General features: G+C 65.3%; 109 protein-coding genes, 1 tRNA gene and 4 pseudogenes (1 of these 114 only partly in view). 67 read left to right on the plus strand and 47 right to left on the minus strand.

Annotation, left to right across the window (positions count from 1 at the left end):
* From IPM49_00150 to IPM49_00160, 3 genes are all read left to right on the plus strand, one after another.
* On the plus strand, positions 1-197 hold a 197-nt coding region (locus tag IPM49_00150; GenBank protein MBK9272938.1), incomplete at its 5' end, for a M20/M25/M40 family metallo-hydrolase.
* Entirely contained in the window at positions 198-1,361 is a 1,164-nt protein-coding gene (alr, locus tag IPM49_00155; GenBank protein MBK9272939.1) for an alanine racemase, read from the plus strand. It begins immediately after the preceding gene.
* The gene (locus IPM49_00160; protein ID MBK9272940.1) at positions 1,349-2,419 is read left to right on the plus strand and encodes an alanine/ornithine racemase family PLP-dependent enzyme; all 1,071 of its coding nucleotides are present in this window, start codon (positions 1,349-1,351) and stop codon (positions 2,417-2,419) included. The genes alr and IPM49_00160 overlap by 13 nt, the downstream gene beginning before the upstream one ends.
* Here the strand turns inward: IPM49_00160 and IPM49_00165 are convergent.
* Both IPM49_00165 and rlmD read right to left on the minus strand, forming a co-directional pair.
* Positions 2,395-3,156, minus strand: a complete 762-nt coding sequence (locus tag IPM49_00165) for a hypothetical protein (protein ID MBK9272941.1) — start codon at positions 3,154-3,156, stop codon at positions 2,395-2,397. The two genes, IPM49_00160 and IPM49_00165, sit on opposite strands and share 25 nt — an antisense overlap.
* A gap of 11 nt (positions 3,157-3,167) precedes the next feature.
* Positions 3,168-4,597 (minus strand): annotated as a pseudogene (gene rlmD, locus IPM49_00170) (23S rRNA (uracil(1939)-C(5))-methyltransferase RlmD).
* A 44-nt stretch (positions 4,598-4,641) separates the two neighbouring features.
* Here rlmD and IPM49_00175 point away from each other — a divergent pair.
* The 8 genes from IPM49_00175 to IPM49_00210 all read left to right on the plus strand — a co-directional run bounded on the left by IPM49_00175 (position 4,642) and on the right by IPM49_00210 (position 12,774).
* Positions 4,642-4,848 (plus strand): hypothetical protein, encoded by a 207-nt coding sequence (locus tag IPM49_00175; protein MBK9272942.1) that lies wholly within the window; start codon positions 4,642-4,644, stop codon positions 4,846-4,848.
* Positions 4,838-5,167 (plus strand): hypothetical protein, encoded by a 330-nt coding sequence (locus IPM49_00180; GenBank protein MBK9272943.1) that lies wholly within the window; start codon positions 4,838-4,840, stop codon positions 5,165-5,167. Before IPM49_00175 ends, IPM49_00180 begins: the two co-directional genes overlap by 11 nt.
* 90 nt (positions 5,168-5,257) lie before the next feature.
* Positions 5,258-6,559, plus strand: coding sequence for an ornithine--oxo-acid transaminase (rocD, locus tag IPM49_00185; GenBank protein ID MBK9272944.1), 1,302 nt, complete (start codon positions 5,258-5,260; stop codon positions 6,557-6,559).
* Between the two features lie 50 nt (positions 6,560-6,609).
* On the plus strand, positions 6,610-6,840 hold the full coding sequence (locus IPM49_00190) for a hypothetical protein (protein MBK9272945.1): 231 nt from the start codon (positions 6,610-6,612) through the stop codon (positions 6,838-6,840).
* Entirely contained in the window at positions 6,837-7,145 is a 309-nt protein-coding gene (locus IPM49_00195) for a type II toxin-antitoxin system RelE/ParE family toxin (protein MBK9272946.1), read from the plus strand. Before IPM49_00190 ends, IPM49_00195 begins: the two co-directional genes overlap by 4 nt.
* A 461-nt stretch (positions 7,146-7,606) precedes the next feature.
* Positions 7,607-7,873 carry a transposase gene (locus IPM49_00200; GenBank protein ID MBK9272947.1) on the plus strand — a complete coding sequence of 89 codons (267 nt, stop codon included), beginning with the start codon at positions 7,607-7,609 and terminating at the stop codon, positions 7,871-7,873.
* A gap of 20 nt (positions 7,874-7,893) precedes the next feature.
* On the plus strand, positions 7,894-8,793 hold the full coding sequence (locus IPM49_00205) for an IS3 family transposase (protein MBK9272948.1): 900 nt from the start codon (positions 7,894-7,896) through the stop codon (positions 8,791-8,793).
* 747 nt (positions 8,794-9,540) lie between these two features.
* Entirely contained in the window at positions 9,541-12,774 is a 3,234-nt protein-coding gene (locus tag IPM49_00210) for an N-6 DNA methylase (protein MBK9272949.1), read from the plus strand.
* Between the two features lie 366 nt (positions 12,775-13,140).
* Here the strand turns inward: IPM49_00210 and IPM49_00215 are convergent, their stop codons facing one another.
* From IPM49_00215 to IPM49_00245, 7 genes are all read right to left on the minus strand, one after another.
* Complete coding sequence (locus IPM49_00215) at positions 13,141-14,355, minus strand: tyrosine-type recombinase/integrase (protein ID MBK9272950.1); 1,215 nt, start codon at positions 14,353-14,355, stop codon at positions 13,141-13,143.
* A 207-nt stretch (positions 14,356-14,562) separates the two neighbouring features.
* A complete protein-coding gene (locus tag IPM49_00220) occupies positions 14,563-14,946 on the minus strand; it encodes a hypothetical protein (GenBank protein ID MBK9272951.1) in 384 nt (127 codons plus the stop codon).
* A gap of 44 nt (positions 14,947-14,990) precedes the next feature.
* Entirely contained in the window at positions 14,991-17,372 is a 2,382-nt protein-coding gene (locus IPM49_00225) for a TonB-dependent receptor (GenBank protein ID MBK9272952.1), read from the minus strand.
* 181 nt (positions 17,373-17,553) lie between these two features.
* A complete protein-coding gene (locus IPM49_00230; GenBank protein ID MBK9272953.1) occupies positions 17,554-18,288 on the minus strand; it encodes a DsbA family protein in 735 nt (244 codons plus the stop codon).
* A complete protein-coding gene (locus IPM49_00235) occupies positions 18,285-18,575 on the minus strand; it encodes a hypothetical protein (GenBank protein MBK9272954.1) in 291 nt (96 codons plus the stop codon). Before IPM49_00235 ends, IPM49_00230 begins: the two co-directional genes overlap by 4 nt.
* Before the next feature lie 173 nt (positions 18,576-18,748).
* The gene (locus IPM49_00240) at positions 18,749-19,567 is read right to left on the minus strand and encodes a sterol desaturase family protein (GenBank protein ID MBK9272955.1); all 819 of its coding nucleotides are present in this window, start codon (positions 19,565-19,567) and stop codon (positions 18,749-18,751) included.
* 34 nt (positions 19,568-19,601) lie between these two features.
* Positions 19,602-20,165: a hypothetical protein gene (locus tag IPM49_00245; protein ID MBK9272956.1), complete on the minus strand. Its 564-nt coding sequence runs from the start codon at positions 20,163-20,165 to the stop codon at positions 19,602-19,604.
* A gap of 104 nt (positions 20,166-20,269) precedes the next feature.
* On the opposite strand from IPM49_00245, the gene IPM49_00250 reads away from it, so the two are divergent.
* From IPM49_00250 to IPM49_00325, 16 genes and pseudogenes are all read left to right on the plus strand, one after another.
* On the plus strand, positions 20,270-21,298 hold the full coding sequence (locus IPM49_00250; protein ID MBK9272957.1) for a helix-turn-helix domain-containing protein: 1,029 nt from the start codon (positions 20,270-20,272) through the stop codon (positions 21,296-21,298).
* A gap of 113 nt (positions 21,299-21,411) precedes the next feature.
* Positions 21,412-21,762 carry a winged helix-turn-helix transcriptional regulator gene (locus IPM49_00255; protein MBK9272958.1) on the plus strand — a complete coding sequence of 117 codons (351 nt, stop codon included), beginning with the start codon at positions 21,412-21,414 and terminating at the stop codon, positions 21,760-21,762.
* Positions 21,762-22,175, plus strand: coding sequence for a hypothetical protein (locus tag IPM49_00260; GenBank protein MBK9272959.1), 414 nt, complete (start codon positions 21,762-21,764; stop codon positions 22,173-22,175). The genes IPM49_00255 and IPM49_00260 overlap by 1 nt, the downstream gene beginning before the upstream one ends.
* A 3-nt stretch (positions 22,176-22,178) precedes the next feature.
* Positions 22,179-22,658 carry an SRPBCC domain-containing protein gene (locus IPM49_00265; protein ID MBK9272960.1) on the plus strand — a complete coding sequence of 160 codons (480 nt, stop codon included), beginning with the start codon at positions 22,179-22,181 and terminating at the stop codon, positions 22,656-22,658.
* Positions 22,655-23,074, plus strand: a pseudogene (locus tag IPM49_00270) (SRPBCC domain-containing protein). Before IPM49_00265 ends, IPM49_00270 begins: the two are co-directional and overlap by 4 nt.
* A 12-nt stretch (positions 23,075-23,086) precedes the next feature.
* Positions 23,087-23,536, plus strand: a pseudogene (arr, locus tag IPM49_00275) (NAD(+)--rifampin ADP-ribosyltransferase).
* Between the two features lie 22 nt (positions 23,537-23,558).
* Positions 23,559-23,981: an SRPBCC family protein gene (locus IPM49_00280; protein MBK9272961.1), complete on the plus strand. Its 423-nt coding sequence runs from the start codon at positions 23,559-23,561 to the stop codon at positions 23,979-23,981.
* A gap of 25 nt (positions 23,982-24,006) precedes the next feature.
* The gene (locus tag IPM49_00285) at positions 24,007-24,483 is read left to right on the plus strand and encodes an SRPBCC family protein (protein MBK9272962.1); all 477 of its coding nucleotides are present in this window, start codon (positions 24,007-24,009) and stop codon (positions 24,481-24,483) included.
* Between the two features lie 6 nt (positions 24,484-24,489).
* Positions 24,490-24,885: a DUF1801 domain-containing protein gene (locus IPM49_00290; GenBank protein MBK9272963.1), complete on the plus strand. Its 396-nt coding sequence runs from the start codon at positions 24,490-24,492 to the stop codon at positions 24,883-24,885.
* Positions 24,882-25,343: a GyrI-like domain-containing protein gene (locus tag IPM49_00295; protein MBK9272964.1), complete on the plus strand. Its 462-nt coding sequence runs from the start codon at positions 24,882-24,884 to the stop codon at positions 25,341-25,343. The genes IPM49_00290 and IPM49_00295 overlap by 4 nt, the downstream gene beginning before the upstream one ends.
* A gap of 5 nt (positions 25,344-25,348) precedes the next feature.
* Complete coding sequence (locus tag IPM49_00300) at positions 25,349-25,738, plus strand: DUF1801 domain-containing protein (protein ID MBK9272965.1); 390 nt, start codon at positions 25,349-25,351, stop codon at positions 25,736-25,738.
* The gene (locus IPM49_00305) at positions 25,735-26,181 is read left to right on the plus strand and encodes an SRPBCC domain-containing protein (GenBank protein MBK9272966.1); all 447 of its coding nucleotides are present in this window, start codon (positions 25,735-25,737) and stop codon (positions 26,179-26,181) included. The genes IPM49_00300 and IPM49_00305 overlap by 4 nt, the downstream gene beginning before the upstream one ends.
* 40 nt (positions 26,182-26,221) lie before the next feature.
* Positions 26,222-26,605 (plus strand): DoxX family protein, encoded by a 384-nt coding sequence (locus tag IPM49_00310; GenBank protein ID MBK9272967.1) that lies wholly within the window; start codon positions 26,222-26,224, stop codon positions 26,603-26,605.
* 25 nt (positions 26,606-26,630) lie between these two features.
* Entirely contained in the window at positions 26,631-27,143 is a 513-nt protein-coding gene (locus IPM49_00315; protein ID MBK9272968.1) for an SRPBCC domain-containing protein, read from the plus strand.
* 41 nt (positions 27,144-27,184) lie between these two features.
* Positions 27,185-27,970 (plus strand): nucleoside triphosphate pyrophosphohydrolase, encoded by a 786-nt coding sequence (mazG, locus tag IPM49_00320; protein MBK9272969.1) that lies wholly within the window; start codon positions 27,185-27,187, stop codon positions 27,968-27,970.
* A gap of 94 nt (positions 27,971-28,064) precedes the next feature.
* The gene (locus IPM49_00325) at positions 28,065-30,191 is read left to right on the plus strand and encodes a PKD domain-containing protein (protein MBK9272970.1); all 2,127 of its coding nucleotides are present in this window, start codon (positions 28,065-28,067) and stop codon (positions 30,189-30,191) included.
* Positions 30,192-30,195: 4 nt separating this feature from the next.
* On the opposite strand, the gene IPM49_00330 is transcribed toward IPM49_00325, so the two are convergent.
* Genes IPM49_00330 through IPM49_00380 form a run of 11 tightly spaced genes read right to left on the minus strand, consistent with a single transcriptional unit; the run spans position 30,196 to position 39,824 of the window.
* Entirely contained in the window at positions 30,196-30,957 is a 762-nt protein-coding gene (locus IPM49_00330) for a hypothetical protein (protein ID MBK9272971.1), read from the minus strand.
* Positions 30,954-31,571 (minus strand): septum formation protein Maf, encoded by a 618-nt coding sequence (gene maf / locus IPM49_00335; GenBank protein ID MBK9272972.1) that lies wholly within the window; start codon positions 31,569-31,571, stop codon positions 30,954-30,956. Before maf ends, IPM49_00330 begins: the two co-directional genes overlap by 4 nt.
* Positions 31,568-32,533 (minus strand): geranylgeranylglycerol-phosphate geranylgeranyltransferase, encoded by a 966-nt coding sequence (locus IPM49_00340; protein MBK9272973.1) that lies wholly within the window; start codon positions 32,531-32,533, stop codon positions 31,568-31,570. Before IPM49_00340 ends, maf begins: the two co-directional genes overlap by 4 nt.
* 4 nt (positions 32,534-32,537) lie before the next feature.
* Positions 32,538-33,068, minus strand: coding sequence for a 3-deoxy-D-manno-octulosonate 8-phosphate phosphatase (locus IPM49_00345; protein MBK9272974.1), 531 nt, complete (start codon positions 33,066-33,068; stop codon positions 32,538-32,540).
* Positions 33,058-33,846: a DUF2520 domain-containing protein gene (locus IPM49_00350; GenBank protein ID MBK9272975.1), complete on the minus strand. Its 789-nt coding sequence runs from the start codon at positions 33,844-33,846 to the stop codon at positions 33,058-33,060. Before IPM49_00350 ends, IPM49_00345 begins: the two co-directional genes overlap by 11 nt.
* A gap of 2 nt (positions 33,847-33,848) precedes the next feature.
* On the minus strand, positions 33,849-36,638 hold the full coding sequence (ccsA, locus tag IPM49_00355) for a cytochrome c biogenesis protein CcsA (protein ID MBK9272976.1): 2,790 nt from the start codon (positions 36,636-36,638) through the stop codon (positions 33,849-33,851).
* Between the two features lie 25 nt (positions 36,639-36,663).
* Complete coding sequence (locus tag IPM49_00360; protein MBK9272977.1) at positions 36,664-37,053, minus strand: cytochrome c maturation protein CcmE; 390 nt, start codon at positions 37,051-37,053, stop codon at positions 36,664-36,666.
* Positions 37,050-37,286, minus strand: a complete 237-nt coding sequence (locus IPM49_00365; GenBank protein ID MBK9272978.1) for a hypothetical protein — start codon at positions 37,284-37,286, stop codon at positions 37,050-37,052. Before IPM49_00365 ends, IPM49_00360 begins: the two co-directional genes overlap by 4 nt.
* Positions 37,279-38,295 (minus strand): cytochrome c biogenesis protein CcsA, encoded by a 1,017-nt coding sequence (ccsA, locus tag IPM49_00370; protein ID MBK9272979.1) that lies wholly within the window; start codon positions 38,293-38,295, stop codon positions 37,279-37,281. Before ccsA (IPM49_00370) ends, IPM49_00365 begins: the two co-directional genes overlap by 8 nt.
* A complete protein-coding gene (locus IPM49_00375) occupies positions 38,295-38,963 on the minus strand; it encodes a heme exporter protein CcmB (GenBank protein MBK9272980.1) in 669 nt (222 codons plus the stop codon). The genes ccsA (IPM49_00370) and IPM49_00375 overlap by 1 nt, the downstream gene beginning before the upstream one ends.
* Before the next feature lie 30 nt (positions 38,964-38,993).
* Positions 38,994-39,824 carry a hypothetical protein gene (locus tag IPM49_00380; protein MBK9272981.1) on the minus strand — a complete coding sequence of 277 codons (831 nt, stop codon included), beginning with the start codon at positions 39,822-39,824 and terminating at the stop codon, positions 38,994-38,996.
* A 185-nt stretch (positions 39,825-40,009) separates the two neighbouring features.
* Here IPM49_00380 and IPM49_00385 point away from each other — a divergent pair, with 185 nt between their 5' ends.
* From IPM49_00385 to bshB1, 3 genes are all read left to right on the plus strand, one after another.
* Positions 40,010-40,495 (plus strand): glutathione peroxidase, encoded by a 486-nt coding sequence (locus IPM49_00385; GenBank protein MBK9272982.1) that lies wholly within the window; start codon positions 40,010-40,012, stop codon positions 40,493-40,495.
* 101 nt (positions 40,496-40,596) lie between these two features.
* Positions 40,597-41,076: a glutathione peroxidase gene (locus tag IPM49_00390; protein ID MBK9272983.1), complete on the plus strand. Its 480-nt coding sequence runs from the start codon at positions 40,597-40,599 to the stop codon at positions 41,074-41,076.
* 45 nt (positions 41,077-41,121) lie between these two features.
* Positions 41,122-41,847, plus strand: a complete 726-nt coding sequence (gene bshB1, locus IPM49_00395; protein ID MBK9272984.1) for a bacillithiol biosynthesis deacetylase BshB1 — start codon at positions 41,122-41,124, stop codon at positions 41,845-41,847.
* 4 nt (positions 41,848-41,851) lie between these two features.
* On the opposite strand, the gene IPM49_00400 is transcribed toward bshB1, so the two are convergent.
* Genes IPM49_00400 through IPM49_00410 form a run of 3 tightly spaced genes read right to left on the minus strand, consistent with a single transcriptional unit; the run spans position 41,852 to position 45,938 of the window.
* Positions 41,852-43,105: a polysaccharide biosynthesis C-terminal domain-containing protein gene (locus tag IPM49_00400; GenBank protein ID MBK9272985.1), complete on the minus strand. Its 1,254-nt coding sequence runs from the start codon at positions 43,103-43,105 to the stop codon at positions 41,852-41,854.
* The gene (locus tag IPM49_00405) at positions 43,102-44,799 is read right to left on the minus strand and encodes a hypothetical protein (protein ID MBK9272986.1); all 1,698 of its coding nucleotides are present in this window, start codon (positions 44,797-44,799) and stop codon (positions 43,102-43,104) included. Before IPM49_00405 ends, IPM49_00400 begins: the two co-directional genes overlap by 4 nt.
* A complete protein-coding gene (locus IPM49_00410) occupies positions 44,796-45,938 on the minus strand; it encodes a glycosyltransferase (GenBank protein ID MBK9272987.1) in 1,143 nt (380 codons plus the stop codon). The genes IPM49_00405 and IPM49_00410 overlap by 4 nt, the downstream gene beginning before the upstream one ends.
* 94 nt (positions 45,939-46,032) lie before the next feature.
* Here IPM49_00410 and IPM49_00415 point away from each other — a divergent pair.
* A tRNA-His gene (locus tag IPM49_00415) sits at positions 46,033-46,108 on the plus strand.
* A 474-nt stretch (positions 46,109-46,582) separates the two neighbouring features.
* On the opposite strand, the gene IPM49_00420 is transcribed toward IPM49_00415, so the two are convergent.
* Positions 46,583-47,233, minus strand: coding sequence for a peroxiredoxin (locus tag IPM49_00420; protein MBK9272988.1), 651 nt, complete (start codon positions 47,231-47,233; stop codon positions 46,583-46,585).
* A gap of 148 nt (positions 47,234-47,381) precedes the next feature.
* Between IPM49_00420 and IPM49_00425 the strand changes: the two genes are divergently transcribed.
* From IPM49_00425 to IPM49_00440, 4 genes are all read left to right on the plus strand, one after another.
* Positions 47,382-48,380, plus strand: a complete 999-nt coding sequence (locus tag IPM49_00425; protein MBK9272989.1) for a T9SS type A sorting domain-containing protein — start codon at positions 47,382-47,384, stop codon at positions 48,378-48,380.
* 62 nt (positions 48,381-48,442) lie between these two features.
* Complete coding sequence (locus tag IPM49_00430) at positions 48,443-48,730, plus strand: hypothetical protein (GenBank protein MBK9272990.1); 288 nt, start codon at positions 48,443-48,445, stop codon at positions 48,728-48,730.
* A 197-nt stretch (positions 48,731-48,927) separates the two neighbouring features.
* Positions 48,928-49,920, plus strand: a complete 993-nt coding sequence (locus tag IPM49_00435) for a hypothetical protein (GenBank protein ID MBK9272991.1) — start codon at positions 48,928-48,930, stop codon at positions 49,918-49,920.
* Positions 49,921-50,077: 157 nt separating this feature from the next.
* Positions 50,078-50,782, plus strand: a complete 705-nt coding sequence (locus IPM49_00440; protein MBK9272992.1) for a hypothetical protein — start codon at positions 50,078-50,080, stop codon at positions 50,780-50,782.
* Positions 50,783-51,024: 242 nt separating this feature from the next.
* Here the strand turns inward: IPM49_00440 and IPM49_00445 are convergent, their stop codons facing one another.
* On the minus strand, positions 51,025-52,008 hold the full coding sequence (locus IPM49_00445; protein MBK9272993.1) for a cation transporter: 984 nt from the start codon (positions 52,006-52,008) through the stop codon (positions 51,025-51,027).
* A 30-nt stretch (positions 52,009-52,038) separates the two neighbouring features.
* Between IPM49_00445 and IPM49_00450 the strand changes: the two genes are divergently transcribed.
* The 3 genes from IPM49_00450 (at position 52,039) to nhaD (ending at position 54,452) form a co-directional block, all read left to right on the plus strand.
* Positions 52,039-52,668, plus strand: a complete 630-nt coding sequence (locus IPM49_00450) for a Crp/Fnr family transcriptional regulator (GenBank protein MBK9272994.1) — start codon at positions 52,039-52,041, stop codon at positions 52,666-52,668.
* Between the two features lie 164 nt (positions 52,669-52,832).
* A complete protein-coding gene (locus IPM49_00455; protein MBK9272995.1) occupies positions 52,833-53,045 on the plus strand; it encodes a DUF2892 domain-containing protein in 213 nt (70 codons plus the stop codon).
* Between the two features lie 96 nt (positions 53,046-53,141).
* The gene (gene nhaD, locus IPM49_00460) at positions 53,142-54,452 is read left to right on the plus strand and encodes a sodium:proton antiporter NhaD (protein ID MBK9272996.1); all 1,311 of its coding nucleotides are present in this window, start codon (positions 53,142-53,144) and stop codon (positions 54,450-54,452) included.
* 204 nt (positions 54,453-54,656) lie between these two features.
* Here nhaD and IPM49_00465 read toward each other — a convergent pair whose 3' ends face one another.
* Positions 54,657-55,172: a DinB family protein gene (locus IPM49_00465; protein MBK9272997.1), complete on the minus strand. Its 516-nt coding sequence runs from the start codon at positions 55,170-55,172 to the stop codon at positions 54,657-54,659.
* 19 nt (positions 55,173-55,191) lie between these two features.
* Positions 55,192-56,409, minus strand: coding sequence for a glycosyltransferase family 4 protein (locus tag IPM49_00470; protein ID MBK9272998.1), 1,218 nt, complete (start codon positions 56,407-56,409; stop codon positions 55,192-55,194).
* Between the two features lie 117 nt (positions 56,410-56,526).
* Here IPM49_00470 and aroC point away from each other — a divergent pair, with 117 nt between their 5' ends.
* The 5 genes from aroC to IPM49_00495 are packed head-to-tail and all read left to right on the plus strand — an operon-like array spanning position 56,527 to position 66,179.
* Positions 56,527-57,609: a chorismate synthase gene (gene aroC / locus IPM49_00475; protein ID MBK9272999.1), complete on the plus strand. Its 1,083-nt coding sequence runs from the start codon at positions 56,527-56,529 to the stop codon at positions 57,607-57,609.
* A complete protein-coding gene (locus IPM49_00480) occupies positions 57,606-59,039 on the plus strand; it encodes a dicarboxylate/amino acid:cation symporter (GenBank protein MBK9273000.1) in 1,434 nt (477 codons plus the stop codon). The genes aroC and IPM49_00480 overlap by 4 nt, the downstream gene beginning before the upstream one ends.
* A 50-nt stretch (positions 59,040-59,089) precedes the next feature.
* Positions 59,090-61,927, plus strand: coding sequence for an AsmA family protein (locus IPM49_00485; GenBank protein ID MBK9273001.1), 2,838 nt, complete (start codon positions 59,090-59,092; stop codon positions 61,925-61,927).
* A 44-nt stretch (positions 61,928-61,971) separates the two neighbouring features.
* A complete protein-coding gene (locus IPM49_00490) occupies positions 61,972-64,035 on the plus strand; it encodes an OmpA family protein (protein MBK9273002.1) in 2,064 nt (687 codons plus the stop codon).
* A gap of 56 nt (positions 64,036-64,091) precedes the next feature.
* Positions 64,092-66,179, plus strand: a complete 2,088-nt coding sequence (locus tag IPM49_00495) for a hypothetical protein (protein MBK9273003.1) — start codon at positions 64,092-64,094, stop codon at positions 66,177-66,179.
* On the opposite strand, the gene IPM49_00500 is transcribed toward IPM49_00495, so the two are convergent.
* Both IPM49_00500 and IPM49_00505 read right to left on the minus strand, forming a co-directional pair.
* Positions 66,167-66,925, minus strand: coding sequence for a TerC family protein (locus IPM49_00500; protein ID MBK9273004.1), 759 nt, complete (start codon positions 66,923-66,925; stop codon positions 66,167-66,169). The two genes, IPM49_00495 and IPM49_00500, sit on opposite strands and share 13 nt — an antisense overlap.
* A gap of 34 nt (positions 66,926-66,959) precedes the next feature.
* Complete coding sequence (locus tag IPM49_00505) at positions 66,960-68,462, minus strand: glycosyltransferase family 39 protein (protein ID MBK9273005.1); 1,503 nt, start codon at positions 68,460-68,462, stop codon at positions 66,960-66,962.
* A 99-nt stretch (positions 68,463-68,561) separates the two neighbouring features.
* Here IPM49_00505 and rimK point away from each other — a divergent pair, with 99 nt between their 5' ends.
* From rimK to IPM49_00520, 3 genes are read left to right on the plus strand one after another with little or no spacing between them, the layout of a single operon-like run.
* Positions 68,562-69,434, plus strand: a complete 873-nt coding sequence (gene rimK / locus IPM49_00510; GenBank protein ID MBK9273006.1) for a 30S ribosomal protein S6--L-glutamate ligase — start codon at positions 68,562-68,564, stop codon at positions 69,432-69,434.
* A 10-nt stretch (positions 69,435-69,444) separates the two neighbouring features.
* Positions 69,445-70,608, plus strand: a complete 1,164-nt coding sequence (locus IPM49_00515) for an NADH:flavin oxidoreductase (protein ID MBK9273007.1) — start codon at positions 69,445-69,447, stop codon at positions 70,606-70,608.
* Positions 70,605-71,390: an SDR family NAD(P)-dependent oxidoreductase gene (locus IPM49_00520; protein ID MBK9273008.1), complete on the plus strand. Its 786-nt coding sequence runs from the start codon at positions 70,605-70,607 to the stop codon at positions 71,388-71,390. The genes IPM49_00515 and IPM49_00520 overlap by 4 nt, the downstream gene beginning before the upstream one ends.
* A gap of 6 nt (positions 71,391-71,396) precedes the next feature.
* Here IPM49_00520 and IPM49_00525 read toward each other — a convergent pair whose 3' ends face one another.
* The 9 genes from IPM49_00525 to IPM49_00565 all read right to left on the minus strand — a co-directional run bounded on the left by IPM49_00525 (position 71,397) and on the right by IPM49_00565 (position 79,047).
* The gene (locus tag IPM49_00525) at positions 71,397-72,353 is read right to left on the minus strand and encodes a PHB depolymerase family esterase (GenBank protein MBK9273009.1); all 957 of its coding nucleotides are present in this window, start codon (positions 72,351-72,353) and stop codon (positions 71,397-71,399) included.
* Positions 72,354-73,013: 660 nt separating this feature from the next.
* Positions 73,014-73,733: a hypothetical protein gene (locus IPM49_00530; GenBank protein ID MBK9273010.1), complete on the minus strand. Its 720-nt coding sequence runs from the start codon at positions 73,731-73,733 to the stop codon at positions 73,014-73,016.
* Positions 73,734-73,795: 62 nt separating this feature from the next.
* A complete protein-coding gene (locus IPM49_00535) occupies positions 73,796-74,572 on the minus strand; it encodes a TerB family tellurite resistance protein (GenBank protein MBK9273011.1) in 777 nt (258 codons plus the stop codon).
* A 3-nt stretch (positions 74,573-74,575) separates the two neighbouring features.
* A complete protein-coding gene (locus IPM49_00540) occupies positions 74,576-75,379 on the minus strand; it encodes a TPM domain-containing protein (GenBank protein ID MBK9273012.1) in 804 nt (267 codons plus the stop codon).
* A complete protein-coding gene (locus IPM49_00545; protein MBK9273013.1) occupies positions 75,376-75,810 on the minus strand; it encodes a TPM domain-containing protein in 435 nt (144 codons plus the stop codon). The genes IPM49_00540 and IPM49_00545 overlap by 4 nt, the downstream gene beginning before the upstream one ends.
* 29 nt (positions 75,811-75,839) lie before the next feature.
* The gene (locus IPM49_00550) at positions 75,840-76,427 is read right to left on the minus strand and encodes a LemA family protein (protein MBK9273014.1); all 588 of its coding nucleotides are present in this window, start codon (positions 76,425-76,427) and stop codon (positions 75,840-75,842) included.
* A gap of 417 nt (positions 76,428-76,844) precedes the next feature.
* Positions 76,845-77,783, minus strand: a complete 939-nt coding sequence (locus IPM49_00555) for an isoaspartyl peptidase/L-asparaginase (protein MBK9273015.1) — start codon at positions 77,781-77,783, stop codon at positions 76,845-76,847.
* Positions 77,784-77,786: 3 nt separating this feature from the next.
* Positions 77,787-78,545 (minus strand): phosphatase PAP2 family protein, encoded by a 759-nt coding sequence (locus tag IPM49_00560; protein ID MBK9273016.1) that lies wholly within the window; start codon positions 78,543-78,545, stop codon positions 77,787-77,789.
* Between the two features lie 7 nt (positions 78,546-78,552).
* On the minus strand, positions 78,553-79,047 hold the full coding sequence (locus IPM49_00565) for a DUF4920 domain-containing protein (GenBank protein ID MBK9273017.1): 495 nt from the start codon (positions 79,045-79,047) through the stop codon (positions 78,553-78,555).
* A gap of 221 nt (positions 79,048-79,268) precedes the next feature.
* Here IPM49_00565 and IPM49_00570 point away from each other — a divergent pair, with 221 nt between their 5' ends.
* The 3 genes from IPM49_00570 to IPM49_00580 all read left to right on the plus strand — a co-directional run bounded on the left by IPM49_00570 (position 79,269) and on the right by IPM49_00580 (position 81,665).
* The gene (locus IPM49_00570) at positions 79,269-79,688 is read left to right on the plus strand and encodes an ATP-dependent zinc protease (protein MBK9273018.1); all 420 of its coding nucleotides are present in this window, start codon (positions 79,269-79,271) and stop codon (positions 79,686-79,688) included.
* A 536-nt stretch (positions 79,689-80,224) separates the two neighbouring features.
* The gene (locus IPM49_00575) at positions 80,225-80,902 is read left to right on the plus strand and encodes a hypothetical protein (protein ID MBK9273019.1); all 678 of its coding nucleotides are present in this window, start codon (positions 80,225-80,227) and stop codon (positions 80,900-80,902) included.
* The gene (locus IPM49_00580) at positions 80,886-81,665 is read left to right on the plus strand and encodes a hypothetical protein (protein ID MBK9273020.1); all 780 of its coding nucleotides are present in this window, start codon (positions 80,886-80,888) and stop codon (positions 81,663-81,665) included. The genes IPM49_00575 and IPM49_00580 overlap by 17 nt, the downstream gene beginning before the upstream one ends.
* Before the next feature lie 31 nt (positions 81,666-81,696).
* Here IPM49_00580 and IPM49_00585 read toward each other — a convergent pair whose 3' ends face one another.
* The 4 genes from IPM49_00585 to IPM49_00600 all read right to left on the minus strand — a co-directional run bounded on the left by IPM49_00585 (position 81,697) and on the right by IPM49_00600 (position 87,166).
* Positions 81,697-83,400 carry an NAD(P)/FAD-dependent oxidoreductase gene (locus IPM49_00585; GenBank protein MBK9273021.1) on the minus strand — a complete coding sequence of 568 codons (1,704 nt, stop codon included), beginning with the start codon at positions 83,398-83,400 and terminating at the stop codon, positions 81,697-81,699.
* 3 nt (positions 83,401-83,403) lie between these two features.
* The gene (locus tag IPM49_00590; protein ID MBK9273022.1) at positions 83,404-84,498 is read right to left on the minus strand and encodes a hypothetical protein; all 1,095 of its coding nucleotides are present in this window, start codon (positions 84,496-84,498) and stop codon (positions 83,404-83,406) included.
* 812 nt (positions 84,499-85,310) lie between these two features.
* Positions 85,311-86,234 (minus strand): DUF1295 domain-containing protein, encoded by a 924-nt coding sequence (locus IPM49_00595; protein ID MBK9273023.1) that lies wholly within the window; start codon positions 86,232-86,234, stop codon positions 85,311-85,313.
* A gap of 263 nt (positions 86,235-86,497) precedes the next feature.
* Positions 86,498-87,166 (minus strand): response regulator transcription factor, encoded by a 669-nt coding sequence (locus IPM49_00600; GenBank protein ID MBK9273024.1) that lies wholly within the window; start codon positions 87,164-87,166, stop codon positions 86,498-86,500.
* A 673-nt stretch (positions 87,167-87,839) separates the two neighbouring features.
* Between IPM49_00600 and IPM49_00605 the strand changes: the two genes are divergently transcribed.
* The 6 genes from IPM49_00605 (at position 87,840) to IPM49_00630 (ending at position 95,389) form a co-directional block, all read left to right on the plus strand.
* Positions 87,840-89,966, plus strand: coding sequence for an N-6 DNA methylase (locus tag IPM49_00605; protein MBK9273025.1), 2,127 nt, complete (start codon positions 87,840-87,842; stop codon positions 89,964-89,966).
* Positions 89,967-89,974: 8 nt separating this feature from the next.
* A complete protein-coding gene (locus tag IPM49_00610; protein ID MBK9273026.1) occupies positions 89,975-91,222 on the plus strand; it encodes a restriction endonuclease subunit S in 1,248 nt (415 codons plus the stop codon).
* A gap of 12 nt (positions 91,223-91,234) precedes the next feature.
* Entirely contained in the window at positions 91,235-92,065 is an 831-nt protein-coding gene (locus tag IPM49_00615) for an abortive infection family protein (protein ID MBK9273027.1), read from the plus strand.
* A complete protein-coding gene (locus IPM49_00620) occupies positions 92,062-93,162 on the plus strand; it encodes a CHAT domain-containing protein (protein MBK9273028.1) in 1,101 nt (366 codons plus the stop codon). Before IPM49_00615 ends, IPM49_00620 begins: the two co-directional genes overlap by 4 nt.
* 91 nt (positions 93,163-93,253) lie before the next feature.
* Entirely contained in the window at positions 93,254-94,261 is a 1,008-nt protein-coding gene (locus tag IPM49_00625; protein MBK9273029.1) for a type I restriction enzyme HsdR N-terminal domain-containing protein, read from the plus strand.
* 21 nt (positions 94,262-94,282) lie between these two features.
* Entirely contained in the window at positions 94,283-95,389 is a 1,107-nt protein-coding gene (locus IPM49_00630) for a hypothetical protein (GenBank protein ID MBK9273030.1), read from the plus strand.
* Here IPM49_00630 and IPM49_00635 read toward each other — a convergent pair.
* A complete protein-coding gene (locus tag IPM49_00635; GenBank protein ID MBK9273031.1) occupies positions 95,386-96,393 on the minus strand; it encodes a site-specific DNA-methyltransferase in 1,008 nt (335 codons plus the stop codon). The two genes, IPM49_00630 and IPM49_00635, sit on opposite strands and share 4 nt — an antisense overlap.
* A 157-nt stretch (positions 96,394-96,550) precedes the next feature.
* Here IPM49_00635 and IPM49_00640 point away from each other — a divergent pair, with 157 nt between their 5' ends.
* From IPM49_00640 to IPM49_00655, 4 genes are read left to right on the plus strand one after another with little or no spacing between them, the layout of a single operon-like run.
* Positions 96,551-97,075, plus strand: coding sequence for a DUF488 domain-containing protein (locus IPM49_00640; GenBank protein ID MBK9273032.1), 525 nt, complete (start codon positions 96,551-96,553; stop codon positions 97,073-97,075).
* Positions 97,076-97,081: 6 nt separating this feature from the next.
* Positions 97,082-100,297 (plus strand): type I restriction endonuclease subunit R, encoded by a 3,216-nt coding sequence (locus tag IPM49_00645; protein ID MBK9273033.1) that lies wholly within the window; start codon positions 97,082-97,084, stop codon positions 100,295-100,297.
* Between the two features lie 15 nt (positions 100,298-100,312).
* Positions 100,313-100,789, plus strand: a complete 477-nt coding sequence (locus IPM49_00650) for a hypothetical protein (GenBank protein MBK9273034.1) — start codon at positions 100,313-100,315, stop codon at positions 100,787-100,789.
* Positions 100,786-101,280, plus strand: coding sequence for a hypothetical protein (locus IPM49_00655; GenBank protein ID MBK9273035.1), 495 nt, complete (start codon positions 100,786-100,788; stop codon positions 101,278-101,280). The genes IPM49_00650 and IPM49_00655 overlap by 4 nt, the downstream gene beginning before the upstream one ends.
* Here IPM49_00655 and IPM49_00660 read toward each other — a convergent pair.
* Both IPM49_00660 and IPM49_00665 read right to left on the minus strand, forming a co-directional pair.
* Positions 101,277-101,816, minus strand: coding sequence for a hypothetical protein (locus IPM49_00660; GenBank protein MBK9273036.1), 540 nt, complete (start codon positions 101,814-101,816; stop codon positions 101,277-101,279). The two genes, IPM49_00655 and IPM49_00660, sit on opposite strands and share 4 nt — an antisense overlap.
* 2 nt (positions 101,817-101,818) lie before the next feature.
* On the minus strand, positions 101,819-102,508 hold the full coding sequence (locus tag IPM49_00665; protein MBK9273037.1) for a hypothetical protein: 690 nt from the start codon (positions 102,506-102,508) through the stop codon (positions 101,819-101,821).
* 32 nt (positions 102,509-102,540) lie between these two features.
* Between IPM49_00665 and IPM49_00670 the strand changes: the two genes are divergently transcribed.
* The 6 genes from IPM49_00670 (at position 102,541) to IPM49_00695 (ending at position 105,647) form a co-directional block, all read left to right on the plus strand.
* Positions 102,541-104,022 (plus strand): DUF2779 domain-containing protein, encoded by a 1,482-nt coding sequence (locus IPM49_00670; GenBank protein MBK9273038.1) that lies wholly within the window; start codon positions 102,541-102,543, stop codon positions 104,020-104,022.
* A 125-nt stretch (positions 104,023-104,147) separates the two neighbouring features.
* The gene (locus IPM49_00675; protein ID MBK9273039.1) at positions 104,148-104,339 is read left to right on the plus strand and encodes a hypothetical protein; all 192 of its coding nucleotides are present in this window, start codon (positions 104,148-104,150) and stop codon (positions 104,337-104,339) included.
* Positions 104,329-104,703, plus strand: a complete 375-nt coding sequence (locus IPM49_00680) for a type II toxin-antitoxin system VapC family toxin (protein ID MBK9273040.1) — start codon at positions 104,329-104,331, stop codon at positions 104,701-104,703. The genes IPM49_00675 and IPM49_00680 overlap by 11 nt, the downstream gene beginning before the upstream one ends.
* 64 nt (positions 104,704-104,767) lie before the next feature.
* A complete protein-coding gene (locus IPM49_00685; protein MBK9273041.1) occupies positions 104,768-105,004 on the plus strand; it encodes a hypothetical protein in 237 nt (78 codons plus the stop codon).
* Between the two features lie 173 nt (positions 105,005-105,177).
* Positions 105,178-105,408 (plus strand): type II toxin-antitoxin system HicB family antitoxin, encoded by a 231-nt coding sequence (locus tag IPM49_00690; protein MBK9273042.1) that lies wholly within the window; start codon positions 105,178-105,180, stop codon positions 105,406-105,408.
* Complete coding sequence (locus IPM49_00695; protein ID MBK9273043.1) at positions 105,408-105,647, plus strand: type II toxin-antitoxin system HicA family toxin; 240 nt, start codon at positions 105,408-105,410, stop codon at positions 105,645-105,647. Before IPM49_00690 ends, IPM49_00695 begins: the two co-directional genes overlap by 1 nt.
* 312 nt (positions 105,648-105,959) lie before the next feature.
* Here IPM49_00695 and IPM49_00700 read toward each other — a convergent pair whose 3' ends face one another.
* Positions 105,960-107,444 (minus strand): hypothetical protein, encoded by a 1,485-nt coding sequence (locus IPM49_00700; GenBank protein ID MBK9273044.1) that lies wholly within the window; start codon positions 107,442-107,444, stop codon positions 105,960-105,962.
* 1,069 nt (positions 107,445-108,513) lie between these two features.
* On the opposite strand from IPM49_00700, the pseudogene IPM49_00705 reads away from it, so the two are divergent.
* Positions 108,514-109,736: pseudogene (locus tag IPM49_00705) on the plus strand (IS256 family transposase).
* 541 nt (positions 109,737-110,277) lie between these two features.
* Here the strand turns inward: IPM49_00705 and IPM49_00710 are convergent.
* Positions 110,278-110,964: a response regulator transcription factor gene (locus IPM49_00710; protein MBK9273045.1), complete on the minus strand. Its 687-nt coding sequence runs from the start codon at positions 110,962-110,964 to the stop codon at positions 110,278-110,280.
* A 400-nt stretch (positions 110,965-111,364) separates the two neighbouring features.
* Between IPM49_00710 and IPM49_00715 the strand changes: the two genes are divergently transcribed.
* Positions 111,365-112,149 carry the 5' portion of a WYL domain-containing protein gene (locus IPM49_00715; protein MBK9273046.1) on the plus strand. The gene runs 226 nt beyond the window's last position, so the window shows 785 of its 1,011 coding nt (coding positions 1-785); its start codon is at positions 111,365-111,367; its stop codon lies beyond the right edge, outside the window.

Consider the following 112,149-nt stretch of genomic DNA (forward strand, 5'->3'; position numbering starts at 1 on the left):
CTCACCGGGAGCCGGAGCATCCCTTCAAGTTCGGCGAGGATTTCGGGCTCTTCACCCAGCGCTTCCCCGGTTGCATGTTCGGGCTGGGGGCGGGGGAGGGAACGCCCGCCCTGCACAATCCCGACTACGACTTCCCCGAGGACCTCATCCCGCAGGGCATCGCCGTGTTCGAGCGGATCGTCCGCCAACTGACCTGAATGTTCGAAACGAGCACCATCACCATCAGCCGTAGTGCGCTGCGAAGGAACCTCGCCTTCCTGCGTCAGCGGCTCAACGGCGCGCGGTTGTGCAGCGTGGTGAAGGGCAATGCGTACGGGCATGGCCTGGACGCCTTCATCCCGCTGGCCATGGAAGAGGGCGTCGACTACTTCGGGGTGTACTCCGCCGATGAAGCGTGGCATGTGGTGGAGCACCTGCGGAAGTGCCCGGACCTCTTCATCATGGGCATGGTGGAGGTCGATGGCCTGGCCTGGGCGGTGGAGCATGGCGTGGAGTTCTGTGTGCACGACCGGCACCGGCTGGAGCAGGCCATCGGCGAGGCGGGCAGGCAGAAGCGCAAGGCGCGCATCCACATCGAGGTGGAGACCGGCATGCACCGCACCGGCTTCGACCGCACCGCGCTGGGACCCGCGCTGGACCTGATGCGCGCGCATGACGAGCACATCGAGCTGGTGGGCCTCTTCACCCATTTCGCCGGGGCGGAGAGCAGCAGCAACGATCAGCGCGTCACCGCCCAGATGGCGCACTTCCAACAGGCGCTCGACCGATCCCATCTGGCCGGCCTGCATCCGACCTATGCCCACCAGGCGTGCAGTGCGGCCGTGATGAACTATCCGCATACGGTGGGGCCGATGGCGCGCGTCGGCATCATGCAGTACGGCTTCTGGCCCAACCAGGAGACGTGGTTCCGCTACAGCGCGGTGAGCGGTGTGTCCACCGATCCGCTCAAGCGCCTCATCGGCTGGAAGAGCCGCGTCATGGCCATCACCAGGGTGGCGGCGGGCGGCTTCATCGGATATGGGACGAGCAGTGAAGCGGCGCACGACATGCGCATCGCCGTGGTGCCGGTGGGCTACGCGCACGGCTTCGACCGCGGGCTCAGCAACCTGGGCCGTGTGCTGGTGCACGGGCAGCAGGCACGGGTCGCCGGCATCGTCAACATGAACGCCATCAGCGTGGACATCACCGACATCCCGGGAGTGGAGAAGGGTGACGAGGTCGTCCTCATCGGTGAGCAGGGCGACCATCGCATCACGGTGGCCAGCTTCAGCGAACTGAGCGAACAGCTCAACTACGAGCTGCTCACGCGCCTGCCGCGCGACATCCCCGGACGGTCATCCCCTGAACCATGGCCTACCTGAAGCTCTATCGCGACAAGCTGCGGAGGAACCACGCCGTGCTGCAGCGCTGGTTCGACGGCAACGGCATCGCGTGGGGTGTGGTCACCAAGCTGCTCTGCGGCAACCGCACCTACCTGCAGGAGCTGGTGGACCTGGGCATCACCGAGATGCACGACACGCGCATCAGCAACCTGAAGGCGATCAAGGCCATCGCGCCCCAGGTGCAGACCGTCTACATCAAGCCGCCCGCCAAGCGCAGCCTGTCCAGCGTGGTGCGCTATGCGGACGTGAGCTTCAACACGGACCTCTTCACCATCAAGGGGCTGAGCGAGGAGGCGGTGAGGCAGGGCCGCCATCACAAGATCATCATCATGGTGGAGATGGGCGACCTGCGCGAGGGCGTCATGGGCGAGCACCTCACGGACTTCTACGCGCAGGTGTTCCAGCTTCCGGGGATCGAGATCATCGGGCTGGGCACCAACCTCAACTGCCTCAACGGCATCATGCCGAGCGCGGACAAGCTCATCCAGCTCAGCCTCTACAAGCAGCTCATCGAGGCCCGCTTCGACCGGGTGATCCCCTGGGTGAGCGGCGGCACCACCGTCACCGTGCCCCTGCTGCTGAACAAGGAATTACCCAAGGGAGTGAACCACTTCCGCATCGGTGAGGCCCTGTTCTTCGGAGCCGATCTCTTCACCGGTGGCTTGCTGCCCGGCATGGAGTCCGATGTGTTCAAGCTCTTCGCCGAGGTGATCGAGCTCTACGAGAAGCCGGTGGTGCCCATCGGGGTGCAGGCGGAGAATCCGTCGGGTCACAAGCCGGAATTCGACGAGGCGGACCGGGGACGCACGTCGTACCGGGCCATCCTCGACATCGGCCTGCTCGATGTGCAACCGGGCTTCCTCATCCCCGAGGACGAGCATGTGCACATCATCGAGGCCAGCAGCGACATGCTGGTGGTCGATCTGGGCGACAGCCCGCACGACTACCGGGTGGGCGCGGTGATGAGCTTCAGGTTGCGGTACATGGGCGCGCTGGGCGTGATGAACTCCCGCTACATCGACAAGGTGGTGGAGTAGCCCCACCGCGCCGCGGTGGGTGATGGGCGGCCGGCGCCGCGCCTCAGTCGATCAGCGCGAACCGGAACACCATGCTGCGCTGCCGCGCGGCCAGGGGTGGCCTGAACGGGGTCGTCGTAGGCACGCTCGCGGCCATCCAGCATCCCCAGCAGCTCCAGCAGACCGGTCTCCTTCGCCTGGGGCTCGTAGGCGGCCAGCAGCTTGCCCAGCTTGCGTCCCGCGAGCGTCGCGATGGCGCGGGCACGCTGTTCCGCCGCGGTGTACATGGCCTGCAGCACGGCGGTCTGCGCATCCTCCGGCTGGTCGAACCGCCAATGCGCGATGTGGCCTTCCAGGCCCGGACGACCGCGCAGGGCCTCCACCATCGGCTTCAACGCCTCGCGGTCCCTGGCGGTCACGCGCAGCACCGGTTGTGGCGGCTGCGCGTACAGGGCGAGGGAGAGGTCGTCGCCGGCATCGGTCGTCCGCACCACGGCATGGCCCATGCCGCGCAGCTCCTTCTCCAGCTTCCCCAGCTCGCGGTCCGCACGCGCCGCCATCTCGCGCTGCACCTTCTCCCAGTCGGCGTTCTCCTCGTAGGGCTGGTCGCCGGGATCGCTCCAGCGGATCTCGTACACCACCTCGCTGAAGCGGAGCGGCACGGTGTCGTGCACGGTGAGCTCGATGGTCTGATCGGTCAGGGTCTGCCCCAGGGCGAGGGCCGGGGCGCACAGCGGAAGCAGGGCAGGGAGGCGCATGATGAAGGGGTTCAGCGGCGGTCCAGGCGGACGATGTTCTCCACGTGGAAGGTGTGCGGGAACATGTCCACCGGTCGCACGAAGGTGACGCGGTAGTGGTCGTTCAGCAGGGCCAGGTCGCGGGCCTGGGTGGCGGGGTTGCAGCTCACGTACACGATGCGGGGCGGGGCCATCTCGCGCAGGCGCATCACCACGTCCTCGTGCATGCCCGCGCGCGGCGGGTCGGTGATCACCACGTCCGGACGGCCGTTCCGCTGCACGAAGGTGGCGTCCAGCAGGTGCCTCAGGTCGCCCGCCTCGAAGTGCACGTTGGTGATGCCGTTCAGCCGGGCGTTGGCCCAGGCGTCCTCCACCGCCTCGGGCACGATCTCCGCGCCCACCACCTGCGCCGCCCGGCCGGCCACGTACAGGCTGATGGTGCCCGCCCCGCTGTACAGGTCGTAGACCCGCTCGGTCCCCGTGAGGCCCGCGAGCTCGCGGGTGAGCGCGTACATGGCCTGCGCCTGGGCCGGGTTGGTCTGGAAGAAGCTCTTGGGCCCGATGCGGTAGCGAAGCGCACGTCCCGTGGCGGCATCGGTGAACACCTCCACCAGATGATCGCGCCCGGCGTGCACCTGGATGTCGAGGTCCCAGAGGGTGTCGTTGCGCTTGGTGTTCACCGTCCACAGCACGCTGGTGAGCTGCGGGAAGGCGTCCAGCAGCGCATCGAGCAGGGCGGTGCGCTGTTCGGGCCGGTCCTCGCCGAAGGCCACAAGCACCATGCACTCGCCCGTGAGGGTGGTCCGCACCATCACCGTGCGCAGGCCGCCCTGGTGCGCGCGGATGTTGTAGAAGCTCATGCCCAGTTCGGCGGCCTTGGCGCGGAGGAAGTTGCGCACGGCGTCGCTCGGGGCGGGTTGCAGATGGCACTCGTCCACCTGCAGCACGCGGTCGAAGCGCTGGGGATGTGGAAGCCCAGGGCGTTGCGGTCGGCGATGTCGCCCATGGTCCGCAGCTCGGCGTGGGTGAACCAACGGTGCGCGCTGGCGGTGAACTCGAGCTTGTTGCGGTAGCCGCGCGTGGCGGGCGAGGGCAGGGTGGGCTGCACCTCCGGCAGCTCCAGCCCGCCGAGGCGCTCCAGGTTGTCGATCCCCTGCTGGCGCTTGAACTCGAGCTGCTTCGCATAGTCCAGGTCCTGCCACTTGCAGCCGCCGCAGCTGCCGAAGTGCCGGCAGAAGGGTTGCACCCGGTCGGGGCTGGGCTCCACGATGCGGGTGGCCGACGCCTCGGCGAAGCTCTTCTTGCGGGTGTGGATCCGCAGGTCGGCCGTGTCGCCGGGCACCGCGCCGGTGACGAAGACCACCAGTCCATCCAACCGAGCCAGGGCCTTGCCGTTGGCGCCCCAGCCCGTGATGGGTACGGCGGCCACCTCTTCGGCGGTACGGGACGCGCGGCGCGGCATGGGCGGCAAAGATGGAAGGTTGAGCCGCTTATCTTTGACAGGCCATGAAGATCCTCCTTGAAGTACCCACGAGCAAGGCTAAAATGATGATCGAGCTGCTCAGTAGCATCTCTTTCGTCAAGGTCGCTCCGTTGAGCAAGGATAAGTCCCGTCGGGTTGAGGACCTGATCGAGGCGATGGCGGAGGTCGGCGAGATCAAACGCGGTGCACGCAAAGGCAAGCCGTTGAAGCAGTTCCTCGATGAGCTTTGAGGTCATTGCGCTGCGGCCCTTCCAGCGCGACCTGAAACGGCTCTTGAAGAAGTATCCCTCCTTGAAGAAGGACGTCGCAACCTTGGGTGCCATCCTGGAGCGTGACCCCTTCATCGGGAAGTCCCTTGGGAAGGACTGCTACAAGGTCCGACTTTCGATCACGTCGAAAGGCCGCGGAAAGAGCGGTGGAGGCAGGGTGATCACGCATGTTCATGTGGCAGGTGACACGGTGCATCTGCTGGCGCTGTACGACAAGGCGGAGCGCGATACGCTTTCGGACAAGGAGTTGGAACAATTGCTGAGCTGGATACCGGAATAGGGAATGTCGCATGACTTGGAGGTTCGCCGAACGCACGGCCCCGAACCCCTAGTTTTGCCGCTTCCGCGCAGAACGACCGTCCTTCCAGCCATGTCGATCCACTCCAGCATCCGCACCCGCACGCAGCAGGCCATCGAGCTCGAGGAGCACTACGGGGCCCACAACTACCACCCCCTTCCGGTGGTGCTCGACAGCGGCAAGGGCGTGTTCGTATGGGACGTGGAAGGCAAGCGCTACTACGACTTCCTCAGCGCCTACAGCGCCGTGAACCAGGGCCACTGCCACCCGCGCCTCGTGAAGGTGATGCAGGAGCAGGCCACGCGCATGACGCTCACCAGCCGCGCCTTCTACAACAGCGTGCTCGGCGAGTACGCCCGCACCGTGTGCACCCTCTTCGGCTACGACCGCATGCTGCCCATGAACACCGGCGCCGAGGCCGTGGAGACCGCCATCAAGATGGCGCGCAAGTGGGGCTACGAGAAGAAGGGCATCCCGGCGGGGCAGGCCAGGGTCATCGTGTGTGAGGGCAACTTCCACGGCCGCACCATCACCATCGTCAGCATGAGCACCGACCCAGACAGCCAGGGCGGCTTCGGGCCGTTCACGCCCGGCTTCGAGGTGATCCCCTACGACGACATTCCGGCGCTGGAGAGGGCGCTGGAGGACCCGCACGTCTGCGCCTTCCTCGTGGAGCCCATCCAGGGCGAGAAGGGCGTGTACGTGCCGGCCGACGACTACATCCCCCGCGCCATCGCCGCCTGCAAGGCCCGCAACGTGCTCTTCATCGCGGACGAGATCCAGACCGGCATTGCGCGCACCGGCCGGCTGCTCGCCTCCTGCCACCACAGCGGCTGCCACTGCACCAAGGGCCTCTGCGAAGCACGCGAAGGGGTGCAGCGCCCCGATGTGGTGATCCTCGCCAAGGCCCTCAGCGGCGGCATGTACCCGGTGAGCGCCGTGCTGGCCGACGATGCGGTGATGAACGTCTTCACCCCCGGCACCCACGGCAGCACCTACGGCGGCAACCCCATGGGCGCGCGCCTGGCCATCGAGGCCCTGGGCATTGCGCAGGACGAGGACCTCTGCGGCAACGCCGACCGGCTCGGTGAGCTCTTCCGCGCCGAGATGCGGAAGCTGGTGGACGAGTACCCCTTCGTGAAGCTGGTGCGCGGCCGCGGGCTGCTGAATGCGCTCGTGATCGAAGCCCGCACGGCGCCGGATGGCAGCCCGAGGACGGCCTGGGAGCTCTGCCTGCTGCTGCGCGATAACGGCCTGCTGGCCAAGCCCACCCACGGCGACATCATCCGCTTCGCCCCGCCGCTGGTGATCACCGCCGAGCAGCTGATGGAGTGCGTGAACATCATCCGCACCAGCGTGCGGCAGTTCGCGTAGGTGGACGAAGCGAGCGGTTGGGCGCTACCTTTATGGTCACATCACACGCCATGAACACGACCGCCCTACGTGACCGCCTTCATGCCTTGGTGGACTCGATCCAGAACGAGGCCTTGCTCTCGCGTGTGCACGAGCTGCTCGCCAGCGCGGTCGGTGACAGCGGCGTGTGGAACACGTTGACAGTGGAGCAGCAGGAGCGCGTTCTACGGGCGCATGAGGCCTCGAAGGATCCCGCGAACCTGCGTGCGTCGGAAGAGGTGCTCCGGCGGCATCGACCATGAGCCTCCGGCCGGTCTGGACCATCCAGGCGGACAACACCTTCGGAGCGCTCCTCGGATACATCCGGCATGAGTGGGGCGTGACCGCAGCACGGTCGTTCCACGAAGAGGTGGAACACACAGTGGACCTGCTGGTCGTTTTTCCCGAAGGCGGGATCCTCGAACGGGCCGAACTGGGTATCCGGAGCATTCCGGTCGCGCGGCAAGTGCGCCTCTTCTACCGGGTGGCCGATGACCAGTTGATCATCCTGGACTTCGTCGATGTGCGCACTCAGCGGTTCCAGCGCACGCGAGGGAACCCACCCTAGGTGCACGGGCTGATCCCCAGTACCACCATCCGCACCAGTGTGCGGCAGTTCGCATCGGTGCCTTGCACGGCCCGTGAGCGGCGCGTGCCGCCTACCCGCGGTGGTCATTCGCAGTTGGACGCTGGCGCGCCGCTTTGGGCGCGATGGCGTTCAACGGGCCTGCGCTTGCCGCAGGCCGCCTTTCGAGAACTTGTTTCTGGACGAAAAGTACAACGCTTCAACGGGAGTTGGCACCGGGACGAGGGCGGCTTGCGGCAAGCGCATGTTAGGCGCAGTTTTCTAGTTTATTTCCTTTAATTCTAGTGGTATACTGTGTTCTTTCAAGTAGGATAGGAATAAATCATGGTCTTCAAATTCCGCAGTATTTAGTTTCACGGTTTCACCGTCAGGCATCTTATCGTACTGTAAGCACCCCCTGAAACAGGTGCAGGTGAAAGTAGAAACACCTAACCTTGATCAGGATGAAGAAGAGCAGATTCACCGAGGCGCAGATCGTTGGGATGCTGCGCGAGCATGAGGCGGGCAAGAAGGTGGCGGACCTGTGCCGGGAGCACGGTGTGAGCCAGCCCACGTTCTACCAGTGGAAGGCCAAGTACAGCGGCCTGGACGCCAACCAGCTCAAGGAGTTCAAGGAGCTGAAGGCCAAGTATGCCCGGCTGGAGAAGATGTACACTGAGGCGCAGATGGACCGCCAGGTGCTCAAGGAGATCATCGAGGGAAAGTTGTAGGCCCGGACGATAAGCGAGAGATCGTACGCCGACTGGTCGAACAGCGCCAGTACAGCGAACGCCGGGCCTGCAAGCTGTTGAGTTTGAGCGCGAGCGTGTACCGCTACGTGCCCAAGGAGAAGAACGACGTGGAGGTGATCGAGCACATGATGCGTGTGGCCGAGAGTGAGCCCCAGTGGGGCTTCTCACTGATCCGAGGCCGCATGGAGAATGAGGGCTGCGAGGCCAACAAGAAGCGTCTGCATCGGATCTACAAGGAGTGCAAGCTACCTCAGCGCAAGCGCACCAAGCGCCGTATCCCCGAGCGGGTGAAGGACCCGATCGTGCTGCCCATCGGGCCGAACATCACCTGGAGCATGGACTTCATGCACGATGCGCTGGCCACCGGCCGCAAGTACAGGACCTTCAACGTGATGGACGACTTCAACCGGGAGGCCTTATGCATCGCGGTGGATACATCCCTGCCAGCCCCTCGGGTGATCAGGGAGCTCGAACAACTCATCGAGTGGCGCGGCAAGCCCGAACGCCTGCGCATGGACAACGGGCCGGAGTTCATCGCGCAGGCCATGAAGGAATGGGCTGCCACCAACGGCATCGAGTTCACCTACATTCAGCCTGGCCGGCCCATGCAGAACGGCCTGATCGAGCGCTTCAACAGGACATACCGGACCGAAGTGCTGGATGCCTGGATCTTCGAGTCCCTCGAACAGGTCCGGCAAATGTCCCAGGAGTGGATGTGGCGCTACAACCATGTGCGCCCGCACGGTTCGCTGCTCCGCCTCTCGCCCCGTGCGTTCCTGTTGAAATGTGGACAACTCCCTGCCCACTACACAGGCTCACGCGCGGAGTTCCCCACAGTTCAACAGGACATCCACAACACCACCACACCTAGAAGTACCTTTACAATCCACTGCGCCTAAAAGGGGGGTGCTTACAGTACTTATTCTTAATAATCCAATATCTGGCATTTCGGCCACTGGCGGACTTGGCGATAATCCACTCATCATTGTGGGCTATTGCAACCACTGACATTGGCACAACTTCTACTCCAGACTTGGCGCAACTCTCTTGCTGGTATAGAATTCTCCTGTCGATGTTGTCAAACTCGGATAGGTAGATATTGTTACCCAAATGATTCTCCTTCGTTCCAAAGCAACAAGACTGAAGAATCAGTGAAAGTCCGATAGTTGTATGTGTCAAGATGATCTTCACGCCGATTCCTATTTCATTGCACCTAACGGATGAGGCTTGCAGCAGTGCGCTCGTGCGTTGGCTCTTTGGTGCGTTGGGGCGCATTGCTGCAAGCCGATGTTAGGTGCCGTCGCGTCTTCCGCATTTGGTCCCGCCCATTGCTGCAAGGTAGTGGCTTGCTGTCAGTGGACAAGCGGGACTCAGAACCCGGCCCGGCTGTTTGCATTGGGGCTTCAGCGGTTAAGCGCAGTGGGGCACCATTGCGCTCAGGGGCTTGTTGGCAACTCGGGTCCGTAGTGAATGACGGTCGATGGCCGGACGGTAACTTGCAACGCTCTATGGAACAGAAGCTACTACACACTACTCAGGACAGAGTCAAGCGAATGTAGGGCGCGCCCACGTAGGCAAGCGAAGTGAGATAAAACCCTGGTGCAACTTTGGGCACCATTTAGAAGAGGACAACCCACGCCATGAACTTGGATGAGAACACGAAGAAAGGGTATGAGCTAATCAATCGTCGCCGCAAGCAATGGGCGAACGAGGAAGAGGTTCGGCATGCATGGATGAAGGGGCTAGAGGAAGCGCTTCAAATCGACTTGGATGCAGAGCGCGCGAAGCGGGACTCGAGTTACAACAATGTGGTGATCGAGTTTAAGGCCCCCGGGCTTTTCAATGGCAGCGAGAAGAGTCCGAAGTTCATCGAGGCAACAGAAAGCCGCTTACTGAAATACATCGAGCGTCTGTCTAAGGAGCAAGGGCTTGATGAAAAAGACTACATCGGCGTAGCAATTGACGGCGACCATGTCGCGTTCGCCCAAGTGCAGGATGGGCGCATTGTCCACCAGCCATTGATTCCTTTCTCCACCACCGCGTTTCAAATGGTGGTAGATGCGCTCCGGGCTAACTTTCGTCGTGCAATCACAGCCGAGAACTTGGCGGAGGATTTCGGTCACCTATCGTTGACGGGCCGTGAGTTCATGCAAGAGCTATCGAATGCTTTAGCGGATTCACTCGGAGGGCATGGTAATCGGAAGATTAAAATGCTGTTTGAGGAATGGGCCACACTTTACGGCCAGGCCGCAGACCTGAGCATTCAACAACGGAAAAAGATCAATGGGTCGCTCGGTTTTGACTTCGATGGTCCCGCGAGCATCGACTTACCGGCTAAGCTCTTCGTTACACACACGTTCCATTCGCTTCTGATGAAGTTGATCGCGGCGGAAATCGTGGCGGCGCATGGCATGGCATCGAGCACGTCGCTCATTCACGAACTGCTGACCATCACAAAGGACGAGGCACTATTGACGGCCATCCGAGCTGATGTCGAGGAAGGCCAGTTCTTTAACGCGGTCGGCCTTCACGGGTTCGTTGAGGAGGCAATCTTCAGTTGGTATCTAGATGCGGGAACCAAGAAGACGCTTCGCGGTTCCCTGTGCCTGGCAATCCGGACTCTTCTCGCTCAATTGTCCGTCTATCGCTTCGACACCATTAAGAAGACCGGACGTTCACGCGATGTGCTCCGAGATTTCTATCAAGACCTGGTCCCGGAAGAGCTCCGAAAGAGCTTAGGCGAATTCTACACTCCGGATTGGCTGGTCGAGCATTCCGTTGGTAAACTCGGCTATGATGATGCAACATGGTTGAAGGCTCGCCTTCTCGACCCGACTTGTGGATCGGGTTCTTTTCTCCTTGAAGCCATCGAGGAGAAGCGCCGGGCCGCACTTGCTGCCGGATGGGCTGCTGAGCGAACGGTGGACATGCTCACAAACACCGTTTGGGGTTTCGACCTTAACCCGCTTGCGGTTCAAACGTCGCGAGTCAATTTTCTAATCGCCATCGCCGATCTTCTGCGACAATGCAAAGGCAAGGACGTTGAAATTCCCGTGCTCTTGGCCGATGCGGTCTATTCTCCTGCTCCAAACCCCAAGGGCAACCAAAAGGTGATTGAGTATAGCATCGGTAGCCAACAAGCCAACTTGCAAGTGGTCTTGCCCGCCGAGCTTGCTCGCAATCGCTCACTCCTTGACCAGGTGTTCCAACTCATGGGCCATGAGGTTGAGAAGGAAACAGAGTATCCGGGAGTCAGTAAAGCACTCACCAGCACGAACATCCTCACTAAGGAGCAAGCGGCCACGTGGGATGAACATTTAGCGACGACATACAACCAGGTTCTTGCACTTCATCGCCAGAACTGGAACGGCATATGGTTTAGAATCGTCCGCAATTTCTTTTGGTCAGCAACGGCGGGGCAGTTCGACGCTATCGTTGGCAATCCTCCCTGGGTGCGATGGTCAAATCTTCCTGAAGAGTATCGGAACCGAGCCAAGCCAACGTGTGAGCAGTATGATATTTTTTCTGATACCAAGTTCCACGGGGGCAATGAGCTCGATATATCGGCCATCATTACCTACACCACGGCCGACAAATGGTTGATTGACAAGGGACGATTAGTGTTCGTTATCACTCAAACCGTGTTTCAATCGCCGTCATCGCAGGGGTTCAGACGCTTCCGAATTAACACCGAGGACCGTCTAGTTCCACTCTCCGTTGATGATATGAAGGGAATCAAGCCATTCCCAGACGCAGCAAACAGGACCGCCGTGGTCATGTTCACGAAGAAGGCAAAAGGGAAGACGACCTTCCCCGTTGATTACCGGGTGTGGCTTGGAAAGGTCAAGCCAGGAAGCGGAACCAAAGAGCGCCGACTCAAAGCCATCGACCACCGACTTTCAAGACTCGATGCGCTCAACCTGGTCGATGTGGTGCAGATGGAAGCCAATCCGGTTTCTGACACAATGGAGGGTGCGCCGTGGGCCGTAATGAAGCCCGGTCACTTTGCGGCCTACAAGCCACTATTTGGCCCCTCCACATGGGTCAACGGTCGCAAGGGAATCACAACCGACCTTAACGGGGTCTACTTCGTTGATGTGGTGGACGTGAATCCTTTCGAGAAGACGGTGAAGGTCCGAACGCGGCCACACGAAGGGAGAACCGACATCGGCAAGCCCCGCGAATTTTGGGTCGAGGCGGAATGTCTATATCCCCTGGCCAAGGGAGCCGGTGACTTGCATCCCTGCTACTTCAAACCCGAAAGCCCTCTCTTCGCATTCGTTCCAAACAAGGGAATCGACAAAGCAGCACTAACAAAGGCACGAGAGGGATTCAGCACAACAAAGAACCCGAAGACGTTCAAGTTCTTCAAGGCCTATCAGAGCAACTTAGAGTCGCGATCCACATTCAAGACGCGCATGAAGGGGGCTCCGTTCTTTTCGATCTACAATGTTGGGGACTACACCTTCGCACCCTACAAAGTCATATGGGCCGAAATGACGGGTGACTTTTGTGCGGCGGTTGTTGAGTCTGGCAGCATTACCGGCATTGGGAAGCGTGTCTACGTGCCAGATCACAAGCTCTACTTTGCTGACTTCACTAAGCCAGAGCCAGCCTATTTCCTGTGCGGGTTGCTTCACTCGGAAATCGTCAAGGAGATGATTGAGGCCCACAACATCTCGACCAATATGGGCGACGTGTTCAAGCATATCAGCCTGCCGGCATACAGCGCGACGGACAAAGCCCACGCTCGACTTGCCGACCTGGTGAAGAAGGCCCACGGGCAACACGACGAAAAGGCACGCACGGTAACGGTCGCGGAGGTGATGAAGGAAGCCGAGAAGCTAATTACTGCTGAGATTAAACTACGGCGGGCATGAGCTACATGCACCCACGCCACCGGATGCTCCTTGACCTTCTCAATGGTCTTTGGTCATTCGTCTCCGGGAAGTGGTGGCGCAACCGCCAACGCTGGCGTAAGACCTATGATTAGTCAGTCCTTTCCGGCGGAGCCGGTTCTTTTTCTTCAGTCCTCCGAAGTTCTTGGGCGGCATTGGCTGCCGCCCTTTTCTGGGTTCTCAGCCGGGCCGGGTTCTGTTTTTAGTCGAGCGGTGGCTTTAGGCGCGTTGGCGTATTTGCGATGGCACCTAACTGATCATTGCCGCATTGCGTCAATTTCTGGACTTGTCAGGAGGGGGCTATTGCGTATATCGTTCCTGTGCGGGTGATAGTGCGCAATAACATTCTCACAGGTCCAGGTCATCGAGCGGGCTTCGGATCTTGCCAAGGGCTTTGGTGCTTACGTGCGTGTAGATCTCGGTGGTCTTGCTGGAGCTGTGTCCCAACAGCGCCTGAATATAGCGCAGGTCGGTCCCCTTCTCCAAGAGGTGGGTGGCGAAACTGTGGCGCAGGGTATGAACGGTGGCCGGTTTGGTGATGCCTGCCTTCTCCCGGGCGCGATGAAAGATGACCTGGACGCTTCGAGGGGAGTAGGGTCCGCCATCGGGGCCTTCGAACAGGTATCGCTTCGGTTTGTATTTGGTCAGATATTCTTCCAAGGAAGCCAAGGCCTTGCGGCTGAGCAGGGTCGTCCGATCTTTGCTTCCCTTTCCGCGGCGAACGACCAGCTGGCCGCGCTCCACTGCCAGGTCCTGTCGCTCCAGTCCGATGAGCTCACTGAGCCGCAGCCCAGCGGAATAGATGAGCATGAGGATGCTGCGGTGCTTCAGATTGTCCACGTTGCGCAACAGGGAGGCCACCTCCTCCTCACTCAGCACGGATGGCAGTTTGCGCTCCGACCTTGGCCGTTCGATGAAGGTGACGCGCCGCACATCGCCCAGCACGTTCATATAGTAGTAACGGATGGCGTTCACCGCCTGGTTCAGGGTGCTGTTGCTCACCTTACGGACCGAGGCGAGGTGGTGTTGGAAGGCCTCGATGTCCTCCGTGCGGATGTCGTTCGGATGCTTGTTCGGGAAGTGCTGAAAGAGCTGCTTGGTGGCACCGAGGTACACCGGGATGCTGCGCGGACTGTAGCGGCCGATCTCCAGCTTGCGGCGCATGGCGGCCAAGGCATCCTCCTGCGCCTTGGACAGGGCCGAAGCCGTAGGCTTCTGGTGCGCGGTGGCCGCTGAGGTCGGTGGGCGCTTGGTCCCGTTGGCCGCTCCGGCAGTGCTTGGTGGCTTGGGGATGGGTGGAGCGGGTGCGCTCGTCCCGGCCTTCTTCCGCAAGCCGTTCATGTCCACCCAGGCCTTGCCTTTGAACGCCGCGAAGATCTCCTGAAGGTGCTTCGGGGCGTTGGGCGTATACCAGCACCGGTGGGTTTTGCTCCACCGGGCTCCGGCGTGCTTGGCGGCCGCGATCAACGCGGCATCAAAGGGGAAGTGCAGGGCGATGCACCGCTGGGCATGGTGCACCAGGTGCTCCAGCCGGACCCCACGATCGATGGCCTTTTCGTCCATTGCGGAAAGGCAAGATAACAGCGTCCGTACCACCTCTGGCGCGAGCGTCCACGCTCGTGCCTTGAACGCCTGACGCGAGGGGCCGACGCACGCGCGTGGGCGCTCGCGCGCGTGCGAAGGAGAGGCACCCGCGTTACGAACGCGGGCGAAGGAGAGACCGGCCGCGCCTGATGCCGCCTACGGACCGGGCCTTGAATGGTGCGTACCCTACCGCTTGCTGCGGTCCACCTCCTTCACCAGCTTGCCCTGCTCGTAGTGCAGCTCGCGGTAGATCTGGCCATCGGGGCTGTAGTCGTAGTGCACGCCGTGCTCCAGGCCGTTCTCCCAGCTCTCCAGGTACTTCTTCGTCCCGCTCTCATAGAAGTAGGTCCACTGCCCGTGCTCCACGCCGTTGAGGAAGTGGCCGGTGTATTCCAGCTGGCCGTTGGGGTAGTACACCTTCTCCATCACCTTCTCGGCCTCCTCGCCCTTGCCCTTCATGTAAATGACCACCTCGGGCTTGCCGTTGGGGTGGGTGGAGGCCACGAACTTGTGGGTGCCGCAGGCGGAGAGCACCGCACAGGCGACCAGGGGGAGGAGTGCCCGCTTCATGCACCGGCGAAAATAGGCCACGGCGGCCACCCGGCGGTGGGCGGTCAGAACCAGGCGATGAGCTTGACGTTGAGGCGGCGCGGCGTCAGGTTGTCCGGAATGGCGTAGAAGCGGCCGCCCACGTCCTGCACCCAGGTGTAGTCGATGGTGTTGTTGATGTTGAGCAGGTTGAAGACCTCCACGCTCACCCACATGTCGTTGATGTGGCGCAGGAAGCCCTTCTTCTCCTGCCCGCGCGCGCCGAGCAGCTGCTTGCTGAAGCCGATGTCCACCCGGCGGTAGAGGCCCGTGCGCAGGGTGTCGCTGTAGCGGTCGTCGTTGGGCGGACCGAAGGGCAGGCGGGTGCCGAAGACCAGGTTGAGGTGCACCTTGAAGGTGGGCCAGCGGGGCATCTCGTCCTGGAAGTAGAGGGCGAAGTTGACGCGCTGGTCGGTGGGCTTGGGGATGTAGCCCGGCTCGATGCGCGTGGAGTCCACCGCCACCTGGTCGAAGGTGTAGCCCGGGCGGATGGTGTCGCCGGCGGCGTTGAAGCGCAGGTAGTAGAAGTCGTCCAGCAGGTCCTCCTGCACGGTCATCACGCTCACGCCGGCCCACGACTCGATGCCGGGGATGAGCTCGCCGTTGAGCTTCAGGTCCAGGCCCATGGCGTAGGCCTTGGCGTTGTTGCGGCCGTAGTAGCGGATGCGCACGTTGTCCACCTCGTAGGGGATCACGTTGTCCATGAGCTTGTAATAGGCCTCGGTGGTGAGCTTGAAGGGGCGCTGGAAGATGCGCAGCTCGCGTTCCCAGCCCAGCAGGAAGTGGATGCTGCGCTGGGCGCGGATGTCGGGGTTGAGCTGGCCGTCGAAGCCTCGCAGCTCGCGGTAGAAGGGGGGCTGGTAGTAGAGGCCGGTGGCGAACCAGAAGCGGTGGCGGCGGTCCACGGTGTCGCCCTTGTGGGTCACGCGCGTCCATCCGGGGGCGTAGGTGGCGCGCAGGCGGGGGCTCACGACGGTCTCCTGGTTGTAGCTCCACCAGTTGGCGCGCAGGCCGGCGTTGAGGCCCCAGCTGCGACCGGGGAGGGTCTCCCAGGTCCACGCGTTCTGCACGTAGGCGCTGGCGCGGTAGCTCTCCAGCTCGGCGCGGCTCTTCAGCACGTAGCTCAGCTCCAGGTCCTCGCCGCTGCTCTGGGGGATGCTGTAGTCGGCCGAGTCCACCATGGTCCACTCGCTGAGGCGGTCGCTGATGGTCTCGCGGCGGCCGTCGATGCCCCATTGCAGGTAGCTCTTGCGCAGCTGCTTGTAGCCGCGGTGGGCCACGGTGATCACCTGGGCGCTGAGGTCGTTGCGGGCATGGTCGAGGTAGCCGCCCACGCCCAGGTTGCGCACCACCTCGCCGAACTGGTCGCTGCCGAGGTCGCGGTCCAGCTCATCCAGGAAGTACTGGCCCAGCACGTCGAAGGTCTCGGTCTCGCGGGTGTCGAAGGCGCTGACGGTGAACTTCAGCAGGGCGTCCTTGCCGGCCTTCCAGTTGAGGTTGAGGGCGCCGGACCAGGTGTCGAACTCGGTGCGCTCGCGGCCCTCGAAGAAGACGGTGAAGCGCAGGGCCTGGTTGAAGTTGCCGAACTCGGTCTGCCGGCTCTGGGGGATGAGGCGGTACTGGTTGCTGGAGTAGAGGCCGAGGAAGCCGAGCTCCACCTTGTCGCTGAGGTCGTAGGTCCAGTAGGATTGCAGGTCGAGGTAGCGGGGGTCGTACTCGCCGCGGGTGTCGAGGCTGCGCAGCAGGTAGGCGTTGGTGCGATAGCGGAAGCCGGTGATCTGGCGGAGGCGCTTCTTCAGCATGGCGCTCTCCAGGTGGATGGCGCCGCCCTGCAGGCTGGCCATGGCCGAGCCGGCGAAGCCCTTGGGGCGCTTGTAGGTGATGTCGAGCACGCTGCTGAGCTTGTCGCCGTAGCGGGCCTCGAAGCCGCCGGCGCTGAAGTGGATGCGCTCGATGAGGTCGGGGTTGGGGAAGCTCAGGCCCTCCTGCTGGCCCGCGCGCACCAGGAAGGGGCGGTACACCTCGATGCCGTTCACGTACACGAGGTTCTCGTCGAAGTTGCCGCCGCGCACGCTGTAGCCCGAGCTGAGCTCGTTGCGCATCACCACGCCCAGCTGACCGCTCAGCAGGGCCTCCACGCCACCCATGGGGCTGGGCATGAAGCGGGTGAGCTTCGCGTCGAGCACGGTGATGCCGGCGTCGCGCTCGCTGTCGCCGCTGCGCACGTCCACCTGGCCCAGGGTGTTCACCGGCAGTTCCACGTCCAGCCGCTGGCGCTCGCCGGCGCGCACGGTGATGCGGCGGTCCTGGGTGCTGCCCGCGAAGCTGAAGCGCAGCAGCAGCTCCACCCCGGCGGGCACCTTCAGCTCGTAGCGGCCGTCGTCGGTGGTGGTGGTGCCGCGGGCCATGCCCTCCACGAACACGTTGACGAAGGGGGGCCACGCGGCCGTCCGGCGTGCGCACGGTGCCGAAGAGGGTGCCGTCCTCCTGCGCGAGGGCGGGGAACAGGGCAAGCAGGAAAAGCGCGAGCAGGCCGGTGCGCAGCATGGGCGGCAAAGTAACGGTGCCGGTCCCAGCTTGGTATGCGGGTCAGCGGGCCTGGAGCGCGGCGCGCACGGCGGCCCGCAGGTCCGCTGCGGAGCGGTAGCCGCTGCTCACCGGCCGGGTGCTGCCCTTGTGCACGAGGAACACGGCCGGAAAGCCCTGCACACCGAGGTCGGCCGAGCGGCGCATGTCGGCCTCGAAGGCGAGCTTGGCGGCGGGGTCGGCCATGGCGCGGGCCAGCGCGCTGCCCTCCACGCCGTGGCGCGCGGCGAGGGTGGGATAGAGGGCCTTGTCGTTGAGGTCAAGGCCATCGCGGAAGCAGGCGTGCTGCACCTCGTGTGCGAACGCGACGGTGCGCTCCGGGGCCAGGGTGCGGAAGGCGGCGATGGCCAGGCTGGGCGGCACGCTGCTGCTCCACCGTGTGCCGAGGCGCAGCTGCTCCTTGTACGGCTCGCCGATGCGCACACCGGTGTAGGACTCCAGACGGGGGATGGCGCCCAGGATGTAGCCGGCCATGTCGCCCATGGGGCCCTCGCGGTCGCCGGTGACCATGCCACCCAGCACCAGCTGCACGTCGATGCTGTCGGCCATCTGCGCCAGCACCGTGTCCAGCTCGTGGCCGAAGGCGTAGCACCAGCCGCACAAGGGGTCCATCACGTAGAGCAGCACGGGGCGTTCGTCGGGCATCGCGGTGGTGTCGGGTACCTCGTGCGGCCGGGCGGTGCACGGGAGACCGCACAGCAGGAGGGTGGTGGCGGCGAGGGTCGAGAGCGGGCTCATCCGGTGGCCAGGGCGGCGCGCACGTTCTCGAGGAGCTGATCGGGGCCGCCGTAGTGCTCCAGGAGCCGGATGCCCTTGGCGGCGCACAGGTCGCGCAGGGCCTGTCGAGGACCCTCCTCCACGCCGCCGCCGACGATCAGCAGGGCGGTGGGTCCCCCGTCCAAGCGCGCGCGCAATTGGTCGTCCTCCAAGAATCCCTCCGCCGCGTGACCGGCGCTGCGCAACTGGTGGTGCACCAGCGCCATGATGCTGGGGTTGCGGCCGAAGTAGACGATCGGGTCGCTCATGGCGTCGAAAGATAATGCGCGGTGGATAGCGGGTCATCGGCATGCCCCCCCCGACCGAAGCGGTTCCTGCGCCTATGGACCTGGCCCGGCCTGCACGGAACGGAGCGGAACCGGCCGAACGGCAGCGCATGTGAACGGGCGAAGGCCCCTTGCACGCTGGACCTTCCTGATGTTCACGCGCGCTTCCGGACCAGCTCGTCCGCCGTGATGCCGTCCTCCAGCCATGGCCCGATGCCGGGCCTGTCATCGATCGAGATGTCCTTGAAGGTGAGCATTTCCCTCAGGCGACCGCTGTCACCGGGCCGGAAGCCGGTCTCCCGGGCGAAGTCCTTCGGATTGTGGAAGGTGCCGAAGAGCATGTCCATCAGCGGCAGGTCGGTATAGTTGCCACTGTGCACCCCGCGTTCATGGTGGCGGCTGTGGCTCTCGGGGCGTTGCACGAGGTAGCCCAGCCAGTGCGGCGTGCGGATGTTGCTGTGCTGGAACACACCGAGGAAGGTGGTGATGTAGATGACGTACACGGTGGCCTGCGGATCGATACCCACGAGCAGCGTCAGGCAGAGCGAGTTCACCACGGTCCATCCCAAGGTGTCCATCGGGCTGAACCAGTAGGCGCCGAAGGTGTCCAGGCGCTCGGCGCTGTGGTGCATCTGGTGGAAGGTGCGCCAGAGCAGGTCCGATGCATGCATCGCACGGTGCCAGAGGTACACACCCAGTTCGTAGACGAGCAGGCCGACGACCGTCCCGGCGGCAATGCCGAGACCGCTCAGGTCAACGAGCTGCCAGGAGGCGAGTTGTTCGGTCCACAGATAGGGCAGGTAGGAGGAGAGCAGGAAGTACCCGGCGAAGGCGAGCAGTCCCTTCCACTTCCATCCTTTCACCGGTGGCAGGACGCGGGCAGGGAAGAGGCTTTCACAGAGGATGAGCCCACCGTAGATGAGGTGGACCATGATGCTGACCGGATCGGTCAGGAGTTGAAGCAGCGTGGGCATGGACGTGTGTGTGGATGAACGGGAAGTGGATGTTTCAAAGGGAGGGTGCCGGCATCGGCTCCGGTGTGGTCAAGGGTGCGGTGGCTGGCCCCGGCCACGATGCCTGCACGGTGTCCAGCAGTTCCAGCGGTGCGGCCAGCGGGGGGATCGGTGCACTGCCGGAAGGTTGGCGCAGGATGCGCAGGCGGATGGTCGGTGTTCGGCCCTGGTGGCCCACCAGCAGGTCCATGGTCACCGCCCGGCCGCGCAGCGTGCCGCAGTAGGTCACACGGAACACCCGGTCGGAGATCGGAACGGGTTCGCCCATGCGAAGGAGTCGCGTGCCCACGGGCTCGATCCAGTGGGGCGGGGCCATGTCCTCCCATGCGTCATGGGGAAACGGTCCCCGGTCGGCCAGCAGAAGCGAACGATCGGGGAGGGCGAAGGCGATCACGTCGGCTTCCGCAGCCCCCGGGACTTCATCGACGAAGTGAACGTTGCTGATGCTGCGTTGGATGGCCGCATCCGCGTCGGCGATGAAGTGCAGTGGTGTGGATCGTCGCGATGTGGGATCGTTAGTGGAAGAGCTGATGCAAAGGAGCAAAGTGAGCAGGACCATGGTCGTCTGGCGGTTGTTGTCGAACTTTCGAGGGCAAAACTCCCCCGGTCGCGGGCCTTGGATCAACGCCATCCGTGCAAGGGACCGGCGAAACGTGCCATTCCATGCAGCAGGAACCCGTACGCGTGGCCATTCTGGTGTTCCCGGCCTCCACGGCGTCCATCGTGCATGGCCTGTACGACCTGTTCCACGCGGCCGGCAGGGACTATGAGTCCATGGTGGGGAAGCCGGTGCGCGAGGATCTCTTTGAGCCCCGGATCGTGGCCGCACGGAGCGGGACGTTCTCACTGATGAACGGCCTCACCACCACGGTCCAGGTGCCCATCGCAGAGGCTGGCGTCCCCGACATCATCTGCGTGCCCGAGGTGGTGGCCACGCCGGAGGAGCCGATGGAGGGCCGCTTCGAGATGGAGATGGACTGGTTGCGGCGGTGCTATGCCCAGGGATCCATTCTCGCATCCGCGTGTACCGGTGCCCTGCTGCTGGCCGAGGCCGGCCTGTTGGATGAACATGAAGGCACCACCCATTGGGCCTTCTGCGATGTGATGCAGCAGCGGCATCCGCGTGTGCGCGTGAGGCCGAAAAGCGCCCTGGTGATGGCCGGTGAAGCCCAGCGGCTGGTGATGGCCGGTGGTGGCACCTCCTGGCTGGACCTGGCGCTCTACCTCATCGCCCGCAAGGCCGGTGTGGACACCGCCATGAACGTGGCGCGTGTGAGCATGATCGACTGGCATGTGAGCGGCCAGCAGCCCTATGCCACGGTGACCAGCTTGCGGCAGAGCCCCGATGGCGTCATCGCGAAATGCCAGACCTGGGCCGCGGAACGCTTCCACGAGGCCTCGCCCGTAGCCGGCATGGTACAGGTGAGCGGGCTGCCGGAACGCACCTTCAAACCGCGCTTCAAACAGGCCACCGGGCAGACGCCCCTGGAATACATCCACGCCCTGCGCATCGAAGAGGCGAAACGCCTGTTGGAGGTCAGCGACGAGCCCGTGGAGGCCATCGCCTTGGAATGCGGCTACGAGGATGCCGGTTTCTTCAACCGCATGTTCAAGCGCAGGGTGCAGCTCACGCCGGGCCAGTACCGCAAGCGCTTCGGCGGCATGCGCCGCGAACTCGCCGCGCGCATCTGAACCGACCGGTCTGTTCCGTACGAGGCTCGATCGAGCAAGGCCAACTGCCTGTCACAGTTCTCTGTAATTAACCAAATGGTTTAATACGTTTGCCGCACCGGGATCCACGGAGCATGTCGTCAGCCCTCGCCACCGACCGCCTGAGCCGCACCTTCCACGCGTTGAGCGACCCCACGCGCCGGGCCATCCTGTCGCGGCTTTCCAGCGGTCCGGCCTCGGTGAACGAACTGGCGGCGCCGTTCGCCATGAGCCTGCCGGCGGTGAGCAAGCACTTGAAGGTGCTGGAGCGTGCGCAGCTGATCAAGCGCGGACGGGAGGCGCAATGGCGGCCCTGTGAGCTGAAGGCCGAGCCGCTGAAGGAGGTGGATGCGTGGGTCGAGCAATACCGTGCGATGTGGGAGGCCCGTTTCGATCGGTTGGATGCGTACCTGCAGGAACTGCAGGGCAGGAAACCCCGGAGATGATGCGGCTGGAACACCTGCTGATCGATGAGCCGGTGGCGGCGCCGACCGGAGCGCGAGCCGACCGTGGACCAGGCGAGGGGCTTGTGTTCCGGCGAGCGTACCACGCCAGGCCGGAGCGGATCATGCACCATTGGTTGGATCCGAAGCTGCGCGAACGCTGGCTGCCGCTGCCGGCCAACGCCCGGATGGTCCCGCTGATGCAGGTGATCCCCGCCTCGCTCCGCGCCCAGCTCTCCGATGGGGTGCATTCGGCGGGGATCGAACTGCTGCTGAGCGACGATGGCCCCATCACCCTGCTCCAGCTCACCATCACCCCGCACGAGCCGTTGACACGCGCCATGTTGATCGACGCCGGCCACGCGGACCGTTGGGAGGAAACGCTGTACGCATTGGCGGATCAACTGGCACATTGACCCATGGCGTCCACGTCACAGCTCATCGGCGATCGGGAGATCATCATCACCCGCCACATGCGTGCGCCGCGAGCACTGGTGTGGAAGGCCTGCACGGAGCCCGGGCACATCGATCGCTGGTGGGGGCCGGACGGCTTCACCAATCGCACCCTCCGCATGGACTTCCGCGTGGGCGGCGAGTGGGCCTACACCATGACCGGTCCGGACGGCACCGTGTGGCCCAACCTGATCACCTACCGCGAGATCGAGCCCATCAGCCGCATCGCCTATGACCACGGAGACCCGGAGGATCCCAGGCAGTTCGAGGCCGAGCTGCGCTTCGAGGCGAAGGACGGCGGCACGCTGGTGACGCTGCGCACCGTGTTCCCGACCAGGGAGGCGCGCGATCTTGTGGTGGAGCGATACGGCGCCATGGAGGGTGGGAAGCAGACGCTCGCCCACCTGGATGAATACACAAGGAACCTGAGCATGGAGACCCCATGAACAAGCAAGCCCTCTTCAATTTCATCGTCGCGAAGGAGGACAGGTCCATCACGGTGGAGCGCTCCTTCGCCGCTCCCTTGGACCTGGTCTGGAGCGCATGGACCGATCCGGCGATCCTCTGCCAGTGGTGGGCGCCGAAGCCGTATGCATGCGTGATCACGTCGCTCGACCTCCGGGCGGGTGGCCGCTGGTCGTACTACATGCAGGGCCCCGAGGGCGATCGCCATTATTGCTTCTTCGACTATGAGACCGTGGTGCCGAAGTCCTCGTTCTCCGGTGCCGATGGCTTCTGCGACGAACAGGGGGTGATCAACACGGAGATGCCCAGGATGAAGTGGGAGAGCCGCTTCAGTGCGTCCGAAGGGGGCACCTTGGTCAGGGTCGTGATCCACTTCGAAGCCCCGGAGGACCTGGAGAAGATCATCGGGATGGGCTTCAAGGAAGGCTTCACCAAGGGCTTGGAGCAGTTGGAGGAGCTCTTCGCGAACACCACCTTCTACCACGGCACGAAGTCCGATCTGCGGCTGGGCGATCGGATCGAGCCCGGCTTCAATTCCAACTACGGCCAGCAGAAGACCGCCAAGTACGTGTACCTGACCGCCACCCTGGATGCCGCCACATGGGGCGCAGAGCTGGCCCAGGGCGAAGGGCGTGGCCGGATCTACATCGTGGAGCCCACGGGCCATTTCGAGAACGACCCCAACCTCACGGACAAGAAGTTCCCGGGGAATCCGACGCGCTCCTACCGCACCAAGGCCGCCTTGCGCGTGGTGGGGGAGGTGACCGATTGGTAAGGTCACCCGCACGAACAGCTCCAGGCCATGAAGGACCATCTCGCGCGGCTGAAGGAGCAAGGCATTGAAGCGATCGAGGACTAAGAGGCCATCCATTGGACCACCCATGAGCACCATGACCCGCATCACCGTCACCGCACTTGTCGCGAAGCCCGTGGCCCACGTCTGGACCATCTGGGCCGATCCGGCGCACATCATGCAATGGAACGCCGCCAACGATGAGTGGCACTGTCCCAAGGCCAGCAACGACCTGCGCAAGGGCGGGTCGTTCAGCAGCACCATGGCCGCGCGCGATGGCAGCTTCAGCTTCGACTTCGAAGGCGTGTACGACGACGTGCAGCTTCATCGGCGCATCGCCTATACCATTAGCGATGGACGCACCTGTGAGATCCTGTTCGAGGAGAAGGCTGACGGCACGCTGGTGACCGAATCCTTCGATGCGGAATCGCAGAACCCGGTGGAGATGCAACGGGCCGGCTGGCAGGCCATCCTGGACCGCTTCAAAGCGTATGCGGAGGCGCAGGCGTGATGCATCACCATACATCACGCACCTCATGAGCACCAAGGTCGAGATCGTTCCCCACGGGGATCGCGCGATCCGCATCACGCGCACCTTCCAGGCACCGCGCACCATGGTCTTCGATGCGATGACCACGGCCGATAGGATGTTGAACTGGTTCCATGGCGCGCCCGGTTGGACGCTTGTGCGGTGCGAGATCGACCTGCGGGTGGGCGGCACCTACCGCTGGGTGTGGCGAAATGCCGACGGACAGGAGATGGGCATGGGCGGCATGTACAAGGAGATCGTCCGGCCCGAACGCCTCGTGACCACGGAGAAGTTCGACCAAGCGTGGTATCCCGGCGAGGCCGTGGGAACGATGGTGCTGACCGAAGAGGGCGGAAGGACCTTGATGACCTTGACCGTTGAGTACGAGTCACCGACCGCACGCGATGGTGTACTTGCCGCGGAATTGGCGGACGGGATGGAGTTCGGCTACCAGCGCCTTGATCAATTCCTGTGGCAACGCTGATCCATCATGAACGCGCGCTTCGACCCTGCCGTGAACGCCTTGCTGGATGCGCATGATCACCCCTTGCGCAAGGAGATCGATGAGCTGCGCTGCATCATCCTCGGCGTCGACAGGTCGATCGAGGAAGGCGTGAAATGGAACACGGCCAGCTTCAGGACCGAAGACTGGTTCGCCACGCTGAACGGCCCGAAGCAGGTGAAGGAGCCGATGCTGATCCTGCACGCGGGCGCCAAGGCCAAAGGCCTCGTGCTGAAGGACCGGATCCCCGATCCGGAAGGCCTGATCACCTGGCTTGGCAACGACCGCGCGCAGATCGTCTTCCGGAATGCCACGGACATCATCGTGAACAAGAACGCCCTGTGCGCCGTCGTCAGCGCCTGGATCAAGCTCATCCGACCATGATCACCACACCCGAGATCGTCACCATCACCGAACAGCCTGCCGCCACCATCCACCTGGTGATCCCCGGCATGGAGATGCCCCTGCACATGGACCCCGCGATCCAGGAGATCCTCGCGCTCCTGGGCGAGCAGGGCCAACAGCCCGCCGGACCGATGTTCAGTTACCACCACCGCCGCCCCAGCGACACCTTCGACTTCGAGATCGGCTTCCCGGTATCGAGTGCGATCAAGGAGGAGGGGCGTGTGCGGAACAGCGCCCTGCCGGCGGGGAGGGTGGTGCGCGCCGTGTACCAAGGGCCCTATGAGCGGCTCGGCGATGCCTGGCGTGCGCTACAGGACTGGGTGCGGGCGCAGGAGCTTCCCGAGAGCGGGCGGTTCTATGAGCGTTACCTGAACAACCCGGAGGAGGTCGCCGACCCGAAGGACCACCGCACCGAACTGAACTGGTGCATCGGCTGAGCCGCATGAACGCGATCGACCATTACCTCGCCGCCCTTCCGGACACGCAGCGGGACGCACTGCAGCGGCTGCGCAAGCTGGTCCATGCGGCGGCACCCGGCACGGAGGAGCACTTCGCATACGGCGTCCCCGCCTTCAGGTACAACGGCCACCCCTTGCTCTACCTCGGCGCGTCGAAGCACCATTGCGGGCTCTACGGTTCGGTGCCGGTCGGGTTCAGGGAGCGGCTGAGGGATTTCGAGGTGAGCAAGGGCGCGATCCGCTTCACCCCGGAGAAGCCCCTGCCCGCCGACCTGGTGAAGGCCATCGTGAAGGCCAGGGTGGCGGAGATCGAGCTGCGGTGGCCGGTGAAGGCGAAGAAGAGCACGGTGCGCAAGGCCGCGCCAGGGAAATGAGCAACGAACCGCTCTCCGACCGCGAGGTGCGCACTTCGCGTGTGATCGCCGCTCCGCGGGAGCGCGTCTTCGCCGCATGGACCGATCCCGCGTCGCTTGCGCGGTGGTGGGGGCCGAAGGGCTTCACGAGCACCTTCCATCGCTTTGAGCCGGAGCCCGATGGCATCTGGGAGTTCACCATGCATGGCCCGGACGACAGGGCCTTCCGCAACACCTGCATCTTCACACGGGTGGAGCCGCCGGGCTATCTGGAGTTCGATCACCTGAAGGAGATGCACTTCTACACGGCGATGGTGCGCTTCACGGAGGTGACCGGTGGCACGGAGGTCGACTGGACCATGCGCTTCGAAACCGCAGAGGAGCTGGCCCCCATCCGCAGCTTCATCCAACAGGCCAACGAAGAGAACATGGACCGGCTCGAAGCCTTGCTCCGCCACCCTTGACCCCCACATCATCCGGTCCACGACCAGGGATCCCCGACCCATGAACACGCTCAACCTCACCTATTGGATCATCACCGGCCTCTTCAGTGGTTTCATGATCTTCTCGAGCATCGGCGGCATCACCCTGATGCCCGAGGCCGTGGCCATGCTGCACGACCATTTGGGCTATCCGCTGTATTTCATCCAGCTCATTTCATACGCCAAGGTGTTGGGCGCCATGGCGATCCTGCTGCCGATGGTGCCGGCCCGGGTGAAGGAGTGGGCGTACTTCGGCTTCTTCATCGATCTGGTGGCGGCCGTGATCTCGTTCATCGCCGTGGGTGATCCGGTCACGGGCTGGGCGCCGATGCTGCTCTTCATCGGTGTGCTGGCCTGGGCGTATGTGCTGCACCATCGAAGGCTGATCGCTCGCGTCGCCGGATGAACGATCCTTCCGCTTCCTTTGAGGCATGGACCCGATCACCGCCCAACGCGCTCGCAACCAGGTGAGCACCCCTGCACCGGACGAGATCCGCATCACCCGGGTCTTCGACGCCCCGCAGCAGCTGGTGTGGGAGGCCTGGACCACCCCCGCGATGCTTGTGCATTGGTTCGGGTGCGCGGTGTTCAGCACCGTGGATGCCGCCACCGATCTGCGCGCGGGTGGTTCGTGGCGCGTCGTGCTGCGCACCCCCGATGGCGAGGACATCCCCTGCTACGGCACGTACACCGCGGTGCGCCCCATCGACCATCTCGCCTTCACGCACCAATGGGAGAAGCAGCCCGTGGACGTGAATCCGGCGCACCACCGCACGCTGGTGGAGGTGGACCTGCACGGGGAAGGTCCCCGCACACGCCTGGAGTTCCGCCAGACAGGCCTTGCCACGGAGCCCTCACGCGACAGCCACATCGGCGGCTGGTGCGACAGTATGGATGCGCTGGCCGTGCAGCTCGGAAGGATGGTCCCCTCCGAACGTGGTTGAAGCGGGACGCAGGTGCCGGCCGCCCTTCGCACCTTCGCGGCATGGATCCCCGTGCCACCGCCTTCCTCCGCCTGTTGACGATCATGGACGAGCTGCGCGCCCAATGTCCATGGGACAGGAAACAGACCATGGAGACGCTGCGGCCGCTCACGATCGAAGAGACCTACGAGCTGGGCGATGCCATCCTGGAGAACGACCTGCAGGAGGTGAAGAAGGAGCTGGGCGACCTGCTTCTGCACATGGTGTTCTACGCCAAGATCGGCAGTGAGCAGGGGGCCTTCGACATCACCGATGTGCTGAACGGCATCTGCGAGAAGCTCATCCACCGGCATCCGCACATTTACGGGGACGTGAAGGTGGCCGACGAGGAGGAGGTGAAGGCCAACTGGGAGAAGATCAAGCTGGCGGAGAAGGCCAAGGCGGGGGGCACTGCCAAGAGCGTGTTGGAAGGCGTGCCGAAAGGGCTGCCCTCGCTGGTGAAGGCCATCCGCATCCAGGACAAGGCGCGCGGGGTGGGCTTTGACTGGGAGCATCGCGACCAGGTCTGGGAGAAGATGCACGAGGAACTGGGCGAGCTCAAGCGCGAGGTGGAGGCGGGCTCCGCGAGGCAGGCCGACGAAGTGGGCGACGTGCTCTTCAGCATCGTGAACTACGCCCGCTTCCTCGGGGTCGATCCGGATGAGGCGCTGGAACGCACCAACCGCAAGTTCATCCGCCGCTTCCAGTTCCTGGAGCGCGAGAGCGCCCGTGACGGTCGACGGCTGGGTGAGATGACCCTGGCGGAGATGGATGCGTACTGGGAGCGGGCGAAGGCGCTCGACGGATGAGGCGCCCCATTGGATGCGTTCGCAGCACGGCACGGGACCGTTCTCATGACACGGCCGTGTCGGACCCGCGGCACGCAGCACCGATCTTTGCCCCGTGGTCCGTGGTCCCCGTTTCTTCCTGATCGCGCTCGCGCTGGCGGCGGGCACGGGTTCACAGGCCCAATGCGTGAACCCCATCGCCGCCTTCCCCTACAACGAAGGGTTCGAGAACGGGCCGCAGTGGACCGCCGGCGGCATCAGCAGTGACTGGGCCTGGGGCACGCCGGCGCACCCGTCGATCAACAGCGCCGGGGGCGGGCTGCGCAGCTGGTGCGTGGGCGGCCTCACGGGCACCTTCTACAACTACGGTCAGCTGAGCTGGCTGGAGAGCCCGTGCTTCGACATGTCCGCGCTGGATCACCCCTGGATCTCCTTCAAGATCTTCTGGGAGTGCGAACGGCAGTACGATGGCATGGTCTTCCAGCTCTCGCTGAACGGGGGACAGAACTGGAGCAACGTGGGGGCCTGGGGCGATCCGGTGGACTGCCTCAACGACAACTGGTTCAACGCGGGCAACATCACCAACCTCACGTCGGCGAGCCCCAAGCATGGATGGAGCGGGCGCAGCGGCCCCACCAGCGGCAGTTGCCAGGGTGGCTTCGGCAGCGGCGGCTGGGTCACCGCCAAGCACTGCATCCCCGCCGCGGCCAACCAGCCGCAGGTCCTCTTCCGCTTCCTGTTCGGCGCCGGCACCCAGTGCAACGGCTACGACGGCATCGCCATCGACGACATCCTCATCCAGGAGGCCGAGGGTGCCATCGCGGACTTCACCTGGGCCTGCACGGAAGCCTCCGCCACGTTCACGCCGGTGGCGGGCGGGTGCCCCACGAGCTGGTCCTGGGACTTCGGCGATCCGGCCTCCGGTGCGCAGAACAGCTCGTTCTCCCAGACCCCGTCACACACCTTCTCCGGTCCGGGCACCTACGCCGTCACCCTCACCACCGATGGTCCGTGCAGCGATCCGGTGAGCGTCACGCTGCCGGTGGTGGTGCCCGAGGTGAGCGTGGACGTCACCGATGCGGACTGCGCTGGTGGCCTGGGTTCGGCCACGGCGGTGGTCGCCGCAGGCACAGGCCTCACCTACAGCTGGTCACCGGGCGGTGGCACATCAGCGTCCATCACCGGGCTCGCTCCCGGCAGCTATACGGTCACCGTCACCGAAGCGGGCGGCTGCTCGTCCTCGGCCACCGGGGTGGTGAACGGGCCGGTCCCGGTGCAGGTGCAGGCCATGGCCGACACCGCGGTATGCGAGGGCTCCCCCCTCACGCTCGTTGCTGCGAGCAGCGGTGGTTCGGGGAGCATCCAGCTCGCCTGGTCGCCGGCGGGCCCCGTGCTGAACCCCGCGGTCGCGGGCACCTACGCCGTGGTGGCCACGGACGCCGCCGGCTGCTCCAGCCTTCCGGACGAGGTGGTGGTGGCCGTGGTGGCGCCACCGTCACCCCTCGTTCTGGCGGACCTGACCGAGGGCTGTGCACCCGTGTGCGTGAACCTGACCGCCCAAAGCGGAAGTAGCGGCCCCATCACCTGGGACCTCGGGGATGGCAGCAGCGCCGTGGGTGCATCCGTTCAGCACTGCTATACGGGGGAGGGCCTGTTCGTGCCCTCGGTGGTGCAGGAGGCCCTGCCGGGTTGTTCCGGAAGCGCGAGCGGCGGGCCGATCGCCGTGAACGCCCGGCCGGTGGCTTCCTTCAGCGTGCCGTCGGTGGTGGAGGAGGGTACGGGAGCAGTGCCGATCGTGGACGGCTCGCTGGATGCGGTGCTCTGGTCATGGGACCTGGGCGACGGCAGCACGGCGAACGGCCCGCAGCCACAGCACGTGTATGATGGCACGGGATGCCGCACCATCACCCTCGTCGTCACCGATGCCGGGGGCTGCACCGATGCCGCCTCCGCGGAGGTGTGTGTGGAGGGCGACTATGCGTTCCATGCGCCGAACGCCTTCACGCCCGATGCGGACGGCATCAATGACATCTTCCTCCCGCTGACCACCGTGCAGCGCCCGCAGGCGTACGAGCTCCGCATCTACGACCGATGGGGTGCGTTGCGCTTCGCCTCCACCGAGCTCACCGCGGGTTGGACGGGGGACGGCGAGCCGCAGGGGGTTTACGCCTGGACGGTGATGCTGCGCGACGGGTTCGGCGAGCGGCGCCTGCACCGCGGGCATGTCTCGCTGCTGCGATAGCCGGTCAATGGGCCCGGGCCTGGGGATCCTGCACCGGCGTGGCCGGGGGTGAGGATCCGCGCTTCCGCTTGCGGCCCGCGTGCATGCCCCAGTTCACCGACAGGCATACCAGGTTGGCGTTCAGCCCTGCGTACGGAAAGCGTTCGACACCATCGACCACTTCACGGTAGTCGGTGTTGTGGAAGTTGGTGAGCGTGTACTTCACCGAGACGTTGAAGCCGAGCGGCGCCTGCACCCCGAGCATCACGCTCTGGAAGAACGGCTGTGTGCGGTCGCTGAACCACACATTGAACTTGTCCTCCTTCTTCTCGTTGGCGTAGCGCTTCTCCTTGTAGTTGAAGGGCAGCTCCAGCTCGTAGCCGGCGAACACGAGCACCTTGTGCATGCGGCCCAGCTTGATCCCCAGCGGAAGGCCCAGGGTGTAGGTGCGGTACTTGTACCGCTCGTTGCTGCGGGGCACGTCGTAGATGAAGCCGAGGTTGCGGATGCCGAGCCCGCTGAAGAAGCCCACGTGCGCACCGGCGTCCCAGTGCACCAGCACGCGCGGGTTCACGAAGGGGGCGAAACGCACGATGCCGCCCTGGCCGGACGGCACCGAGTCGCGCGACACGTTGAGGACGGGGAAGGAGAAGACCCACTCGGAGCCGTTGGTGAGGTACCACGTGCGCGGGTCAGGACGCTCCGGAGGTGTGAACGGAGAGGTCTGTGCGGAGGCATCGCCGTGCACGAGCAACAGGAGGACCGCGGGGAGGAGGTGCGTTCTCATGGTTGTGGCGTGGGAAGGTCGCGCAGGGCGAGGTACACGCGATGCATCGGCAGGCCCATCACGGTGTAGAAGCTGCCCTCGATGCGGGCGACGGCGGTGTAGCCGATCCAGTCCTGCACGCCATAGGCCCCGGCCTTGTCCAGCGGATGGTGGCGATCCACGTAGTAGGCGATCTCCTCGGGCTCCAGCGCGCGGAAGGACACCCGTGCCTCGTCGCTGAACCGCACGGTGCCGCCCAGCGTGCGCAGGCACACCCCGGTGACCACCCGGTGGGTGCGGCCGCTGAGCAGGGCGAGCATGCGGCGGGCGTCCGCGTCATCCTCGGGCTTGTTCAACAACAGGCTGGTCCCGGCACCCGAGGGGTCATCGAGCAGCACCGTGGTGTCGGCGGTCACCAGCACCTCGTCGGCGGCGAGCGGCGTGGTGTAGGCCATGGCCTTGCGCACGGCCAGTTCCTCGGCCACCTCGTCCAGCGCGAGGTCCGGTGGCGGTGTTTCATCCACGTCCAGCGGCACCACGCGCAGCGGAAGTTCGAGGCCTTCCAAGAGCTGGCGCCGTCGGGGTGAGGCGGAGGCGAGCACGATCCGCCAGGGGAGCAGGGGCTGCGCGCTCATGAAAGGTCCAGCACCAGGGGAATGAGCAGGCCGTAGCCGACGGCGAGCACCATGGCCACCTTCATCACGATCCCGGCGCGCACATGCGCACGCCGGTCGTGTGCGTTCCAGGTGAGGCCGGCGCTGATGAGCAGCGTGAGGATGAGCACCGCGATGGTCCAGTAGGAGAGGCGGTCGTCGAGGAAGGCGCGGCGCAGCAGCAGCAGGGCGGCCACGAGCACCAAGGTGTGCACGAGCACGATGGCCCGGGCGGCGCCCATGCCCCACACGATGGGGATCGTGCGGCATCCCAGGGCACGGTCGCCCGGCACATCGGCCATGTCCTTCTGCAGTTCGCGCACCAGGGTGGCCAGGAAGGCGAAGCCCGTGAAGGCGAACACCCAGTACCAGATCACCCGGAAGTAGAAGTGGACGGCGGCCTCATCGGCGAAGGCGGCAAGCAGTTCGCCGGTGTGCAGGCGCTGGGCGAGGGGGATCTCGTAGAGGCCGACGGTGAGCGGTACCAAGGCGGTGAGCGTTGCCACCAGCCCGTTGCCGATGATGAGCTGCCGCTTGAAGGTGGTGCTGTAAGTCCACAAGGCGCCGATGGCGAAGGGCGGGATCACGGCCAGCCGCCACAGGCCCGTGTGCGCCACCACGGCCCAGCCGCACAGGAGCCCCAGCCCGCTCAGGACCAGGTGCGCCGCCATGGCCTTCCGACGCGGCACCGAGCGTCCCACGATCAGTTCGTCGGGCTTGTTGATGCGGTCGATGCGCGTGTCGAAGTAGTCGTTGATGATGTTGCCGCCGGCGGCGATGAGCACCGTGCTGAGCACGAGCAGCGCGAACCAGGTCCCGCCCAGCGCAAGGGGCAGACCGCTGGCGCCGAGCAGCCCGCCCACCACGCCGTACCGCATCACGGCCATCGTGCCGGCGATGATGAGCAGGTTCAATGGACGGCTGAGGCGAAGGAGGGCCAGCATGGGTTCACCAGGTGTACGCACCGTCGGTCATCCAGCGTCCCTGCACCTTCATGGCCTGCTCGATCAGGTCGCGTACGCATCCGCCACCGCCGGGCAGGCGGCTCACGAAGTGGCTGATGGCCTTCACCTCCTCGGCCGCGTCGGACGGGCAGCAGGCCAGGGCCACGCGCCGCATCACGCGCAGGTCGGGGATGTCGTCGCCCATGTAGGCCGAACGCGCAGGGTCGAGCCGCTGTTCGGCGATAAGGCGCTCCACCAGCTCCAGCTTGTCGCGCGTACGGGTATGCACCTCGGTGACGCCGAGCCGCTGGAAGCTCTGGACCACGCCGTCGCTGTGTCCGCCGGTGACGATCACGATCCGCAGGCCTTCGCGAACGGCATGCTGCACGGCGTAGGCGTCGCGGGTGTGGAAGGTGCGCACCGGGTCCAGGCCGGGCATCAGCAGCACGCGGTTGTCGGTGAACACGCCGTCCACGTCGAACAGGAAGGTGTCCAGCGCGGCGAGGCGTTCCTTGTAGGTGGGTTCAGCGGGCATCGGGCGCTCGTGGATGCCGCTTCGCGATCAGGTCGGAGAGCAGCGCATAGGCGCGGCGAAGATCGGGATCGCCCTCCAACGCGGCGAGGTGGCGGTCGATCGTGCCGCGGTCGCCGCGGCGTGCGGGCCCGGTGAGCGCCTGCTCGGGACCCACGGCGGCGGCCTTGGCGGCGGTGGCCTTCCACAGCGGCGTCAGCAGGTCCGACGGGATGCCGCCACGCTCCAGCAGGGTGCACGATTCGGCGAAGAGGGCCACCGGGAAGTTGGAGGCGAACACGGCGGCGAGGTGCACCAGCCGGCGTTGGTCCAGGGGCAGCTCAACCACCTTGCCGCTGAGGCTGCGGGCCAGGTCGAGCAGCACGCGGCGGGCCTCCTCCCCGTTGGCGTCCACCACCAGCGGCACATGGCTCAGGTCGGCGGGCTCGCCGGGGCTCAGGCTCATCACGGGCCACAGCACGCCACGGTGCGCATGGGGCAGCAGGCGGTCCATGTCGGAGGCGCCGGAGAGATGGGCCACCACGCCCTCGCGGGCGCCCAGGCGGGCGGCCACCTGCGCGATGGCGTCGTCGCTCACGGCCAGCAGGGTGAGCGCTGCGGGCGGCAGCGGTTCGTCCGGCCCGAACGGCGTGGTGCGCAGGGCCAGGGCCAGCGGTTTGGCGGAGGAGGTGGAGCGGCCCACGACACCGGTCAGCGGAAGACCGGCTCGGGCGATGGCATGCCCCAGGTGGTGGGCCGCGCGGCCCGTTCCCACCAGCAGGATGCCTTCGCGCAGCGGCATGGTCAGGAGGTGCCGCTGCGGTCGCGCAGCCTTCGACGCACGGCCATCAGCGTGCCCAGGAACATGAGGATGCAACCCGTCCACAGGATGTTGATGCCCGGGAACACGATGGCCTGCATCACCACATACTCGCGCTCGAAGACGTTGAGCCCCACGCGGTCGCCGTCCACCGTGGCCAGCTCGAACTTCACGCGCAGCGGGTCCACGTCGAAGCCCTTTCCGGCCACGGGCCGGCCGTCGCGGTAGATGATCACGGGGCTGGCCTCGAACCAGCGCTCACGGTCGTAGAGGTCGCGCACCCGCATCCGCAGGGCGTACACCAGATAGTCGGGGCCCAGCATGCGGATGGTGACGCTGTCGCGCACGGTGCGCAGGCTGTCGATCAGGATCAGGCAGGTGGGGGTGACGATGGTGTCGCCGAGCTGCTTCTCGTAGAGGCGCGGCGGCATGTAGTGCACGCCGGCGCTGTCCTCGGCCTCGTCGGCGGCCAGGTCGGCGTAGCGCACGTGGGTGTACAGGTCGCGGTGGGGCCAGTGCTTGGTGCTCGGCTCTGCCACGTTGCCGAAGCGCGGGTTCAGCTGCACGAAGGGCTCCAGGGTGAAGAGGGGCTCGCCGGCGCGGGTGGCGGACCAGGGCTTCGCGCGCCACAGCGCGCGGCGGGGGAACTCCTCGATCGGCGTCCAGTGCGCGGGCTGGTCGGCCAGGAAGGTGGCCGAGGCCGTGTGCGCGTCGCGGCAGCTGAAGAGCATGTCGCCCACCTTCACGGTGTCGCCGGGCGCGTAGGCGGCGGGCACGGGGCGGAAGTACTCCGTCACGTAATGAAGGTTCACCCCTTCGGGCCGCTTGGCCGCATAGCGCACGTAGTACTCGCCCATGCGCACCGTGTCGCCGCGGTAGAGCAGGATGTCCGTGCTGTTGCTGAACTCCTCGTTCAGGAAGCGCAGGTCCATGCCCTGGGTGTTGCGGCTCATCTCGTTCTGGCGGCTGGTGCTGATGAGGGCGCCCAGCAGCACGAGGGCGAAGCCCACGTGGGCCACGGAGGGACCGGCGTGGGTGAGGCGGCCCTTCAGCACGGTGCGGATGTGGTCCAGGTTGGCCGCGGCCGAGAAGGCGGTGGCGAAGAAGAGCAGGATGAGGTTGAGGTCGGCCACGCGGTAGTCGAGCAGCACCACGCCCAGCGCGGTGAGCAGCAGGGCCACCACCAGGGAGAGGGCGATGGCACGGCGGAAGCGCTTCATGTCGGTGGACCGGTAGCGCAGGTACTGGACGAAGGCGCTGAGAACGGCGACGATGAAGGCGAAGGGCACCTGCCACTTGTTGTAGTGGGCGATGGCCTCACCGGGGGGGGCCAGTTTGGCGCGGGCCACCTGGCGGAGCCAGGCGCTGTCGAGGGTGTCGGCCAGCGCGGTGAGCGGCCCCTGGAAGGGCTCCAAAAGCAGGTTGAGCACGGGCACCGAAGTGCTGAAGGTGATCTGGGCCGCGCTGAGCAGCAGCACCAATGCGCCGATGAAGAGCCAGAACTCGCGGCTCCAGAGCGCCTCCTCCTCGGTCGGCTGGGGGAAGTCGCGGCGCTGGGCGATGAAGGTCCACACCGCGCTCACCACCAGGAAGAGCAGGATGGCCGGAACGGGCTGCTGCAGGGCGAGGCCGATCGCCAGCAGGGCCACGGCCACGATCGTGTAGAAGCGCTGCTGGCCCCGGTCGGTGTGCAGCATCACCACGGCCAGCCAGATGAAGAACAGCATGAAGAGGGTGAGCCCCGGCATCATGCCATCGCCGGTGAAGCTGTGCACGCTGGTGTCGCCGAGCACGCCGCTGCGGGTGAGGAAGGTGCTGTAGAGCACCAGGTGGAAGGTGACGAGCGTGAGCAGGAAGGTGGTGTAGACCGAGGTGGGCCGGTGGCGGTTCACGAGCATCAGGTGGCCGGCGGCCACCAGGGTGAGCCAGGGCACCAGGGAGGCGTTCTCCACGGGGTCCCAGGCCCAGAAGCCGCCGAAGCTGAGGGCCTCATAGGCCCAGGCACCACCCATCAGGATGCCGGTCCCCAGCACCATCACCCCGAAGAAGGTCCACGGCAGCGCGGGTGCGATCCAGGCCTGCAGCTCGCGGCGCCACAGGCCTGCGATGGCGTAGGCGAAGGGAACGAGCGTGGCGGCGAAGCCCAGGAACAGCGTGGGCGGATGGATCACCATCCAGTAGTTCTGCAGCAGCGGGTTGAGGCCGCGTCCGTCGGCGAACTGGGGGATGCGGGTGAGGTAGTCGGGGATGCGTGTCCACGGCAGCCCGAGGTTCTCCGGCAGCTCGCGGATCAGCAGGAAGGGGCTGCTGCCGATGCGCACATCGCCGATGTGCACGCCGAGCAGCATGCTGGCCAGGAAGAGCTGCACCAGGGCCACCACGGTCATCACGGGCGCTTCCCACGTTCCGCCGCGGCGGATCAGGACAAGGCCGATGCACACGTGCCAGAAGGTCCACAGCAGGAAGCTGCCCTCCTGGCCCTCCCAGAAGCAGCTCAGGATGTACTTCAACGGCATCTGCCGGTTGCTGTGCTTCCACACATAGTCGAACTCGAACCAGTGGTTGAACAGCATGGTGAAGAGCACCACCACGATGCCGAGCACGGCCGCGGCATGGAGGGCGAAGCCGGTGCGGGCCACGCTCCGCCAGGTGTCGTCCTGGCGTCGGGCGCTCCACCAGTAGGCACCGGCGGCCAGCAGCGCGCCGGCGAAGGAGAGCAGCGTGAGCAGGTGGCCGAGCTGGCCGGCCCAGGTGTGTTCGCCCGTGTAGCTCATTGAGGTGCCTCCCGCTCCAGCAGGGCTACACGCCCACCTGGTTCTGTTCGTTGTACTTGCTGGGGCACTTCATCAGCATGTCGGTGGCGTGGAACTCACCGCCCTCGGTGGCCTCACCGATGAGCACCAGGCGTTCGCTGCGCTCGAAGTCCTGCGGCTTGGCCTTGGCGAGCTTCACACGGCAGCTCCGCCCCTGCAGGTCCTGCATGGTGAACTCCGTGAGGCTGGCGTTCACGCTGGGTTCGTAGACGATATCCTGGCTGCGGTCCAGCACGCCCACCACGTGATACTCCCTTCCCGGGTTGGCCAGGGCCTCGTCGAGGTCGGCATAGGTGCTGCTGTCGCTCAGGGAGCCGATGAGGGCGGCGATGGCCACGGCGATGATGGCGATGGCGATGAGGTGGCTTCGTTTCATGCGTCGCGGTCGGGTTCGCGGCGTTGGCGTTCCAGGCGGGTGAGGCGTCGGTCGATGGCGGCCATCCATCCGGCCAGGCCCAGCAGCACCACCGCCACCACGGCGATCACGGCGTGCATGCGGCCCGAACCGTACAGGGTGTCGGCCAGCCAGGAAGGCGCTTCACCGGCCGCAAAGGTACCCAGCGGGAAGAGGGCGGCGACGAACAGCAGCGTCAGGCGTCGGTCACGCATGGTCGTGGAGGCGTTGCAGACGGTCCAGGCGGCGCGCCAGGGTCCACGCCCAGGTGCCCAGCAGCATCCAGCCGAGCACCGCGGGATAGAACACCAGCCGCAGCCGGTCGTCCAGGTCGTATTGGTTGAAGGCCGGGTTGCCGCCGTTGCCCGGATGCAGCGAATCGCTCAGGCGCGGCAGCACCATCAGGAAGACCATCATCAGCACGTAGGCGAAGATGTTGTAGACGGCGGCGAGGCGCGCGGCCTTGTGCGGGTCGCTCACCGAACCGCGCAGCACCAGGTAGGCGGCGTACACCAGCGTGGTGACGGCCGCTCCGTTGAGCTTGGTGTCGCTGGTCCACCAGCCGCCCCAGGTGACCCGCGCCCAGATGCTGCCGGTGATCAGACCGAGCACGGCGAAGAGCAGACCGACATGCACGGCGGCGAGCGCGGCGCCGTCGTGGTCCAACGAGCCGGTGCGCAGGTGCCTCAGGCTCATCACCACCGAGATGGTCATCAGCAGCATCATGGTGAACCACATGGGCACATGGAAGAAGAGGTTGCGGATGCTCTCGGTGAGCAGGCTGCGGTTGGGGAACCGGAAGCCCGGTGCCTGCGCGCGGCCTGCGGCGGGCGGGCAGGGGCTGTCCGCGATGCCATCGCCCCGGCCTTCGGTCCAGAAGGCATCGAGCAAGGCCAGCGTGTCGCCCCCGGCAGGCAGCACCACCAGGTGGGTGAGGTCGGCGCGGAGCCCGGCCGGCACGTCCACGGAGGCGGTGAGGTGCGTGGGGTCGTTCACAGCGACCCGGGTGGCGCACACGCGCTGTCCATCATTGCTGATCCACACCTGCGGCGGGGCGTCGGGGCTCAGTACGGTGCGGTAGGTGGTGATGCGCAACTCGACCGGGCCGGGGGCGATCCGGTCACGGTCCACATGCACCAGGGCGGGGGCGAGGTCGACCCCGAGGCCGAAGCCCACCACGGCCAGCAGCAGCGCGATGCCCAGGGCCTTCCACCAATGCCTCATCAGTCGCGCCAAAGGTAGGGGAACAGCAGGTAGGCGAGGGCCACGGTGAGCATGTCGATCAGCAGCAGCCACAGCAGGTAGGTGCCGGTGACATTGAGGCCGATGCCGTCGAGGGCGAGCTTGCTGGCGCGCAGGGCGCTGAGCAGCAGGGGCAGCACCAGGGGCAGGCCCAGCACGGCGGTGAGCCCCACGCCGTTGCCGGCGCGTGCGGCGATGGCCGAGATGAGCGTGAGCACCGCCGCGAAGCCGGTGCCGCCCAGGGCGACCGTGAGCAGGAAGAGGGCCACGTCGGCCTCGCGCAACGGATGGTCGCCCAGGAGCAGGATGTACACCGCCACGGTGACCAGGGCGAGGGCCAGCATCAGGCCCATGCTGTAGAGGGTGCGCGCGATCACCACGCTGCGCGGGTCGGCCAGGGTGTGCAGGTAGAGCTGGCGCCCGGCGTCCTCGCGCTGGAAGGCGCGCGTGAGGGTGTTGAACGCCGCGAAGAGCAGGATGATCCAGAGCAGCGCGTTCCACACCGGTGTGGTGGTGCCGCTGCGCAGGGCCAGGAAAGCGATGTAACAGGCGCCGACCGAGTAGAGCAGAAGCCCCGCCCACGCGGCGCGCTGCCGCAGGTCAAGGGCCAGCTCCAGGCGGATGATGGCGGCGATCTCCGAAAGGCGCATGCGGGGCCAAAGCTACCCGCAGGGCGGCGATCACTTCCGGCGCTTGGACCTCACCGACACGGCGCTCTTGGCGTAGACCAGATAGATGTCCACGTAAGGCCGCATGAGCTTGGGCATGGACCGGTTCTTCTCCACCGGCACGATGAGGACCACCTTGTCGTCCCAGGTCGCGCCCACGAAGGCCTTGTACTTGCCGAACTGGCTGATGCGCGCGCTGCGCTCCTCGTAGGTGTCGATGCCGTCCGGCCAGTTGCGCTCGTGGCTCCGGAACGCGACGGCCTCGATCTCCGGAATGCTCATGCCGGCGTCGGAGAGCGCCTGCCGGGCCACGGCATCGGCGCCCAGGTCGTAGGTGGCGTACACCTCGGCCGGCTTCAGGATCACGGCCTGGTCGCGGTCCTTCCAACGGGGACCTCGGCTGATCTCCGGGCGCTGACGCGCCGGTGCCGCGTCGGCCAGACCGGCATCGGCCACGGCCAGGAAGAGGTCGGCCGTGGGGCGCAGGTCCTCCGGCATGTGGATGTTGTCCTTGGCGGGGATCATCACCACCGTGAAGGGCACGGTGTCCTCGTGGAAGCTGAACATGCGGTAGGCCACGTAGTTGCCGATGTAGGGGGCGTTGGCTTGCCGCGCACTGTCGTTCATCAACGAGGCCGGCCAGAACTGCGCGCCGCTGTTGGTCACCACCAGGGCCTGCTGGTCGTCCGGCAGTCCGGTGGCCTGCAGGGCGGCCTTGGCCGCGCGGCCCTTGATGAGGTCGTTGCCGGTGCGGATCGCGTCCCATCGGGTGATCCGGACCTGTTGTTGGGCATGAAGGGCGAGCACGCAGCACGCCGCGAGGAGGGTGAAGAGGGACCTCATGGGGATCGATCGGCACCTTCCTACGCAGAAGGTCGGCCGAAAGGTACCTACGGCCGTCACCGCGAACGATCCCGACCTTCGCGTGTTCCTTTGCCACCATGCTCCGAACCCTCTTCTCCGGTATGTTCCTGCTCTCCCTCTTCGGCTGCGGCCGCGCCCAGGGCCCCATCGCGCCCGTGTCCCCGATGGCGCCCTTCCATGCGCTGAAGGCCACCGACATCGCGGGCGCACCGGTCGACCTGTCGGCCTACAAGGGCCATCCGGTGCTCATCGTGAACACCGCCAGCCGCTGCGGCCACACGCCGCAATACGCCAAGCTGCAGGAGCTCTTCGGGCGCTACGAGGCGAAGGGCCTGGTGATCCTCGGCTTCCCCAGCAACGACTTCATGCGGCAGGAGCCCGGCGACAACGCCGAGATCGCCGAGTTCTGCACGAAGAACTACGGGGTCACCTTCCCCATGATGAGCAAGGTGCAGGTGAAAGGCGACGAACGCGACCCCGTCTATCAGTGGCTCACCCGCAAGGACCTCAACGGGGCCCTGGACAGCAAGGTGAAGTGGAACTTCCAGAAGTACCTCGTGGACGGCCAGGGGCGCCTGATCGGTGTGTTCGATCCCGGCACCGACCCGCTCGATCCGTCCATCACCACCCTCATCGACGCCAACCTATGAACCGTCCGCTGCCGCTGCTGCTCTGCGCGTTGCTGGCCTGCGGCGCTCCTCCGGAGGCCACCACGTCCACTTCGCCCACCGCCCCGCAAGCTTCCGTGACCATGCCGACCTTCCACACGCTTTCGGCCACCACCATCGATGGCCGGCCGTTCTCCTTCGACCAGCTCAAGGGGCACAAGGTGCTCATCGTGAACACCGCCAGTGAATGCGGCTACACGCCGCAGTACGCCGAACTGCAGGAGCTCTATGCCACGCACAAGGACAAGGGGCTCGTGGTGCTCGGCTTTCCCAGCAACGACTTCGGCGGACAGGAGCCCGGCGCGGAGGCGGATATCGCGACCTTCTGCTCGAAGAACTACGGCGTCACCTTCCCGATGATGAGCAAGGTGCGGACCACGGGCGCCGACCAGCATCCGGTGTACCGGTGGCTCACGCGCAGCGACGCGAACGGGGTGCTCGATGCGGAGGTGAAATGGAACTTCCACAAATTCCTCATCGACGAACAGGGCGTGCTGCATAAGGAGCTCCCCAGCAGTGTGAGCCCGCTGGACCCGGCGGTGCTGGCGTGGGTGGAAGGCTGAAGCCCCACCGCGCGGGAGCGTTCCCCGGATCATCTTTGCGGCATCATGCACGGCGGACCGGTCGACATCCTATGCATCACGGCACATCCCGATGATGCGGAGATCTCGTGCGCAGGCACGCTGATGCGGCAGATCGAGCTGGGCCACAGCGTGGGTCTGGTGGAGCTGACGGCCGGTGAGCTGGGCACGCGCGGCAGCGCCACCCTGCGCCGCCAGGAGGCCGAGGCGGCCATGCGGGTGATCGGGGCGCGGTTCCGGTACGACCTGGGCCTGCCCGACGGCTTCTTCCGCTCGGAGCGCGAGGTGCTGCTGAAGGTCGTCACCGTGCTGCGGCTGCACCGGCCACGGGTGGTGATCACCAACGCGGTGCGCGACCGCCATCCCGATCACGGCCGTGGTGCCGACCTGGTGCGCGAGGCCGCGTTCCTGAGCGGCCTGCGGCGCATCGACACCATCTTCAGCGGCAAGGCCCAGGAGCCCTGGCGCCCCACCACCGTGCTGCACTGTGTGCAGGACAACTGGATCGATCCCGACCTGGTGGTGGACATCACCCCGTTCTGGGACCGCAAGATGGAGGCGCTGATGTGCTTCCGCTCGCAGTTCTACGACCCCACCAGCACCGAGCCGGAGAGCCCGATCGCCACGCGCGAGTTCCTGCCCTTCCTGGAGGGGCGGCACCGGGCGATGGGGCGCATCATTCATGCCGCGTACGGAGAAGGGTTCACTGTGCAGCGTGCGCCGGGCGTGCGCGATGTGATGGAACTGGCGTGAACCGCTAGCGCCCCACCAGGCGCCGCAGCCGGTCGAGGTCGGCGCGGCCGGGCCAGTGATCGCGGGCGCTCGCACCGGTGAGTCCGATGAAGCGCCAGCTCTGATACATGGCGTTGACCGCGTAGGCCAGGGAGGCGGTGAGCGCCGCGCCCGCCGTGCCCCAGCTGGGCACCAGGACCAGGCCGGCGCCGATCGTCGCCGCCAGCCCGAGCCCCGAGCCGATCGCGTTGTGCACGTTGCGGCCCACACCGCTGAAGTAGTGGCTGTAGGCCTGCGAGGCGGCCATGGCCACGATGCCGGGTGCCAGGCAGGCCAGCAGCGGGCGCACGCCGTGCACCTCGGCCCCGAAGAGCAGGGCGTACACCGCGTCAGGCAGCAGCAGGGCCACGAGCAGCGCCGCGGCCGCGGCGGCCACCGAGGCCTTGAACACCGTGAGCGTGAGCGCGCGCTGCCGTTCGGCCGTGGATTCGTTGCTCACCGCGCTGTACAGCACCATGCCCAGGCTGCGCGGCACCAGCCAGGCGCCTTCGGCGAGCTGGGTGGCCACGGAGTACACGCCCAACGCGGCCAGCCCCTGGAAGTGCTCGATCAGGTAGTACGCGAACCGGTAGTTGAGCAACTGCATCGCGTTGGCACCCTGCACGTGCAGACCCTGGGTCACCATGCGGCGCAGCAGGCCGGCCACCGCGGGCATCGCAGGGCCCGGCGCGCGCTGCACCAGGGCCCAGGCGCTGAGGCCGAGCGTGGTGGCGAACGCGGCGTAGGAGGCCTGCACGTACGAGAGCACCGAGGCGCCGCCCGGCATCCGGATCAACATGGCGAACACCACCAGGAGCACCAGCCCGTGCAGCGCGGTGATGCGGTTGTAGGCCGCGATGCGCTGGCGGCCCAGCAGCATGTTCAGGTGGATGGTGTAGAACGACTGCATCAGGGCGAGCACCACCACATGGCCCGAGAGCCCTTCAGGCACCAGCGGAAGCAGCTGCAGCACGGCGAAGGCGACCAGGGCGGTGAGCACGGCCCAGCCGTACGCCGGCCGCAGCAGGGCGGGCAGCGGGGCGCGCGGCACCAGGTGAACCAACGCACCGCCGCCCACCACGTTGTTCAGCAGTTGGATGAGGGTGATGGCGAGCACCACCAGGCTGATGGCCCCCAGGCCCTCCGCACCCAGCAGGTGACCGGCCACCATGATCACCAGCAGGTTGGCGAGCGTGGTCCACGCCCGGGCGATCACCGAACCGATGGCGGGGCGGATCATGGGCGCAGGCGTTCGAGCAGGGCGTTCCACTTCCGCGCGCGCTCCCGGGCGGCCTTGTCCTTCACCCGCATGAAGCGCTTGCCGTCCACCAGCGTCACATCACCCACGGCGCTCACCGTGTGCAGGCCCTTGGCGTAGGCGCTGTTGGTGATGGGGCCCACCGTGCGCACCGCCTCCTCGCGGAAGGCCGTGGGGCTCAGTTCCAGCACGCGGTGCAGCACCACGCGCCCGCCGTAGGTGAGGCTGCTGTCCTGCCCGGGGCGGTACAACGCGCCTTGGTGCACGAAGGGTGTTCCGGCGGGCCGGGCGGAGCGCACATCGGTCTTCACCGGGTTCCGGGGATGCGGAACGTAGGGCCCGTGCAGATCCGCGGCGTGGTACAGGAACAGCTCGGCGTTGGTGAGCGGCGCCTTGGTGCCGAAGAGCCACCAGCGCCCGTTCCAGTGCACCGGTGTGGGGTCGAAGAGCGGTTCCTCCAGCAGCGTGGCCACGGGCTCCATCCGCGAGAGCGCGTCGTCGATCACATAGAGCTGCACCCGGCCCCGCGCGGCCTGCTCCGGGATCACGCAGGTGCGGCCTTCATGCGTCAGCACGAAGGGGTAGGAGAGGTGCTCGGGCAGGTCCAGCAGCGTGCGGGAGCGCTTCAGCACGTTGTCGCGCTTGGGGCGCAGGCGGGCGATCTCGCCCTTGGCGCGGGCGTGGTCGTACTTCTCGTACAGCACGTGCAGCTGCCCCTCGGCGTCGGTGAAGCCGAAGGGGTCGGCGCGGAAGGAGCGCTCGGCGGGCGCCGGCAGCCAGCGCACGTTCAGGCTGGGCTTCTCCTCCAACAGGCGGTGGATGGGCTGGTTGAGGACGCCGATGTTCCACTCCTCGTGCCGGTCGAGGGAGGCCTTGTGGAAGCGCAGCTTGTTGCGCAGCTGCACGAACAGGAAGCGCAGGAAGGTGAGGTTGCCGGGATAGCGCAGGATCGGCGCGGTGGTGGGGCTCTGGCGGCCGGACGCGGCGTCCGCATCGCCGGCCAGAAGCCGCCGCATCACCAGGGCGGGCCAGCTGGCGCTGTGGCGCAGCACGGTGTCCACCGTCTCGCGCAACGAATGGTCCACCACGCCGAACCAGCCCTTGTGCAGGATGCGCCCGCCGTCCAGTTTGTCGGTGAGCCGCTGCAGCACGGCCCCCATCACCGGTTCGCCGCGCAGCAGCTCCCAGAAACCCGGCGGACCGCCCCGGTAGTGCTCCTCGTCGCCGTGGTGGAAGCTCCACACCCCGTGGGTGGCCACCTCCAGCACCTCGCCGCGCAGGATGTTGAAGCCGAAACGGAGCAGCACATCGGGCCGGTGCGCACGGATGCGGTCGAGGTCCTGCGTACGGAAGTACTGCCCGTGCCCGCGCTTCTCCACGGCGCAGGTGATCTGCGGCACACCCTGCAGCAGCTCGGTCACGTCCACCGGTTCCATGGCCGCAGGCTTGAAGTGTCTCCGGCGATAGCGGAGGTATAGGGCGATGCGCCATGGATGCCGCAGCACGCGCTGCACCGCACCGCGGACCACCGGCGGCGTGGGCGCGGGGCGCACCACGAGCACAAGACCCACTCCCTCCACGGCCAGCACCTGGCGCAGGCATTCGGCCTGCCAGTGCTGCAGCACGGGACCGTCGCACAGCACGCCCACGCGGAGCCGGGGTTCGGTGGCGTTCATCGGGCGTGTTGGAGCGCGTGCAGCAGGGCCCGGCCCACGGCGTCCGGTCCGTAACGATCGTTCACCCCCGCGCGGATGGCGTCGGGACGGTAGCGGTCGGCCTCGCGCGTGAGCCGGATCATCGCATCAGCGAGCGCGGTGTCGTCGTCCACGGGGATCAGCAGGCCGTTCATCGGGGTGATGAACGCTTCGGGGCCGCCGCAGCGTGTGGCGATCACCGGGCGTCCCTGGGCCAGCGCCTCGCCCGTCACCACACTGAAGGTCTCCACCCGGCTGTTCACCACCACGGCGAAGGTGCGGGCCATGTGGTCGAGCACGGCACTGTTGGGCAGGCGGCCGAGGAAACGGACCTGTTCGCCGAGACCGAGCGTGCGCGTGAGCGCCTCCAGGTCGGCGCGGTCCGGACCATCGCCGATCACCGCGAGCTGCAAAGCGGGGTCCTCCTTCCGGGCTTTCGCGAGTGCGCGCAGCACACCGCTCACGTTCTTGATGCGGTCCACCAGGTCGGCCACCATCAGGAAGTGGCCGGGCGTACCGGCGGGTGGCAGCGGCCGGTCGAGCCCCGGGATGGTGTTGGGCACCACGGTGGCCTCGGCGCACAGGCCGTGGCGCACGAGCGCCGCGCCCAAGTGGGGGCTCACGGCGATGAAGGCGCGGGCCCGCCGGGCGATGGCGCGCACCAGGGCGTGGAAGAGAGGGCCCTTGCCGGCGTAGGTGCCGTCCAGGTATTCGCTGCTCTGTTCCGCCAACACGAAGGGGATGCCGCGGCGGCGCAGGCGCAGGGCCACCAGCGCGGGCCGAACCAGGATGTAGGCCAGCACCCGATCCACCGCCGGTCGCTCACGTTCCAGGTGCCGCAGGGCGTGCGAGGCGGTGCGCAGGTGGCGCCACAGGTTCACCGCCTTGCGGAGCGGGGCCAGGGGCAGCGTGCTGGCGCGGTAGGTGGCGCGCAGTTCCCACAGCCCGTCAACGGTTCCGGACGTGATGGACATCGGTGCGGTGGTGCCGGGATCGGCCTGCACCACCAGCACGCTCACGGGCGTGTGGCGGGCCAGCGCCAGGGCCTGTTTGCGGATGAAGTCGCCCAACTGCGGGTCGCGCGGACCGGGGTACCACTTGGGGATCAGGAGCACGTGCATCGCCCGGCGCAAGGTAGGCAGCACCTGTGGGCCGATCGGGGCAAGGTCAAGGCCGTGTATATTTGCGGCCCCGTTGCTCCCGCGATGGGGACATGGTGGATGTAGCTCAGTTGGTTAGAGCGTCGGATTGTGGTTCCGAAGGTCGCCGGTTCGAGCCCGGTCTTCCACCCGAAGCAGAAGCGCCCCTCAAGGGCGCTTCTCTGCGTTGGGGTGGAAGCGTTCCCGCGAAGCGGGAAGGGTGCGAAGCGCTCCGGGCGAGAAGTTCATCCCGCAGCATCCTGACAGGATGGAAGCGGGAAGCCCGGTCTTCCACCCGAAGCAGAAGCGCCCCTCAAGGGCGCTTCTCTGCGTTGGGGTGGAAGCGTTCCCGCGAAGCGGGAAGGGTGCGAAGCGCTCCGGGCGAGAAGTTCATCCCGCAGTATCCTGACAGGATGGAAGCGGGAAGCCCGGTCTTCCACCCGAAGCAGAAGCGCCCCCAAGGGCGCTTCTCTGCTTTGGGGTGGAAGCGTTCCCGCGAAGCGGGAAGGGTGCGAAGCGCCCCGGGGGAGAAGTTCATCCCGCAGCATCCTGACAGGATGGAAGCGGGAAGGGTGCAACACGAACGCCCCGCACGAGGCGGGGCGTTCACGATGTGCGGCCGTGGCTCAGGCCAGTTGCTTCTTCGCCAGATAGAAGTCGACCTTCTCCAGGCTGTCATCCTTCAGGCGGGCGTCCAGGTCCTTCAGGGTCTTGGGCGGAGGCATGATCACCTTGTCGCCCTTGCGCCAGTTCACGGGCATGGCGCAGGCATTGGCATCCACGGTCTGCATGGCCTCCAGCACGCGCATGATCTCGTCCATGTTGCGGCCCACGTTCAGCGGGTAGTACATGATCAGGCGGATGGTGCCCGCGGGGTCGATGAAGAAGACCGCCCGCACGGCCGCCGTGTTGCTCGTGTTCTCGTGCAGCATGCCATAGAGCTTGGACACGCGCATGTCGATGTCGGCGATGATGGGGAAGTCCATGTACACGCCGGTGCGCTCGCGCACGTTCTGCACCCAGGCCACGTGGCTGTGGATGCTGTCGATGCTGAGGCCGATGAGCTTCGTGCGGTGCTGCGCGAACCAGGCGCCATGGCGCGCGAACTCGCTGAGCTCCGTGGTGCACACCGGGGTGAAGTCCGCCGGATGGCTGAACAGGATGGTCCAGTGGTCCTTGATGTATTCGCTGAACTTCAGCGGGCCGTGCGTGGTATTGGCCTCGAAATCGGGGGCCTTGTCGCCGATGCGAGGCATGTTGGGGAGGGAGGTTTCCATGATGGTGGGATCTTCGGCGGCAAAGGTACCCGGGGTGTGGGGGCGCTGAGGTGATGCGCGTCACCGCGGCGAAGGCAGATGGACGGTTGAAAACTATTCCCGCTGAGCCGAGGACAATTCCAACTGAGACACCCCTAGCTTGTGACGCATGAAGCGTTCGTGGTCCATCATTGTAGCGTGTGTCTTCACGATCACTGGCGAGGCGCAGAATTTGGTGCCCAATGGCTCCTTTGAAGTGCGCGATACCTGCGCAGGGCCAGGGGTTGGGTATGCCATGTACGCCACGGGTTGGATGAACCTGCATACCCAGTCAGCCGATTACTTCAATGCATGTAATTCTGGTGGCGTTGTGGACGTGCCCTACAGCCAGTTCGGGTATCAGGTTCCGTATGAAGGTGACGCGTATGTGGGCATGGCCACCTCGTCCATCGGAGGTGGACCTTGGTATCGCGAGATGGTGGGCATCGAATTGTTGGAGCCCCTTCAACCCGGCGTTCCAGTGTGCCTGTCGTTCAAAGCAGCGGTGGGTGGCTTCGGGAGTTGGAGCGGCAATTCCGCATACAATACGTGTAAGGGCATCGGGCTGAAGTTCTTTTCGGCTCTACCGAATGACTGGCAGGACTACCTCTATCCGAATTCGGCGGCCGTGTATTTGGATGAGGTGCCCACGGACACCAGTAGTTGGTATACGGTGGATGGGACTTATGTGCCGGACTCCGCCTACACGTTCGTGCTGGTGGGTAACTTCTTCGCGGATTCGCTAAGTGAAGTGACGGTGCTGGATTCTACCGGATTCGGTGCATTTGAACCTTCTTATGTCTTCGTAGATGATGTGCGTGTGTCTTTCGCGCTGGGCTACTGCACGGAGGAGGTGGCGGTACCGGAGGTAGGTGGCGATCAGCCGATCGTTTATCCGTTACCCTGTGCCGATGTGCTCCATGTTCGCCTGCCTGTAAGCGTACGGCAGCAACTCTGCTATTCTATGCGTGATATGGCCGGTCGGGTAGTTCTCCAAGGGCAGCAAGCTGGTGGTTCTGGTGAGGTCCTGATAGCTACCGAGCGCCTGCCCAGCGGCGTCTATGTGCTTCAATTGACCACAACATATGGGAGTTGGTCGCCCATTACTGTCGTTCATGGTTCACCCTAAACGCTTGGATCATGAGAACGCGAACTCGCTCGTTGGCAAGTCTTGCCGCACTCCTTACGGTCATGCTGGTAGCTGCGCAAGACGGCGACCATTTGACCACTAATGGAGCAGGTCAATCCTTTCTGGCGCCTGATGCGTTGGTGCCTGGAGGGCTGATCACCCAGCCGTTCAATGTCAGCATCGGAACCGCTGCCGGTGGCAACGCCACCCTCCGCGTGCGCGGCGATCAACTGCCAGTGAACGATTTCTTCGACCCGACCTACCGATGCACCTTTCGAACGGATGTCGGCAGCGGGATCAACCAGAACTGGAGCATGGTACGGGGCGCGGATGAGATCGGGCGGCTGTGACATGGCAACCCGGCCAATGCCTTTAACGTCCAAGCGCGACAGAATGATGGCAACCTGTGGTTGCGCATTTCGCACGCGGAGGGCTTGGGTAGCAGCCACCGCGCGGCGCTCCAGGCTTGGAGGGCTGAAAACGGTTGAAAACTATTTCGTCTATGCGCAGGATAATTCTCCCGTTGGTGCGCATAGCTTGTGTTCGCATGAAGCGTTCGTGGTCCATCATTGTAGCGTGTGTCTTCACTATCACTGGCGAGGCGCAGAACTTGGTGCCGAATGGCTCCTTCGAGGATTATACGCAGTGCCCTGAATTCTTCGGGTATGCGCAGTATGCCACAGGATGGTTGAACCTGCACACCAGCTCAGCGGATTACTTCAATCGTTGCCAGGAGAATCTGGTCGTGGGTGTTCCCTTCAATACCTGTGGGTATCAAGAACCGGCGGATGGTGATGGGTACATGGGATTGGCAACCACATTCCCAGGTTTGGACTGGTATCGGGAGGTCGTGGGTATCGCGCTTTCCGAACCGCTGCAAGCAGGTGTTCCTGTTTGCTTGTCCTTCCAGATGGCTCTGGGTGGTTTCGGCTCTTGGGATGCTGGCTCCGCCATTTTCACGTCCAAGTGTGTTGGCATGCGATTCTTCAACGAGTTCCCCGCCGACTGGACCGCGTACTTGTATCCTAATTCGGCCGCGTTGCACATGACCGAAGTGCCAACTGACACTGCTATCTGGTATTCAATAAACGGTGTCTATGTCCCGGACTCCAATTACGCGTACCTGGCCATTGGTAACTTTTTCGCGGATTCATTGAGCTCGATCCTGCCCTTGGACTCTTCTGGCTATGGAACCGCAGGGATATCCTATGCATTCATTGATGATGTGCGTGTGTCAGCGGATCTCCAGTACTGCGGTGGTAACGGTGTTCACACCAGAGGCTCGAGTCGCGGCGTAACCGCTTTCCCGAACCCCTTCGCAGACCAGCTCACTGTGGAGATACGCGACCAAGCGCTTGGAGCGCTGCGATGGGAGTTGATCGATCAACATGGGCGGAGGGCGTTAGCGGGCGGCGCTGTAGCGGGTGCTCGCACATTCACCATCTCTGCCGGTCAAATAGCGCAGGGCGTCTATGCCTTGCGCTTGCATGATGATGCGGGCGCTTATGCACACGTTCGCTTGGTTGCTGTTTCACCCTAACCCTTTCGCCATGAGAACGCGACGACTTCGACTGCTCGGCTTCTGCGTGATCTTTTTGCCTGGCTTGGCACATGCGCAGAATGATGGGGACCACTTGATCACCAACCCAGTTGGTCAAACTGCATTGGCTACGGATCTGCAAGTGCCCGCGGCCCCAGTGAACCTGACCGTTGGCACCGCCCCTGGACTCGGCGCCACCCTGCGCGTCCGCGGCGACCAATTGCCGGTGAACGATGCGTTCGTCGGTACATCCCTCGCCACCTTCCGCACCGATGTGGGCAATGGGAACAACCAGAACTGGAGCATGGTACGGGGTGCGCTGGAGATCGGGCGGCTCTGGCACACCAATCCCAGCACGGCGTTCGTGGTGCAGGCCCGCCAGCCCGATGGCAACCTGTGGCTCCGCAATTCCGAGAACGATGGAGTGGTGGTCCACTTCAACGGCGCGGCCGGCGCACTCCTGAACAGCTACACCCTGAACCGACAGGCCTTCGTGGCCATTGGTGAGGACATGGCCCAATCGGGTCTGGGTCCCAATGCCCCGTGGTCCCACGTGCATCTGGTGCATCCCACCCAGGGTGCGGCGCCGGCCACCTTCGGCTACCGGCCGCAGTTCCGCAACGGTATCACGCTTACGGGCAACAGCGACCTGGCCTACGTGGGGCAGTTGTATGACCAGGGTGCGGCGGGCACCGGTGCCGAGCAGGATGACAACAGCGCGTTCGGTTTCGTGTGGGACGATAACGCACTGCCGGCCGGCGATGCGCATGCCTGGGACCATGCCACCTTCCGCTTCGTGGGCGCCCTGGGTGCCGGCGGCTCGGCAGGCACGGTGAACGGACTGCCGGCGTGCCTGAGCTGAAACCTCCCCCGACCCCTCCTTGCGCGGCGGGTGGAGCGTTCCACGCGCAGGAGGGGAGTTCACGCCGTCAAGCCCCCTCCTGAGCAGAGATCCTCTTCCCTTGCCGTCGTCGCGAGCAGCCCGCAGGGATGCGTGGCGATCTCCCCGGCCAGTGTTCGGTGCCCTGCAAGGGAGATCGCGTCGGCGCACAAGCCCGCCTTTCGAAGGCGGTTGCGGGAGGTCGCTGCAGCCGCAGGCACCGCTCACGCCCCGTGCTTGCGGTTGCTCAGCACGGTGTCGATGCTCCAGGGGATGCGTTCGGCGAAGGGGGCCTTGCGGTGGAGGCAGCCGTCCAGTGCGCAGATGCGGCAGCTGGTGGGGATGCAGGGGTCCATGTGGATGAAGAGCTCCACGGTGCGGCCCAGGCGCTGGTTCACCACGGCCTCGATGGCGCCGATCTCGCGGTGCGCCTCCTCCAGGCTGTGGTACCACGGCAGGGTGACGTGGCAGTCCACATGCAGCACGCTGCCGTAAGCGATCATGCGGAAGTTGTGGACGTCCACCCAGGCGGGCCGGCGGTGTTCCTCGAGCACGGCCACCACCTGCGCGCCGAGCTCCAGGTCGGCCTCGTCCATGATGCCGGCCACCGAGCGGCGGAACACGCGCAGGCCGGTGAACAGGATGTAGAGGGCGAAGGCGATGGCGAACACGGGGTCCAGCCACAGCAGGCCGGTGACGCGGATGAGCAGCAACCCCACCACGAGGGCCACGGTGCTCCACGCGTCGCTGAGCAGGTGGGTGCCGCCGGCCTCCAGGGTGATGGAATGGCTGAGGCGTCCGCGGCGGCGCAGCAGCAGACCCATCACGAGGTTGATGGCGCCGGCCACCACGGCGAGCGCGATGCCCGTGTCGATGTCGTGCAGCGGGGCATGGGTGAGGAGGCCCTGCACGGCGCGGGCGATGATGAGCAGCGCGGCCAGCATCACCAGCCCGCCCTCGATGCCGGCGCTGATGAACTCCACCTTGCCGTGGCCGTAGGGGTGCTCGCGGTCGCGGGGCTTGGCGGCCAGCACCAGGCTGTACAGGGCGAAGCCGCCGGCCACCACGTTCACGATGCTCTCCAGGGCGTCGCTGAGCAGGGTGGTGCTGTGGGTGAGGTACCAGGCCAGGAACTTCACGGCCATCACCGCCGTGCCGATGCCCAGGATCCATGCCTGCAGACGGATGTTGGCGCGGCCGCTCTCCATGCGGCAAGTTTACGCGGCTATCTTGGGGCCATGGATGAACTGGCCCAGGCCATGAAGGCCATGCCCGCGCTGGAGGGCGAACTGGTGCGCAAGATGATGACCGAAGGCCGCGTGGTGGAGGTGCCCGCCGGCACCGAGCTGTTGCACGAAGGCGCCTACGTGCACGAGCTGCCGATCCTGCTGGAGGGCCTGGTGCGCGTCTTCATCGGCCACGAGGACAAGGAGCTGCTGCTCTACTTCATCGAACCCAGCGACAGCTGCGTGATGAGCTTCGCGGCGATGACGGGGCGCACGCCCAGCCGCATCAACGCCGTGGCCGAGCGACCCAGCAAGCTGCTGATGGTGCCCGAGGCGAAGCTGAGGCAATGGATGCGCGAGCATCCCTCGCTCAGCGAGCTCTTCTTCCATCAGTACCACGAGCGCTACAACGACATGCTGCACACCGTGGAGCAGGTGGCCTTCGGCGACCTGCCCACCCGCCTGCTCGATCACCTGAAGCGCCTGAAGGGTGTGACGGGGGATGAGCTGCTCGATGTGCGGCATGCCCGGCTGGCGCAGGAGCTGGGCTCGGCCCGCGAGGTGATCACCCGCACCCTGCGCAAGCTGGAGGATGAGGGCCGCATCCGGCAGCTGCCCGGCGGCATCCGGGTGCTCGGGTGACCGAGGTCACCGGAAGGGGAGGAGGGGATGCGGCAGCTTCGCCGCATGGCCGCCCTGCCGAAGTGGATGAAGCTGGTGATCGTGTGCATCGCCTGCGTCGGCATCGCGTTCGGAGTGGCCCTCGTGATCCGTTCATTCACCCCTTCAACACCCTTGACGCCATGATGAAGAAGAACGTCGGCAACATCGACCGCATCGTCCGCATCCTCCTTGCCCTTGTGTTCGGCTACCTGTACTTCACCGGTGCGGTGGTCGGGCTGGTCGGTACCGTGCTGCTGGTCCTGGGCGGCATCTTCCTGCTCACTGCGCTGGTGGGCACCTGCCCCATCTACAGCGTCCTGGGCATGAGCACCTGCCCGGTGAAGCAGAAGGGCTGAGGCGCTGCACGCATCGCTGATGTGGGGCCGTTCCGCAGGGGACGGCCCTCGTCGTTCCTGGGGCGGTGCGTAACCTTGCGGCCCATTCCCGAGGCCATGCTCTACCTGCTCATCGCGCTCATCTTCATCGTCGGCTATGCCGGCATCGCCCTGGAACACCCCCTGAAGGTGAACAAGGCGGCGAGCGCCGTGCTCACCGGCATGCTCATCTGGACGATCATCATGCTGGGTCATGATCAGTTGTTCCCCGCGGGGGAAGGCGGGCACGACCACATCCTGCATCAGTTGTTCGAGCACATCAGCGAGATCGCCAGCATCCTGTTCTTCCTCCTGGGGGCCATGGCGGTGGTGGAACTGATGGATGCGCACGAGGGGTTCAGGGTCATCACCGACCGCATTCGAAGCACCAACAAACGCGCGCTGTTGTGGGTGATCGGTGTGCTCACCTTCTTCATGAGCGCCGCGCTGGACAACATGACCACCTCGATCGTGATGGCGGCGCTGCTGCGCAAGTTCATCCGCGACAAGGACGATGTGTGGACCTTCGCGGGCCTGGTGATCATCGCGGCCAACGCCGGTGGTGCGTGGAGCCCCATCGGCGACGTCACCACCATCATGCTGTGGATCGGCGGGCAGGTCACCACGGCCAACATCATCCTGAAGCTGATCATGCCGAGCCTGGTGTGCCTCGTGCTGCCGTTGATCTACATGACGATGAAGGCGAAGGGCCGCCTGAACCTGGTGCAATTGCCGGAGCAGAGCGAAGAGGGATCGCCGGCCCGGCTCAGCACACGCGAGAAGTACATGGTCTTCTTCCTCGGCATGGCCACGCTGCTCGGGGTGCCGCTGTTCAAGTCGGTGACCCACCTGCCGCCCTTCATGGGGCTGATGCTGGGCCTGGGCGTACTGTGGATCTTCACCGAGTTCATCCATGAGCGGCATCCGAAGTGGAAGGAGCGCAGGCACATGACGGTGTCGTCGATCCTGTCGCGGGTGGACCACAGCAGCATCCTCTTCTTCCTGGGCATCCTGCTGGCGGTGGCCGGCCTGCAGGTGGCGGGCCACCTCACCGACCTGGCCCACGTGCTCGACCGCTCGCTGGGGAACATCTACGCCATCACCGGAGTGATCGGCGCCTTGAGCGCCATCGTGGACAACGTGCCGCTGGTGGCCGCCGCCATGGGCATGTACCCGATGACACAGTTCCCCGTGGACCACACGTTCTGGGAGCTGCTGGCCTATTGCGCGGGCACCGGGGGCAGCATGCTCATCATCGGCAGCGCGGCCGGCGTGGCGGTGATGGGCATCCTGGGCATCGACTTCATGTGGTATGTGCGGCGCATGACGGTGCCTGCCGCCCTGGGCTACGTGGGCGGCATCCTCACCTTCTGGCTGATGTGGCACTGAGGGGTGCCTCGAAGAAGCTCGAACGGATGGCGCGCGACGCTATCATTCGCCCAGACGAGGCGCTCCGAAGAGAGGATACTGGAACGAAGTATCCGAGTGAGGAGGAACAACGGTTGGGCGAATGAGAGCAAGCGATGACCGCTATGCGCTCCTGCCATGAACGCCGCTGGAGCGAGGTTCTACGAGGTACCCTGAGCCCGGCCCTCACACGGTGGGGATGCCGTGCAGCTTGCACAGCCAGCCGATGTGGCCGATGTGGCTGCCCTCGTGGCGGATGGCGTGCATGATCACATCGCGCACCTGACCGGCCCCACCGAAGGGCAGGCCGGTGGGGTTGGGGCGGCTCAGGGCCTCCTCGTCCAGCGTGGCCACGTGCGCGATGGCCTGCCGGTGCACCTCGTGGAACATGTGCAGCACCTCCTCCACATGGGGCCGCTCCTCCTCGGGCGCGCCGTGGGCGCCCAGGGTGTAGTGCTTCGCCCAGCTGAACTTGATCACCGGTCCGCCGGTGCTGCGCAGCAGCAGGCCGTTCTCGCTGGTGGCCAGATGGGCCACGAGCCAGAACGCGGAGTTCAGGGGCGTGCCCTCGCACACGAACCGCTTGTGCAGGGTGCCGTTGGTACCGTCGGGGTCGGCCTTCAGCAGGCGGCCGAGGTAGTACATCGTGTATTCCCGTGTGCGGTCCATCATGGCCGCCAGGAAGCGCGCTTCGTCGATCATGCGGGCAAGGTAGCGGGGATCAGCCGCGGGTGCGCAGCAACTCCTCCAGGTGGCGGCGCAGCGTGATCCCGGCGCTGTTCCAGTTCAGCCGCTCGTGGTGTTCGTTCAGGGCGCCGTGCGCCAGCTCCCGGTAGCGGTCATGGTCAAGCATCAGCTCGGCGATGCAGGTGGCGTAAGCGTCGGCATCGGCCTCCAGGGGCAGGGCCATGCCGTTCACCCCGTCGCGCACCGAGCTGGGCGTGCCGCCCACGGCGGTGGTGATGCAGGGCACGCCGAACGCGTTGCATTCGCTGAAGACGATCGGCGAGCAATCGGCGCGGGTGGGCAGCAGCAGGAAGTGCGACCGCTGGATGAGGTTGGCGATGCGGCGCTGTCCGGCGGGCGTGTTCTTGGCGATGAACGGCACCACCTCGACGAACGCGGGCAGCTTCGTATCGGGTGGGGTGCAGCCCACGATGGTGAGGCGCACGGACAGCCCCCGGGCGTGGAGGGCCTTGGCCGTCCGCAGGGCGAGGTCCCCGCCCTTGCGTTCCCAGCTCACCGCCAGGAAGAGCAGCTCGCAGCGCTCCATCGGGCGGGTGTCGATCACCTGTTCGATGCGCGCGCGCGCCGGGATCCGGTCCAGGTTGCACCCGAAGGGCACCACACGGATCCGCGAGGGGTCGGCATCGTAGTGCTCCACCGCGGTGCGTGCCGCCCATTCGCTGGAATAGATGGCCAGGTCGCAGCTGCGCAGCGCCTCCCGCTCGAGGTCGTGCCCCTGCTTCAGGTAGCGCCGGGGGTAGTTGCGGTACTCCGGGTACAGCTCCAGGATGCCGGCGAAGGTGGCGTCGGTATAGAACACCTTCGGTCGGTCGCACTGCAGCAGCGCCACCGGGATGCTGCTGGGCGAGAAGACCACGTCGCAGTCGCTTTCCGCGAGCGCGTCGGCGATCTGGCCGGCGAAGCGCCTGGCCATGCTGGTGGTGCGTTCCACCGGGAAGATGCTGTCCGGCGAGATCCAGTGCTGCACCTTGTTCACCGCCTTGCGCAGCAGCACGCGGGTGCGTTGCAGTTCGCCGAGGTAGCGCATCCGCACCTGCTGGTCCTCCAGGCTCTTGGCGATGAACCGCACCGTGCCGCTCCAGGCCCGGACGTCGGTGGGGTCCATGCTGGTGGCGTACATCAACCGCAAGGGCGCTGTGCGCGTCCGTGCCGCCCTGGCCTTCCGCCTTTTCTCGCGCACGTCCTCCTCCATGCTCGTCCTTATGGTCAAAGGTCGGGCGAAGGTTCCGGTCCGTCAACAACTCCCCGTTGATGGGGCGCGGCCGGAGCGGTGGCCCGGGCCTGCCCATCGGTCCGGTACCTTTGCGCCGTGTCCGGCAACACCTTCGGCCAGATCTTCAGGCTCACCACCTTCGGGGAGAGCCACGGCCCGGCCATCGGCGGGGTGATCGAGGGCTGTCCCGCGGGGTTGAAGCTGCAGTTGGACGCTGTCCAACAGGAGCTGGACCGCCGTCGTCCGGGCAGCACGCCCCTGGGCACGGCGCGCAACGAAAGCGACACGGTGGAATGGCTCAGCGGCGTTCTGGACGGCACCGCCCTGGGCACACCCATCGGCTTCCTGATGCGGAACACCGATGCCCGCAGCGCGGATTACGACCACCTGAAGGATGTGTACCGGCCGGGTCATGCCGACAGGACCTGGGAGGACAAGTACGGCATCCGCGACCATCGCGGGGGCGGGCGGGCCAGCGCCAGGGAGACCGCCAGCAGGGTGGTGGGCGGGGCCGTGGCCCGGCAGCTGCTCGCCGTGAGCGGGGTGCAGGTTCAGGCCTGGGTGAGCCGGGTGGGGCAGGTGGCCCTGGACGTGCCGGTGCAGGACCTGGAGCTGGCCACCACCTATGCGAGCGACGTGCGTTGCCCGGATCCCGGGACCGCCGGACGAATGGCCGCGGCGATCGAGGACACCCGCTCCGCAGGTGACACCCTGGGTGGCATGATCAGTGCCCGCCTCTCCGGGGTGCCGGCCGGTCTGGGCGGGCCGGTGTTCGACAAGCTGCACGCCGACCTGGGGAAGGCCATGCTGTCGATCAACGCGGTGAAAGGGTTCCAGGTGGGAAGCGGATTCGCGGCCGCAGCGATGCATGGCTCCGTCCACAACGATGCCTACCGGACCGGCACGGAGGGTGCTGTGCGCACCGCCACCAACCGCAGCGGCGGGGTGCAGGGGGGCATCAGCAACGGCGAGGACATCCTGTTCGATGTGGCGTTCAAGCCCGTGAGCACACTGATGCGCGACCAGGCCACCGTGGATCGGCATGGTCGCGCGGTCACCCTGGAGGGGAAGGGCCGTCATGACCCCTGTGTCGTGCCCCGTGCGGTACCCGTGGTGGAGGCCATGGCCTGCCTGGTGCTCGCCGACCACCTGCTTCGACAACGCAGCGCCCGCCTATGACCAAGACCCGCAAGCGTCTCCCATTGCACGTCCGGATCCTCATCGCCCTGGTGCTCGGGGTGGGGTGGGCCCTCCTGTCCAGCACGCTGGGTTGGAGCCGCTTCACCATGGACTGGATCGCGCCCTTCGGCGACATCTTCATCAACCTCTTGAAACTGATCGCCGTGCCCCTGGTGCTCTTCAGCATCATCAGCGGTGTGGCCGGCATGAGCGACGTCACCAAGCTGGGCCGGCTCGGCATCCGCACCCTGCTGATCTACCTCGGCACCACCATGACGGCCGTGTCCATCGGGCTGGTCATCGTGAACCTGATCAGGCCCGGCGCCCTGGCGGACGATGACCAACGCCTGCGCAACCGGATCGACTACGAGCTCTGGGTGCGCGAGACCAGCGGCGTGGACCGGCCGCTGGACGGGCGCTGCTTCAGTTGCGAGGAGGCCAACCGGACCCTGGTGGAGCAGGTGGCGGCCGCCCGAAAGGCCGGAGGGGCCGACGATTGGATCGGCGAGAAGGTGCAGCAGGCCAGGGCCACCAAGGAGGCGGGCCCCCTCCAGTTCCTGGTGGACATGGTGCCGAGCAACATCTTCCTCAGCTTCAACAACACGTTGATGTTGCAGGTGATCTTCTTCGCCATCTTCTTCGGCATCACCCTGCTCATGATCCCCGGTGACCGTGCCGGACCGGTCACCGCCTTCATGAACGGCTGCAACGATGTGTTCATGAAGATGGTGGACCTGGTGATGGAGGCCGCCCCCTTCTTCGTGTTCGCGCTCATGGCCGGCGTGGTGGCCCGCATGTCCGGCGACGATCCGGGGTCCGTGCTGGAGCTGTTCAAGGGGTTGGCCGGCTACGGCATCACCGTGGTGTTGGGCCTGGCCATCGTGCTGTTCCTCATCTACCCGGTGTTGCTGAGCCTGGTGCTGCGCCGCAACGTGTACGGCCGTTTCCTGCGCGCCATCAGTCCGGCCCAGCTGCTCGCCTTCAGCACCAGCAGCAGCGCGGCCACCCTGCCGGTGACGATGGACTGCGTGGAGGAGAACATCGGCGTGAGCAAGACCACAGCCAGCTTCGTGCTGCCCATCGGCGCCACGGTCAACATGGACGGCACCAGTCTTTACCAGGCCGTGGCGGTGATCTTCCTGGCGCAGTTCCATCTGGTGGAGCTCGGGCTCGCGCAACAGCTCACCATCGTGCTCACCGCCACCCTGGCCAGCATCGGGGCGGCCGCGGTGCCCAGCGCCGGGCTCATCATGCTCATCGTCGTGCTCAGTTCCCTGGGGCTCGATCCGGCGTGGATCGGCATCGTCTACGCCATCGACCGGCCGCTCGACATGTGCCGCACCGTGGTCAACGTCACCGGCGATGCCGTCGTCAGCAGCATCGTGGCACACTCCCAGGGCGAGAAGCTCTTCGTGAACGCTGAACCTTGAACCTGGAACGCTGAACAGGCCCCTCTGTCCACACCGAACACCCACGCACCATGCGCAAGATCATCAAGTGGCTCATCATCGCGGTCGTCGCCCTGGTGGTGCTCCTCCTCGCCGCCGTCATCCTCATCCCCATCCTCTTCAAGGACCGCATCGAAGGGATGGTGAAGGAGCAGGTGAACGCCCAGCTGAACGCGACCGTGGAGTGGGGCGCGTGGGACATCACCCTGCTGCGCAGCTTCCCCGACCTCACCGTGGAGGTGGCCGATGTGAAGCTCTGCAACAAGGCCCCCTTCGAGGGCGTCTGCCTGGCCGACATCGGATCGCTCACCGCCACGGTGGACATCAAGAGCGTGTTCGGCGACAAGGTCGACATCAAGCGCATCGGCCTGGTGCGCCCGCGGATCCATGCCGTGGTGCGTGCGGACGGGCGGGCGAACTGGGACATCACCCTGCCGGACAGCAGCGCGGTGGAAGCCCCGGCCGACACGGGCGGCGGCTTCTCCATCGGCCTGCGTGAATACTGGATCGAGGACGGCCGCGTGGTGTACGACGACAGCACCCTGGCCTTCCGCATGGACCTGCTGGGCCTGGACCACAAGGGCACCGGCGACTTCACCCAGGACCTCTTCACCCTGAGCACCACCACGCACGTGGACACCGTGGACGTGCTCTTCGATGGCGTGCGCTACCTGCAGCGCGCCCTGGCCGACATCACCGCCGACCTGGACATGGACATGGCCGGCATGAAGTTCACATTCAAGGAGAACGAGGCCGTGATCAACTGCCTCACCCTGGGCTTCGATGGCTGGCTTGCGATGCCGGCGGACGACATCGACATGGACATCACCTGGGCGCTGAAGAAGAACGAGCTGGGCGCGCTGCTCTCCATGGTGCCCGCCGCCTTCGCCAAGGACCTGGAGGGTGTGGACATGAGCGGCAAGGCGGCCTTCGGCGGCTACGTCAAGGGCACCTACAACGACACCACCATGCCCGGCTTCGGCCTGGACATCGCCGTGGAGAACGGGCGCTTCAAGTACCCCGACCTGCCCGAGAGCGTGGAGCGCATCCAGGTGAAGGCCTCCATCGTGAGCCCGCAGGGCAAGGACCTGGACGGCATGGTGATCGACGTGCCCACCTTCGCCATGCTGGTGGCCACCAACCCGGTGAGCGCCCGGCTCCATCTGGAGCGGCCGATGAGCGACCCGCGCGTGGACCTTGCCGCGCAGGCCAAGCTCGACCTGGCCAGCTTGAAGCGCGTGGTGCCGCTGGAGAAGGGCGATGAGCTCAACGGCAAGCTCGATGTGGACGTGACCGTGAAGGGGGCCGTGAGCGACATCGAGGCGCAACGCTTCGAGAAGTTCACCGCCGAAGGCCGGGTGCTGCTGAGCGGCATGACCTACCGCAGCGACTCGCTCCCCTGGCCGGTGGGCATCACCACCTTGGACCTGGCGCTGAGCCCGCGCTACCTGGCGCTGAACGGCTTCGACGGCACGCTCGGCGGCAGCGACGTGCGCGCCGAGGGCCGCTTCGACAGCTACCTGCTGTGGTGGCTGAAGGACAGCACGCTCACCGGCACCTTCGACGTGGCCAGCCGCCGCTTCGACCTCAACGAGCTGATGGGCCCCGAGGAGCCCGCGGCCGCGGAGGCCGCACCCGCCGACACCGCCGCGATGACCGTGATCGAGGTGCCCGCCAACATCAACTTCCGCCTCACCGCCGAGGCCGGCGAGGTGCTGTACGACGACCTCACCCTCACCGGGCTCAAAGGCGGCGTGCACATCCACGACCGCCGGGTGGACCTGAACAAGCTGGTGTTCGGCCTCTTCGAGGGCCGCGTGGGGCTGGACGGCTCCTACGCCACCCCCGAGAAGGGCACGCCGGTGGCCGAGCTGCGCTACGACATCCGCGACATGGACATCGAGAAGACCGTGCAGTACGTGGAGACCGTGCAGAAGATGGCGCCCATCGCCAAGACCTGCAAGGGGAAGTACAGCACCACGCTCAGCATGCGCACGGAGCTGGACGCGGCCATGAGCCCGGTGCTGGAGAGCCTCACCGGGCAGGGCACGCTCAGCACGCGCAACGTGCGGGTGGACGGCTTCCAGCCCCTGGTGGACCTGGCGAAGGCCTTCAAGGTGAAGGGCATCGAGAACACCACGCTGCCGAGCGTGGACTTCAGCTACGAGTTCCGGGACGGGAAGATGATCACCAAGCCCTTCGACGTGAAGATCGACCGGATCAAGGCCAACGTGGGCGGCAGCACGGCCTTCGCCGACCAGGCCATCGACTACGACCTGAAGGCCAAGGTGCCCACCGACATGTTCGGTGCGCAGGCCAACCAGCTGGTGGCCGGCTGGCTGGGCCAGGCGAACCAGCTGCTGGGCAGCGGCTTCCAGATGCCGGCGGAGATCGACGTCACCGCCAAGATCACCGGCACCATCGACAAGCCCGTCATCAAACCCGTGTTCGCCGGTGGAGGCAGCAACCTCACGCAGACCGTGGTCACCGAGGTGAAGGAGGAGCTGAACCAGCAGATCGACAAGGCCAAGGAGGAGGCCATCGCGCGGGCCCGTGAGGAGGCCGCCAAGCTGCTGGCCGAGGCGCAGAAGCAGGCGGACAACCTGAAGGCCACCGCCCGCAAGGAGGCCGCCAACCTGAAGGCGCAGGCCTACAAGGCCGCCGACGACGAACTGGCCAAGGTGACCAACCCGCTGGCGAAGATGGCCGCCAAGGCCGTGGCCGATGCCGCCAAGAAGGAGGCCGACAAGCAGGAACAGAAGGCCATCGCCGAAGCGGACAAGAGGGCGGACGGCATCGTGGCCGAGGCGCGAAAGCAGGGCGATGCCATCATCGCCAGGGCCGAACAGACCAACACCACCATCAAGTAGCGGACGGGCATGGCCCTTGTGCTGGCCCCGTGATGACAACCGGCATGAACGACGTGACGAGGACCCTGCTGCTGGCCCTGGGCCTGCTGGCCGGCGTGAGCGTGATGGCCCAGGACGGGGAGGCCGATCCCTGCGGACCGCCCACGGACAAGAAGGTGCTGAAGCTGCTGGACGAGGCGGCCAAGGCGAAGGACGGCGCCACGCGGCACCAGAAGCTCAAGGAGACGCAGGAGGTGGACCCCGACTGCGCGGAATGCCTCTTCCAGCTCGGGGTCTCCGCCTACAAACGGGCACGGGAGGGGGGCGCCGACCTGAAGCCCTCCATCGGCTACTTCGAGCGGCTGGAGGCCCGCTGCCCCAACTACCACAGCGACGTCCACTACTACCTCGGTGCGGCCCACTACGCGAAGGGCGAGGTTGCCGAGGCGGCCAAAGCCTTCCAGGCCTTCCTGAAGTTCCCCACCGAGGACCAGGCCAAGTTCAGCAAGGATGTGGACAAGAAGACCGCCGACGTGGAGGAGCTCATGCCCGAGCTCCAGTTCCACATGGACTTCTACCGCAACACCGCGCCGCTGGACCCCAAGCCCCTGCCCAACGTGTGCACCGGTGCCGACGAGTACCTGCCGATGCTGAGCCCGGACAACGAGCTGCTCTTCTTCACCCGCAAGAGCAAGTACCAGGCGAAGGGCGACCTGGTGGCCAAGGATGTGGAGGAGCTCACCGAGAGCCGCCGGCCGGCGGGGGCGAAGGACCATGACAAAGGCCGGGCGCTGCCCGATCCCTTCAACCTCGGCGACAGCTACGGCGGGGTCACCATCAGCGTGAACAACCGCGAGATGTTCGTCACCGTGTGCGGCGCGCCCGATGCGAAGGGCTACCGCAACTGCGACATCTTCCGCTCGCACTACAACACCCACATGGACTTCGGCAGCGGGCAGCAGAAGTGGGAGTGGACCGGGCTGGAGGACCTGGGCCCCGCGGTGAACACGCCGGACGGTTGGGAGAGCCAGCCCACGTTGAGCGCCGACGGCCGCACGCTCTTCTTCGCCACGGTGCGGGCGGACAGCAAGGGCACCGACATCTACTTCAGCACGCGCGACGACCAGGGCGTGTGGAGCAAGGCGCAGCCGGTGCCCGGGCCGATCAACACCGCGGGTGATGAGAAGGCCCCCTTCCTGCACAGCGACAGCCGCACGCTCTACTTCGCCGCCCGGCCGCCGCAGGACGAGAACGGCGAGGTGCAGGAGGGGCGGGGCCACCGCGGCATCGGCGGCTACGACATCTTCTTCAGCCGCATGAAGGACGACGGCAGCTGGGACACGCCGCGCAACATCGGCCACCCCATCAACACCGAACAGGACGACCACGGGCTGATCGTGAGCGCCGATGGAAGCACGGCCCTCTTCGCCAGCAGCCGCTTCCGCGGGGTGGGCGGGCTGGACATCTACGGCTTCGCCCTGCCGAACGACGCCCGCCCGGAGGACATCCTGATCGTGAAGGGCGAGGTGCGCGACGAGAACGGCGAGGTGGTGTCCGACGCCAAGGTGGAGATCACCTACATGGACACGCGCCGCACCGAGGTGCTGCAGGTGGACCCCACGGACGGGCGCTACGCCACCGTGGTCAACCTCCGCAATGGCGCCGATGTCATCATGACCGTCACCAAGAAGGACCACGTGTTCGACTCGCGGGCCTTCAGCCTGGCGGACACCGTGCGCGGGGTCACCGCCGAGGTGGACATGACCGTGCAGCGCATCGAAGTGGGCCGCAGCTACACGGTGAACGACATCACCTACGCCACCAACTCAGCGGAGATCACCAAGGCCAGCGAGCACATCCTGGACCAGCTGATCCGCTTCCTGAAGGACAACCCCACGGTGAGCATCCGCATCGAGGGCCACACGGACAACGTGGGCAGCGACGCCGACAACCTGGCCCTGAGCAACGACCGCGCCTTCACCGTGATGGGCTACCTGCAGGCCCACGGCATCGCCGCCCGCCGGCTCGCCTTCAAGGGCTACGGCGCGGGCAAGCCCGTGGCCTCCAACGACACCGAGGCCGGACGCGCCCGCAACCGCCGCACCGCCTTCGTCATCGTGGGCCGCTGAGGCCGGGGTTGGAACTTATCAACAACGGAATACCTTTGTTGATAACTTTTCTTGACATGCGCGGACCCTTCGGAGCGACCCTTGTCCTGCTTGCGTTCCACGCACACGCCCAGGTGCCCCACGGGGGGGCGCCCATCGGTTGGGGGAGCCCCTCCGGCCCTGCCGCGGGCATCCCCTCGGTGGCGCTGCCGGCCCTGGACCGGGCCCTGCTCGCCCAGCAGGAGGTGGACAGCCCCGCCGTCGGGTTCCGCTACGGGGTGCAGCGCATGCTGACCGTGGACGTGCCCGCGCAGGGGCAGTGGGTCAACACCACGGACGACCGGCGCGTGTGCCGGCTGCTGATCGAGAGCCCCGGCGCGGTGATGCTCAGCGTGCAGTTCAGCCTGTTCGACCTGGCGCCCGAGGCGCGGGTCTACCTCTACGACCGGGACCGCCAGCGCTACCTGGGCGGCTTCACCGAGCAGAACGAACTGCCGGACGGCACGCTGGCCACCGCCGTGCTGCCGGGGGATGCCCTGGTGATCGAGCTGGTGGAGCCCGCGGGGTCCCGGGCGACCTCCCTGCTGCAGGTGGGCAGCATCACGCACGGCCACCGCGACATCTTCCACTTCGGCGAGCAGGGCCTGCTGCGCGACTACGACCCCGGCTTCCAGAGCGCACCGTGCAATGTGAACGTGGCCTGCCCGGAGAGTGCCGGGTGGGAACAACAGATCCGCTCGGTGGCCATGTTCCTGCGCCCCGACGGCAACGGCTGCAGCGGTTCCCTGATCAACAGCACCGCGCAACAGGGCCAGCCCTACTTCTACTTCGCCAACCATTGCCTGGTGCCCGCCACCATCGGCCAGTGGGTGTTCTACTTCAATTACCAGGCGCCCGGCTGCGTGGGCACGGTGGGCAACACCGGCCAGACGGTGACCGGCGGGGTGCTGCGCTCCGCCTACTTCTACGATGACTTCGCGCTGCTGGAGCTGCTGAACGCGCCGCCTGCCAACTACGGGGTGTTCTATGCGGGCTGGGACCGCAGTGGGGCCGTGCCGCAGTCCAGCGCTATGATCCACCACCCCAACTACGATGTGAAGAAGTTCAGCCGTGACGACGACCCGGCGGTGGGCTACCAGGACGCCAACGGGATCAAGATGTGGCGGAGCGAATGGGACGTGGGCGTCAGCCAGGCGGTGAGCAGCGGTGCGCCGCTCTTCGACCAGAACAAGCGCATCGTGGGGCACATGACCGAGGGTGCGTACAGCTGCAGCGACCCGCAGCAGAACTGGGCCGGAGCGGCCAAGTTCAGCGAGAGCTGGGACGGGGCCTCGGCCGCCACGCGCCTGCGCGACTGGCTGGACCCCGCCAACAGCACGGTGACCCTCAACGGCTTCGATCCGCAGAACACGCCGCAGCCCACACTGCGCGTGCGGCTCAAGGCCTTCCTGCAGGGCCCGTACAACAGCGTGGCGCTGACCATGAACGGCACGCTGCGCGCCAGCGGCCTGGTGCCCCTCACCGAGCCCTACACGGCGCTGGGCTATGCCCACGTGGCGGGCGGCGGGGGCGAAAGCACCACGCAGGCCGTGCTCAACCTCAGCGGCGCCGCCTCCGTGGTGGACTGGGTGGTGGTGGAGCTGCGCAACAAGAACAATGCGGCGCAGGTGCTGGCCAGCCGCAGCGCGCTGCTGCTGCGCAACGGCAGCATCGTGGCGGCCGACGGCAGCTCGGACCTCGGCTTCCAGCTGCCGGTGGACGACTACCACATCGCGGTGCGCCACCGGAACCACCTCGGCATCATGACGCAGAACCCGCAGCCGGTGGGCACCACGGCGGTGCTGCGCGACCTCACCGACGGCTCGGTGCCCTTGTCCGGGGGCGCGGCCGCCACGGTGAACGTGAACGGCGTGCGGCTGATGCCGGCCGGTGACGCCACGCGCAACGGGCAGATCAAGTACACGGGCGGCGGCAACGACCGGGACCCCATCCTCACCCGCATCGGCGGCACGGTGCCGACGGCCACGGCGGCGGGCTACCATCCGGAGGACCTCAACCTGGACGGGCTGGTGAAGTACAGCGGCGGGGCCAACGACCGCGACGTGGTGCTGCAGGCGGTGGGAGGCACCACGCCCACCGCGGTGCGCAGCGCTCAGCTGCCCTGATCGCGCAGCTTCTCCTCGTTGCGCCGCATGCGCAGGTTGAGGCCCTCCACCAGGATGCTGAAGGCCATGGCGAAGTAGATGTACGCCTTGTTGATGTGGCTGCCCGTGCCCTCCATCAGCAGGGCCACGCCGATCATCACCAGAAAGGCCAGCGCCAGCACCTTCACCGTGCCGTGCTTGTTCACGAAGGCGCTGATGGCGTCGCTGGCCACGAGCATGATGAACACGGCGGCGATGACGGCGAGCACCATGATGAGGATCTCGTTGCTCATGCCCACGGCGGTGATCACGCTGTCCAGCGAGAACACGATGTCGATGAGCACGATCTGGGCGATGATGCCGGCCATGCGGGCGGCCTTGCGGGTGGCGCTCTCCTTCTCGCGCTTGTGCTCCACCTTGGCGTGGATCTCCACGGTGGCCTTGTAGATCAGGAAGAGGCCGCCGAGGATCAGCACCAGGTCGCGCCCGCTCACGCTGTGGTCCATCACCGCAAAGAGCGGGTCCTTGAGGCTCATCACCCAGCTGAGGCTGAGCAGCAGCAGCACGCGGGTGATCATCGCCAGGGCCAGGCCGATGCGCCGCGCCTTGCGCTGCTGCTCCTTGGTGGGCAGCTCGCCGCTGAGGATCGAGATGATGATGATGTTGTCGATGCCCAGCACGATCTCCATCACCGTGAGCCAGACGAGGGCGATCCAGCCGTGCGCGGTGAGGAAGACCGAGGGGTCGAGCTGCGAAAGGTCGATCATTGGGGGGAAAGCGGGGGCGAAGTTATCCGGCGCCTCACTGCGGCGCGGTGCGCATCACCGTGATGGTCTCGTTGCGGTTCACGGGGTTCAGCCAGTGCACCACGCGGTCCACCAGCCCGGGCTCGGCCACGGCCACGCCCTGCAGCGGTCCCAGCAGGGCGGTCATGCGGGCCTTGCGGGCGTCCAGGTCCTCCTGCCCGATGAAGAGCACCGCATCGGGCCGCTGGTCGGCGGGCAGGCGGGCGATGAGGCCGGCCAGGTCCTCGGCGGGGTCGGCGTAGGGCAGCTGGCTGGCCTGCCACTGGCCCAGGTAGTACATGGGCATCCAGGGGGGCTCGTGCTCCACGGTGTCATCCACCACCAGCCCGTGCACCGGCGGACCCTGGCGCAGGGCCAGCATGGCCTCCACGCGGCTGCGCTTGCTGTACGTGAAGGTGATCACCGCCAGCAGCACCAGGTTGAGGCCCCAGGTGAAGCGCATCGCGCCGCGCCACAGGCCGGGCCGCGCCTGCCACCAGGCCGAGCCCGCGCGGAAGGCCTCCCAGGCGGTGAAGCCCAGCACGAAGGCCAGCGGCACGATGGGCAGCAGGAAGCGCTCCTGCTTGTTGGGGAACCACGAGTGGATGGCCAGGAAGAGCATCACCGGTAGCCAGAGGAGCCAGGGCCGCGCCCGGCGGAAGAGACCGAACACCACCGCCAGGCTGAGGGGGGGGATGAAGATGCCCGCCAGCAGCAGCAGGTAGTTGTACCACGGCTGATCGAAGTAGGTGGTGGTGTTGGCCAGGTTGTAGCGCACGTACTCGGTCATCTCGGCGAAGGGGCGGCCCCAGATGAAGAGGTCGATGCCGCCCTGCAGCAGCACCAGGGGCAGCAGCACGCCCGCGCCGTAGCGCAGCACATCGGCCCAGCGGCGCATCGCCAGCAGCACCAGGCCGGGCCCGGCGGCGAAGAAGATGGTCTGGAAGCGGATGTTGATGGCCAGGCCGATCCACACGCCGGCGAGCAGCACGGCGCGGGGGGCGGGCCGTTCGTCCTTCACCAGCTGCCAGGCGGCCAGCATCAGGAAGGGGATGCAGACCACCTCCACCAGGTTCCGCACGGCCAGGAAGGGCATGAAGTAGAAGAGCGCGAGCAGCAGCCCCGCGTTCCAGGCCACCTGGTCACCGCCGAGGCGGCGGGCGATCCGGTAGCCGGCGCGCACCACCACCAGGCTCCACAGGGCGTGCAGGAGGCGCACCAGCACCATGTTCACCTCGGGGTCGGTGGCGCCCAGGGCGGCCAGCAGCCGGAAGAGCAGGTAGTGCAGGCCCACGTACACGAAGCTGTGGCCGCTGGGGGTGGCGTCGCTGCCCTGGTTCCAGGGCAGCCAGGTGTTGTAGTCGGCCGCGTCCACCCAACTCTGGGCGGGCTCGATCACCAGGAAGTGGTCGTCGTGGGCGAAGTAGCCGGCGCTGAAGAGGGCGGCCAGCAGGCGGGGCACCAGGGCGATGAGCGTGAGGGCCGTGAGCGGATCGCGCCGCAGGGTCGCCAGGTCCATCGGGCGCCAAGGTACGCCCGACCGCACCGCACTTTTTTCATGCGGGCTTCATGGTGGGACCACAGGCCCCCCTCTAGCTTTGGGCACCCTCGCCCGGCCATGAACATCGTGATCCTCTCGCGCGACAGCAAGCTCTATTCCACCCGCCGGCTGGTCGAGGCCTGCGAAAAGCGCGGCCACACCGCGCGCGTGGTGAACCACGTGAAGTGCGACATCCTCATCGAGCGGCGCAATCCTCAGGTGATCTACGCCGGCCAGCCCCTCACCGATGTGGACGCCATCATCCCCCGCATCGGCGCCAGCGTCACCTTCTACGGGACGGCGGTGGTGCGGCAGTTCGAGATGATGAAGGTGTTCACCACCACCGAGAGCCAGGCGCTGGTGCGGAGCCGCGACAAGCTGCGCAGCATGCAGATCCTCACCCGCAGCGGGGTGGGCATCCCCAAGACGGTGTTCACCAACTACAGCAAGGACGTGGGCAGCATCGTGGACAGCGTGGGGGGTGCGCCGTGCATCATCAAGCTGCTGGAGGGCACGCAGGGCCTGGGCGTGGTGCTGGCCGACACGAAGAAGGCCGCCATCGCCGTGTGCGAGGCCTTCAACAGCCTCAAGGCGCGCGTCATCGTGCAGGAGTTCATCAAGGAGAGCCGGGGCATCGACATCCGGGCCTTCGTGGTGGACGGCCGCGTGGTGGGTGCCATGAAGCGCACGGGCAAGGAGGGCGAGTTCCGCAGCAACCTGCACCGCGGCGGCACCGCGCAGCTCATCGAGCTCACGCACGAGGAGGAGGTCACCGCCATCAAGGCCGCCAAGGCACTGGGCCTGCATGTGGCGGGGGTGGACATGCTGCAGAGCGACCGCGGCCCGCTGGTGATCGAGGTGAACAGCTCGCCCGGCCTGGAAGGCATCGAGGGCGCCACCGGCAAGGACATCGCCGGCGAGATCGTGAAGTTCATCGAGCGGCACGTGTAGCGCAGCCGCCATGGAGGCGCTGTTCACTCCCTTCCGGCTCGGCCCATTGACCCTGCGCAACCGCAGCCTGCGCGCCGCCGCGTTCGAGGGCCTGTGCCCCGGGCACCTGGTGTCCGACGCGCTCATCGCCCACCACCGGGCCTACGCCGCGGGGGGCGTGGGCATGACCACGGTGGCATACGCGGCGGTGCAGCGCAGCGGCCTGTCCTTCGCGCACCAGCTGTGGCTGCGGCCCCAGGCCGTGCCGGGCCTGCGCCGCCTCACCGATGCGGTGCACGCCGAAGGGGCCGCCTGCTCCATCCAGCTGGGCCACGCGGGCGACATGGCCTCGCACGCCCTGGCCGGCGCACGCCCCCTGGCGCCCGGCGCGCGCCCCAACCTGTACGGACCCAGCTGGCCGCGCGCCATGCGCAGCGCCGACATCGCCGCCACCGTGCGCGCCTTCGCGGATAGCGTGCGCCTGGCCGCGGAGGCGGGCTTCGATGCCATCGAGCTGCACGCCGGGCACGGCTACCTCATCGGGCAGTTCCTCTCGCCCTGGACCAACCGGCGCCGCGATGCGTACGGCGGCGACCTGGTCGGCCGCATGCGCTTCATGGACGAGGTGCTGGACGCCGTGCTGCACGCCGCACGCGGCCGCCTGGCCGTGCTGGTGAAGGTGAACATGAGCGACGGCTTCCGCGGTGGCATGGAGCAGGCCGACGCGCTCCAGGTGGCCCGCCGGCTGGAGGCCGCCGGCGCCGATGCGCTGGTCCTCAGCGGCGGCTTCGTGAGCCGCGCGCCCATGGCCATCCTGCGTGGGGCCATGCCCGTGCGCACCCTGGCGGCCGGCATGCGCCATCCGCTGATGCGGCTCTTCGCCCGGGCCTTCGCCGGCCACCTCATCCCGCCGGTGCCCTTCACCGAGAACTACTTCCTGGACCAGGCCCGCGCCTTCCGGCGGGCCCTGCGCCTGCCGCTGGTGTACGTGGGCGGGCTGCGCAGCGCACAGGGCGTGGCCCAGGTGCTCGCCGAGGGCTTCGAGCTGGTGGCCTTCGCCCGCGCGCTGCTGGAGGACCCCGGCTTCGTGCAGCGGCTTCACGGCCCGGTGCGATCGGCCTGCGACACCTGCAACCACTGCGTGGCCGTGATGTACAACGGGCCGGTGGTCTGCATCCGCCATCCGCACCGATGAGCACCCTGCCGGCGGCCCTCGTCACCGGTGCCTCCAGCGGCATCGGCCTCCGGCTGGCGCACGAGCTGGCCCGCCTGGGCCATCCGCTGGTGGTGGTGAGCGAGCGCGCGGCCGAGCTGGAGCAGGCCGCCGCGGAGCTGCGGCGGGCGCATGCGGTGCCGGTGCATCCCGTGGTGCAGGACCTGGCCGTGCCCGGTGCGGCGGACGCCCTGGTGGCGGCCTGCGATGCGGCCGGGCTGCCCGTGGGGCTGCTGGTGAACAACGCCGGGGTGCTGCTCGCCGGCCCCTTTCTGGAACAACCCGCCGCGCGCGTGGCCGGCCTCATGCAGCTGCACACCACCACGGTGGTGGAGCTGTGCCACCGCTTCGGTGCCCGCTTCGCGGCCCGCGGGGCCGGGGGCATCCTCATCGTATCGTCCATCTCCGCCCGCATGCCCTATCCCGTGATCGCACTGTACGGCCCGTCCAAGGGCTTCCTGCGGCAGTTCGGGCGGGCGCTGCGCCACGAGCTTCGACCGCACGGCGTGCGCGTCACCGTGGTGCTGCCCGGCGCCACGGACACGGCGCTCTATGCGGAGCACGGGGTGGACCGGCGGCTGGCGCGGCGGCTCGGGGTGATGCGCTCGCCGGAGCGCGTGGCGCGGGATGCGGTGCGTGCCTGGCGCCGCGACCGCGCGCAGGTGGTGCCCGGCCTCTTGGACCGCGTGATCTGGGGACTGCTGCCACTGGTGCCGCACGGCCTCATCGCACTGGCCTATCGCGTGTGGCGCCACCGGCGCTGATCCCACCTACGGCACCAGCCCGAAGGTCTGCGCCACCAGCCAGGTGCTGTGCAGGTCCACGTCCCGGCTCACCCAGCTGCGCCGTCCGCCCTGGTCCGGCCGGTCGCCGGGGTCGATGGGCAACTGGTGCCCCAGGCCCTCGAAGCGGTAAAGCGTCACCACCGTGCGGTCGCCGGACTTGTAGATGCGCTGCTCCACGGCCGGCAGCCCGCGGAAGGCCGGGTCCACCGCGTCCGGCACCGAGTCCGTGCCCGCCACGGCGGTCCACTGCGCCACCAGCGCCAGGCCGTGGCCGAAGTCCACCACCTTGTCCTGGGTGCCGTGCAGCACCAGCAGGGGCGGGTAGGGGGCTTGGCGGCCGGGGTGCAGGGCGGTGACCTGCTCGGCCCAGGTGGCGGGGGGCAGGATGCGCGGATCGCGGATCACCAGCCGCGCGTCCAGGGTGCTGTTCGCGGCGCGGTAGGGGGCTCCGGCGAAGATGGCCACGTGGGTGAAGAGGTCAGGCGCGCAGGCCATGAGGGCCGCGGCCAGCGCACCGCCGCTGCTCACGCCGTAGAGGTGCACGCGCGTGGGGTCCGCGCCCAGGTGCTCCACCGCATGGCGCACCATGCTGGTCACCGAGCCCACCTCGCCCTGTTCGGGCAGGATGTCGTCCGGCCGGAACCAGTTGAAGCAGCGCAGGCTGTTGTTGATGGGTCGTTGTTGCACGTAGAGCACCAGGCAGCCGGCACGGTCGGCCAGGTCGTTCCACCCGCTGAGGGCGGCGATGCGCTTCGCCCGTTGCGTGCAGCCGTGCAGCACCACCACCAGCGGCCGCCGGTCGGTGGCCGTGCCCGCCGTGCCGTGCACGAACATGCGCAGGTTGCCCGGGTCCGGACCGAAGTCCTTCACCTCCTGCAGGCCGCTGCCCGCGTGGGCAAGCTGCACCAGTGGAAGCAGGACGACCAGGAGGCTCAGGCGCATGGCGCCAAGCTACGGCGGGAGGGGGGACCATGTGGGCATCCCGCTGAGGCGGGTAGGTCGTGACCATGTGCTCATGTGACCATGTGCTCATGTGACCCGACCGTCATCGCGAGCAGCCCGGAGGGATGCGCGGCGATCTCCCTGGTCAGTGATCCGATCCCTTCCGGGGAGATCGCTTCGCCCGCAACGCCAGGCTCGCGATGACGTGCTGGGAAGAGCGCGGAGCCCTCCTAACCGTCATCGCGAGCCGGCCCCGGAGGGCCGGTGTGGCGATCTCCCTTTATAGTGATCCGATCCCTTCCGGGGAGATCGCTTCGCCCGCAAAGCCGGGCTCGCGATGACGTGTTCGGAAGAGCGCGGAGCCCTCCTAACCGTCATCGCGAGCCGGCCCCGGAGGGCCGGCGTGGCGATCTCCCTGGTCAATGATCCGATCCCTTCCGGGGAGATCGCTTCGCCCGCAAAGCCAGGCTCGCGATGACGACGTGGGGAAGGGAGATCGCTTCGCCCGCAGAGCCGGGCTCGCGATGACGGCGTGGGGAAGGGAGATCGCTTCGCCTGCAAAGCCAGGCTCGCGATGACGACGTGGGGAAGGGAGATCGCTTCGCCCGCAGAGCCGGGCCGCGATGACGCGTGGGGTGGGGAGAGGAAGCGAACGCCCGTTCAGTTCAGCTCCTCGTACTGGAGCTTGAAGTCGGGGTCTTCCATGAAGTGCTCCTTGCCGAGGGCGATGGTGCTGCGGGCGCTGTCGCGCATGCCCTTGGTGTTGAGGTGCTCCGAGTAGCGGATCAGCGCGTTCTTCAGCAGCTTCTTCTGGTCCTCGGGCAGCGAACCGGTGTCGGCGTTCAGCGCGGCCTTGGCGTACTCCTTCATGCTGAGGTCGCCCTCCTTGACGAGGTTGCTCTTGTACTGGCTCAGGGCGAGCATGATCCAGGCGCCGGGGTTCTCCGGATAGTAGCCCACCATGCCGTCGAACAGGCTCTTGGCCTTGCTGTAGCTGCCCTCCTCATAGAAGTTCTCCCCCTGCTCCATGCTCATCTTGTTCAGGTCGGCCCAGTAGTCCTCGTAGTTGCTGAAGAACTCCTTGTTCTTGTCCTTCTTGCGGTACTTCTCGGCCCACTTCACGGCATCGCGGGCGGCCTTGGGGTAGTCGGCCTGGTACTTTTCGATCTTGCTCATCTCGTACAGGCACATGCTCATGTACAGGTAGGGCAGGGGGTCCTTCTTGGTGTTGTCGTTCAGGGTGTAGCCTTCCGCCTTGCCGAGGCACTTCTCGTAGTTCTCGTCCACGTAGAGCACCAGCAGGTCCTCGTACACGTGTTTCTGGGCGTTGGCGCCGAAGGTGCCCGCCAGGATCAGGGCGGCTGCGATCAGGTGCTTCATGGGTGCGGGGGAGACAAGATCGATGCCGAAGATAGACCGATCGTCCGGAGCGGTCCACCGCCTCAGGCGATCCCGCGCGCGCTGCGCACCCGTTCCCAGGCCTCCTGCACCTTCTTGAACTTCTCGGCGGCGGCGCGCTGCACCTCCTCGCCCATGGTGCCCACCTTGTCGGGGTGGTGCTTCATGGCCATGCGGCGGTAGGCCTTCTTCACCTCGTCGTCGTCGGCCGCGGGGTCCACCTCCAGGATGCGGTAGGCCTGCGCGAGGTCGGTGCGGCCGAACATGGCGCTGATGCTCTCCAGGTCCTTGTCGCTCACGTTCAGCAGGTGGCCGATGCGGCGGATGAGGTCCACCTCGGCGCGGCTCACCGCGCCATCGGCATGCGCCAGCCCCACCAGGTAGTGGATGAGCTGGAGCCGCGCGGCGTGGGGCATGTGGCGCCGCACCTGCTCGCACACACCGTGCAGGTCGATGTGCTGCTTGAGCACCTCGCGCAGCACCAGCAGCAGCTGCTGCGCCTGGGGTTCGCCGAAGTGCTTGCGGAAGAAGGCGCGCGCCAGGTCGAGCTCGGCGCGGGTCACGCGGCCGTCCACCTTCATGAGGGCGGCGGTGAGCACCACAAGGCTCAGGGCCAGGTCGCCCTGCGTGGTGGCGCCGGGCCGCTGGCGGTGTTCATCCACCCGGGGCCGCTGCCGGCCGGGTCCCGCACCGGGCTCCGGATCGCGCTCGCCGCCCCGCATGCCGTCCACCAAGGCGCCCACAGCGAAGCCCACCAGGCCGCCGATCGGGCCTCCGAAGGCCCAGCCCAATCCGCCCGCGATCCATTTCGAGTAGCTCATGGCTCACCAGCTGCCGCCCGCCCCGCCGCCGCCGAAGCTGCCGCCACCGAAGCCGCCGAACCCGCCACCGCCCCATCCGCCGCTGCCGCCGGTGAAGCCACCCCAGCGCCCGCTGTGCCGTCGGCCCGCCTGGTTCATCAGCCACAACGCGGTCCAGAAGTCCACATCGTTGGTGCGCGCATAGCGGTTCACGCCGCTGCGCAGGCTCAGCACGATGACCAGGATCACCAAGGCGAGCACCACGAACACCGGCCAGGGCACCTTGCGGCTGTCGTAGCTCGTGTGGTCGAACTCGCCCTTGGCCAGGCCCATCAGCACGTCGGTGGCCTTGTCCAGGCCGGCGTAGTACTCGCCCTGCTTGAACCGCGGGATCAGCTCGTTGTCCACGATGCGCTTGCAGGTGAGGTCGGGGATGGCGCCCTCCAGCCCGTAGCCGGTGGCGATGAAGACCTTGCGCTGCCCGGGCGGACCGGTGGGCTTGATGAGCACCACCACGCCGTTGTCGAAGCCCTTGGCGCCGATGCCCCACGCCTCGCCGATGGCGAAGGCGTAGTCGCTCTCCGGATAGCCGCAGAGCGTGTCCACCACCAGCACCAGGATGCGGTTGCTCGTTTCCTGGGCGAAGCGCGTGAGCTTGCGGTCCAGCCGCTCCTGCTCGCTCTCGTTGAGCAGGGGGGCCAGCTGGAACACGAGGCGGTCCTGCGGCGCGCGGTCGGGGGCCTTGGGCAGGCAGGGATCGTCCTGCGCACCGAGGTGGAGCACTGCCGCGCACAGGGCCGGAACGATGAGTAGTGCGCGGAACCTCATCCGATGCTGATGTCGTCGGGCAGTTCGTTGCGGTCGTCGGACCGGCGGGGGAAGTGGGCCTTGAGCTTCTCGCCCACCATACGCGCGGCCTCGCACAGGCCGTCGGCGTGGCGGCCCGCGGCGAAGTGGAGGCGCAGCACGCCCAGCACGTCGTTCCAGAAGTTCGGGGGCACCACGGCGTTGATGCCGGCATCGCCGATCACCGCCAGCCGGTGGTCGCCCACGCTCACGTAGATGAGCACGCCGTTGCGCGCAGCGGTGCGGTGCATGCCCAGCTCATCGAAGATGAAGGCGGCATGGTCCAGCACATCCTCCTCGCAGCGGTCCTCCAGGTGCACGCGCAACTCGCCGCTGGTGGCGTGCTCGGCCTGGGCGATGGCGGCCTTCACCCGTTCGCGCTCCGCAGGGGTGAGGAAGCGCTCGGCGAGCAGCTCGTCGTCGGCGACCAGTGCGGCGTGGCTCACTTGAAGGAGATGTCGGGCGCGTTCTCGGTGCCTTCCTGGGCCTCGAAGTAGCCCTTGGCCTCGAAGCCGAACATCCCCGCCAGCAGGTTGCCCGGGAAGCGCTTGATGCGCGTGTTGAAGTTGCGGGCCACGTCGTTGTACTTGCGGCGCTCCACGCCGATGCGGTTCTCCATGCCCTCGTACTGGGCCTGGAAATCCTGGAAGCCCTTCACAGCCTTCAGCTCGGGGTAGCGCTCCACCACCACCATCAGCCGCGAGAGGGCACTGCTGAACTGGTCCTGGCTCTGCTGGAACTGGTTGATCTGCTCCTGGCTGAGGTTGCCGGGGTCGATGGTGGTGCTGGTGGCCTTGGCGCGGGCCTCCACCACCTGGGTGAGGGTCTCCTTCTCGAAGTCGGCGGCTCCCTTCACGATCTCCACCAGGTTCTTGGTCTTGTCGGCGCGCAGCTGGTACGCGTTCTCCACGTTGCTCCACTGCTTGGTGACGTCCTCGTTGAGGCCCACGGTGCCGTTGTAGAAGCCCATGGCCCACAGGGCGATGAGGACGATGGCGCCGAGGCCGATGAGAAGGGGAAGGCGTTTCATGGTCGGTTCAGGGTGTGGGGCAAAGATGGCACCGCGCCATCGACCGGTCCCCGCTCCAAGGGCGACCGGTCCCTCGCGTGGATGAGCGGGTCTAGTCCCTGAACGGATGCTCGCGCTCGGGTCCACCCGAGTGCGAGATGATCCTAGGGCCTCCGGCCCGCCTCTCGGATCTCCGGCGGGCCGGGAGGCCCTGACCACACCGACGCTCGGGAAACACCCGAGCGTCAACGCGGCATCGGATGAGCGGTGCGGGCCGTGGAAGGACGATCTCCAGATCATCCTGAACGGATGCTCGCGCTCGGGTCCACCCGAGTGCGAGATGATCCTAGGGCCTCCGGCCCGCCTCTCGGATCTCCAGCGGGCCGGGAGGCCCTAACTACGATTGACACTCGGGAAACACCCGAGCGTCAACTTGGGCTAGTCCCTGAAGATGGCGGTCACCGGCGTGCCATCGGGCGCGAGGTGGCCGCGGTACATGCCGGTGCAGTTGAAGTCGAGCACCACGTGGCCGGCGCGGTCCACGGCGACCAATCCGCCATCGCCGTCCAGCGGCGGCAGCTTGTCGTGCACCACCACGCGCACGGCCTCGGCGAGGGAGAGGCCCCTGTAGGCCATCAGGGCGTGCACGTCGTGCGCGGCCACGGCGCGGATGAAGCTTTCGCCATGGCCCGTGCAGCTCACCGCGCAGGTGGCGTCGTTGGCGTAGGTGCCCGCGCCGATGAGGGGGCTGTCGCCGATGCGCATCCAGCGCTTGTTGGTCATGCCGCCGGTGCTGGTGGCCGCGGCCAGGTGGCCGTGCACGTCCAGTGCCACGGCGCCCACGGTGCCGTACTTGTGCTCCCCGTCGCTGTGGTCCAGCTGGTAGGCGTCGGTGCCCTTGGTGCGCTGCCACTGCTCGTAGCGGAACTGGTCGAAGAAGTACTGGTCGTCCTCCAGCAGGATCTTCTCCTTGTGGGCGAACTCGAAGGCGCCGAGTCCGCTGAGGAGCACGTGGGGGCTCTTCTCCATCACGCGGCGGGCGAGGGTGACGGGGTTGCGCACGTTCTGCACGGAGGCCACGGCGCCGGCCTGCAGGGTGTCGCCGCGCATCACCGAGGCGTCCATCTCGTGCTGGCCGTCGGCATTGAAGACGGCGCCGCGCCCGGCGTTGAAGTGCGGGCAGTCCTCCAGGCCGCGCACGGCGGCCTCCACGGCGTCCAGCGCGGTGCCGCCCTCGCGCAGCACGGCGGCGCCCAGGCGCAGGGCCTGTTCCAGCCCGTCGCGGTAGGCCTTCTCACGGGCGGGGTTCATCTCGGAGCGGGCGATGGTGCCGGCGCCGCCATGGACGGCGAGCGCGAAGCGGGGGGCGGCGGACATGGATCAGGGCTGGTTCTCGGGGCGGTGAAAGTAGGGCACGGCCCAACCCACGACGGCCCCGGCCAGGCAACCTGCCAACACGTCCGTGGGGAAATGCTTCCCGGCCCGCACGCGCAGCCAGCCCATGAGCACGGGCACGGCCACGGCGCCCGCCCAGGTGGCGGTGCGCATCGCGGGGTCCACGTCGGCGCGGTCCACCAGCATGGCCGCGCTCACGGTGAGCGCCGCCGTGTTGGCCGCGTGCCCGCTCCAGAACGAGCGGAAGGCGTCGCGCTCGCGCCGCTCGTGCATCGGCGCGTCGGGGTTGAACACCAGCGGGCGCGGACGGTGGGTAACGGCCTTCACCACGCTGGTGAGACCGGCGGAGAGCAGGAAGCTCTCGCCCACGATCGCGGCGGGCACCCCGGGGCCGTCATCGGCGTAGGCCAGCACGGGGCCCACCACGCTCAGCACCAGCGCCGAGCCGAAGAGGAGGTTGCTGGCGTTGTGGGCCGGGGGCGACCAGCGGAAGGCGGCCCCCCGGTCGAAGGCCGGCAGGGTGGCGCGGTCCCGCACGCTGTGCCGGGCCCAGAGGCCGGCGGTATCGGCGGGCAGCAGCAGGGCGGTGCCGTTCAGCAGCAGGCCGGCGCCCACGAAGGCGGCCTCGCGCCCGGGGTCGAGGGTGTGCGCACGCTGCGCGCGCGCGACCGGCGGGGTGGCGACCAGCACGGCCGCCAACAGCACGGCCCGGAGCATCGCCCCGGGCCGCACCCGTTCGTTCAAGGTCGGATCAGTCACCGATGAGCACACCGTCCGCCAGGAAGGTGTAGGCGATCTTGGGTTCGGTGATCTTCTCGATCTCCTCCTTGCTCTTGCCGGCGTCCTCGGCATAGTGGCGCTGGGTGGCCACATCGATCACCTCCTTGCTGGCCACGCCCTGCATGATGGCGCGCTTGCCGGTGAGGCCCTCGGTGGGCACGAAGAAGCCGTAGTCCACGAAGCGCACCTTCATCACCTCGCCGTTGGGCAGGGCCACGTCCATCCAGCAGCCTTTCTTGGCGCAGCTGGTGAGCACCTCCACGGCCACCTTGGCGGTGACGGTCTCGCTGCTCTTCATGCGGTCCATCAGGTCGAAGGCGCTGATGGCGCCGTCGGGGGTGATGGCCTTGCCGTAGCTCTCCATGGGCACGGGGGCGCCGGAGGCGTTGCGGGCGGGGGTCTGGGCGTGGACGGCCGTGCCCAGCACGAGGGCGGCGGCGAAGCTCAGGGTGTGCAGGTTCTTCATGGTCGTGCGCCGCAGGCCCGGCGCGGGCGTTGTCGTTGGGGTTGGATGCAAAGGTGGGGTTCTTTTCCGGTGCGGCGCACTGCCGCTCGTCAGGTCCATGACGAATGTGTGTGGCGCGGCGGCGTCCGGCAAGGGTCGTGCCACAGCGATCAACACGGGCGCCTGAGAACTTCCGCCCGTCCGGCCCCGCTCCCACCACCCCACCGTGCCACCTTCGCGCCATGGCCAAGCGCACGCTGGTGACCATCGGGCGGGTGGAGCACATCGCCCTGCCCGGCCTGGGCATCGCGCGCGTGCAGGCCAAGATCGACACCGGCGCGTACCGCAGCGCCCTGCACTACCAGCGCGTGCGCAAGAAGGTGGTGGACGGCATCCCGGTGCTGGCCGTCACCTTCCAGATGGGCGGCCGGCGGCGCACCAAGCTGTTCAAGCGGTTCAAGCGGGTGACGGTGAAGAGCAGCACGGGCCAGACCACGCGGCGCTACCTCATCAGCACCCGCGTGCGGCTCAACGGCCACGCGGTGCGCACGCAGTTCACGCTGTTCGACCGCAGCGACATGAAGCACCAGGTGCTGCTGGGCCGCAAGTTCCTCCGGGGCCGCTTCGTGGTGGACGTGTCGCGCAAGGACGCCCTGGGCTGATCAGTCCTCCTCCCCTTCTGTGCCCGCGTCCCCGCGCAAGGCCCGCTTCTCCGCCGGCGTGGGCGCCTGCACCCAGTCCTCCGATTAGGTGAGACGCGTTGCACGGCGCCAGCATCATTGGAACATACAGATTGTTGCCGATTATCTATATTGCCACCACCCGAGTTGACGGGCTGTCTGACTTGACTTGAACTAACAATCGAGTGCTGCAGGTCACGATACAATTGGCTTGAGGAGAGTTGGCCTTTTAACAAAGAGTAGAGCAGGGAAACGTTTAGCGAGCAACAGGACATAATACTGCATGAAGAAGAATCCTATGATTCTTCTCCGTGATGACAATACTCGACATGGAGCCCATCAAGAACGATTTACTCGAAGGAAACAAGTTAACGATACGAGGGTTTCTACATGTTGAAATCTTTCGGAAATCATATCAGACTTCCACCTATATCAGGTTCGTGCTACTATCCTTGGTTCTAGTATCGATCCTCTTCTTCACGTCATTGCTTAACAGTTGGAAATTTTCGTGGACGCATTTGCGTCTCAACGCGCACTATGAAGCGAAGGGTGTGCTCACAAATAAGCCTCCCATTGACGCCGATTTGGATCGTATAAAGGAGTTCATTGCCCTAAAGAATCTGGATGCTAATTCAGTCACAGATTTGACTCATATGTATGAAAAGTATCGAATTGACAATATTCTTAGCCAAAAAATTCCAATAATTGGCGTGACTTTTGACGTTAACGACTTAGGTTTGCTTTCAGGTATTATTATCGTGTTACTCTATTTTAGTTTCGTATATACTCTTTCCCTTCGATACACGCATTTGAAAATAGCGTTTGACTCAATGAAGGATTTTGATGAACAAACCCAACGAGTTGCGAAGATGTTAATAAAGATGGATCAAATATTGACAATTCACAAGAAAGAGAGAAAGTCTGACCTCAGGATAATCGGAGAGATTCCGAAACTACTTTACTCAGTTCCCTGCATTGTTTACGGTCTGATTTTCATCCATGACATCGCAACACTTGAGATTGCTCGAAAAATCTTGAACTCTCCAGTTCGGTCGGTTGTCGAGCTAGTCATGTGTGGTTTGATTCTGTTGGTCTTATTGGGACTTACTTACAGAGCCTATCAGATTGCATCAAAGACCGACAAGCTTTGGGAGAGGCACTACCTTACAGATCAGTTCGATGAAGATGACCTTTAAGAGGGGGAGCCAGAACTTTTTTTCTCTTAGTCTATTTGAAGTATTGCAAATAGGGATCTCGCTATTAACACTATTTATAGCTTACAATGTCTATAGAGCATTTGACGTGCCTCAGAATCTAAAGGAGCGGCAACTCGAGAAAGTGCTAATGCTAGTAGATTTGATGAATCAGAATACGATTATTATTGACTTAGTTACGGATAGTTCCGGTTGCTACCTCGCCGAGGATAAATGTCTTAGAATAAGTACAAGTTTTGTTGGAATACCCTCACATGGAATTGTTTTAAATGGAGAGCTTATTCATCCCGAAGGTGTTTATTTTGAAGAGAACTATCAATTCGTTTTTAGTTGGATGCGCATGTATTCAGACCCAATGCTACCTAAATCAATCGCACAGAAGCTGAGGAAGATTTATGTTGATGAAGCAATTAAATCCAAGTATGACTACAGTCACTCAACGTTCATAGCATTATCAAGAAAATCATATCCATGTATTAACGTTTCTCAGAAGTATCGACTGGATTCATCACCAATGACTGTAAGTCCAGATTTCTGCGTGCAATCTTCTAACCCCTACCTGCGAACGTATGATTCTCTAATTATCGCTCGTAATGAAGTAGTGAGCTCTGTCCTAGATTGGTTAACCGAGCATGATATCACCGATATCAACTTATCGACTCAGTCCACGAGTATGTCCTACGACGATGACTTTTATATACTTAGAGATACAAATACTTCCGGAGACAGTATTCCGGTTTTTTAGGCTCACAGAATAGCCTCCATAGTGCCGCATATCATCTCAGCTTGGTCGCCCGCTTCTCCGCCGGCGTGGGCGCCTGCACCCAGTCCTCGGCATAGGGCACCAGCCCCGGCCCGGTGCGCACGCGCTCCACGTCGAGGCCCTTGTCCAGGTAGGCGCGCCAGGTGGCGAAGGCGGGGTGGCCCGTGTCCTTCAGCACGATGAGGGCGGTGTTGACGCCGGACTTGACGGCGATGGGCACGCCGCCGCCCAGGTCGGCCCAGTGGCCGCCCAGCAGCAGGCCCGGCACGGGGGTGCGGTAGTGGGCGATGCCGGCCTTGAAGTTCTCCTTGCCGGGCTTGGCGCCCATCATGCTGCCGAAGCGGTTGCCGGTGTAGCGCCAGTGGGTGATGGGCGTGGCCACGTCGCAGTACACGATGTGGCGGCGCAGGCCCGGCGCCAGCGCCCGCTCCACGCGGTCGATCAGCGCATCGGCCACGCGCTGCTTCAGCCGTTCGTAGGCCTCGCCCCGCACGATGGCGCCCGTGGCATCGCGCTCCGTGGCCCAGGTATCGTGGTCGCCGAAGAGCGCGGGGATGTAGAGGGTGAGGGTGCCCATGCCCGGCGGCGCCATGCTCTTGTCGCGCAGGCTGGGGGCCAGGATGCTGATGCCGCTCTGCGCGGGGTCCGTGCCGCCGTGCGCGTCGCGCGGCACATCGTCGCGGTGCAGGTAGATGAGCTCCTCGTCCAGGCCGAAGTGCTCGGCGGGCACGTCCAGCCCCAGCGACACGGTGACGGAGCTGCTGTAGAGCACCGCATCGCGCAGCTTGGCCTTCAGCTTCTCCGGCACCACCTCCGGCGGCAGCATGCGCTCGTAGAGGGTCTCCACGTCGCAGGCGGCGATCACCTGCGGGGCGCGGACGGTGAAGGGGGTGCCGCGCTGCTCCCCCTCCACGCCCACGCAGCGGCCGCCCTCCAGCAGGATGCGCGTCACGCGGCAGCGGTAGTGGAGGGCGCCGCCCAGGCGCGTCACCACGTGGGCGAGCCATTCGGGGAACACCTGGCTGCCGCCCTTGGGCGGGCTCTGGTAGTCGCCGAAGTAGGCCCAGCCGATGGGCACCAGGCAGGCCAGCAGCTCCTGCTCGCTGCTGAAGAGCTTGTGCAGGCCGGGGTCTTTGAAGTAGCGGTCCAGGCCCTTCTTCACCCCGGCATCGCCCTGGTAGCCCAGGTGCTTGATGAAGGGCAGGGCGAAGCGCAGGCGGCGCAGCATGTAGCCCACCCGTTCCAGCGGCCCCATGGTCTCCTGCGCGCGGATGAGGCCGCTGCTGCGGTCGAAGGAGCGGCCCAGCTTCCAGGCATCGCGGAAGAAGCGCTCGAGGCCGGCGCGTTCGTGGGGGAAGCGGCGGATGAGCTCGGCCTTCAGGTCATCGGGGCGGTTGGTGAGCAGCAGGTCCACCGAGGGGCTCTTCCAGCGGCGGATGCGGCGCTGGGGACGGGCTACGGGGTGGTCGCGGCCGATGAGGTCGAACACGCGGGTGACGTATCCGCGGGGCCCGCACTGGTTCAGCCAGTGGATGGCGCTGTCGAAGCGGAAGTCCTTGCGGCGGAAGCCGGCGAGGTAGCCGCCGGGGCGGGCGTCCATCTCCAGCACGCACACCTTCAGGCCGGCCCGCGCCAGGATGGCCGCGGAGGTGAGGCCGCTGATGCCGGCCCCGATCACCACCGCATCGTACTCACCCGAGGGAAGCGGATGGCGCATCGGTCACTGGGTGTACACCCGGCCCTTCCACCAGATGCGCACGGCGTTCAGCGGCATGGTGATGGTGAGCAGGCCGCGCTGGAGGTTGAAGCCGGTGGCGGTGCGTTCGCGCAGGGCCACTTCGCCCTTGCCCTTGCGCCACACGCGCACCGTGCCGTCCACCGCCGTGTAGGCCAGCATGCCCCAGCTGGCGTCCCACCGCTCGGGCCAATAGCGTTCCACCTCGTGCACCCGCCCGGCCTGGAACACCTTCAGCATGTCCTGGTCGCGGAACACCACCAGGCTGTCGCGCACGTGGAACTCGGTGGGGGCGAAATCGGTGGCCGTGTAGATCTGGCCGTCCTCCAGCACCTTCAGCGCGCCGGTGCGGTCCAGCCAGGCCGCGATGCCCTTGCCCACGGCGTAGCGCTGCGGGGCGATGGGGTCCAGGTCGTAGAAGTTGCCCTTGTGGAAGGCCTTCAGCCCGTTGCCCTGCGGATCGAGGTAGAGCACCACGTCGGCACCGGCCTGGAAGTCGATGCCGGCGTCGTACACGTCGGCCGCGTCGTACACCACGCCGCGGTGGAAGATGCGGAAGCGGCGTTCGATGGTGCTCACCCAGGCGAGCAGGTTGTCGCCGCTCTTCCAGTCCTGCACGGCCCCGATGGCCAGCCCGTCCGCCAGCACTTCATCGCGCCCGTTGTACCAGATGTGGATGGTGCGCTGCGCCTCGTCCACCCAGGCCGCCAGGCTGTCCTCCACCACGTAGGGGCCGGTGTTGATGCACAGGGTGCGCAGCTCGCGGCCGTCGTGCAGCTTCAGGGCGGTGGCCACCTTGAGGCCCAGCAGGTGGTCGGTGACGGCCAGCTGCGCGCCGGTGGAGCGGTCGAGGGTGCTGGTGCGGCCGTCGGCGTGGCGCTTCAGGTCGCCGATGGCGTTGAGGTAGGCCACGTAGTTGCCGCCCACCTGATAGGCGGCGGGCCGCACGCCCTCCACCACGGAGAAGCTGCCGCGGTCGAACACGACCAGCCGGTCGCGGTAGTCCAGAAAGGCGGTGACGTCCTGCGCGGCCAGGGGCGCGGCGACCACCACGAGGAGGGCGAGGAGAGGGGTGCGCATCAAGTGCGAGTGTACGGCGATCCGGGGTGGTTCGGGCGGGGGGAGAACCACAGATGGACACGGATGAACACAGATGCCTTCATCCGGGGTGGTTCAGGAGGGGTGAGAACCACAGATGGACGCGGATGAACACAGATGCGCTCACGGTGCGCGGTTCGCAAGGAGGGAACCACAGATGGACACGGATGGACACAGATGCGCTCACTGTGCGCGGTTCGCAAGGAGGGAACCACAGATGGACGCGGATGGACACAGATGCCTTCATCCGGGGTGGTTCGCATGGGGTGAGAACCACAGATGGACGCGGATGAACACAGATGCGCTCACTGTGCGCGGTTCGCAAGGAGGGAACCACAGATGGACGTGGATGGACACAGATGCCTTCATCCGGGGTGGTTCGGGCGGGGTGAGAACCACAGATGGACACGGATGAACACAGATGCGCTCCCTGTGCGCGGTTCGCAAGGAGGGAACCACAGATGGACGCGGATGGACACAGATGCCTTCATCCGGGGTGGTTCGGGCGGGGTGAGAACCACAGATGGACGCGGATGAACACAGATGCGCTCACGGTGCGCGGTTCGCAAGGAGGGAACCACAGATGGACATGGATGAACACAGATGCGCTCACGGTGCGCGGTTCGCAAGGAGGGAACCACAGATGGACGCGGATGAACACAGATCACATCATCCGGGGTGGTCCATGTACCGGATCAACGCTCAACCGTCATCGCGAGGCTTGATCCCGTCCGCCTCGGGGCGATCGCCGCGCATCCCTGCGGGCTGCGCGCGATGACGGTGCGGAAGAGCGATCACCCGCGGGGGCGCGGCCAGGGCAGGTAGCGGGGCACGCGGGCCAGGTAGTGGCGGTAGCCGGGGTACTTGCCGGCGCTGATGCCCTCGCTGAAGTCGGCGCTGCCCTGGAAGAGGAGCACCAGCAGCAGCGCGCCGCAGAGGCTCCAGTTGATCCAGCGCCCGGTGGCCGCCACGCTGAAGCCGTAGAAGACGAGCCATTGCGCCTGCTCGGCCATGTAGTTGGGGTGGCGCACCACGGCCCACAGGCCGTCGTGCACGAAGCCTTCCGCATAGCGGCCGGTGAGGGGTTCGCCGGCCTTCAGGCGGCGGTGCTTCTCGCGCTGGAAATCCCACTGCTGCTGGTCGGCCACGGTCTCGATGGCCAGGAAGGCGAGCATGGCGGCGGCCAGCAGGCCGTCGGCCAGGCCCAGCGCGCCGGGGGCGTCCACCACCAGCAGCATGGGCAGGGTGAAGAGCAGCACCAGGCCCATCTGGTAGAGGGAGATGAAGCCCAGGTTGAAGAGGCGCCACACCCACGGCTTCGCCAGGATGGGGTTGCGGCGCAGCACCTCCCAGCGGTAGTCCTCCTCACCGCTCCAGAAGCGCCAGCTGTAGCCGCCGCGGCGGCCGAAGTTGTAGGTGAGGCGCAGCCCCCAGGCGGTCACCAGCGCGGCCATCAGCAGCGCGCGCGGCGTGAAGCCGGCGGCGTCGGCCATCACCCAGGCGTACATCGGCGGCATCAGGCTCCACAGCTTGTCCACCTGGCTGCAGTTGCGCGTCAGTTCGGCCACCACCCAGGTGGCCAGCGCGGTGATGAGGTAGATGCGGAGCAGCAGGCCCAGGGTGTCGCGTTGCAGGGCGGTGAGCGGGGCGTCGGCGAAGTAGGACACCACCGGCACGAGCACGACGGTGATGACGAGGACCAGGATGGTTCGGCGCATGGGGTGCAAAGGAACAGCGGGGCGCGCGGACGGTTCGGGGGGGTGCGCTCTTCCCAGCACGTCATCGCGAGCCCGGCTCTGCGGGCGAAGCGATCTCCCCTTCCGAACACGTCATCGCGAGCCTGGCTTTGCAGGCGAAGCGATCTCCCCGGAAGGGATCGGATCATTGACCAGGGAGATCGCCACGCCGGCCCTGCGGGACCGGCTCGCGATGACGGTTTGGGGGGATCGCCACTCCGGCTTGATCCCGTGAACTCCCCTCCTCAACCACTCGCCTCCATCGGCTCCCCCAGCTGGTGCGTCAGCACAAAGCGCAGCAGCGCCTCCTTGCTGTGCAGGCCCAACTTGGTGTAGGCGTTGTGGCGGTGCGTTTCGGCGGTGCCCAGGCTGATGCCCAGGCGGCGGGCCACGTCGGCCAGGTCGGGCACATCGGCGCGGCAGAACAGCCGCAGCACCTCGCGCTCGCGCGGCGTCAGCGCCGCCCACCGCGTCTCCGCCGGCCGCGTGGCCGCCTCATCCTCCACCCGCCGCCGCAGGTCGCGCGCCACCAGCTCGTTGTAGTAGAAGCCCTGGCTCAGCACCGTGCTCAGGGCCCGGTGCAGCTCGGCCGCCCGCACCGCCTTGGGCAGCACCGCCGCCGCCCCGCACTGCAGCGCGCGCCGCACCCCGCCCGGGTCCGGATCGTAGCTGATGGCCACCCCCTTGCTGCGCGGCTGGTGCCGCTGCATCCACCGCAGCGTGTCGTAGCCGTCGCGGCGCGGCATCCGCAGGTCCACCACCGCCAGGTGCACATGCCCCAGCTCCCGGCACCGCTCCTCATAATCCACCCCGTCGCAAGCCTCCAGCACCGTGTGCGCCACCGGCCACTCCGCCAGCGCCGCCACCACTCCGCGCCGCACCAGCTCGTGGTCGTCGGTCACCGCAATGCGCAAGGGGGCTGGGGGTGCTCATGGCGTCGTAGGGGCCCTCGGTGGCCCACCCCCGCAAATTTTTTCGGCCGCCCCCGCACCTCCAAACGACCGGGGAGGTGATTTTTCACCCGGGGGCACCCATGGTTTTTTCCCCCTGTTCGGGATCGGCGGCGTTTTGTATGGCGCGGCGATTCCCACCGGTGGCGGCGGCCTCGGTCCTGGGTTCAGGGCCCGCGCCGGGGGCGGGCGGGGTGGGTTAATTGGGCTTTGGGTAGAGAGGTAAAGAGGTTGGGCGGAGCCTGACCCGACGTCGGATCGGTCGTGGCCAGACCTACTGCTTGCACACTTCACCTGCGGCAGATACTTGCCGACCGAGATAGCAAGCGACGTGCAGCAGCTGGCGGACTTGATGTGCTGGTTTGGGCGCACTATCGCCCAAAAAGCCCGTGCCATCCTAAAGTGGAACTAGGAACAGTTATACATCTGCGAACGCCACGCCAGTGACCAGGGCCAGAACACTAATAGCTTCCTCTCAGACAATCCAAGGCTTCAAAGGCCTTTGATCCCTTGGTACATAACCGTAGTGCGAACAGCACACCCAGCCCGCAGAACATTGCGCGCGCGGTTCTCTTCCACTCCACTTGGCACGTCGACCCATTCTAACGGTTTGTGGTCCCTATTTTCACACCCAGCCATGAAAGACATCACCGCCATCGAGAAGCGCCTCTGGTCCAGCGCCGACACCCTGCGCACCAACAGCAACTACGCCAGCAACGAGTACATGATGCCCGTGCTCGGCCTCATCTTCCTGCGCCATGCCTACAGCCGCTACCTGGCCGTGAAGGACCGCCTGGAGGCCAACCTGCCCAAGCGCGGCGGGCAACCCCGGCCCCTGCGCAAGGAGGACTTCAGCGGGCAAGGCTCCATCTACCTGCGGCCCGAAGCGCAGTTCGATTACCTGGTGGACCTTACCGATGGCGACGACCGCGCGGCGGCCCTGGAGCACGCCATGGAGAGCATCGAGAAGGACTATGACATGCTGAAGGGCGTGCTGCCCAAGAGCGAATACAAAGAGCTGGACAATGCCGTGCTGGGCAGTTTGCTGCGCACCTTCAACGACGAGGCCCTGAAGAAAGCCACCGGCGATGTCTTCGGCCGCATCTACGAGTACTTCCTCACCGGCTTTGCCGACCAGAAGGCGCACGATGGCGGCGAGTTCTTCACGCCGGTGAGCCTGGTGCAGATGATCGTGAACGTGATCGAGCCCGACCACGGCACCGTGCTGGACCCCGCCTGCGGCAGTGGCGGCATGTTCGTGCAGAGCGCCCACTTTATCGAGAAGCTGCACCAGAACCCAAGGGAGCGCGCCACCTTCTACGGGCTGGAGAAGAACGCCACCACCATCCGCCTGGGCAAGATGAACCTGGCCGTACACGGGCTGGAGGGCAAGATCAACCAGGCCATCAGCTACTACCAGGACCCGCACGAGCTGCTGGGCAAGGCCGACTATGTGATGGCCAACCCACCCTTCAACACCGACGAGGTGGATGCCGACAAGGTGAAGAACGACCCGCGCCTGCCCTTCGGCCTGCCGGGCGTGAACAAGAAGAAGAAGGTGAGCAACGGCAACTACCTGTGGATCTCCTACTTCTATAGCTACCTCAACGCCAAAGGGCGCGCGGGCTTCGTGATGAGCAGCCAGGCCAGCAGCGCCGGGCGCGACGAGGCCACCGTGCGCCGCAAGCTGGTGGAGACCGGCGCGGTGGACGCGATGATGGCCATCCGCTCCAACTTCTTCTACACCCGCACCGTGCCCTGCGAACTCTGGTTCCTGGACAAGGGCAAGCCCAAGGAGCGGCGCAACAAGGTGCTGATGATCGATGCGCGGCACGTGTACACCAAGGTGACCCGCAAGATCTTCGACTTCAGCCCCGGGCAGCAGGCCAACCTCACCAGCATCGTGTGGCTGTACCGCGGCGAGCGCCAGCGCTTCCTGGACCTGGTGGCCCAGCACCTGCGCGATACGCTGCGGGCCGCCGAGCTCTGCCTGAAAAGCACCGATGAGGAAGGCGTGCTCTGGCTACCGCTGCACAACCTGACCGAAGTGGCCCAGCGCGCCCTGAGTCGCATGCTGCCCTTCGTGCGGAAGCACGAGAAGCAGGAGCCGCTGAAGCCCGTGGCCAACGAACTGCGCGAGGCCCTCGGCGCCTATGGCAAGCACGTCCAGGCCTTCCGCGAAACACTGGTCGCCCTGCAGACCAAGCCGCTGATCAAGGAACCCAAGGGCGCCGACAAGCTGGCCGCCACCAACGCCGCGCTGCACACCGCGAGCAAGGAGGTGGAGGCCCTGAGCACATTGAGCCACGAGCTGGTGAAGGAGGCCGACCGCCTGCACAAGCTGCTGGGCAAAGTGCACGACGTGTGCGACAAGGAGCTGAACGCCCGCGACGACAAGGAATGGGCGGGCACCGAGATCCGGCGCGAGCTGAAGGCCCTGGCCGACCTTCGGCCCCTTACCGTGGACCTGCTGAAGCAGGTGCGCTACCACCACCGCCACGCGCTGTGGCTGCAGGAGCGTTTCCCCGATGCCGAACTGCGCGACGTGGAGGGCCTGGTAAAGCTGGTGGATGTGAAGGAGATCGAAGCGAACGATTGGAGCTTGACGCCGGGGCGGTATGTCGGAGTGGCTGGTGAAGAAGACGATGATGTCGACTTCAACGAGACGATGAGCCTTATATCGGAGGAACTCACCGAACTGAACTCGCACGCATTGATGCTCATCGAACAAGTAGAATCGAGCTTGAACGAACTCGTTGAATGATGTGGGTGATGAAGACGTTCAGCGACCTCTTCAAGGTGAAGCACGGCTATGCGTTCAAGAGCAAGTTCTTCGCCGATGAAGGGGCGCATGTGGTGCTAACACCAGGGAACTTCCATGAGAAGGGAGGTTTCAAGGAACAAGAGGACAAGCGCAAGTTCTATACGGGCGATATACCGCAAGACTTCATCCTGAATACAGGCGACGTGATCATCGCGATGACCGAGCAAGCCCCTGGCTTATTGGGAAGTTCAGCTTGGATCCCTCGAGACGGTTACTACTTGCACAACCAACGACTTGGCAAGATCATCGATGTCAACGAGGATGAGATCGATCTACGATTCCTCTATTACCTCTTCAATACCGCTGTAGTCCGGAGCCAGATCTCCGGCAGCGCAAGTGGAACCAAGATCCGGCACACTGCACCCGAGCGCATTGGTCGAGTACGTGTAGCTATTCCAGCAGTTGATGAGCAACGCCGCATCGCCACTATCCTCTCGTCCTACGACGACCTGATCGAGAACAACCGGAAGCGGATCAAGCTGCTGGAGCGTGCGGCGCGGCTGCTGTACAAGGAGTGGTTCGTGCGCTTGCGGTTCCCGGGGTGGGAGGGGGTGAAGGTGGTGCAGTCCGAGTTGGGAAGCATCCCAGCAACATGGAAGGTCGCACCTCTGGGTGAGCTATGCACCAAGATCGGCAGTGGCTCTACTCCGCGCGGAGGCGAAGCCGCATACAAGGAGGAAGGGGTCACCCTGGTCCGGAGCCAGAACGTGTACGACTTCGCCTTCACTATGGATGGCCTCGCCTACATCGACGACGAACAGGCCGCTGATCTGGATGGCGTAACGCTACAGGCGAACGACATCCTGCTCAACATCACGGGTGCTTCCGTAGGGCGGTGCTGCATGATGCCTTCACGCCTGCTCCCCGGTCGAGTGAACCAGCATGTGATGATCATTCGAGCGGATGCCGCGAAGATCTCACCAGCCTATATCCTCTGCGCCTTGAACAGTCCAGCACGCAAGGCTCAGCTGCTTTCCCTGGCCCAAGGCAAGGGTGCCACCCGCGAGGCGCTCACGAAGTCGTCGATGGAGCAGTTCAAGATCGTATTGCCTGATGAAGGAACATGGAAGGCCTTCGCTGCAAAGGTGGAGCCCATGTTCGAGCTACGAGAGACACTGGAGGCACAGAACGCCGCCCTCACCCGCGCACGGGACCTGCTGTTGCCACGGTTGATGTGCGGGAAGGTGAAGGTGTGAACATGAACGGTCATGAAAGTAGGCTTGAACACCTTAAAGGAGCTTGGGTCAATGCTCACTGGCGATAGCGGGTTGATGCCGCGACGTTCTGGTGCTATGCTGGTCGAACTCTTCAACCAGCATGGGTTCAACGACCATTACCCGGAGGGCGGTGGCTTTCCCACCAGACGGATCTATGCCTTCGAGAACCTCAAGAAACTGAACGGCAAGGATGGGCTACGGGCATTCATCAACGCCATCTTCGATGCTCGAGTGTTTTTATCCGCACAACTCGAGTTGAAGCCCGCGGTCGACCACTTCAACAAGTTCCTGGCCTTCGACAACTACGAGCTTAGCTATGATGCCGGGCAGTACAAGGTGCGAGAGACCAAAGCGGGAACAGTAAGGTTCACACCTCCCGCCGCGCAGGGGGCACGTATCGACCATACATACATCGAAGAGCAGGTGGCGAAGTGTGACCGGAAGATCGCCGAGGCTGACTTTGCGGGCGCAATTACTAACGCTCGTACGTTGCTGGAGGGCGTTCTGCTACACATTGAGGAGAGGGTGACCGGTCAACCAGTCGTGAATGATGGGGACCTGTTGAAACTCTACAGACGAGTACAGAAGCTATTAAACCTGGACCCCGCCCAACAAGGTATCAGCGAACCTATTCGGAACCTGCTTTCGGGCCTGACTGGTGTGGTGAACGGCATGGCGAGCATGCGGAACAAGATGAGTGATGCACATGCGGGGTACAAGCCTGCAAAGCACCACGCCAAGCTGGCTGTCAACTCTGCTAAGACGTTGGCGGACTTTCTGTTCGAGACGTATGCATACCAGCAAGCGAAGATGAAGGCATGAGTAGCGAGTACTACCGTAGGCAAGTTCAAGCCCATCAGGAGAAAATCGGGCAACTCCAGAAGGAGAAGAGCCGCTTTGCAACCAAAGCCTCGGACGCCCTGAACAAGGCCAACGCGGCAAAGCTGGCTGCCAGTCGGACAAAAACGATCAGCACCATTGAGTCCAAACTTCGGGAAGCACAGCGGTGCGAGGAGGAGTACGCAAAGTGCCAAAAGGAATTGTCCCGGATCGAGGGCAAGATCACGGATGAAATGAAGCGGAAAGGTGATGCCGAGCGCTACTTACAACGTGAAGAGAAGCGGGAGGCGGAGCAGGCACAACGTAAGGCACAGGAACAGGCACGTGAGCAGGACGAACGTGCACGACGACTGGAGCGCTCGGCCGCACAGCACGAGTATCGATTGCATGATATCGGTTCAACATTAAGGGGACACGATCATTTGCATCGAGAAACCCGAGAGGCTATACAACGCTTGGAGCGCTTGCCGGAGCGCATCACAGTGCTCTTTGTAGCAGCCAATCCACTGGATCAGCAGCAGCTTCGGCTTGATGAGGAGGCGCGGGCTATCCAAGACATGATTCGCAAGTCCAAACATCGTGATTCGGTTGACTTTCGCAGTCATTGGGCTGCTCGGCCATTGGATATACTGCAAGCGGTGAATGAGCATGACCCTAGCATTGTCCATTTCAGCGGTCACGGATCTGAAGATGCTGAACTGGTGATGCAAGGCAACGTCGGTGAAACAAGGCTGGTAACCAAGGAGGCGATTGCACAGTCCTTGGCAACGTGTTCAGACAAGATCAAGCTCGTGTTCTTCAACACATGCTACTCAAGGGGTCAGGCAGAAGCGGTAGTGAAGCACATTCCTGCCGCCATTGGTATGAATACTTCGGTTGGGGATCATGCAGCACGCCTGTTCTCGTCCCAATTCTATTCGGCAATTGGCTTTGGTCTTTCGGTCAAGAAGTCGTTTGACCAGGCCAAGGCTGGACTCATGTTGGAGGGTGTCGAGGAAGAGGATGTGCCTGAGCTCTTTACCAGTGAGGGGGTGGATGCAAATGACTTGGTCATTGTGAAACCAGCTACCCCGCAATGACGCCCGGCTAAAACCATCCAACTTTACCTGTCTGGCAGCGATGAGGCCGGGATGCGGCGAGCGCACATTACTACATGAACGCACCTTGACGATGAGCGAGAACATTCAATACTGGCAGGTAGCCGCAGGTGATGCAGGCCGGGATTATGCCAAGGAGTTCATTCGCTACGGTGTCGCTTTCGTGGGTGGCACGGCCTTCGAGCGCATGATGAAGGAGGAGGTGAAAGTGGGTCATCGCATTCTGATCAAGAAGGGCAAGGGCACCATTCATGCCGCTGGTGCGGTGGTGGCGCGCGAAGGCCGGCACAACGGTCACGGGGACAAAGCGTGGATGCGTGACCTGGATGGTTGGGACCTGCCCGCCTATTGCTATGTGGACTGGCATGTACCACCTGCGCCAATGCCCGCCCCAGAGGGCTTGGCCATCTCCACGTTGAGCCGTGTTGGTGTTCCTGCTCTTGTTGCACTGTGTGATTCCATTATCCATGACCACCCCATCAGGCCGCACGAGCCTGAACCGGAGCCCGGCAAGGAGCTGGAGGACGAGCAGCTGATCGATCAGCTCATCATCCATGGGCTCAGCATTGGGTCGGCCGAGGGACTAAGCGATGCATTGCGCCGCATTCGCCGCTTGGTGAACTACTACTACCACAACGAGCACTGGCGAGACGTACGTGAACATGAGACCCGCACCTTTCTGGTGGTGCCACTCCTACTCTCCTTGGGTTGGCCGGAGCAATGCATCAAGATCGAGGAACCGGTAAAAGGTGGGCGCATGGACCTCGCTTTGTATGACAAGCCCTACTTCCATACCGATGCGCGCTGCCAGGTGATCATTGAAACGAAGGGCTTCTCCGAAGGACTTCAGTACGCCTCTGACCAAGCAAGCGCTTATGCCGAGCACCACCCTGACTGTCGGACCATCCTCGTGACGAACGGGTTTTGCTACAAAGCCCACCGCCGCAAGACGGACGGCTACCGGACCAGTGTGCCGGATGCCTACCTCAACTTGAGGGATCCGCGCGACCGGCATGCGTTGTACCCGGATGCGGGAGGAGCCTTGGAGGTGTTGAAGATGTTATTGCGGACGGGTGGATAGAGGAACTATTACCGAAGAACCATGACGCTGGACGAAGCAGTCGCGAAGCTTGAGGAGATCGCCAAGGCCGAGCGCTACAACAAGGAGGCGGTGAAGCGGCAGCTCCTCGCCAAGGGCTTTCACAAGGTGGGCCGTAGTCTCCTTGGCTGCAAGAACGAACAGGGCGATCTGGTCGCAGTCTTCACCCTTGTCGATTCCAAGAAGAGCACATCGAACACCATCACCTCGCTCAAGAACATTCTGAAGCACGATGAGCTTCCATTCGTGGCGGTGTTCCTGGACAAGAGCGCTGTCCGCTTCAAACTGGCCAACAGCAGCTTGATCAAAAAGGCCTCACACAGTAGTCAGGGGATAACCCTGGAACGGATCAAGGGCAGCATCAACGGGGGCGACATCCTCAATACCCTTGGGGATGTGCTGAACGAGCATGCGCACCTGGCCGAGTTGTTCGCGCAGCATAAGGATGAGGACCATGCGGAGCACCGCGAGCGGATCGTGGAAGCCACTCAAGCCATCAAGGGTCGCGCCCCTGCGACACCTCCCGATTGGGATGCTGTGGAGGAGAACCTACGGGATGGATCAGGGCTATTGGACAAGGCAATACTCGAGGAGATCCGACGCACACTCTTCGATCGTGTAGCGTCCATGCGCCAGGCCATTCTGGCTTGTGCCTCGCACACCTCACCGAAAGCCTTCGGCGATTGTGTGGAACGCATGATCCTGAGCACAGATCCGGCACATGCTCTTGGCGATATCCTGTTCGCCAATGGTCGGGTGGCCGTGGACATCAAGGGGCGCAAAGCAGGCGTGCCCAGCAGCCCCAAGGCCTTCAACGTGCAGAAGCTGGTGGACCACCTGAGCAAAGGACCGGGTGCGGCTTTGTTCTTCACCGTCACCGTGGATGTGCAGGCGGGCACCGTCGCTTGCACGCTCATCCACATGCTGCATCCCGAACTCATGAAGCACTACTGGCACGATGTGCGATGGTCAGGCCGCGGTTCGCTGGGCACCCTTTCCCTCAAGGGCGACCTGTCCGCAGTGCTGAACACGACCGAACGTCTGGATTTGGACGCACCCGCAGCCATCACCCGTTTACGGGAACTGCTCGGTGAAGAGCCCGGGGCCTAAAGCTCCTGGAACAGGCCTTCCTGCGGTTGGGCCTGCCGCGCCTTGGCCGGCTTGGCACCCCGCGCCAATTGTTCAGCCATGGTGTTCCGCTCCCAGAAGAAGCCGTCCACATATCCTTGGATGCTGGTGTCCTCCAGCGCGTTCTGCAGGCGCTTTTCGGCCAGCAGCGCGTACTCCAGTTCCTGTTCGATGCCGATGAAGCGCCGCCCCAGCTTGCGCGCCACCACGCTGGTGGTGCCGCTGCCCAGGAAGGGGTCCAGCACCACATCGCCGGGCCGTGAACTGGCCAGGATGAGCTTGGCAATGAGCTTCTCGGGTTTCTGCGTGGGGTGGTCCGTGTTCTCGGGCATGCTCCAGAAGGGCACGCTGATGTCCGTCCACAGGTTGCTGGGACTGGTGGCGCGGAAGTTCCCGTCCTCGCCCTGTTCCCAGTCCTTGGGCTTTCCGCTGGCATCGCGGTAAGGCGCGAGCACCTTGCGCTTCAGCTTCACGGCCTCCACATCGAAGTGGTAGTCGTCGCTGGCCGTGAGGAACCAGATGTCCTCCGAGCAGTTCTTCCAGTTGCTGAGCGCACCGCGGCCCTTCTCGCGTTCCCAGGTGATGCGGTTGCGCGTGATGAAGCGGCTCTCGGTGCCGGCCTGCACCAGGGCTGAAGTGCGCCAGTCGGAACAGATGTACAGCGACCCTGTCGGCTTCAGGATGCGCTGGAGCTCATGCAACCACAACGCCTGCCAGGCCAGATAATCTTCGCGGTCGCGCTCCTTGAAGGTGGTGCCGTTGTACACCTTGGTGAGGTTGTAGGGCGGGTCGGTGACAATGAGGTCCACAATGGCGGTGGGCAAGTGGGCCAGCACGCTGAGCGAATCCCCGAGGATCGTACGGTCCAGCACATCGGTCAGCGCTTGCGGGCCGTTCACCTGCAACAGGCGGGGCAGCAACTCGCTGCGGTCCGCATCAGTAAGCGTGAGGGTACGGTTGCGGGGGGCTCTGTTCTTCGGCTCCATGGTCACGGTACTGGAAAACTTGTCAGGATCGGATGGCTCAAGGTAGTGCTGGACCTTGCGGCACGGCGCCATCACAGGCCCAAAGTTCTTCACATGCGTCGGGCTGAACAAACTGCCCACCACGCTGCATCACCGCGCATACCCCTATTTTCGACCAATGGTCAGTGACGCAGGCACGTTGACGGCGGTCAAGGAGGATGCGGTCCGAGCGGGAGGACCCGCCCCCGTATCGCTACGCCTGTATACCATCGGCTATGAAGGCCTTTCGTTGAACGCCTTTATGGACCTGCTGACCAACGCAGGCGTGGCGGTGTTGTGTGATGTGCGCCGCAATGCCTTCAGCATGAAGCGCGGCTTCAAGAAGGGGCAATTGGCGGAAGCCTGCGAGAGCGTGGGCATCCGCTACGAGCACCTGCCCGGGCTGGGCATCGCCAGCAACGAGCGGAAGGACCTGGCGACACAGGCCGACCGTGACGCGCTTTTCCGGCGCTATGTGGGTTCCACGCTTTCCGCATCGAGCCACGAACAGGACCGGATCGTGGAACTCCTTGCCGATCATGGTCGCGTGGCCATCATGTGCTTCGAGGCCGATCCCGCGACCTGCCATCGCTCACACCTCGCGGCCACGCTCGAAGCGTCGCATCCAGGGCTCATCACCGTGCATCATTTACGCGCTTCCTGATCCTGCATGGCCTACACGGAGGATAACCTGGTGCAGCAGACCACCGCCGAGTACCTGGAACAGGAGCTCGGCTGGGACAGCGTCTATGCCTACGACCGGGAGACCTTCGGAGAGGGCAGCTTGCTGGGGCGTGCCAGCGACCGGGACATGGTGCTGGTGCGCGACTTGGAAGCGGCTTTGCGTCGCCTGAACAAGGACCTACCCGATGAGGCCTACACCGAGGCGGTGAAGCGCCTGACGGTGTACAGCGAAAGCCAGACTCTGCTGCAGACCAACCGGGAGCTGTACGAGCTGATCCTGGACGGGGTGCAGGTACACTACCGCGCCGCCGACGGCACGTTGAAGTCCACGCGGCTGAAGGTGATCGACTTCGATGAGCCGGGGAACAACCGCTTCCTGTGCGTGCGCGAGTTGTGGATACGCGGCCACTACCACCGCCGTCGCGCGGACATCATCGGATTCGTGAACGGGCTGCCCCTGCTCTTCATGGAACTGAAGAACATCCACAAGGACCTGCGCGCCGCCCACGACCGCAACCTGAAGGACTACAAGGACACGGTGCCGCACCTGTTCCACCACAACGCCTTCATTGTACTGGCAAACGGCGAGAAGGCGAAGCTGGGCTCCTTGAGCAGCAAGTACGAACACTTCCACGAGTGGAAGCGCCTGCACGAGGAGGATGCCGGCGTGGTGGACATGGAGACGCTGCTGAAGGGCGTGTGCAACCAACGCGACTTCCTGGACCTGCTGGAGAACTTCATCCTTTTTGACGAGAGCAGCGGCAAGCTGGCCAAGATCGTGGCGCGCAACCACCAGTTCCTGGGCGTGAACCGCGCCATGGACGCGGTGCGCCAGCGCCGGGAGCGCAAGGGCAAGCTGGGCACCTTCTGGCACACGCAGGGCGCGGGCAAGAGCTACAGCATGGTCTACTTCGCCCGCAAGGTGCGGCGCAAGATCAGCGGCGGCTTCACCTTCATCGTGCTCACCGACCGCGACGACCTGGACAAGCAGATCTACGACACCTTCGCCGGCTGCGGCGTGGTGAACAACGACACGGAGCGCTGCCGTGCGGGCAGCGGCAGCGAGCTGCGGTCCATGCTGAAGGAGCACAAGGCCTATGTGTTCACCCTGATCCAGAAGTTCAACAAGGACGTGGACCCGGCGAGCCCGTGGACGGAGCGCGACGATGTGATCGTGATGAGCGACGAGGCCCACCGGAGCCAGTACGGCCGTCTGGCGCTGAACATGCGCAACGCGCTGAGCAAGGCGAGCTTCATCGGCTTCACCGGCACACCGCTCTTCAAGAACGATGAGATCACCAGCCAGGTCTTCGGCGATTACATCAGCCAGTACGACTTCGGCCGGGCCGTGGAGGACGGCGCCACCGTGCCGCTTTACTACGATGCACGCGGCGAGAAGCTGGGCATTACCACCCGCGAACTGAACGAGAAGATCGCGGGCAAGCTGGAGGAGCTGGAGATCGAGGATGTGGATACGGCCGCCAAGCTGGAACAGGCCCTGCGCAGCGAGTACCACATCTACACGGCCTCCAAGCGCTTGGATGCCATCGCACGCGACTTCGTGCAGCACTACAGCACCGCCTGGCAGAGCGGCAAGGCCATGCTGGTGTGTTTGGACAAGCTGACCTGCGGCCGCATGTATGCCCTCATCGAGCGCTATTGGGCCGAGCGGATCGCGGAGCTGGAGCGATCCATCGCGAAACTGGAGGACGAACAGCAGGTGCAGTTGGTGCAGCGTCAGGTCAAGTGGATGCGGGAGACCCGCATGGCCGCGATCTTCAGCCAGGAGCAGAACGAGGTGGACAAGTTCCGTCAATGGGACTTGGACGTGCTGCCCCACCGGCAGCTGATGAACGACGGCTTCGAGACGCCGGATGGGAAGCGCATCGCCGTGGATGATGCCTTCAAGAAAGACGAGCATCCCTTCCGCATCGCCATCGTGTGCGCCATGTGGCTCACGGGCTTCGATGTGCCCAGCCTGAGCACCCTGTACCTGGACAAGCCCTTGAAGGCCCACACGCTGATGCAGGCCATTGCGCGCGCGAACCGGGTCTATGAAGGCAAGGTGAACGGCCTGATCGTGGATTACAACGGCATCACCCGCAGCCTTCGGGAGGCCTTGGTCACTTATGCGGGCAAGGAGGGGCAACCGGGTCCGGGACCAACAACCGGCGGTGGTGAGGATGAAGAGGGACCGATCAAGCCGGCGGAGGAGTTCCTCATCCCCCAGCTTGTGGAAGCCATCGAGGGCGTTAAGCAGTACGTGAAGGAACTGGGGCAGGACCTCGATGCGATCGGTGCAGCCAAGGGCTTCCACCGGATCAAGGCCATCGCGGACGTGAAGAACGCAGTGAACACCAACGACGAGTCGCGCAAGCGCTTCGAGGTGATGGCCCGCGAGGTGTTCAAGCGGTTCAAAGCGTGCATCACGTTCCCGGAGCATGTGAATCCATACCGCCACGATTACGACGCGATCAACGTGGTGTACAAGACCCTGCAGGAGGACCGTGATGCGACCAACATCGATGCGATCCTGAAGACCTTGCAGGGCATCGTTGACGAGGCCATCGACATCAAGCCGTCCCTGGCCGCCGAGCCCAAGCCCTACGACATCAGCAAGGTGGACTTCGAGCGGCTGCGCAAGGAGTTCGAGAAGAGCGCCCACAAGCAAAGCGCGGTGCAGCAGCTGAAGGACCTGATCGAGAAGAAGCTCGGGCGACTCATCCGCACCAACCCCCTGCGCACCGACTTCCAGGAGCACTACCAGGAGATCATCGACCGCTACAACCGCGAGAAGGACCGCCTGACCATCGAGCAGACCTTCGAGGAACTCCTGAAGTTCACCGAAGCCCTGGATGAAGAGCAGGACCGCGCGATCCGGGAAGGGCTGGACGAGGAATCACTGGCCCTTTACGATCTGTTGCGCAAGGATGGCTTGACAAAGAAGGACACGGAGCGCATCAAGCAAGTAGCCGCCGAGCTGCTGGAGAAGCTGAAGGCCGAGAAGCTGAAGGTGGACCAATGGCGCGAGAAAGAAGCCACCCGCGACGCGGTGCACATGACCATCTATGACTTCCTATACGACGACCGCACCGGTCTGCCTGCCGAAGCCTACACGGAGGATGAAGTGAAGGAACGTGCGGACCGTGTGTACTGGCATGTGGTGGGGCAGTATGGGGGAAATAATAGCGCATTCGTATAATATCGATCCATCTAGATGTCCCCCTTCCCCCTCAACGCCATCAAAGGCCGCGTGGCCGAGACCATCATCCAGGAGCTGTTCCTGGCCCATGATTTCAATGTGTTTCATTACGGCATGGAGCGCAGCGTGCCCGGCATCGCCCAGCTCACGCGCAAGACAAACGGGCCGGTCAATCAGCGCATCCGAACCATGCCCGACTTCGTGGTCCAGGATAAACGCAACAACCGGCTGCACTTCGTGGAGGTGAAGTATCGGGCCAGCGGTGCCTTCAGCATCGACGATGTGGGTCTGGACTATCCCTGGCCGCACGCCTTCTTCATCGTGGTGAGCAAGGAGCACATCATGTGTTTGACCTACAAGCAGCTGGCGTCGGGCAAGGCCATCACGCCCACGTGCACCAACCTGCTCATCGTGCGCAAGGACCTGGACCTGGACCGGAAGCTGATCGTGGAGTTCGGGCAGGTGGCAAAACGCTTCTTCAGCGGGGTATGAGCGAACATCCACTGCTTCCGGTGCTTCGCGGGACCCTGACCACCTTCGCGCAGGCCATCCTCCGCACCCCGTGGTACGGCAAGGAACGCGAGGCCGTGAGCTACTACGCCTTCGGCTTTCTGGCCAAGGCCTGTGCGCCGGGCGCGGTGCTTCACGATCCCGGGCAGATCGCCATGGAGGGTCGCATGCAGGGCGGGCCGCTGAACCGCAAGAAGGAGGTGTGCAAAGACCTGGTGATCTGGCCGGCCCCCGGCGCCAACTGCTGGAGCGCGGATCGGAAGGCGCTGCACTACCCGCTGGTGGTGATGGAGTGGAAGGCCAACAGCGCGCAGTTCTTCCCCTACGACCTGGAGCACCTCGCCAGCCTCACCCGGCAGGCCCCGCAGATGTTGGGTATCGCCGTCACCTTCGATGCGCGGCGGAAGGAAGTGCTGCGCGCGGCGCGGGTGGTGGCCGGGACCGTGGAGGAGGGGTGGCTGGAGGTGCGCTAGCCCACGGTCCATTCCACCACCATGAAGTCCTCCAGCGCGCACCCGCACCGCAGGGCGGCCTCCAGCCATCGCACCTGCGTGGCGCGGATGCGGTCCTTGCCCTTGCGCTTGCTCTCGGCGAAGACCAGCCGGCCGTCCTTCCAGGCCACCACGTCCCAGCAGCCGCCGAAAGTGTTGCCGTTGGCGGCGGCGATGGCGTGGAGGCGCTCGTTCACCCCCGGGTCCGCGATGGGCACCTGCACCTGGGCGGACGGGCCATGCGGATGCCATGCCCGCCAGAACCCGGGACGCAAGGCGGGCTTGCCGTAGGTCTCCACCCAGCGGCCCTGCCAGCCTGCTTCTTCGGAGAGGCGGAGGATGGCCACCTCGGCGAATTGGGGGCGGCCGTCCACGCGCAGGAGCTCCTTGTGGCCGAAGGTGTGGGCGGTGGCGCCGGCGGGATAGGGCGGGAAGGAGCAGGCGGCGCGCGGCACGCGATGGGTGCCCAGGGGCAGGGTGCCGGTGGTGTGGAGCGATGCGGGCAGCAGGGCGGCCATGGTCACGACCGGGCTTGAGCGACCGGCCGCCAGGACACGGCGGTCCCTTCGGCGGACCAGCCGGGCACCTGCCCGTGCGTGCGGGTCTTGGTGGCATCGGCGAGGGCGAAGAGCCGGCGGGCGTCGTCGGTGAGTGCGGGCAGCGTGATGAGGTCCCTCCAGTGGAGGGCGCCATCGAACACGCGCTCCGCCTCGTCCACCGATGCCTGCGGGAGGGCGGTGCGGGGCGTGTAGGTGCTGGACCACAGGCCGACGAGGAGCACCGTGGGGGCCTGATCGCCCAACAGGCTGCGGATGGCCTCGCGATCCGCGCGGAACTCGTTCATCTGCTCGGTGGCCAGTCCTTCATGCGCCTTCGCCTCGATGATCACCAGGTGCTTCGGGCCGAAGAGGCAGAGGTCGAAAGTGCGCTTGCGGGAGAATCCGGTGGTACCGATGGCATGCGCGCCCTGGTGGCCCAGCGCGTGGATGAGGTCGCGGTAGAAGGCCACCTCGAACCCGACCTCCCAGGGCCCGTTGCCCTCCAGCGCGTGAGCGGCGCCGTGCTTGTTCACTTCCGCTTGGATGCGATGGATGAAGGCGGACAGGTTCGCGGGTTCCTTCAGCGCCTGGTAGAGCTCCGCGCAGAAGAAGCGCTCGTCGCGCGTGAGGTCCAGCCAGCGATGGCCGTTGAGGTAGGGGTGTCCGCTCATGGTTCGTGCAAGATCGCGGATCTTGCTTCCCCATGCACCTCCTCTCCAAATCCACCTACATGCGGGGGCGGCAATGCTCCAAGGCGCTGTGGCTGTACAAGCAGCGCCGCGAGCTGCTGCCGCCGGTGGATGCGGCGCGCCAGGCCATCTACGACACCGGCACGGAGGTGGGGCTGCTGGCCCGGCAGCTCTTTCCCGGCGGGGTGGACTGCACGCCGGAGACGCCCACCGACTTCGCGCCGGCGCTGGCCGCCACGCAGCGCGCCATCGCGGACGGCGCCCCGGTGATCTACGAGGCCGCCTTTCTGCACGAGGACGTGCTGGCGGCGCTGGACATCCTGGTGAGGGACGCCGAGGGCTGGAAGGCCTATGAGGTGAAGAGCAGCACCAGCGCCAAGGAGTATCAGTGGCACGACGCGGCGCTGCAGGCGCATGTGATCGAGGGCTGCGGCATCCCGCTGGCGGACGTGAGCATCGTGCACCTCAACAGCCAGTACGTGCGGCAGGGGCCCCTCGACGTGCGGCAGCTCTTCGCCATCACCAGCGTGAAGCAGCTGGTGGATGCGGAACGCCGGGATGTGCCCGCCCGCATCGTGGCGCTGAAGGCCGTGGTGCAGCGCCCGGAGGCCCCGGCGGTGGACATCGGCCCGCACTGCACGGCGCCGTTCGATTGCGACTTCATGCACCATTGCTGGGCGCATGTGCCGGCGGTGGGCAGCGTGTTCGACCTCACGCGCGCCCGGGGCCGGGACTGGGACCTGTACCACCGGGGCATCCTGCTGCTGAAGGACATTCCGGACGGCGAGCCGCTCACCGCGGCGCAACAGCGGCAGGTGGACGGCGCGAAGCACGGCAGCCCCACGATCGACCGGCCCGCCCTGCGCCGCTGGCTGGGCGGGTTGCGCTACCCGCTGCACCACCTGGACTTCGAGACGGTGATGCCGGCGGTGCCGCTCTTCGAGGGCACCCGGCCCTTTCAGCAGCTGCCCTTCCAGTACAGCCTGCACGTGCAGGCGGCGCCCGGCGCTGCACCCGTACATCGCGCCTTTCTGGCGGAGGGCACGGGCGACCCGCGCGAGGCCTTCGTGCAGCGGCTGCTGGCGGACATCGGTGCGGAGGGCGACATCCTGGCCTACAACGCCACCTTCGAGAAGATGATCCTGCAGCAGCTGGCGCGCGACCGGCCCCCGCTCGCGGCGGCGGTGGAGGGGCTGATGGGCCGGATGAAGGACCTGCACACGCCCTTCCAGGCGGGCTGGTACGGGGTGCCGGCGATGAACGGACGCACCAGCATCAAGGTGGTGCTGCCCGCACTGGTGCCGGAGCTGAGCTACGGGGACCTTGCCGTGCAGGAGGGCGACAGCGCCAGCCGCCTCTTCCTGCAGCTGGTGACCGGCCGGTACGCGGGCGACGCGCTGCAGCTGCGGCGCGACCTGCTGGCCTATTGCGCGCTGGACACCCTGGCGATGGTGAAGGTGCTGGGGGTGCTGGAGCGTGGGGCAGCACGGGCGTGATGGAAGGAGGACGCCGACGTTCGGCTGTACGGGGAGCAGTGCTCTCGTATCCCCCGCGCCCCAGGATGTCGGCTGCACAGAACACCGATCCAGTCGATTCCTGGCCGCGAAGCCTCCACCTATCTTTGAGCGATAACACGCAGGCGATGGTGTACACGGTGACCAAACGGACCCCGAAACGGCGGGCAGGTGCGATGCTGAAACGCGCGGCCAAGCGCGCGCGCAAGCCGGGTGCGGACTTCAGCGACCTGGTCGGCACCGCGCCCTTGCACAAGGACCCGGTGAAGTTCCAACGCGCGCTCCGCGATGAGGAATGAGCGCATAGCCATCGATACCAACATCCTGCTGTACATCCTGGGCGGCGACAAGTCGCTCGCGTCGCTGCTAGCTGGAAAAGATGTGGTGGCCAGCGCCATGGTGCGCATGGAGGCCATGGTGTATCATGGAAAGGATGAAGGCCATCTGGAACATGTGCATGCGTTCCTGCGCCGTTGCGAAGTGGTGGAGATCCACCGCTCGGTGCAGGACCTTGCCGTGGACCTCCGATTGCGCTACAAGCTGAAGCTGCCCGATGCGATCATCGCCGCCACGGCGACTCACTTGGGCATTCCCCTCATCACGGCCGACAAGGTCTTTTCCAAGCTGGATCCGGAGTTCGAGGTGGTGGTGTATGGAAAGTGAGCGCCTCTGATCCCAGCTCCGTACCCTCGGTCCTGAGCGGTGGGGCTGGTACGGGGTGCCGGCGATGAACGGACGCACCAGCATCAAGGTGGTGCTGCCCGCGCTGGTGCCGGAGCTGAGCTACAGCGACCTTGCCGTGCAGGAGGGCGACAGCGCCAGCCGCCTCTTCCTGCAGCTGGTGACCGGCCGGTACGCGGGCGACGCGCAGCAGCTGCGGCGCGACCTGCTGGCCTATTGCGCGCTGGACACCCTGGCGATGGTGAAGGTGCTGGGGGTGCTGGAGGCGCAGGCGCGGGGGTGAGGGAGGTGCACGCAGCAGGGGAGAGGGCGCAGGGGCAAGAGACAAGGAACAAGGACCAAGAACCAAGAACCAAGAGCCAAGGCCGCCTTCGCCAAAGGCTGCGGCGTGCGATGAGCGGCCGGGATGCCGGTGGCGGCGAGGTTCGCACGATGGCCTACCTTTGGGTACGCCACATGGAAACCATTCACCTCCCGCTGATGATCGAGACCGATGAGGACGGTGTCTTCATCGTAAGCTGCCCGGCCTTCAAGGGCTGCCACAGCTATGGCCGCACCGTGGATGAGGCGATCGCCAACGTGCGGGAGGTCATTGCCATGTGCATGGAGGAGGAACGGCCCGAGCAGCTCAACCGGTTCGTGGGTTTCCGTGAGATCGAAGTCCCGGTGGACCGGCTGGCCTCCTGATGGACAAGTTGCCTGTTGTCAGCGGCAAAGACCTGATCAGGTTCCTGATGAAGCTTGGGTTCTCCGTGGTGCGGATCAATGGGTCGCATCACCGGTTGCGGCACCCGGACGGTAGGGTGACCACCGTACCCGTGCACGGGAGCGCTGAGCTGCCCAAAGGCCTTTTACGGAAGATCATTCGCGAAGACCTCAAGCTGGATCTCTCCGTGTTCAACGAGCTCTTCGAACGCCACCGGTGAACCGGGGTAGCGCTTGGGACCGTCCCGCAGGGCGGGACAGGTCGTGACCAGGGACGAGGGTCGAGTGTCAAGGTTCATGGAAGCGGACGGCCATCCTCGCGCCGCGTCAAGGAAGAAGGACCAAGAGCCAAGGCCGCCTTCGCCAAAGGCTACGGCGCACCGAGCACCTGAACCCAAGCCCACCCGCCAGCCTGGCCCACGGCCTCCGGCCAGCCTTATGACCTGGGACCTGAAGGCCTGGAGAATGGTGAAGGGAGCGTGGGAGGGGGGATCGGCATGAGGGGCCGTTCCGCGTCAGCCGCGATCAGCCGATCATTCAACCACCAGCTTGCTCCCGTCGACCCATCGTGATCCCGCCATCAGGTGCACATGGTACAGCCCTGCGGTCATGTGTTCCGGCAGCCGAATGGTGGTACTTGGCCCTGTCAAGGCCACCTGATGCACCACAGCCCCGGTGCCGGACGTGAACACGAGCTTGAACGGGCCGGTCACCTCGCGATCGGGCATGGACCGCAGCTCCACCATCAGTTCGGTCGATGCGTGCGATCGGAGCAGGGGGTTCGGCCGGACCGATAGGAATGTGGAGGGTTCGATCTCCTGCTCGAGCAGGCCGGTCAACGACTGGCAGCCGGGGACCACGCATCCAAAGCTGTCCACTTTCAAGAGCCAGCCATCCACACTGATGCCGAGGCTGTCATAGGCCGTGCCGGACAGAAGAAAGCCGCCATCCAGGGTGCGCTCAAGGCCCGTGATGTAATGGTCGTGGTTGCCCGTTTGGTAATGACGGTTCCAAACGACGTTTCCGGTGCTGTCCACGCGGACGAGCATTCCCCGGTTCACGAGATTGACCTCCCTGAAACCGCCGATCACCACATCACCGTTCCCCAGTTCTACGGGCTTGGTGCGGTAGGCACCTTGGTCCATCCACATCGGGTCGAACGAGACCATATGGTCCACACCGTTCGGGGCCAGCTTGTAAAGGACGGGCCGAATGCTCGTCAGAGGGAACTCGGGCTCGCCTCCGGCGACCGCGATGTGCCCATTGTGGAGCACCGATGCGTATGCCTGTGAGTCGTGCCAGGGGCTTCCAAGGGTCACTTGCCACAACCCCTGCCCACTTGGATTCGTCCGGATCACCCACATATCTGAATTCAGGCCGGTTATCGTGCGGTACCCTGAGATCACGAACCCACCATCAGCAGTTGTGTCGATGCTGATCGCGGTCTGCCCGTAGTCCTGTGCGTTGGTGTAGCGCTTGGTCCAGAGGGTGTCGCCATTGGCGTCGACGCGCACGAGCTTCGCGGACCTGATCGGACCGTCCTCGTAGCCGACCAGCGCAGCACCTCCGTCGCCCGTCAGCGACATGCCCAGGAAGGCCTCGGTGTTCATGGTCGTGTACCACCGGGACCAGAGGCTGTCCCCATTCGGTGAGAAACAATAGAGGATGCCATCATACTGCGACGTCCCGGACGGAATGCCCCCTCCTGCCCACAGCCAGGTTCCGTCCGCGCGGCGCTGAAGGCATTGGGTGCCTCCTCCGAACAGAGTGCCCATGGTGTCATTGGCTGTGGTGGACCAGAGCCAGGTGCCATCCGGCGCGACCCCGATGATCTTCGCGTTCCCAACGGCCCCCGTGTTGTAAGCCAACACGACGCGGTACGTGCTGTCAGGTGCCTGTGAAGCTCCGCCGATGTAGTCGGTCCCTCCACCACCATCGTACAGCCTTACCCAGCGCTGCTCTTGTCCAAGGAGAAGGACCGGGAGCACAAGTGCAGGTACAACGAACTGGAGCCGCATGGCCGGTAGAGGGTCACCCGAAGATAGTTCGCCGGGCTTGTTGGCGTGAACTCCCCTCCTGCGCGTGGAACACTCCACGCGCCGGGCAAGGAGGGGTCCGCCGTCGCTTCGCTATGGCGGACACTGCTGGGGGAGGTATCAACTCAGTCACGCCGTATTCTTTATGAAAGCGGAAACCACCCCGTACCCCTCCTTGTGCGTAGCAGCGAGCGATCGCTGCTCAGGAGGGGGCTTGATCCGGTGAACTCCCCTCCTGCGCGTGGAACGCTCCACGCGCCGGGCAAGGAGGGGTTGGGGGAGGTATCAGCTCGGTCACGCCGCATGCTTCATGAATGCGGAAACCACCCCGTACCCCTCCTTGTGCGGAGCAGCGAGGGATCGCTGCTCAGGAGGGGGCTTGATCCGGTGAACTCCCCTCCTGCGCGTGGAACGCTCCACGCGCCGGGCAAGGAGGGGTTGGGGGAGGTATCAGCTCGGTCACGCCGCATGCTTCATGAATGCGGAAACCACCCCGTACCCCTCCTTGTGCGGAGCAGCGAGGGATCGCTGCTCAGGAGGGGGCTTGATCCGGTGAACTCCCCTCCTGCGCGTGGAACACTCCACGCGCCGGTCAAGGAGGGGTTGGGGGAGGTATCAACTCAGTCACGCCGCATACTACATGGAAACGGAAACCACCCCGTGCCCCTCCTTGTGCGGAGCAGCGAGGGATCGCTGCTCAAGAGGGGGCTTGATCCGGTGAACTCCCCTCCTGCGCGTGGAACGCTCCACGCGCCGGGCAAGGAGGGGTTGGGGGAGGTATCAGCTCGGTCACGCCGCATGCTTCATGAAAGCGGAAACCACCCCGTACCCCTCCTTGTGCGGAGCAGCGAGGGATCGCTGCTCAGGAGGGGGCTTGATCCGGTGAACTCCCCTCCTGCGCGTGGAACACTCCACGCGCCGGTCAAGGAGGGGTTGGGGGAGGTATCAACTCAGTCACGCCGCATACTACATGGAAACGGAAACCACCCCGTGCCCCGAGACTGTTCAGTAAAGTGTGTCAGGCCGGATTGCGAACTTCAACACCTGACCCATGGAGGACAAGACGGACAAGTTCGATTACGAAGCCTTCGAGAAGGAGGCCATGAAGCAATTGCTACTGGGCAAGCCCTTGAGCGGCAGCGATGGGGTGCTGACCCCGCTGGTGAAGCGACTGATGGAGGCCTCGCTACGGGGCGAGCTGAGCGCTCACCTGGCCGAGGAGCCGCCTGGAGGTAACCGGCGCAACGGACATGGGCGCAAGCGGGTGAAGACCGCCCACGGAGAGGTGGAGATCGCCACGCCGCGCGACCGTGAGGGAACCTTTGACCCGGTGCTGCTGCCCAAGCGCGAGCGCGTGCTGAACGCCGAGCTGGACATGAAGATCATCAAGCTCTACGGGCTTGGGATGAGCCAGCGCGACATAAGCGACCATGTGCGGGACCTGTACGGCATCGAGGTGAGCGAGGCCACGATCAGCGCGGTGACCGACCAGGTGATCGCCGATGTACAGACCTGGCGGCAGTGGCCCTTGGAGGCGCGCTACGCGATCGTGTGGCTCGATGCGATCTACTTCAAGGTGAAGCAGGAAGGGCGCGTGGTGAACAAGGCCGTATACACCGCCTTGGGCGTTGGCCCCGATGGCCACAAGGACCTGCTGGGCCTGTACGTGGGGCAGAGCGAAGGGGCCAAGTTCTGGCTGGGCGTGCTGGGCGACCTGCGCCAACGCGGCGTGGAGGACATGCTGATCGCATGCATCGACAACCTGAGCGGCTTCTCCGACGCGATCTCCTTGGTGTACCCACAGAGCGATATCCAGCTCTGCATCGTGCACCAGGTGCGCAATACCCTGAAGTACGTCAGCTACAAGCACTACAAGGAGGTGGTCAAGGACATGCGGGCCATCTACCGGGCCCCTGGTGAGCAGCAAGCGCTGCATGCCCTGGAGGTCTTCAGCGACAAATGGGGGAACGCTACCCGCAGGCGGTGAGCTCCTGGCACACCAACTGGCCGCTGCTGGCCAGCCAGTACCGCTACAGCGAGCGCATCCGGCGGCTCATCTACACCACCAATCCCATCGAGGGCTTCCACGCTCAGCTGCGCAAGTACACCAAGACCAAGCGCGTCTTCGACAACGACATGGCCCTGCTCAAGCTGCTCTATCTGGCCCAGCAGCGCATCGTGGAGAAAATGGCCGCCAAGCCCATCTTCGCTTGGAGGGAGATAGCCGCCGAGCTACGCCTGCTCTTCGGCCCACGCTTCGATCCACAGGCGATCAACACCGATCAACAGGTTCTGAGTCTCCCCCGGACCCCCTCGTTCAAAACCCAACAACATCAACATCATCAGCAATAACGATGATGACACACTTTATCTAACAGACCCCGTGCCCCTCCTTGTGCGGAGCAGCGAGGGATCGCTGCTCAAGAGGGGGCTTGATCCGGTGAACTCCCCTCCTGCGCGTGGAACGCTCCACGCGCCGGGCAAGGAGGGGCCGGGGGAGGTTACAACTCAGGCAGAACGCATGCTTCATGAAAGCGGAAACCACCCCGTGCCCCTCCTTGTGCGGAGCAGCGAGCGATCGCTGCTCAGGAGGGGGCTTGATCGCGTGGAACTCCCCTCCTGCGCGTGGACCACTCCACGCGCCGGGCAAGGAGGGGTCCGCCGACGCTTCGCTATGGTGGACAATGCTGGGGGAGGTTGCGGCTCAGTCACGCTGCATGTTCTTGGAAACGGAAACCACCCCGTGCCCCTCCTTGTGCGGAGCAGCGAGCGATCGCTGCTCAGGAGGGGGCTTGATCGCGTGGAACTCCCCTCCTCAACCACTCACTTCCATCGGCTCCCCCAGTTGGTGCGTCAGCACAAAGCGCAGCAGCGCCTCCTTGCTGTGCAGGCCCAACTTGGTGTAGGCGTTGTGGCGGTGCGTTTCGGCCGTGCCCAGGCTGATGCCCAGGCGGCGGGCCACGGCGGCCAGGTCGGGCACATCGGCGCGGCAGAACAGCCGCAGCACCTCGCGCTCGCGCGGCGTCAGCGCCGCCCACCGCGCCTCCGCCGGCCGCGTGGCCGCCTCGTCCTCCACCCGCCGCCGCAGGTCGCGCGCCACCAGCTCGTTGTAGTAGAAGCCCTGGCTCAGCACCGTGCTCAGGGCCCGGTGCAGCTCGGCCGCCCGCACCGCCTTGGGCAGCACCGCCGCCGCCCCGCACTGCAGCGCGCGCCGCACCCCGCCCGGGTCCGGATCGTAGCTGATGGCCACCCCCTTGCTGCGCGGCTGGTGCCGCTGCATCCACCGCAGCGTGTCGTAGCCGTCGCGGCGCGGCATCCGCAGGTCCACCACCGCCAGGTGCACATGCCCCAGCTCCCGGCAGCGCTCCTCGTAGTCCACCCCGTCGCAGGCCTCCAGCACCGTGTGCGCCACCGGCCACCCCGCCAGCGCATCCACCAGCCCGCGCCGGGCCAGCTCGTGGTCGTCGATCACCGCAATGCGCAGGGGGCTGGGGGTGCTCATGGCGTCGTAGGGGCCCTCAGTGGCCCACCCCCGCAAATTTTTTCGGCCGCCCCCGCACCTCCAAGCACCCGGGGGGGTGATTTTTCACCGGGGGGGCACCCATGGTTTTTTCCCTCTTGCGCCGATCGAGCGGATCGCTAGGTCGGGGGCCCGCGGTGCCGCCCGCCGGTGGCGTGGCGGCCTTGGTCCTGGGCTTCAGGGCCCGCGCCGGGCGCGGGCGGGCTGGGTTTTGGGGCTTTAGGTAGAGCGGTAAGGAGGTCGGGCGGAGCGGGGTGGGGGGGGTGAACGGCCGGAGGCGAACGGAGGGCTGGCCTCAGGCCCAAGGAATAACTTCCGGCCGTGATGGTGAACTTGAAGCGAGTACAATGAGAAAGGGCCCTAGAGCCGGTACACAGTTCCTATGCCTACGAACAAGAACGCCGTCATCCGCTACCAGGCACTTGACCGCTGCTTCGCCAGCCGGGGCAAGCGGTACTTCTGGGAGGACCTGTTGGAGGCGGTGAACGAGGCCATCTACGAGTACAGCGGAAAGGGCAAAGGCATCAGCCGGCGCCAGCTCTTCGAGGACATCAAGTACATGGAGAGCGACCAAGGGTGGGCCATCCCCCTTGAACATCACAAGGAGGGCAAGCGGGTATGGTACCGCTACAGCGACCCGGACTTCTCCATCAACAAACGGCCTCTGAACGATGACGAAGCAAGCCAGTTGAAGGAAGCGCTGCTCACCCTTAACCGCTTCAAGGGCATGCCGCAGTTCCAATGGGTGGATGAGCTGGTGGCGCGCTTGGAATCTGGCTTCGGCCTGAAGCAGGGGGCTGAGCGCATCATCGAGTTCGAGGAGAACCCCTACCTGAAGGGCAGCGAGCACATCACCACGCTGTTCCAAGCCATTCTGGGCAAGCAGGTGCTGGACGTGAGCTATCAAGGGTTCAAGCAAGCGAAACCCACGGTACTGCGCTTCCACCCTTACTATCTCAAGCAGTACAATAATCGCTGGTTCGTGTTCGGGCTCAATGAGGAGTTCAAGAGCCTTACCAACATGGCCTTGGACCGGATCCACGCTGTTGCTCCCGCTAAAGGAGGATACATCGCGAACAAGGACATAGACTTCACCGAGTATTTCGATGACGTGGTGGGTGTAAGTGTCCCTCTCGACCAGAAGCCTGTGAAGGTGGAACTCCTGGT

Source organism: Flavobacteriales bacterium, from assembly GCA_016715895.1.
In the GTDB taxonomy this organism is placed as follows: domain Bacteria; phylum Bacteroidota; class Bacteroidia; order Flavobacteriales_F; family PHOS-HE28; genus PHOS-HE28.

What these genes read in the sequence shown, in the direction of transcription:
- IPM49_00345 (MBK9272974.1), bottom strand. Translation starts at nt 33,068, where the DNA reads ATGCCCGCTGAACCCACCTACAAGGAACGCCTCGCCGCGCTGGACACC.
- IPM49_00635 (MBK9273031.1), bottom strand. Translation starts at nt 96,393, where the DNA reads ATGGAGCCGAAGAACAGAGCCCCCCGCAACCGTACCCTCACGCTTACT.
- nhaD (MBK9272996.1), top strand. Translation starts at nt 53,142, where the DNA reads ATGCTCTACCTGCTCATCGCGCTCATCTTCATCGTCGGCTATGCCGGC.
- IPM49_00200 (MBK9272947.1), top strand. Translation starts at nt 7,607, where the DNA reads ATGAAGAAGAGCAGATTCACCGAGGCGCAGATCGTTGGGATGCTGCGC.
- IPM49_00340 (MBK9272973.1), bottom strand. Translation starts at nt 32,533, where the DNA reads ATGCTGGCCCTCCTTCGCCTCAGCCGTCCATTGAACCTGCTCATCATC.
- IPM49_00630 (MBK9273030.1), top strand. Translation starts at nt 94,283, where the DNA reads ATGACGCTGGACGAAGCAGTCGCGAAGCTTGAGGAGATCGCCAAGGCC.
- IPM49_00605 (MBK9273025.1), top strand. Translation starts at nt 87,840, where the DNA reads ATGAAAGACATCACCGCCATCGAGAAGCGCCTCTGGTCCAGCGCCGAC.
- IPM49_00455 (MBK9272995.1), top strand. Translation starts at nt 52,833, where the DNA reads ATGAAGAAGAACGTCGGCAACATCGACCGCATCGTCCGCATCCTCCTT.
- IPM49_00550 (MBK9273014.1), bottom strand. Translation starts at nt 76,427, where the DNA reads ATGAAACGCCTTCCCCTTCTCATCGGCCTCGGCGCCATCGTCCTCATC.
- IPM49_00250 (MBK9272957.1), top strand. Translation starts at nt 20,270, where the DNA reads ATGCAGCAGGAACCCGTACGCGTGGCCATTCTGGTGTTCCCGGCCTCC.
- maf (MBK9272972.1), bottom strand. Translation starts at nt 31,571, where the DNA reads ATGAGCGCGCAGCCCCTGCTCCCCTGGCGGATCGTGCTCGCCTCCGCC.
- IPM49_00520 (MBK9273008.1), top strand. Translation starts at nt 70,605, where the DNA reads ATGAGCACCCTGCCGGCGGCCCTCGTCACCGGTGCCTCCAGCGGCATC.
- IPM49_00305 (MBK9272966.1), top strand. Translation starts at nt 25,735, where the DNA reads ATGAGCAACGAACCGCTCTCCGACCGCGAGGTGCGCACTTCGCGTGTG.
- IPM49_00190 (MBK9272945.1), top strand. Translation starts at nt 6,610, where the DNA reads ATGAACACGACCGCCCTACGTGACCGCCTTCATGCCTTGGTGGACTCG.
- IPM49_00255 (MBK9272958.1), top strand. Translation starts at nt 21,412, where the DNA reads ATGTCGTCAGCCCTCGCCACCGACCGCCTGAGCCGCACCTTCCACGCG.
- rocD (MBK9272944.1), top strand. Translation starts at nt 5,258, where the DNA reads ATGTCGATCCACTCCAGCATCCGCACCCGCACGCAGCAGGCCATCGAG.
- IPM49_00180 (MBK9272943.1), top strand. Translation starts at nt 4,838, where the DNA reads ATGAGCTTTGAGGTCATTGCGCTGCGGCCCTTCCAGCGCGACCTGAAA.
- IPM49_00485 (MBK9273001.1), top strand. Translation starts at nt 59,090, where the DNA reads ATGCGCAAGATCATCAAGTGGCTCATCATCGCGGTCGTCGCCCTGGTG.
- IPM49_00655 (MBK9273035.1), top strand. Translation starts at nt 100,786, where the DNA reads ATGAGCGAACATCCACTGCTTCCGGTGCTTCGCGGGACCCTGACCACC.
- IPM49_00535 (MBK9273011.1), bottom strand. Translation starts at nt 74,572, where the DNA reads ATGAGCTACTCGAAATGGATCGCGGGCGGATTGGGCTGGGCCTTCGGA.
- IPM49_00620 (MBK9273028.1), top strand. Translation starts at nt 92,062, where the DNA reads ATGAGTAGCGAGTACTACCGTAGGCAAGTTCAAGCCCATCAGGAGAAA.
- bshB1 (MBK9272984.1), top strand. Translation starts at nt 41,122, where the DNA reads ATGCACGGCGGACCGGTCGACATCCTATGCATCACGGCACATCCCGAT.
- IPM49_00235 (MBK9272954.1), bottom strand. Translation starts at nt 18,575, where the DNA reads ATGAGCGACCCGATCGTCTACTTCGGCCGCAACCCCAGCATCATGGCG.
- IPM49_00165 (MBK9272941.1), bottom strand. Translation starts at nt 3,156, where the DNA reads ATGCGCCTCCCTGCCCTGCTTCCGCTGTGCGCCCCGGCCCTCGCCCTG.
- IPM49_00310 (MBK9272967.1), top strand. Translation starts at nt 26,222, where the DNA reads ATGAACACGCTCAACCTCACCTATTGGATCATCACCGGCCTCTTCAGT.
- IPM49_00400 (MBK9272985.1), bottom strand. Translation starts at nt 43,105, where the DNA reads ATGATCCGCCCCGCCATCGGTTCGGTGATCGCCCGGGCGTGGACCACG.
- IPM49_00215 (MBK9272950.1), bottom strand. Translation starts at nt 14,355, where the DNA reads ATGGACGAAAAGGCCATCGATCGTGGGGTCCGGCTGGAGCACCTGGTG.
- IPM49_00695 (MBK9273043.1), top strand. Translation starts at nt 105,408, where the DNA reads ATGGACAAGTTGCCTGTTGTCAGCGGCAAAGACCTGATCAGGTTCCTG.
- IPM49_00610 (MBK9273026.1), top strand. Translation starts at nt 89,975, where the DNA reads ATGAAGACGTTCAGCGACCTCTTCAAGGTGAAGCACGGCTATGCGTTC.
- IPM49_00365 (MBK9272978.1), bottom strand. Translation starts at nt 37,286, where the DNA reads ATGCGTGACCGACGCCTGACGCTGCTGTTCGTCGCCGCCCTCTTCCCG.
- IPM49_00645 (MBK9273033.1), top strand. Translation starts at nt 97,082, where the DNA reads ATGGCCTACACGGAGGATAACCTGGTGCAGCAGACCACCGCCGAGTAC.
- IPM49_00700 (MBK9273044.1), bottom strand. Translation starts at nt 107,444, where the DNA reads ATGCGGCTCCAGTTCGTTGTACCTGCACTTGTGCTCCCGGTCCTTCTC.
- IPM49_00435 (MBK9272991.1), top strand. Translation starts at nt 48,928, where the DNA reads ATGAAGCGTTCGTGGTCCATCATTGTAGCGTGTGTCTTCACTATCACT.
- IPM49_00555 (MBK9273015.1), bottom strand. Translation starts at nt 77,783, where the DNA reads ATGTCCGCCGCCCCCCGCTTCGCGCTCGCCGTCCATGGCGGCGCCGGC.
- IPM49_00665 (MBK9273037.1), bottom strand. Translation starts at nt 102,508, where the DNA reads ATGAGCGGACACCCCTACCTCAACGGCCATCGCTGGCTGGACCTCACG.
- IPM49_00240 (MBK9272955.1), bottom strand. Translation starts at nt 19,567, where the DNA reads ATGCCCACGCTGCTTCAACTCCTGACCGATCCGGTCAGCATCATGGTC.
- IPM49_00420 (MBK9272988.1), bottom strand. Translation starts at nt 47,233, where the DNA reads ATGGAAACCTCCCTCCCCAACATGCCTCGCATCGGCGACAAGGCCCCC.
- IPM49_00660 (MBK9273036.1), bottom strand. Translation starts at nt 101,816, where the DNA reads ATGGCCGCCCTGCTGCCCGCATCGCTCCACACCACCGGCACCCTGCCC.
- IPM49_00380 (MBK9272981.1), bottom strand. Translation starts at nt 39,824, where the DNA reads ATGAGGTCCCTCTTCACCCTCCTCGCGGCGTGCTGCGTGCTCGCCCTT.
- IPM49_00505 (MBK9273005.1), bottom strand. Translation starts at nt 68,462, where the DNA reads ATGGACCTGGCGACCCTGCGGCGCGATCCGCTCACGGCCCTCACGCTC.
- IPM49_00220 (MBK9272951.1), bottom strand. Translation starts at nt 14,946, where the DNA reads ATGAAGCGGGCACTCCTCCCCCTGGTCGCCTGTGCGGTGCTCTCCGCC.
- ccsA (MBK9272976.1), bottom strand. Translation starts at nt 36,638, where the DNA reads ATGAGCTACACGGGCGAACACACCTGGGCCGGCCAGCTCGGCCACCTG.
- IPM49_00585 (MBK9273021.1), bottom strand. Translation starts at nt 83,400, where the DNA reads ATGCGCCATCCGCTTCCCTCGGGTGAGTACGATGCGGTGGTGATCGGG.
- IPM49_00690 (MBK9273042.1), top strand. Translation starts at nt 105,178, where the DNA reads ATGGAAACCATTCACCTCCCGCTGATGATCGAGACCGATGAGGACGGT.
- IPM49_00390 (MBK9272983.1), top strand. Translation starts at nt 40,597, where the DNA reads ATGCCGACCTTCCACACGCTTTCGGCCACCACCATCGATGGCCGGCCG.
- IPM49_00425 (MBK9272989.1), top strand. Translation starts at nt 47,382, where the DNA reads ATGAAGCGTTCGTGGTCCATCATTGTAGCGTGTGTCTTCACGATCACT.
- IPM49_00245 (MBK9272956.1), bottom strand. Translation starts at nt 20,165, where the DNA reads ATGGTCCTGCTCACTTTGCTCCTTTGCATCAGCTCTTCCACTAACGAT.
- IPM49_00480 (MBK9273000.1), top strand. Translation starts at nt 57,606, where the DNA reads ATGACCAAGACCCGCAAGCGTCTCCCATTGCACGTCCGGATCCTCATC.
- IPM49_00360 (MBK9272977.1), bottom strand. Translation starts at nt 37,053, where the DNA reads ATGAAACGAAGCCACCTCATCGCCATCGCCATCATCGCCGTGGCCATC.
- IPM49_00570 (MBK9273018.1), top strand. Translation starts at nt 79,269, where the DNA reads ATGGCCAAGCGCACGCTGGTGACCATCGGGCGGGTGGAGCACATCGCC.
- IPM49_00515 (MBK9273007.1), top strand. Translation starts at nt 69,445, where the DNA reads ATGGAGGCGCTGTTCACTCCCTTCCGGCTCGGCCCATTGACCCTGCGC.
- IPM49_00670 (MBK9273038.1), top strand. Translation starts at nt 102,541, where the DNA reads ATGCACCTCCTCTCCAAATCCACCTACATGCGGGGGCGGCAATGCTCC.
- ccsA (MBK9272979.1), bottom strand. Translation starts at nt 38,295, where the DNA reads ATGAGGCATTGGTGGAAGGCCCTGGGCATCGCGCTGCTGCTGGCCGTG.
- IPM49_00450 (MBK9272994.1), top strand. Translation starts at nt 52,039, where the DNA reads ATGGATGAACTGGCCCAGGCCATGAAGGCCATGCCCGCGCTGGAGGGC.
- IPM49_00445 (MBK9272993.1), bottom strand. Translation starts at nt 52,008, where the DNA reads ATGGAGAGCGGCCGCGCCAACATCCGTCTGCAGGCATGGATCCTGGGC.
- alr (MBK9272939.1), top strand. Translation starts at nt 198, where the DNA reads ATGTTCGAAACGAGCACCATCACCATCAGCCGTAGTGCGCTGCGAAGG.
- IPM49_00565 (MBK9273017.1), bottom strand. Translation starts at nt 79,047, where the DNA reads ATGAAGAACCTGCACACCCTGAGCTTCGCCGCCGCCCTCGTGCTGGGC.
- IPM49_00160 (MBK9272940.1), top strand. Translation starts at nt 1,349, where the DNA reads ATGGCCTACCTGAAGCTCTATCGCGACAAGCTGCGGAGGAACCACGCC.
- IPM49_00495 (MBK9273003.1), top strand. Translation starts at nt 64,092, where the DNA reads ATGCGCGGACCCTTCGGAGCGACCCTTGTCCTGCTTGCGTTCCACGCA.
- IPM49_00595 (MBK9273023.1), bottom strand. Translation starts at nt 86,234, where the DNA reads ATGCGCCGAACCATCCTGGTCCTCGTCATCACCGTCGTGCTCGTGCCG.
- IPM49_00230 (MBK9272953.1), bottom strand. Translation starts at nt 18,288, where the DNA reads ATGAGCCCGCTCTCGACCCTCGCCGCCACCACCCTCCTGCTGTGCGGT.
- IPM49_00300 (MBK9272965.1), top strand. Translation starts at nt 25,349, where the DNA reads ATGAACGCGATCGACCATTACCTCGCCGCCCTTCCGGACACGCAGCGG.
- IPM49_00350 (MBK9272975.1), bottom strand. Translation starts at nt 33,846, where the DNA reads ATGCCGCTGCGCGAAGGCATCCTGCTGGTGGGAACGGGCCGCGCGGCC.
- IPM49_00330 (MBK9272971.1), bottom strand. Translation starts at nt 30,957, where the DNA reads ATGAGAACGCACCTCCTCCCCGCGGTCCTCCTGTTGCTCGTGCACGGC.
- IPM49_00280 (MBK9272961.1), top strand. Translation starts at nt 23,559, where the DNA reads ATGAGCACCATGACCCGCATCACCGTCACCGCACTTGTCGCGAAGCCC.
- IPM49_00540 (MBK9273012.1), bottom strand. Translation starts at nt 75,379, where the DNA reads ATGAGGTTCCGCGCACTACTCATCGTTCCGGCCCTGTGCGCGGCAGTG.
- IPM49_00640 (MBK9273032.1), top strand. Translation starts at nt 96,551, where the DNA reads ATGGTCAGTGACGCAGGCACGTTGACGGCGGTCAAGGAGGATGCGGTC.
- IPM49_00680 (MBK9273040.1), top strand. Translation starts at nt 104,329, where the DNA reads ATGAGGAATGAGCGCATAGCCATCGATACCAACATCCTGCTGTACATC.
- rimK (MBK9273006.1), top strand. Translation starts at nt 68,562, where the DNA reads ATGAACATCGTGATCCTCTCGCGCGACAGCAAGCTCTATTCCACCCGC.
- IPM49_00465 (MBK9272997.1), bottom strand. Translation starts at nt 55,172, where the DNA reads ATGATCGACGAAGCGCGCTTCCTGGCGGCCATGATGGACCGCACACGG.
- IPM49_00385 (MBK9272982.1), top strand. Translation starts at nt 40,010, where the DNA reads ATGGCGCCCTTCCATGCGCTGAAGGCCACCGACATCGCGGGCGCACCG.
- IPM49_00315 (MBK9272968.1), top strand. Translation starts at nt 26,631, where the DNA reads ATGGACCCGATCACCGCCCAACGCGCTCGCAACCAGGTGAGCACCCCT.
- IPM49_00295 (MBK9272964.1), top strand. Translation starts at nt 24,882, where the DNA reads ATGATCACCACACCCGAGATCGTCACCATCACCGAACAGCCTGCCGCC.
- IPM49_00650 (MBK9273034.1), top strand. Translation starts at nt 100,313, where the DNA reads ATGTCCCCCTTCCCCCTCAACGCCATCAAAGGCCGCGTGGCCGAGACC.
- IPM49_00195 (MBK9272946.1), top strand. Translation starts at nt 6,837, where the DNA reads ATGAGCCTCCGGCCGGTCTGGACCATCCAGGCGGACAACACCTTCGGA.
- IPM49_00375 (MBK9272980.1), bottom strand. Translation starts at nt 38,963, where the DNA reads ATGCGCCTTTCGGAGATCGCCGCCATCATCCGCCTGGAGCTGGCCCTT.
- IPM49_00580 (MBK9273020.1), top strand. Translation starts at nt 80,886, where the DNA reads ATGAAGATGACCTTTAAGAGGGGGAGCCAGAACTTTTTTTCTCTTAGT.
- IPM49_00405 (MBK9272986.1), bottom strand. Translation starts at nt 44,799, where the DNA reads ATGAACGCCACCGAACCCCGGCTCCGCGTGGGCGTGCTGTGCGACGGT.
- IPM49_00285 (MBK9272962.1), top strand. Translation starts at nt 24,007, where the DNA reads ATGAGCACCAAGGTCGAGATCGTTCCCCACGGGGATCGCGCGATCCGC.
- IPM49_00430 (MBK9272990.1), top strand. Translation starts at nt 48,443, where the DNA reads ATGCTGGTAGCTGCGCAAGACGGCGACCATTTGACCACTAATGGAGCA.
- IPM49_00625 (MBK9273029.1), top strand. Translation starts at nt 93,254, where the DNA reads ATGAGCGAGAACATTCAATACTGGCAGGTAGCCGCAGGTGATGCAGGC.
- IPM49_00490 (MBK9273002.1), top strand. Translation starts at nt 61,972, where the DNA reads ATGAACGACGTGACGAGGACCCTGCTGCTGGCCCTGGGCCTGCTGGCC.
- IPM49_00175 (MBK9272942.1), top strand. Translation starts at nt 4,642, where the DNA reads ATGAAGATCCTCCTTGAAGTACCCACGAGCAAGGCTAAAATGATGATC.
- IPM49_00225 (MBK9272952.1), bottom strand. Translation starts at nt 17,372, where the DNA reads ATGGCCCGCGGCACCACCACCACCGACGACGGCCGCTACGAGCTGAAG.
- IPM49_00685 (MBK9273041.1), top strand. Translation starts at nt 104,768, where the DNA reads ATGAACGGACGCACCAGCATCAAGGTGGTGCTGCCCGCGCTGGTGCCG.
- mazG (MBK9272969.1), top strand. Translation starts at nt 27,185, where the DNA reads ATGGATCCCCGTGCCACCGCCTTCCTCCGCCTGTTGACGATCATGGAC.
- IPM49_00615 (MBK9273027.1), top strand. Translation starts at nt 91,235, where the DNA reads ATGAAAGTAGGCTTGAACACCTTAAAGGAGCTTGGGTCAATGCTCACT.
- IPM49_00500 (MBK9273004.1), bottom strand. Translation starts at nt 66,925, where the DNA reads ATGATCGACCTTTCGCAGCTCGACCCCTCGGTCTTCCTCACCGCGCAC.
- IPM49_00410 (MBK9272987.1), bottom strand. Translation starts at nt 45,938, where the DNA reads ATGCACGTGCTCCTGATCCCCAAGTGGTACCCCGGTCCGCGCGACCCG.
- IPM49_00290 (MBK9272963.1), top strand. Translation starts at nt 24,490, where the DNA reads ATGAACGCGCGCTTCGACCCTGCCGTGAACGCCTTGCTGGATGCGCAT.
- IPM49_00265 (MBK9272960.1), top strand. Translation starts at nt 22,179, where the DNA reads ATGGCGTCCACGTCACAGCTCATCGGCGATCGGGAGATCATCATCACC.
- IPM49_00710 (MBK9273045.1), bottom strand. Translation starts at nt 110,964, where the DNA reads ATGAGCACCCCCAGCCCCCTGCGCATTGCGGTGATCGACGACCACGAG.
- IPM49_00530 (MBK9273010.1), bottom strand. Translation starts at nt 73,733, where the DNA reads ATGAAGCACCTGATCGCAGCCGCCCTGATCCTGGCGGGCACCTTCGGC.
- IPM49_00590 (MBK9273022.1), bottom strand. Translation starts at nt 84,498, where the DNA reads ATGCGCACCCCTCTCCTCGCCCTCCTCGTGGTGGTCGCCGCGCCCCTG.
- IPM49_00525 (MBK9273009.1), bottom strand. Translation starts at nt 72,353, where the DNA reads ATGCGCCTGAGCCTCCTGGTCGTCCTGCTTCCACTGGTGCAGCTTGCC.
- IPM49_00260 (MBK9272959.1), top strand. Translation starts at nt 21,762, where the DNA reads ATGCGGCTGGAACACCTGCTGATCGATGAGCCGGTGGCGGCGCCGACC.
- IPM49_00470 (MBK9272998.1), bottom strand. Translation starts at nt 56,409, where the DNA reads ATGGAGGAGGACGTGCGCGAGAAAAGGCGGAAGGCCAGGGCGGCACGG.